Origin of the sequence: Devosia sp. 2618, assembly GCF_040546815.1 — a bacterium.
GTDB lineage: Bacteria > Pseudomonadota > Alphaproteobacteria > Rhizobiales > Devosiaceae > Devosia.
On sequence record NZ_JBEPOO010000001.1, the window covers coordinates 339646 to 454988 of the forward strand.

103 protein-coding genes (2 of these 103 only partly in view) are annotated in these 115343 nt (G+C 61.2%); 66 read left to right on the top strand and 37 right to left on the bottom strand.

What is annotated here, in order from left to right:
* The 4 genes in view from ABIE28_RS01640 to ABIE28_RS01655 are tightly spaced (at most 1 nt apart) and all read right to left on the bottom strand, a layout consistent with a single transcriptional unit that may run on beyond the window.
* Window positions 1–178, bottom strand: partial view of a substrate-binding periplasmic protein gene (locus ABIE28_RS01640; protein ID WP_354059520.1) — the 5' end (the start) only. 689 nt of this gene lie to the left of the window's left edge; the window shows 178 of its 867 coding nt (coding positions 1–178); its start codon is at window positions 176–178; its stop codon lies beyond the left edge, outside the window.
* On the bottom strand, window positions 178–1029 hold the full coding sequence (locus ABIE28_RS01645; protein ID WP_354059522.1) for an ABC transporter permease: 852 nt from the start codon (window positions 1027–1029) through the stop codon (window positions 178–180). Before ABIE28_RS01645 ends, ABIE28_RS01640 begins: the two co-directional genes overlap by 1 nt.
* The gene (locus ABIE28_RS01650; protein ID WP_354059524.1) at window positions 1026–1988 is read right to left on the bottom strand and encodes an ABC transporter ATP-binding protein; all 963 of its coding nucleotides are present in this window, start codon (window positions 1986–1988) and stop codon (window positions 1026–1028) included. Before ABIE28_RS01650 ends, ABIE28_RS01645 begins: the two co-directional genes overlap by 4 nt.
* A 1-nt stretch (window position 1989) precedes the next feature.
* Window positions 1990–2589, bottom strand: coding sequence for a zinc metalloprotease (locus ABIE28_RS01655; protein WP_354059526.1), 600 nt, complete (start codon window positions 2587–2589; stop codon window positions 1990–1992).
* A 406-nt stretch (window positions 2590–2995) separates the two neighbouring features.
* Here ABIE28_RS01655 and ABIE28_RS01660 point away from each other — a divergent pair, with 406 nt between their 5' ends.
* The 6 genes from ABIE28_RS01660 to ABIE28_RS01685 all read left to right on the top strand — a co-directional run bounded on the left by ABIE28_RS01660 (window position 2996) and on the right by ABIE28_RS01685 (window position 9362).
* Window positions 2996–3400 (top strand): c-type cytochrome, encoded by a 405-nt coding sequence (locus ABIE28_RS01660; protein ID WP_354059528.1) that lies wholly within the window; start codon window positions 2996–2998, stop codon window positions 3398–3400.
* Window positions 3401–3505: 105 nt separating this feature from the next.
* The gene (locus tag ABIE28_RS01665) at window positions 3506–5224 is read left to right on the top strand and encodes a pyrroloquinoline quinone-dependent dehydrogenase (RefSeq protein WP_354059529.1); all 1719 of its coding nucleotides are present in this window, start codon (window positions 3506–3508) and stop codon (window positions 5222–5224) included.
* Between the two features lie 55 nt (window positions 5225–5279).
* The gene (locus ABIE28_RS01670; protein WP_354059531.1) at window positions 5280–6098 is read left to right on the top strand and encodes a substrate-binding periplasmic protein; all 819 of its coding nucleotides are present in this window, start codon (window positions 5280–5282) and stop codon (window positions 6096–6098) included.
* Between the two features lie 89 nt (window positions 6099–6187).
* Window positions 6188–7117, top strand: a complete 930-nt coding sequence (locus ABIE28_RS01675) for an MYG1 family protein (RefSeq protein ID WP_354059533.1) — start codon at window positions 6188–6190, stop codon at window positions 7115–7117.
* Window positions 7118–7326: 209 nt separating this feature from the next.
* Window positions 7327–7665 carry a hypothetical protein gene (locus tag ABIE28_RS01680; protein WP_354059535.1) on the top strand — a complete coding sequence of 113 codons (339 nt, stop codon included), beginning with the start codon at window positions 7327–7329 and terminating at the stop codon, window positions 7663–7665.
* Window positions 7662–9362: a methyl-accepting chemotaxis protein gene (locus ABIE28_RS01685; protein ID WP_354059537.1), complete on the top strand. Its 1701-nt coding sequence runs from the start codon at window positions 7662–7664 to the stop codon at window positions 9360–9362. Before ABIE28_RS01680 ends, ABIE28_RS01685 begins: the two co-directional genes overlap by 4 nt.
* Here the strand turns inward: ABIE28_RS01685 and ABIE28_RS01690 are convergent.
* The 8 genes from ABIE28_RS01690 to ABIE28_RS01725 are packed head-to-tail and all read right to left on the bottom strand — an operon-like array spanning window position 9359 to window position 17576.
* Window positions 9359–10999: a Na/Pi cotransporter family protein gene (locus ABIE28_RS01690; protein WP_354059538.1), complete on the bottom strand. Its 1641-nt coding sequence runs from the start codon at window positions 10997–10999 to the stop codon at window positions 9359–9361. The genes ABIE28_RS01685 and ABIE28_RS01690 overlap by 4 nt on opposite strands.
* An 11-nt stretch (window positions 11000–11010) precedes the next feature.
* A complete protein-coding gene (locus tag ABIE28_RS01695) occupies window positions 11011–11799 on the bottom strand; it encodes an inositol monophosphatase family protein (RefSeq protein WP_354059540.1) in 789 nt (262 codons plus the stop codon).
* Between the two features lie 25 nt (window positions 11800–11824).
* Window positions 11825–12601: a phosphodiesterase gene (locus tag ABIE28_RS01700; RefSeq protein WP_354059542.1), complete on the bottom strand. Its 777-nt coding sequence runs from the start codon at window positions 12599–12601 to the stop codon at window positions 11825–11827.
* A gap of 26 nt (window positions 12602–12627) precedes the next feature.
* Entirely contained in the window at window positions 12628–13446 is an 819-nt protein-coding gene (locus tag ABIE28_RS01705) for a carbohydrate ABC transporter permease (RefSeq protein WP_354066381.1), read from the bottom strand.
* Between the two features lie 2 nt (window positions 13447–13448).
* Window positions 13449–14324, bottom strand: a complete 876-nt coding sequence (locus ABIE28_RS01710; RefSeq protein WP_354059544.1) for a carbohydrate ABC transporter permease — start codon at window positions 14322–14324, stop codon at window positions 13449–13451.
* A gap of 35 nt (window positions 14325–14359) precedes the next feature.
* Window positions 14360–15652 (bottom strand): ABC transporter substrate-binding protein, encoded by a 1293-nt coding sequence (locus ABIE28_RS01715; RefSeq protein ID WP_354059545.1) that lies wholly within the window; start codon window positions 15650–15652, stop codon window positions 14360–14362.
* A gap of 2 nt (window positions 15653–15654) precedes the next feature.
* Window positions 15655–16743 (bottom strand): ABC transporter ATP-binding protein, encoded by a 1089-nt coding sequence (locus ABIE28_RS01720; protein ID WP_354059547.1) that lies wholly within the window; start codon window positions 16741–16743, stop codon window positions 15655–15657.
* Window positions 16744–16766: 23 nt separating this feature from the next.
* A complete protein-coding gene (locus tag ABIE28_RS01725; protein ID WP_354059549.1) occupies window positions 16767–17576 on the bottom strand; it encodes a DeoR/GlpR family DNA-binding transcription regulator in 810 nt (269 codons plus the stop codon).
* Between the two features lie 22 nt (window positions 17577–17598).
* Between ABIE28_RS01725 and ABIE28_RS01730 the strand changes: the two genes are divergently transcribed.
* Window positions 17599–17847 (top strand): hypothetical protein, encoded by a 249-nt coding sequence (locus ABIE28_RS01730; protein WP_354059551.1) that lies wholly within the window; start codon window positions 17599–17601, stop codon window positions 17845–17847.
* A 64-nt stretch (window positions 17848–17911) separates the two neighbouring features.
* On the top strand, window positions 17912–18820 hold the full coding sequence (locus tag ABIE28_RS01735) for a sulfurtransferase (RefSeq protein ID WP_354059553.1): 909 nt from the start codon (window positions 17912–17914) through the stop codon (window positions 18818–18820).
* A 65-nt stretch (window positions 18821–18885) separates the two neighbouring features.
* On the opposite strand, the gene ABIE28_RS01740 is transcribed toward ABIE28_RS01735, so the two are convergent.
* Entirely contained in the window at window positions 18886–19491 is a 606-nt protein-coding gene (locus ABIE28_RS01740; RefSeq protein WP_502913420.1) for a DUF6969 family protein, read from the bottom strand.
* Between the two features lie 337 nt (window positions 19492–19828).
* Window positions 19829–21034: a YeeE/YedE family protein gene (locus ABIE28_RS01745; protein WP_354059557.1), complete on the bottom strand. Its 1206-nt coding sequence runs from the start codon at window positions 21032–21034 to the stop codon at window positions 19829–19831.
* A 228-nt stretch (window positions 21035–21262) separates the two neighbouring features.
* Here ABIE28_RS01745 and ABIE28_RS01750 point away from each other — a divergent pair, with 228 nt between their 5' ends.
* The 14 genes from ABIE28_RS01750 to ABIE28_RS01815 all read left to right on the top strand — a co-directional run bounded on the left by ABIE28_RS01750 (window position 21263) and on the right by ABIE28_RS01815 (window position 37243).
* Entirely contained in the window at window positions 21263–21682 is a 420-nt protein-coding gene (locus ABIE28_RS01750; protein ID WP_354059559.1) for a thioredoxin domain-containing protein, read from the top strand.
* Entirely contained in the window at window positions 21682–22392 is a 711-nt protein-coding gene (locus ABIE28_RS01755) for a cytochrome c biogenesis CcdA family protein (protein ID WP_354059560.1), read from the top strand. Before ABIE28_RS01750 ends, ABIE28_RS01755 begins: the two co-directional genes overlap by 1 nt.
* A gap of 32 nt (window positions 22393–22424) precedes the next feature.
* The gene (locus ABIE28_RS01760; protein WP_354059562.1) at window positions 22425–23300 is read left to right on the top strand and encodes a sulfurtransferase; all 876 of its coding nucleotides are present in this window, start codon (window positions 22425–22427) and stop codon (window positions 23298–23300) included.
* A 218-nt stretch (window positions 23301–23518) separates the two neighbouring features.
* Window positions 23519–24193: a glutathione S-transferase family protein gene (locus tag ABIE28_RS01765; protein ID WP_354059564.1), complete on the top strand. Its 675-nt coding sequence runs from the start codon at window positions 23519–23521 to the stop codon at window positions 24191–24193.
* A 5-nt stretch (window positions 24194–24198) separates the two neighbouring features.
* Complete coding sequence (locus ABIE28_RS01770) at window positions 24199–25521, top strand: tetratricopeptide repeat protein (protein WP_354059566.1); 1323 nt, start codon at window positions 24199–24201, stop codon at window positions 25519–25521.
* Window positions 25522–25525: 4 nt separating this feature from the next.
* Window positions 25526–26557: a P1 family peptidase gene (locus ABIE28_RS01775; RefSeq protein WP_354059567.1), complete on the top strand. Its 1032-nt coding sequence runs from the start codon at window positions 25526–25528 to the stop codon at window positions 26555–26557.
* A complete protein-coding gene (gene coaBC, locus ABIE28_RS01780) occupies window positions 26550–27785 on the top strand; it encodes a bifunctional phosphopantothenoylcysteine decarboxylase/phosphopantothenate--cysteine ligase CoaBC (protein ID WP_354059569.1) in 1236 nt (411 codons plus the stop codon). Before ABIE28_RS01775 ends, coaBC begins: the two co-directional genes overlap by 8 nt.
* A 166-nt stretch (window positions 27786–27951) precedes the next feature.
* Complete coding sequence (locus ABIE28_RS01785) at window positions 27952–29202, top strand: hydroxymethylglutaryl-CoA reductase (protein ID WP_354059570.1); 1251 nt, start codon at window positions 27952–27954, stop codon at window positions 29200–29202.
* On the top strand, window positions 29199–30143 hold the full coding sequence (locus ABIE28_RS01790; protein ID WP_354059572.1) for a UbiA family prenyltransferase: 945 nt from the start codon (window positions 29199–29201) through the stop codon (window positions 30141–30143). The genes ABIE28_RS01785 and ABIE28_RS01790 overlap by 4 nt, the downstream gene beginning before the upstream one ends.
* Window positions 30140–32596 carry a PEP/pyruvate-binding domain-containing protein gene (locus ABIE28_RS01795; RefSeq protein ID WP_354059574.1) on the top strand — a complete coding sequence of 819 codons (2457 nt, stop codon included), beginning with the start codon at window positions 30140–30142 and terminating at the stop codon, window positions 32594–32596. Before ABIE28_RS01790 ends, ABIE28_RS01795 begins: the two co-directional genes overlap by 4 nt.
* Window positions 32593–33690 carry a BtaA family protein gene (locus tag ABIE28_RS01800; protein WP_354059576.1) on the top strand — a complete coding sequence of 366 codons (1098 nt, stop codon included), beginning with the start codon at window positions 32593–32595 and terminating at the stop codon, window positions 33688–33690. The genes ABIE28_RS01795 and ABIE28_RS01800 overlap by 4 nt, the downstream gene beginning before the upstream one ends.
* Complete coding sequence (locus ABIE28_RS01805) at window positions 33687–34988, top strand: diacylglycerol/polyprenol kinase family protein (protein WP_354059577.1); 1302 nt, start codon at window positions 33687–33689, stop codon at window positions 34986–34988. The genes ABIE28_RS01800 and ABIE28_RS01805 overlap by 4 nt, the downstream gene beginning before the upstream one ends.
* On the top strand, window positions 34985–35824 hold the full coding sequence (locus ABIE28_RS01810; RefSeq protein WP_354059578.1) for a hypothetical protein: 840 nt from the start codon (window positions 34985–34987) through the stop codon (window positions 35822–35824). Before ABIE28_RS01805 ends, ABIE28_RS01810 begins: the two co-directional genes overlap by 4 nt.
* 3 nt (window positions 35825–35827) lie before the next feature.
* Window positions 35828–37243, top strand: a complete 1416-nt coding sequence (locus ABIE28_RS01815) for an AMP-binding protein (RefSeq protein ID WP_354059580.1) — start codon at window positions 35828–35830, stop codon at window positions 37241–37243.
* Window positions 37244–37249: 6 nt separating this feature from the next.
* On the opposite strand, the gene ABIE28_RS01820 is transcribed toward ABIE28_RS01815, so the two are convergent.
* The 3 genes from ABIE28_RS01820 to ABIE28_RS01830 form a co-directional block, all read right to left on the bottom strand.
* Window positions 37250–37498, bottom strand: coding sequence for a PepSY domain-containing protein (locus tag ABIE28_RS01820; protein WP_354059582.1), 249 nt, complete (start codon window positions 37496–37498; stop codon window positions 37250–37252).
* A gap of 152 nt (window positions 37499–37650) precedes the next feature.
* Window positions 37651–40788 carry an efflux RND transporter permease subunit gene (locus tag ABIE28_RS01825; protein WP_354059584.1) on the bottom strand — a complete coding sequence of 1046 codons (3138 nt, stop codon included), beginning with the start codon at window positions 40786–40788 and terminating at the stop codon, window positions 37651–37653.
* Between the two features lie 3 nt (window positions 40789–40791).
* Window positions 40792–41961, bottom strand: a complete 1170-nt coding sequence (locus ABIE28_RS01830; protein ID WP_354059586.1) for an efflux RND transporter periplasmic adaptor subunit — start codon at window positions 41959–41961, stop codon at window positions 40792–40794.
* A gap of 149 nt (window positions 41962–42110) precedes the next feature.
* On the opposite strand from ABIE28_RS01830, the gene ABIE28_RS01835 reads away from it, so the two are divergent.
* Together ABIE28_RS01835 and ABIE28_RS01840 are read left to right on the top strand one after the other, a co-directional pair.
* On the top strand, window positions 42111–42779 hold the full coding sequence (locus tag ABIE28_RS01835; RefSeq protein ID WP_354059588.1) for a response regulator transcription factor: 669 nt from the start codon (window positions 42111–42113) through the stop codon (window positions 42777–42779).
* Window positions 42776–44149 (top strand): sensor histidine kinase, encoded by a 1374-nt coding sequence (locus ABIE28_RS01840; RefSeq protein WP_354059590.1) that lies wholly within the window; start codon window positions 42776–42778, stop codon window positions 44147–44149. The genes ABIE28_RS01835 and ABIE28_RS01840 overlap by 4 nt, the downstream gene beginning before the upstream one ends.
* A gap of 30 nt (window positions 44150–44179) precedes the next feature.
* Here ABIE28_RS01840 and ABIE28_RS01845 read toward each other — a convergent pair whose 3' ends face one another.
* On the bottom strand, window positions 44180–44593 hold the full coding sequence (locus tag ABIE28_RS01845; protein WP_354059592.1) for a MarR family winged helix-turn-helix transcriptional regulator: 414 nt from the start codon (window positions 44591–44593) through the stop codon (window positions 44180–44182).
* A gap of 138 nt (window positions 44594–44731) precedes the next feature.
* On the opposite strand from ABIE28_RS01845, the gene ABIE28_RS01850 reads away from it, so the two are divergent.
* The 3 genes from ABIE28_RS01850 to ABIE28_RS01860 are packed head-to-tail and all read left to right on the top strand — an operon-like array spanning window position 44732 to window position 48381.
* Window positions 44732–45961: an HlyD family secretion protein gene (locus ABIE28_RS01850; protein ID WP_354059594.1), complete on the top strand. Its 1230-nt coding sequence runs from the start codon at window positions 44732–44734 to the stop codon at window positions 45959–45961.
* A 6-nt stretch (window positions 45962–45967) separates the two neighbouring features.
* A complete protein-coding gene (locus ABIE28_RS01855) occupies window positions 45968–47023 on the top strand; it encodes a hypothetical protein (protein WP_354059596.1) in 1056 nt (351 codons plus the stop codon).
* Complete coding sequence (locus ABIE28_RS01860) at window positions 47023–48381, top strand: TolC family outer membrane protein (protein ID WP_354059598.1); 1359 nt, start codon at window positions 47023–47025, stop codon at window positions 48379–48381. The genes ABIE28_RS01855 and ABIE28_RS01860 overlap by 1 nt, the downstream gene beginning before the upstream one ends.
* A 20-nt stretch (window positions 48382–48401) precedes the next feature.
* On the opposite strand, the gene ABIE28_RS01865 is transcribed toward ABIE28_RS01860, so the two are convergent.
* The gene (locus tag ABIE28_RS01865; protein WP_354059599.1) at window positions 48402–49178 is read right to left on the bottom strand and encodes an AraC family transcriptional regulator; all 777 of its coding nucleotides are present in this window, start codon (window positions 49176–49178) and stop codon (window positions 48402–48404) included.
* Window positions 49179–49314: 136 nt separating this feature from the next.
* Between ABIE28_RS01865 and ABIE28_RS01870 the strand changes: the two genes are divergently transcribed.
* Window positions 49315–50496 (top strand): CynX/NimT family MFS transporter, encoded by a 1182-nt coding sequence (locus tag ABIE28_RS01870; RefSeq protein WP_354059601.1) that lies wholly within the window; start codon window positions 49315–49317, stop codon window positions 50494–50496.
* A 33-nt stretch (window positions 50497–50529) separates the two neighbouring features.
* On the opposite strand, the gene ABIE28_RS01875 is transcribed toward ABIE28_RS01870, so the two are convergent.
* Window positions 50530–50967 (bottom strand): VOC family protein, encoded by a 438-nt coding sequence (locus ABIE28_RS01875; RefSeq protein WP_354059602.1) that lies wholly within the window; start codon window positions 50965–50967, stop codon window positions 50530–50532.
* A 198-nt stretch (window positions 50968–51165) separates the two neighbouring features.
* On the opposite strand from ABIE28_RS01875, the gene ABIE28_RS01880 reads away from it, so the two are divergent.
* The 6 genes from ABIE28_RS01880 (at window position 51166) to ABIE28_RS01905 (ending at window position 56184) form a co-directional block, all read left to right on the top strand.
* Complete coding sequence (locus tag ABIE28_RS01880; protein WP_354059604.1) at window positions 51166–52305, top strand: calcium:cation antiporter; 1140 nt, start codon at window positions 51166–51168, stop codon at window positions 52303–52305.
* A gap of 81 nt (window positions 52306–52386) precedes the next feature.
* Window positions 52387–53139: a F0F1 ATP synthase subunit A gene (locus ABIE28_RS01885; RefSeq protein WP_354059606.1), complete on the top strand. Its 753-nt coding sequence runs from the start codon at window positions 52387–52389 to the stop codon at window positions 53137–53139.
* Between the two features lie 196 nt (window positions 53140–53335).
* A complete protein-coding gene (gene motA, locus ABIE28_RS01890; RefSeq protein WP_354059608.1) occupies window positions 53336–54199 on the top strand; it encodes a flagellar motor stator protein MotA in 864 nt (287 codons plus the stop codon).
* Between the two features lie 21 nt (window positions 54200–54220).
* The gene (locus ABIE28_RS01895) at window positions 54221–55144 is read left to right on the top strand and encodes a flagellar motor protein MotB (protein WP_354059610.1); all 924 of its coding nucleotides are present in this window, start codon (window positions 54221–54223) and stop codon (window positions 55142–55144) included.
* 280 nt (window positions 55145–55424) lie between these two features.
* Entirely contained in the window at window positions 55425–55916 is a 492-nt protein-coding gene (locus tag ABIE28_RS01900) for a YciE/YciF ferroxidase family protein (protein ID WP_354059612.1), read from the top strand.
* Between the two features lie 52 nt (window positions 55917–55968).
* Window positions 55969–56184, top strand: a complete 216-nt coding sequence (locus ABIE28_RS01905; protein WP_354059614.1) for a DUF2934 domain-containing protein — start codon at window positions 55969–55971, stop codon at window positions 56182–56184.
* Window positions 56185–56243: 59 nt separating this feature from the next.
* Here the strand turns inward: ABIE28_RS01905 and efp are convergent, their stop codons facing one another.
* Entirely contained in the window at window positions 56244–56813 is a 570-nt protein-coding gene (gene efp, locus ABIE28_RS01910) for an elongation factor P (protein ID WP_354059616.1), read from the bottom strand.
* A 138-nt stretch (window positions 56814–56951) separates the two neighbouring features.
* On the opposite strand from efp, the gene epmA reads away from it, so the two are divergent.
* From epmA to ABIE28_RS01925, 3 genes are all read left to right on the top strand, one after another.
* On the top strand, window positions 56952–58010 hold the full coding sequence (gene epmA / locus ABIE28_RS01915) for an EF-P lysine aminoacylase EpmA (protein WP_354059618.1): 1059 nt from the start codon (window positions 56952–56954) through the stop codon (window positions 58008–58010).
* The gene (locus tag ABIE28_RS01920; protein WP_354059620.1) at window positions 58007–59044 is read left to right on the top strand and encodes a lysine-2,3-aminomutase-like protein; all 1038 of its coding nucleotides are present in this window, start codon (window positions 58007–58009) and stop codon (window positions 59042–59044) included. The genes epmA and ABIE28_RS01920 overlap by 4 nt, the downstream gene beginning before the upstream one ends.
* A 104-nt stretch (window positions 59045–59148) precedes the next feature.
* Window positions 59149–60459: a hemolysin family protein gene (locus tag ABIE28_RS01925; RefSeq protein ID WP_354059622.1), complete on the top strand. Its 1311-nt coding sequence runs from the start codon at window positions 59149–59151 to the stop codon at window positions 60457–60459.
* Here ABIE28_RS01925 and ABIE28_RS01930 read toward each other — a convergent pair.
* Window positions 60449–60880, bottom strand: coding sequence for a hypothetical protein (locus tag ABIE28_RS01930; protein WP_354059624.1), 432 nt, complete (start codon window positions 60878–60880; stop codon window positions 60449–60451). The genes ABIE28_RS01925 and ABIE28_RS01930 overlap by 11 nt on opposite strands.
* A 60-nt stretch (window positions 60881–60940) precedes the next feature.
* Window positions 60941–62791 (bottom strand): sigma-54-dependent Fis family transcriptional regulator, encoded by a 1851-nt coding sequence (locus ABIE28_RS01935; RefSeq protein WP_354059626.1) that lies wholly within the window; start codon window positions 62789–62791, stop codon window positions 60941–60943.
* A 202-nt stretch (window positions 62792–62993) separates the two neighbouring features.
* On the opposite strand from ABIE28_RS01935, the gene adh reads away from it, so the two are divergent.
* The 3 genes from adh (at window position 62994) to ABIE28_RS01950 (ending at window position 66232) form a co-directional block, all read left to right on the top strand.
* Window positions 62994–64514, top strand: a complete 1521-nt coding sequence (gene adh / locus ABIE28_RS01940) for an aldehyde dehydrogenase (protein ID WP_354059628.1) — start codon at window positions 62994–62996, stop codon at window positions 64512–64514.
* A gap of 183 nt (window positions 64515–64697) precedes the next feature.
* A complete protein-coding gene (locus tag ABIE28_RS01945) occupies window positions 64698–65072 on the top strand; it encodes a DUF779 domain-containing protein (RefSeq protein ID WP_354059630.1) in 375 nt (124 codons plus the stop codon).
* 122 nt (window positions 65073–65194) lie between these two features.
* Window positions 65195–66232, top strand: coding sequence for an Ldh family oxidoreductase (locus tag ABIE28_RS01950; protein WP_354059632.1), 1038 nt, complete (start codon window positions 65195–65197; stop codon window positions 66230–66232).
* 3 nt (window positions 66233–66235) lie between these two features.
* On the opposite strand, the gene ABIE28_RS01955 is transcribed toward ABIE28_RS01950, so the two are convergent.
* Window positions 66236–66922, bottom strand: a complete 687-nt coding sequence (locus ABIE28_RS01955; RefSeq protein ID WP_354059634.1) for a hypothetical protein — start codon at window positions 66920–66922, stop codon at window positions 66236–66238.
* A gap of 135 nt (window positions 66923–67057) precedes the next feature.
* Window positions 67058–67834 (bottom strand): SDR family NAD(P)-dependent oxidoreductase, encoded by a 777-nt coding sequence (locus tag ABIE28_RS01960; protein WP_354059636.1) that lies wholly within the window; start codon window positions 67832–67834, stop codon window positions 67058–67060.
* A 185-nt stretch (window positions 67835–68019) separates the two neighbouring features.
* On the opposite strand from ABIE28_RS01960, the gene ABIE28_RS01965 reads away from it, so the two are divergent.
* The 4 genes from ABIE28_RS01965 to ABIE28_RS01980 all read left to right on the top strand — a co-directional run bounded on the left by ABIE28_RS01965 (window position 68020) and on the right by ABIE28_RS01980 (window position 77703).
* Window positions 68020–69240: an efflux RND transporter periplasmic adaptor subunit gene (locus tag ABIE28_RS01965; protein WP_354059638.1), complete on the top strand. Its 1221-nt coding sequence runs from the start codon at window positions 68020–68022 to the stop codon at window positions 69238–69240.
* Between the two features lie 2 nt (window positions 69241–69242).
* Window positions 69243–71192 (top strand): MacB family efflux pump subunit, encoded by a 1950-nt coding sequence (locus ABIE28_RS01970; RefSeq protein ID WP_354059640.1) that lies wholly within the window; start codon window positions 69243–69245, stop codon window positions 71190–71192.
* A gap of 296 nt (window positions 71193–71488) precedes the next feature.
* Complete coding sequence (locus ABIE28_RS01975) at window positions 71489–73345, top strand: autotransporter assembly complex protein TamA (RefSeq protein ID WP_354059642.1); 1857 nt, start codon at window positions 71489–71491, stop codon at window positions 73343–73345.
* Window positions 73345–77703, top strand: a complete 4359-nt coding sequence (locus ABIE28_RS01980; protein ID WP_354059644.1) for a translocation/assembly module TamB domain-containing protein — start codon at window positions 73345–73347, stop codon at window positions 77701–77703. The genes ABIE28_RS01975 and ABIE28_RS01980 overlap by 1 nt, the downstream gene beginning before the upstream one ends.
* Window positions 77704–77963: 260 nt before the next feature.
* Here ABIE28_RS01980 and ABIE28_RS01985 read toward each other — a convergent pair whose 3' ends face one another.
* The 4 genes from ABIE28_RS01985 to ABIE28_RS02000 are packed head-to-tail and all read right to left on the bottom strand — an operon-like array spanning window position 77964 to window position 83711.
* Window positions 77964–79814 carry an extracellular solute-binding protein gene (locus ABIE28_RS01985; RefSeq protein WP_354059645.1) on the bottom strand — a complete coding sequence of 617 codons (1851 nt, stop codon included), beginning with the start codon at window positions 79812–79814 and terminating at the stop codon, window positions 77964–77966.
* Window positions 79815–79864: 50 nt separating this feature from the next.
* On the bottom strand, window positions 79865–81475 hold the full coding sequence (locus ABIE28_RS01990; protein ID WP_354059647.1) for an ABC transporter ATP-binding protein: 1611 nt from the start codon (window positions 81473–81475) through the stop codon (window positions 79865–79867).
* Complete coding sequence (locus tag ABIE28_RS01995) at window positions 81472–82614, bottom strand: ABC transporter permease (RefSeq protein WP_502913350.1); 1143 nt, start codon at window positions 82612–82614, stop codon at window positions 81472–81474. Before ABIE28_RS01995 ends, ABIE28_RS01990 begins: the two co-directional genes overlap by 4 nt.
* Window positions 82611–83711 (bottom strand): microcin C ABC transporter permease YejB, encoded by a 1101-nt coding sequence (locus ABIE28_RS02000; RefSeq protein ID WP_354059649.1) that lies wholly within the window; start codon window positions 83709–83711, stop codon window positions 82611–82613. Before ABIE28_RS02000 ends, ABIE28_RS01995 begins: the two co-directional genes overlap by 4 nt.
* Window positions 83712–83934: 223 nt before the next feature.
* On the opposite strand from ABIE28_RS02000, the gene ABIE28_RS02005 reads away from it, so the two are divergent.
* The 8 genes from ABIE28_RS02005 (at window position 83935) to odhB (ending at window position 94495) form a co-directional block, all read left to right on the top strand.
* Window positions 83935–84168: a hypothetical protein gene (locus tag ABIE28_RS02005; RefSeq protein WP_354059651.1), complete on the top strand. Its 234-nt coding sequence runs from the start codon at window positions 83935–83937 to the stop codon at window positions 84166–84168.
* 120 nt (window positions 84169–84288) lie between these two features.
* A complete protein-coding gene (locus ABIE28_RS02010) occupies window positions 84289–84924 on the top strand; it encodes an AprI/Inh family metalloprotease inhibitor (protein ID WP_354059653.1) in 636 nt (211 codons plus the stop codon).
* Between the two features lie 167 nt (window positions 84925–85091).
* Window positions 85092–86225: a cell division protein ZapE gene (gene zapE, locus ABIE28_RS02015; protein ID WP_354059655.1), complete on the top strand. Its 1134-nt coding sequence runs from the start codon at window positions 85092–85094 to the stop codon at window positions 86223–86225.
* Window positions 86226–86575: 350 nt separating this feature from the next.
* On the top strand, window positions 86576–87538 hold the full coding sequence (gene mdh, locus ABIE28_RS02020) for a malate dehydrogenase (protein ID WP_354059656.1): 963 nt from the start codon (window positions 86576–86578) through the stop codon (window positions 87536–87538).
* A gap of 141 nt (window positions 87539–87679) precedes the next feature.
* On the top strand, window positions 87680–88879 hold the full coding sequence (gene sucC / locus ABIE28_RS02025; RefSeq protein WP_354066383.1) for an ADP-forming succinate--CoA ligase subunit beta: 1200 nt from the start codon (window positions 87680–87682) through the stop codon (window positions 88877–88879).
* A 24-nt stretch (window positions 88880–88903) separates the two neighbouring features.
* Window positions 88904–89809: a succinate--CoA ligase subunit alpha gene (sucD, locus tag ABIE28_RS02030; protein WP_354059658.1), complete on the top strand. Its 906-nt coding sequence runs from the start codon at window positions 88904–88906 to the stop codon at window positions 89807–89809.
* Between the two features lie 367 nt (window positions 89810–90176).
* Complete coding sequence (locus ABIE28_RS02035) at window positions 90177–93179, top strand: 2-oxoglutarate dehydrogenase E1 component (RefSeq protein ID WP_354059660.1); 3003 nt, start codon at window positions 90177–90179, stop codon at window positions 93177–93179.
* A gap of 29 nt (window positions 93180–93208) precedes the next feature.
* A complete protein-coding gene (gene odhB, locus ABIE28_RS02040) occupies window positions 93209–94495 on the top strand; it encodes a 2-oxoglutarate dehydrogenase complex dihydrolipoyllysine-residue succinyltransferase (protein ID WP_354059662.1) in 1287 nt (428 codons plus the stop codon).
* 65 nt (window positions 94496–94560) lie between these two features.
* Here odhB and ABIE28_RS02045 read toward each other — a convergent pair whose 3' ends face one another.
* The gene (locus tag ABIE28_RS02045; RefSeq protein ID WP_354059663.1) at window positions 94561–95100 is read right to left on the bottom strand and encodes a GFA family protein; all 540 of its coding nucleotides are present in this window, start codon (window positions 95098–95100) and stop codon (window positions 94561–94563) included.
* A 297-nt stretch (window positions 95101–95397) separates the two neighbouring features.
* On the opposite strand from ABIE28_RS02045, the gene ABIE28_RS02050 reads away from it, so the two are divergent.
* From ABIE28_RS02050 to ABIE28_RS02090, 9 genes are all read left to right on the top strand, one after another.
* On the top strand, window positions 95398–95844 hold the full coding sequence (locus ABIE28_RS02050; protein WP_354059665.1) for a hypothetical protein: 447 nt from the start codon (window positions 95398–95400) through the stop codon (window positions 95842–95844).
* Window positions 95845–96208: 364 nt separating this feature from the next.
* Complete coding sequence (gene lpdA / locus ABIE28_RS02055) at window positions 96209–97618, top strand: dihydrolipoyl dehydrogenase (protein ID WP_354059667.1); 1410 nt, start codon at window positions 96209–96211, stop codon at window positions 97616–97618.
* Between the two features lie 450 nt (window positions 97619–98068).
* Complete coding sequence (locus ABIE28_RS02060; protein WP_354059669.1) at window positions 98069–99046, top strand: TRAP transporter substrate-binding protein; 978 nt, start codon at window positions 98069–98071, stop codon at window positions 99044–99046.
* 77 nt (window positions 99047–99123) lie between these two features.
* Window positions 99124–99651, top strand: coding sequence for a TRAP transporter small permease (locus ABIE28_RS02065; RefSeq protein ID WP_354059671.1), 528 nt, complete (start codon window positions 99124–99126; stop codon window positions 99649–99651).
* 5 nt (window positions 99652–99656) lie between these two features.
* Window positions 99657–100940 carry a TRAP transporter large permease gene (locus ABIE28_RS02070; RefSeq protein ID WP_354059673.1) on the top strand — a complete coding sequence of 428 codons (1284 nt, stop codon included), beginning with the start codon at window positions 99657–99659 and terminating at the stop codon, window positions 100938–100940.
* Between the two features lies 1 nt (window position 100941).
* Window positions 100942–101691 (top strand): FadR/GntR family transcriptional regulator, encoded by a 750-nt coding sequence (locus tag ABIE28_RS02075; RefSeq protein WP_354059675.1) that lies wholly within the window; start codon window positions 100942–100944, stop codon window positions 101689–101691.
* Window positions 101692–101694: 3 nt separating this feature from the next.
* A complete protein-coding gene (gene kduI / locus ABIE28_RS02080) occupies window positions 101695–102525 on the top strand; it encodes a 5-dehydro-4-deoxy-D-glucuronate isomerase (RefSeq protein WP_354059677.1) in 831 nt (276 codons plus the stop codon).
* Between the two features lie 38 nt (window positions 102526–102563).
* Complete coding sequence (gene kduD, locus ABIE28_RS02085) at window positions 102564–103286, top strand: 2-dehydro-3-deoxy-D-gluconate 5-dehydrogenase KduD (protein WP_502913421.1); 723 nt, start codon at window positions 102564–102566, stop codon at window positions 103284–103286.
* A gap of 4 nt (window positions 103287–103290) precedes the next feature.
* A complete protein-coding gene (locus ABIE28_RS02090; RefSeq protein ID WP_354059681.1) occupies window positions 103291–103626 on the top strand; it encodes a cupin domain-containing protein in 336 nt (111 codons plus the stop codon).
* Window positions 103627–103761: 135 nt separating this feature from the next.
* Here the strand turns inward: ABIE28_RS02090 and ABIE28_RS02095 are convergent, their stop codons facing one another.
* Entirely contained in the window at window positions 103762–104382 is a 621-nt protein-coding gene (locus tag ABIE28_RS02095) for a hypothetical protein (protein ID WP_354059683.1), read from the bottom strand.
* A 74-nt stretch (window positions 104383–104456) separates the two neighbouring features.
* Here ABIE28_RS02095 and ABIE28_RS02100 point away from each other — a divergent pair, with 74 nt between their 5' ends.
* The 4 genes from ABIE28_RS02100 to ABIE28_RS02115 all read left to right on the top strand — a co-directional run bounded on the left by ABIE28_RS02100 (window position 104457) and on the right by ABIE28_RS02115 (window position 108786).
* Complete coding sequence (locus ABIE28_RS02100; protein ID WP_354059685.1) at window positions 104457–105071, top strand: trimeric intracellular cation channel family protein; 615 nt, start codon at window positions 104457–104459, stop codon at window positions 105069–105071.
* Between the two features lie 80 nt (window positions 105072–105151).
* A complete protein-coding gene (gene uxuA, locus ABIE28_RS02105) occupies window positions 105152–106363 on the top strand; it encodes a mannonate dehydratase (RefSeq protein WP_354059687.1) in 1212 nt (403 codons plus the stop codon).
* 132 nt (window positions 106364–106495) lie between these two features.
* On the top strand, window positions 106496–108373 hold the full coding sequence (locus tag ABIE28_RS02110; protein ID WP_354066384.1) for an ATP-binding protein: 1878 nt from the start codon (window positions 106496–106498) through the stop codon (window positions 108371–108373).
* Window positions 108374–108390: 17 nt separating this feature from the next.
* Entirely contained in the window at window positions 108391–108786 is a 396-nt protein-coding gene (locus tag ABIE28_RS02115; RefSeq protein WP_354059689.1) for a response regulator, read from the top strand.
* Between the two features lie 12 nt (window positions 108787–108798).
* Here the strand turns inward: ABIE28_RS02115 and ABIE28_RS02120 are convergent, their stop codons facing one another.
* A complete protein-coding gene (locus ABIE28_RS02120) occupies window positions 108799–109200 on the bottom strand; it encodes a response regulator (protein ID WP_354059691.1) in 402 nt (133 codons plus the stop codon).
* Window positions 109197–110543: an aminotransferase class I/II-fold pyridoxal phosphate-dependent enzyme gene (locus tag ABIE28_RS02125; RefSeq protein WP_354059693.1), complete on the bottom strand. Its 1347-nt coding sequence runs from the start codon at window positions 110541–110543 to the stop codon at window positions 109197–109199. The genes ABIE28_RS02120 and ABIE28_RS02125 overlap by 4 nt, the downstream gene beginning before the upstream one ends.
* A 175-nt stretch (window positions 110544–110718) precedes the next feature.
* Between ABIE28_RS02125 and ABIE28_RS02130 the strand changes: the two genes are divergently transcribed.
* Window positions 110719–113118, top strand: coding sequence for a putative bifunctional diguanylate cyclase/phosphodiesterase (locus tag ABIE28_RS02130; protein ID WP_354059695.1), 2400 nt, complete (start codon window positions 110719–110721; stop codon window positions 113116–113118).
* Here the strand turns inward: ABIE28_RS02130 and ABIE28_RS02135 are convergent, their stop codons facing one another.
* The 4 genes from ABIE28_RS02135 to ABIE28_RS02150 form a co-directional block, all read right to left on the bottom strand.
* Entirely contained in the window at window positions 113119–113406 is a 288-nt protein-coding gene (locus ABIE28_RS02135) for an MTH1187 family thiamine-binding protein (RefSeq protein ID WP_354059697.1), read from the bottom strand.
* A gap of 7 nt (window positions 113407–113413) precedes the next feature.
* Complete coding sequence (locus tag ABIE28_RS02140) at window positions 113414–114148, bottom strand: ABC transporter permease (protein ID WP_354059699.1); 735 nt, start codon at window positions 114146–114148, stop codon at window positions 113414–113416.
* The gene (locus tag ABIE28_RS02145; protein ID WP_354059701.1) at window positions 114148–114957 is read right to left on the bottom strand and encodes an ABC transporter permease subunit; all 810 of its coding nucleotides are present in this window, start codon (window positions 114955–114957) and stop codon (window positions 114148–114150) included. Before ABIE28_RS02145 ends, ABIE28_RS02140 begins: the two co-directional genes overlap by 1 nt.
* A gap of 79 nt (window positions 114958–115036) precedes the next feature.
* A protein-coding gene (locus tag ABIE28_RS02150; RefSeq protein WP_354059702.1) for a transporter substrate-binding domain-containing protein crosses the window boundary here: on the bottom strand, window positions 115037–115343 show its final stretch. Its footprint extends 446 nt past the window's final position; 307 of the gene's 753 nt are visible here — the last part of the coding sequence; its start codon lies beyond the right edge, outside the window; its stop codon occupies window positions 115037–115039.

Consider the following 115343-nt stretch of genomic DNA (forward strand, 5'->3'; position numbering starts at 1 on the left):
CGGCTGTCACCAAAGGTGGGTAGAGGCTTGGCATGCAGACGCTGATCCGGCTGAAGCGATCCACTTCGCTTTTCGAGGTATCCGGTGGCAGAAAACTCACGGCGAATAGAAAGCCGAAGACAAGCGCCAGCGGGGCGAAGTCGAGGACGGGGTGGCGGGCTGGTGCGACGGGAGCCATCAGGCTTTCCTGAATTCCCAGATAGCCAGCAGATAGAGCCCAACCACCAAGGCGCCGATCACCTGATAGGATAGCGTCGGATCGAATTGGTTAAAGTTGATCAAGATGCCCCGCATGGCGTCGATCGCGTAGGTGAGCGGATTGTGCTCCACCAGAAAAACCAGCCACTCCGGATAGATGACCAGCGTCTGCGCTCGGGTGAGCGCTGGATCGAGCGGAAACGCGGAGCTGGCGGTAAAATAGAGCGGGAGGATGACAGCGTTGGAAAATACGCCAAAGCCCTCAAAGCCGCGGACATAGTTGGCGATGACAATGCCAAATGCGGTCAGACCGACGGCCAGAACAAACATCAGGACGAGCGCCGATACCAGCATGCCCGAGGTGAGGTTGATGCCGACAAAGCGTGCCACGACCAGCACCATGCAGCCGTGAATTACTGCGGTCGTGGCGCCACCCAGCACCTTTCCCAAGAGGATCGTGTTGCGCGACATGGGGGACACCAGCACTTCGCGCAGAAAGCCAAACTCCCGATCCCAGATCAGCGAAACGGCGGATTGGATGGAGGTGTAGAGGATGTTGAGGACGATGACGGCGGGGAAGATGAACTGCAGATAGGTGTATGGGACGACAAACTTCACCTCTCCATAGACCTCACCACGGAAATAGGGATTGAGGCCGATGCCGAGGATCAGTATCCACAGCAATGGCCGGCTGGCGCCCCCGATCAGCTGCCCCTTGTCCCGCAGAGACCGCTTCACCTCGCGCAGCCAGATGGCGTAGACACCGCGCGCCTGACGATACAGCCGAGTTGCCCGGCCTGGCGTCTTGGCTTGCTCCATCACTAGCGTCATCTGCCGCGCGCCTTCTTGCTTGAGGAGGGTGGAGCGTCGCGCAGTTCGCGGCCCGTCAGGGCGAGGAATACGCTTTCAAGACTTGGTCGATCTACGGCCACCTGATGTATCTGATCGCCGAATTCCTCGAGCATGGCGTCGGCGCTGCTGGCCGCCTCGACGTCGATGAGCAGTTGGCCGTCGACGCCCTCGAAGGCTTTTGGGTAGCGCGTCAACAATTTCGCCCGGGCTTCCGGTGTGCGTGGTGTCACGCGGAGCATGCCGGTCCCATATTGCGCCTTTAGCGCCTCCGGCGTGCCGCGTGCCAAAATGGTGCCGTGGTCGATGACGCACACCGCATCCACCGTATCGACTTCCTCGATGTAATGCGTGGTGACGACGATCGTCAGCTTCTGCGTTTTCCGCAGCGTTCGGATGTAGCTCCAGATTTTGGCGCGCGACTGGGCGTCTAGCCCCACCGTTGGCTCGTCCAAAAACAAGATGGTCGGACGATGCATGAGGGCGCGGGCGATCTCGATGCGGCGGCGCATGCCGGAGGATAGCGTGCGCACGAGCGCGTTGCGCCATTCCGCCATCTCGACCAGCTCAAGCATTTCGTCGACGCGTTGGCGCGCATCGGCGCTACCCATTTGATAGACCATGCCGTGAAAATCGAGGTTCTCATAGACGGTCAGGCGGGTGTCGAGTGTGGATTCCTGGAACACCACGCCGAGGTGCTGACGCAGATGAGTGGGCTGCTTGACGACGTCCATACCAGCAACCTGTGCCTGCCCGCTATCGGGGCGCTGGATAGTGCAGAGGATATCGATCAGCGTCGACTTGCCAGCGCCGTTCGGCCCGAGCAGCGCCAGAATGCTGCCCTCTGGGACCGAGATGGAAACATCGTCGAGGGCAAGTATGCGACCGAAGCGTTTGGAGATGCCAGAGGCGGAAATCGCCAGGGGTTGGGTGTCCACCATCTCAGTTCGCTCCCAGCAGGCGCGCTAGGCCGCCGAAAAGCTTTGGAATGGCGTGGCTGTAGGTCAGCAGCAGCGCACCACCCAGTGTGAGTGAAATCCAAAAAAACCTGTCTACCAACTGCACATAGAGAGTAGGGGACAGAGACTGCAGCAGATAACCGCCGACGAGTGGCGGAATGGGCAGGAGATTGAACGCCACGGACCAGGCGGCAGTATTGGCGATGGCCCTGATGACCAGAGCGACAAAGGATGCGCTGTCAGCGGGCCAATACAGCGCAACCAAGGGCATTGTCGATCTCGCGGCCCAACCCAGCAGCAAGATAGTTGCCAAGGCGGCAGCTCCGATGATCGGTGGCGCCCATCGGCCTAGGCGGCATTTTGACGGATCGATCATCAGCTTGCGCGTCCAGCCGATCTGGGCGGTCACCACGCCGACTAAGGCAAAAAAATCGATGTGGACGAGGGGATTGGCGGTCAATCTGCCGTCGTAACTCGGTCCACTATCACCCAGTAGGCGGGCAAAAAACGCCAGGGAAAATCCGAGCGCCGACACGACCACAATGGCCGCTATTGTTCGGGCGAGAATGTCGGGGAACGTCAAGTCAAACACGGTATGCGGCCCCGCCCAATCGGTCGGCGGCGCGGGCTATTCTGGCGTGCCTGCATGCCAGGCTGCTTACCGAAATCATGGCTGCCCCCTCTTGTTGCCAGTGAGTGGAGCCTTCTGCGTGGTCTAGGTCAAGTATGGATTGTGTATTTATTGGAATGCAGGCTGAAAATCCAGAAGATAAATCATTTCATAAATATAGATCTGGATTTTAGGTGGGTTGGTCTAGATATTATCTGCCATCAGTCCTTTAATAGTATTATAGGATGGCGGGTGTATTTTACACGATTCATTCTGTTTATGGAATGGTTTCAAATCGTCGCTGTCTATGTATTGCGTGTTGACCCGGTTTGCTGTCGGACTGATCCTCCGGCTTGGCAAGCTCGGGAGGTAAGTCGTCATGGCTCAAAGCAGTATTATTTCGGCCGCGGTGGCACTTGTCGCACTTACATCGGGCGTGGCTTATGCGCAGCCGACATTTACCAGCGAACAGGCCGCCGCCGGCTTCAAGAAGTATGTAGACCAGTGCGACAGTTGCCACGGTGACCGGCTGGACGGCGGGGTCGGGGGAGGCCCGCCTCTGCAGGGCGACTACTTTTTCAACCTCTGGGGCGACCAGCCAATTTCGAGCGTCTTTGAATATATCAAAACCGCGATGCCCGCCGATACGCCCAACTCTTTGAGCAACAGTTCTGTAGCTCAGATCCTTGCCTATATCCTCGAATTCAACGGTCTGGAGCCAGGCGACGTGCCTTTACCGACGACGTTGGCAGAGCTCGACGAAATCATTCTCGAACATCCGTAACCAGCAGTTCGCCCTTCTGTTGGTTCTGCATGCACCACTTCCGGTCCTCTCATGGGGGCCGGAGGGTGTGTCTATGCGCAAAACAAGGGGCATGGAGGAGTAACTATGACGTGGAAAGTATTCACTGCCACGCTGTTGATCTCGACAGTCAGCGTGTTTGGGGCCACGGCTCAGGAGGGGGCCGCAGATCCCTGGGCCAATTTCAAGCCGGTGACAGACGAAATTTTAGCGAACCCTGCGGACGGCGACTGGCTCAACTGGCGCCGCACTCGTGACAGCTGGGGCCACTCGCCGTTGAGCGAAATTACGCCGGAGAACATTCGCAACCTGCAGATGGCTTGGTCATGGAACATCGAGCCGGGAACGTTTGAATCCACGCCCCTGGTCTATGATGGCATCATCTATATGGCCGGAGCGCGCGATGTCATCCAAGCGCTGGATGGTGCGACTGGCGATCTCCTTTGGGAGTACAAGCGCGAATTGCCAGAAGGATCGGGGGGCGGCACGCAGGGCGCAACCCGAAATCTTGCGCTCTATGGTGACCGGATTTTCACATCCACGGCTGACGCGCATGTTGTCTCGCTCGATGCCAAGACGGGCCAGGTTGTCTGGGACGTCGAAATGGAGGTGTGGGAAACCAGCAAGGTTGCTTTCAGCACTGGTCCGACCATTGTCAAGGGCAAGGTGATTTCGGGCCTCACAGACTGCCGCGTGTTCCGCGATGAACGTACTGGTTGCTACGTGGTGGCGCACGATCCCGAGAATGGCGAAGAGCTGTGGCGCACCTACACGGTGCCAATTGCCAGCGAAGAAGGCGGAGACACATGGGCCAATACGCCTGACTTTCTGCGCGCAGGTGGTAGCGTGTGGCATCCGTGCTCGTACGATGATGCTCAGGACATCATTCTGTGTTCCACAGGCCAGCCCTACCCATGGTCCAGTGTTGGCCGTGGGCACGAAGGGATCGCGCTCTACACTAACTCATCCATTGCTTTGAATCCGGATAATGGCGAGATCCTCTGGTACCATCAGTTCTCACCGGCTGAGACGCTGGATCTGGACGATGCGTTCGAGCACGTCTTCGTCGATGTGAATGGCGAGAAACGTTTCTATAAGATCGGCAAGGGCGGGACGCTCTGGGTCATGAACCGCGAAACGGGCAAGTACATCGATCACCGCCAGATGGTGTTCAATAACGTCTATGATGTGAATACTGAGACGGGCCAGGCCATCGTCAAGACTGAGAAGATCCCAGTCGACTTCGAAACCGCTGTTTTTGCCTGCCCGAGCACTGCGGGTGGTAAGGACTGGCATCCAATGGCGTTTAACCCGAACACGCGCGGCCTTTACATGCCGCTCAGCCAGAGCTGCATGAACTTCACGGCGCGTCAGGTTGAAACTGTCGTTGGCGGCGGCGGTACTGGTGGTTTCCGCACCTTCGCTCCAATGCCAGACGTCAATGGTCAGGGCCTGCTGGCCGCCATCAACGTCGATACGCTCGAAGAAATGTGGCGCCACGAACAGCATGCTCCGTTCCTGACGGGCATCCTGTCCACCGAAACCGGCCTGATCTTCGCTGGCGACCTTGATCGTTACTTCAAGGCATTCGACGCCAAAACCGGTGAAGTGGTGTGGCAGACCCGCCTGGCACAGTCCGTCCAGGGCATGCCGGTGGCCTATGAGATCGACGGCAAGCAGTATGTCGCCGTGCCGACCGGTCTTGGCGGCGGTAGCCCGCGCGCACAGGCCGCTCTTGTGCCCGACATCAAGATCCCTGCCAGCGGCAACAACCTGTTTGTGTTCGCTCTGCCAGATCGTCCGTAAGTAAGTATGGGCCGGGCACTTCGGTGCCCGGCCTTTCTAATTGGGGCGAGCAAAAATGAAGCTTTTGGCAGTTTGTACGGCGTTCTGTAGCCTCGTCGTCAGCGCCTTCGCCCAGCCGCTGGTTCAGCCCGATTTTTATGACGGGCGCGTACCGCAGCGCGGCAACAAGATCATCTTCTGCGTCTGGCCAACCAGTCCAATGGCCGATCTCGACCGCGCCATCGGCAAGGCACTCGCGAGCATCCAACTGTTCAAGCCGGAATTCTATGAGGTCAAAGTGGGGACCTCGGGCACTCAGGAGATTTTTGAGCAAGAACTGTTCGTTCACCTCATGGACCATTGCGATGCCGCCATGGGCACGAGCCTCAACTGGAAGCCGTTGCCCGAGTGGCTGACCATCACCGCGTCTTACTATGACATGCCCTATGCTTTGGTTGTCCACGATCCCGATGTGGTGTCCTTGGGGCAGTTGCCGACTGGGGGGAAGATCGGGTCGGTGATGTTCTCGCAAGCTGACCTTGATCTAACGCGAACGCTACAGATCGAAGGTACATCTCGGCTGGTCCGTGTTCCCTATGATACGCCCAACAATATCCTCGACGCAGTCGTGGCGGGGAGGTTGGACGCAGGCATTGTCCCCGGCTACGCCATTCCAGGCTTCCGGGCGCAGCATCCAGATACCGAGATCCACACGGCTTCTACATCGCCGGTGACGGTGAAGCCCGAACTGTTGGGGATCACGGTGTTGAGCCGTGACAGCTATCTACGCGTCCTGCTGGATCAGGCCATTGCCGTCCTCAAGGCGGATGGTGGATTGGCCGAGGTGGCTGACGAGCTCGGTTTTCCGGTCGCTGGCCTTGGCGAAAACCTTTGAGCGCTCACCGCGAAGCTTGAGATTGTGGGGTGCTAAGTCTATCTGGGGGCCAATCAAATTGGTTTGCCGCGCTGAAGGGCCCTTCGTTCATGACACCAGATTTTCTCGTTACCCATTCGGGTGGCTTTCACGCTGATGAGCTGTTGTCGAGCGTCATCCTGACACGGCTTTTTCCGGCGGCGCGGATTGTCCGCAGCCGCGCGCCGGAGTGGATCACGCCGGGGTCGGATCGGATCGTTTACGATGTGGGCGGCGCTTATGATGCTGCGGCCCAGATTTTTGATCATCACCAGCGTGGTGCGCCGCTGCGCGATGATGGCCATCCCTACAGCTCGTTCGGGCTGATCTGGAAGCACTATGGCAGAAACTATCTAGCGGCCATGGCCGTACCGGAGGCGCATATCGAGACCGTGCATGCCTCGACCGATGCCAAATTCGTTCTGCCGATCGATCTGGTGGACAATGGCGCGCTGAGCCCGGCGGTGGCCGGACCGTTGGCAGGGCTGACCTTGCCGACTTTGCTCGAGACGCTGAAACCGGTTTTTGACGAAACGGCGGCCGATGCGGATGACGTCGCGTTTCACGATGCCTTGGTGATCGCGCGCAGTTTCTTTGAAGCCAGCGTCAAGCGTTCGGCCGCCAAGTTGCGGGCCGAGGGACTTGTTGCCGACGCTATTGCCAAGGCCGGTGATGGCCGGGTTCTCGAATTGCCGATGGGTATGCCGTTCCGGCCGGCCATCATCAAAGCCGGTGCGGATCAGTTGCTGTTCGTGATTCATCCCCGTGACAAGGACTGGTGTCTTACAACCATCCGCAAGGCCGATGAGGGATTTGAGGTCCGCGCGGATCTACCTGCTGCGTGGGCTGGGCTGACCAATGCCGATCTTGAGGCAGCCAGCGGCGTCGCTGGGGCGAGCTTCTGTCACAATGGACGCTTCGTCGCGGCGGCCAAGACCCGAGAGGCTGCGCTGGCCATGGCCGGCATCGCTGTTGCAGAAGCGGTGGCGAACGGCGCGTAGGTCGCCATAGCGCCTTCGTATCAACGCCTCCAGCGCACACCCGTCGTCGTTCGACAGAGAACAACGATGGGTATTTATTCCCCATAATCGCCGTTTCATCACAGGTTCGTTAACGGTTGGATGATTAACTGGTAGTCGGTTGCTCTTGCGAGCGACCGCTAACGGTACTCAGTTTTGAAGGGGTAGCTGCGTTGTATGGGGCGCGCGGCTTGAACTTGGCAGAGACGGAAAGGCCGCGCTGGCGCGCTGCGGTAGGCCTGATTGTTGCTGCTGCACTTCTGACATTTTCTGCGATGGCCATCGGCTATCATCAGCCGCCTGAACGCGGCGAGATCGGCGTGGTTTTCCCACCCTGGGTTAGCCAGATTGAGGCCTTCGACGCCGTCATCGATGCCGGTGGACGCCTTACCGCTGTGGGCCGGTTCCCCAATATCGTTATCGCATTTGCCTTGGATGGCGACTTTGCGCAGCGCGTCACGGCGCGCGGCGCTCTTTTTGTTACGGCCGCGAGGGGGCTCTGCGCGCCGGTTGAGGAGTTTCAGACATGACCCTTGAGATACTTCGACAGCGGGTGGCGCTGGTGCTTGTCGCTCTGACCGCCGTGTTGGCCGCGGTGACACTGGTTGTAGAGATTGCCCGTTTCGGCGCTGTCGGCGTCGCGTCTGTGCTGGCTATCGGCCTGAGCGCCATCATGGCGATAAGCTTTTATCTGTTCCGCGTTCGGTCGCCCGGCCGTTATGTGACCGTCACTGTACTAATGGGGCAGGTGGGCGCGGTACTAGTCGCCATGCGTGGTGACCCACTCCAAATTGACATGCATATGGCGTTCTTTGCAGCGCTAGCAATGTGTGCTCTTTTATATGATAGTCGGGCAATTCTGCTGGGCACAGTACTGGTCGCGTTACACCATCTAGGTTTGGGGCTGCTGTGGAGTGATCTGGTATTCTACGGCGCTGGCGGGCTTGATCGCGTCGCGCTTCACGCGGTCATCCTTGGGGCGGAATCTGCTGCCTTGATTTGGATGACCATAAATACCAATCTCGTATTATCGGTTGCCGAAGATCGCGCAATTGAAGTGGCACAAAGCGCAGAAACTGCGCAGGCGAATGCCGCGGAAATCCTACGTGGTGCCACCTCGGCACGTCGCCACACGGAGCGAATGAACCAACTTCAGAAAGAGTTTGCTGCGGTTGTTGAGGCGGGCGTCGACGGCGATTTCAGCCGGCGTATGCTGTCTCGATACGACGATGAGGGCCTCGATCATCTGGCCGAAAAGACGAACTTGCTGGTTGAACGTGTCAATGTTGGTCTGAGTGCCACCCAGGCGGTCTTACAAGTTATGGCCCAAGCCGATGTCACAAGCCGGGTGAACGGTGACTTCAAAGGGGTCTTCTCAGACCTCCAGCATCATACCAATGCCGTTGCTGAAAAGCTTGCGGAAGTGGTCGGCCAACTCAAGCTGGCATCGCGATCGCTCAAGCATGCCACGTCGGAGATACATTTCAGCGCCAACGACCTGTCTCAACGCACTACCAACCAGGCAATTACGATCGAAAGAACCTCTAGTGCCATGGCCGAATTGGCCGTGACGGTGCAGCACAATGCCGAGCGTGCTCGCGAAGCTAGTCTGGTTGCTGCTAGCGTCACCCAGACGGCAGAGGACGGTGGCCAAGTTATGCATCAGGCGACGGAGGCGATGGAACGCATAACGCAATCTTCCACCAAGATTTCCGACGTGATCGGCATGATCGACCATATCGCGTTTCAGACCAATCTTTTGGCCCTGAACGCCTCCGTAGAGGCCGCGCGTGCTGGTGACGCCGGTAAAGGTTTTGCTGTCGTCGCCGTTGAAGTGCGAAGACTTGCACAGTCGACAGCCAGTGCCTCCGCCGATGTTAAGCGGTTGATTGAGCAGTCTAATGGTGATGTGCAAAGCGGATCGCGACTTGTACTCGACGTCGCTGATAGCCTCGAAGCTATGCTGGCCTCTGCCCGCAGCTCGAACGCTCTGATGCAGGAAATCGCTCGCGACAGCGGAGAGCAGGCGGCGGCGATCGAACACATCGGCAGTTCCGTTCGTGCCATGGACGAGATGACCCAGCACAATGCAGCGCTGGTACAGCAGATCAATGGAGCGATCGAACAGTCAGAGGCGCAAGCCTCGGAACTGGATCGGATCGTTGGCATCTTCACGACCGAGAATGAACCTGTTTCTGCCAGCTATCCGCGACGTATCGCCGGTTAGCCTTTGCGCAGGCGGCTATCGCGCAAGAGCCCCGCGTCTTTGAGGATGGGGTGCGCGACTGATGCCAGGTGCGAGTTGATGCGTTTGAGGTCGCGCAGGATATCGAGGTGAAGTGACGTGGTTTGAAGGGTGGCGACGTGGCGTTCCTGCAGCCGGGTCATATGGCGTGTGGCGGAGTCACGTTCCTTGACGCGAATGGCGAGTTTGCTCTCCATCAGGCGGCGCGCCAAACGGGTATCACGGCTGAGGAACACGCTCTGCGCCAGTTGCAGATTGTCCAGCGTATCGAGGTAGAGCCCTTCGATCTCGACCAGCCCATCGGGCGAAAACTGCAGCTGCTTTTCGATCTTCTTGAGGGTGAGCCGGGAGAGGCTGCGCTCAATGATGTCGCCAACATGCTCTAGGTTGACGGCATAATCGACAATCGCATTGGCCTGGCGCAGCGCGTCGGCGTCCAGATTGGCGTGATCGAGCCGCGCCAGATAGAGCTTGATGGCGCCCTGCAGAGTGTCGACCTGATCATCGAGCTTGAAGATGCTCTGGCACAATTGCTCGTCATTGGCCTTGAGCGCACGCAGGCTCACCTCGAGCATGTTTTCGATGATGTCGCCGACGCGCAGCGTTTCACGGGTCGCGGCGGCCAGTGCCGACGGCGGATCGGTTAGCGCAAGTTCGTCGAGATGGCGCGGGCCGGATTCGCTCTCCATGCCTCGGTCGGGCATAAGCCTTGTCATCAGCCTGGTCAGCGGGGTGATCAGCGGCAAGAGGATTATCGCCAGCGCCAGGTTGAAGCCGACATGGGCGTCGACGACCAGCCGCGACAGGTCACTGTAGCCGCTGACGAGCGGGATGATCCAGCCCATGGCCACAAGCAGCAGGCCAGCGCCAAGACTGCGCGCCACCAGATTTGTGGTGGCCACACGGCGCGCGGCGATGCCCTCGCTGCCCGAGGCCAGCACGGGCGGCAGGGCGCCGCCGATATTGGCCCCGGCGACCAGCAGCAGGCAGAGCGTCGCATCAATACTGCCGGCGCCTGCCAGCGACATCACGAACAGCACGACGGCAAGGCTTGATGCCGATACGGCTGCCAAAAGCGCGGCGAGCCCTATCGCAATGATCGGCGCGCCGCCGAGAAGCGAGAAGAAGCTGGCGACCGCAGGGGATTCCCGCATTGGCAGCGTGGCGCTCGACATCAGGCTGAGCGACAGAAGCATCAGGCCAAGGCCGATGATCGCCTCGCCGATGCCGCGACTGCGCTTGGATTTGCGGCTGCTGGTGAAGACGCCGACCAGCAGGGCGGCAGGGCCGAGCCAGTGCAGATCGAGCGCCAGCACCTGCGTGACGATGCTGGTGCCGACATTGGCGCCCAGCATAACGGCTTGCGCCATCACGGGCGTCACGAGGCCCTGCGCTACGAACGAGCTGACCATGATGGCCATGGCCGTGCTGCTTTGCAGCGCAAGGGTGGTGACTAGGCCGGCGCCAAAGGCTGCAAAGCGGTTGCGCGTACTGGACGCGAGAAACAGCCGCAATTGCGTGCCAAAGGCGGCATTGACCCCTGATTTCAGTGACCGCAATCCCCATAACAGAAGGGCTGCTGCCCCCAGCAAGTCGATAAGGAGGATCGTCGAGGACACTGTGTCTCCCTTTAGCCCATGTGAGTGATGAGAGCGCCTCGTGGCACGGCCGGGCTGACCAATTCGAGGAATTCAGGCTTGCCGCAAGCAAACTTGAACTTTGATGCGAGTGTGCTGGTGGACCAGTCTATGGTGCTGCCGAAGCCAAGCTGTGTGAGAATGGGCATAGCGGCCATGAGATCCCAGCTGGATTCTCCCATGCCGATGTAACCATCCACTTCGCCGGTCGCGACTTCAAGCAGCGATAATGTCGCCGAGCCGCAGCAGCGGAAGACCATGCGCGCATCGTCAATAACAAATCTGAGCATTTGAAGGCGGTCATCGGTCGGGATGGCAGGGTGGAATCCAACGCCGGTCGAGGCACGGCTGCGGTCGAAACCTTTGGCCAGCGCAAGCGGGACGCCATTGATGGAAGTGGGGACGCCTTCGCCGCCGACAACCAGTTGCTTGCGCACCGGCACGTTGATCACGCCAAACGTTGGTGCGCCGTCTTCGTAGAGGCCAATCGAGACGGCCCACTGGTCGCCGCCGCGCACGAAGTTGAACGTGCCATCGATCGGGTCGATGACCCAGGTGCGGCCGGAGGTGCCTTCGACGGCATTGCCTTCTTCGCCAAAAATGCCGTCATCCGGGAAGGCGACGCGCAGGCGGCTGGTGACCAGAGCCTCAACTTCCTTGTCGGCGGCGGTCACGAGATCAAGGTGGCCCTTGGATTCGACCGGGACGCTGGCGAGCTTGTGGAAGTGGGAGAGAGCCAGTTCACCGGCTTCGTGGGCAATGGCCTCAATTGCGGCTTGCATAATAGTATTCCGTGGTCAGGGACAATCAGATGGAGACGTAGCGGGCGTGGACAGACAGTCCGCCGCTCTCGTTTAGCCTATGGATGTAATAGGCGTAGGGTTCCGAGACGATGCCCGGTTCGGCGTGGGTTTGATCGAGATCGAGGTCGATCTGGAAAGCGGGACTTCCACCAACGGCGGCGAACACGCCGTTCCAGATGGCCTGATAAGGGCGGTGAATGTGCCCGGACAAAATGCGCAGGTTGCCGCTGTAGTTGCGCACGATCTCGCCCAGTTCATCGGCGCCGATGATCAGCGACATATCATCGAGCCCTTTGATGCCGGACGGGAATGCCGGGTGGTGCATCAGGATCAGCGTGAGCCCATCGGTCACCGTTTCCAGTTTGCGGCGCAGCCAGGCGAGTTGCTCGGCGTCGAGCTGGCCGGCAACCTTGCCGTCGATCAGCGTATCGAGCGCAAGGATGCGCACACCACCGACTTCGGCCTCGTAGTGCAGGGTGCTGGCGGAGGTGAATGGCAGATCGCTGAAGGCGGCGCGCAGGGTGTCCCGCTTGTCGTGGTTTCCAGGAATGACGAAGACCGGCACGGTGATCGGGGACAAAATGTCCTTGAGCAGCGCGTAGTCGGCGTCGGAGCCGCCGTCGGTCAGATCGCCGGTAAAGCACACTGCTTCGATCTTGGGCGTGAAAGCGACGAGGTCGGCCACCACCTTGCGCGCGGCCGCTTCGGCGTCGGCACGCACCAGTGACGTTTCGGGCGCACTGGCGAAAACGTGGAAATCGGAGATATGGGCGATAAGCATGATGGGCTCGTGGGTGATGCGATTGATCAGCGGATACCGGCGCGCATGAAACTCTGCACGAACTGGCGTTGGAACAGCAGGAAGGCGATCAGAAGCGGCGCAACCGACAGCAGGGTGGCGGCGGTCACAAGGCTCCAGTCGACGCCCTGTTCGACGGTAGCGAAGACCTGCAGGCCCACGGTGATCGGCCGGGTATCGACCGAATTGGTAACGACGAGCGGCCAGAGGAAGTTGTTCCAGTGATAGCTGACCGTCACCAGCCCATAGGCGATGTAGGTTGGCTTGGCGACCGGCACGAAGACACGCAACAGCACCTGGATCGGGTTGGCCCCTTCAAGCCGCGCGGCTTCTTCGAGTTCCTTGGGCACGCTCTTGAAATTTTGGCGGAACAGGAAAATGCCGAAGGCTGACGCCAGATAGGGCAGGCCCATGGCGAGCGTCGTATCAAGAAGACCCATATTGGCGAGGGTCTTGTAGTTTTCGACCAGCAACACCTCGGGCATGATCATCAACTGGACGAGGACCAGCATGAACAATATCTCCGAGCCGCGGAACGGGAAGCACACAAAGGCATAGGCGGCCATGGTGCAGACGACGAACTGGCAGACCAGAATGAGCGACACCAAAAGGAAGGTGTTGAGGAAGTAGCGCGGGAAGGGCGCAACGCTCAGCACGCGGCTGAAATTTTCCAGCGTCCATGGTGCGAAGAGATCAAACCGCGTCGCGAAGGCGGGCGGGTGAAACGCCGTCCAGATCGCATAGAGCAGGGGCAGGACCCAGATGATGGCGAGGAGCCAGGCGCCAAGCGTGGTCAGCGCGATGATTGGCTTGCTGCGGGATTCCATGCTCATCGGTAGTGGACCTTCTTGTCGGCATAGCCGAACTGGAACAGGGCGATCAGTGCCAGGATGGCCAGAAGCACGACGGTGAGCGCTGCGGCGTAGCTGGTGTCCCAGAAGCTGAAGCCGGTTTGATAGATGTAGAACAGCAGCAGGGTCGTCGCGTTGTCGGGACCGCCCTTGGTCATCGAGATGACGTGGTCGACTAGGCGGAAGGCACCGATGACCGCGTTGATCGACACAAAGAGGGTGGTGGGCATCAGCAAGGGCAGGGTGACGCGACGCAGGATCTGCATTGGGCTGGCGCCTTCAAGGCGCGCAGCTTCGAGCAGGGTCGGCGAAATCTGCTGCAGGGCCGCCAGATAAAAGATCATGAAAAACCCGGCTTCTTTCCAGACCGTGATGACGATCAGGGCCCAAAGCGCGGTGTCGGGCGTGCCGAGCAGGTTGTTTCCGGCAAGACCGAAGGGGCGCAGGAACTGGTCGATCAGGCCATAGTCGGGGGCGTAAAAGAACAGCCAGATATTGGCGACGGCGACCATGGGCAAAACGGTTGGCGTAAAGAACGCCATACGCACCAGCGATTGGCCGCGCAGCTTGGAATTGACCAGCAGGGCCATGCCCAGAGCCAGCGCCATCGACAGCGGAATGGTCGTCACGGCGTAGATGGCGTTGTTGGACATCGCCTTCCAGAACACCGGATCGTTGATCATGACGTCGTAATTATCGAGGCCGACAAACTCGGCAGAGCGCCGGCCCCGAGGTGTTGAAAACAGGCTGTTGATGATCGTTGTCAGGATCGGCTGATAGGTAAAGGTCCAGAGGAGCACTGCTGCGGGCAGCAGCAATAGACTGCCGTAGAGCGCGTTTCTTGAGAGCTTCATGGTTCCAGTTCCGATCCTGAGTAACGTCAGCCGGCTTAGTTGTAAGGACGCAGGATGCGTTCGATCTCGGCCTGCGCGTCGGTCAGCGCCTGCTCAGGCGTCTTGCCGCCGGTCAATGCTGCGGCAATCGCGTCATTGAGCGCCTTGGTGGTGCGAGCGTTCTCGTAGGTCGAAAATTCTGGCACCGAGGTCGAGATCTGCTTGCGGGCAACATCGGCCGCTGGAACTTCAGCGACATAGGCCTTGAGGGCTTCGGTTTCCCAGGCACCATCGCGGGGTGCGACATAGCCGGTGTGGATCGACCAATCAGCCTGGATCTCGTCGGAGGTCAGGAACTTGATGAACTTGAGGGCCGCAGCCTTCTGTTCGTCGGACGCGTCCTTAAAGACATAGAGGTTGCCGCCGCCGAGAGCCGATGCGGAGTTCGGGTGGCCCGGATAGGGCGCCACACCGAAATCGAAGGTGGCGTTGGTGCGGATGTTGGTCAGGTTGCCGGTCGTGGTCCAGATCATGGCGATACGGCCTTCGAGGAAGTCGGAAGGCGTGGTGCCCCATTCCTGAATGCCGGGCGGGTGAATGCCTTCAACTGTCGACAGGTCGCGCCAGAATTCGAGAGCTTCGATGACCGTGGGATCGGTCAGGTAGACTTCGGTGCCGGCGTCATTCATCAGGCGCGCGCCATTCTGAGCGGCCAGCGCTGTGAACAGCCACTGTGCCGAACCAGGATTGCCCGGAATGCCGACGCCCCAACGCTTTGCGTTGCCGGCTTCATCCTTGGTGGTGACGGCCTTGCCGTAAGCGACCATTTCGTCCCAGGTGGTTGGGTACTTTTCAGGATCAAGACCGGCTTCCTTGAAGGCGTCCTTGTTCCAGTAGAGCACGGCGGTGGAGCGCTGGAACGGCACGGCCCAAAGGTGTTCGTCGACGATCGCGCTGGCGAGATAGGCCGGCATGAAGCCATCGACCCATGCCTGGTCGTCGGCTGCGAACAGATTGTCGATTGGCTCGATGACGTCTTCATCGATGAGGGTGAAAATGTCGGTGGCCAGCAGCACGGCAACTGCTGGTGGATTGCCGGACTTGGCGGCGGTCAGGGCCTTGGTCGTGGTGTCCTGATAGTTGCCGGAATAGACCGGAACGACATTGATGTCGGGGTTGGCGGCTTCAAACTGCGCCACATAGCCTTCGATCACGGTGGCGAGCGGGCCGCCGACCTGAATGGGGTAGTAGAAATCGACGACGGTCTGCGCCATGGCGGTGCTGCTCATGGCCAGGATCGTCAGTCCGGACAGCACGCCCGTGCGGGTAAGGGTCTTCAGCTTTTTCACAATCAGTTCTCCTCGCTTGATGTTGTCGTCTGTCCGACAGCGTCCACGTCATTGCGGCGGAGCGTGGTTTGCTTGTCGAAGAAGTGCATGGCCGATGCGGGCCATTGAAGTTTGACCTCGGCGCCAGCCGTTAGTGACGGCGGGCCGGGAACGCGCAGATTGATGCGCTGAGTGCCGAGCAGGCAGGTCACGATGGAATCGGCGCCGAAGTATTCGCTGTTCTCGACGATGGCGGGCAGGCCCTTATCGGACAGGATGATATGCTCGGGGCGAATGCCAAGCTGGAGGGCATTGCCCTTGGCATCTTTGGTGACGAGCGCCGACGTTCCGGCGATGGATGTGCCGGCCCCACTGGCGTCTAGATCGAGGAGGTTCATCGGGGGAGTGCCGATGAATGCCGCGACAAACGAGGAGGCCGGCTTCTCGTAAAGCTCGGCTGGTGCGCCGGCTTGTTCGACCTTGCCGCCCTTCATCAGAATGACCCGGTCGGCCATGCTCATGGCCTCGGTCTGATCGTGGGTGACAAACACCATGGTGATGAACAGGCGCTTCTGCAGCGAACGGATTTCATTGCGCATTTCGGCGCGCAGCTTGGCATCGAGATTGGAGAGCGGTTCGTCGAGCAGACAGATCTTGGTCTGGGATATCAGCGCGCGACCCAGCGCCACGCGCTGCTGCTGGCCGCCCGAAAGCTGGCTTGGCTTGCGATCAAGCAACGGGGTCAGGCCGAGCAGTTGTGCGGTCTCGTCGAGACGCCGCTTTTGCTCGGCTTTCGACACGCGTCGGACCGACAGGCCAAAGAGGATATTCTCCCCGACATTGAGATGGGGGAACAGCGCATAGGACTGAAACACCATCGACAGATTGCGCTTGGCGGCGACGATATTGGTCACGTCCTTACCGGCAATCTCGATGACGCCGCTGGTTGGGTCTTCCAGCCCGGCGATCAGGCGCAGGGTGGTGGATTTTCCGCAGCCGGAGGGGCCCAGCAAGGCGACGAATTCGGCCTCGCCCATTTCAAAGCTGATATTGTCGACGGCCGTAAAGCCATCCCAGCGCTTGACCAGATTGTCGATCTTGATTGCGGACACGCGTTACCTCCCATGCTTCGCCGCTAGGCGAAGATGAACTTTTTCTTGAGATTTTCGGAGACGGACTCCACCAGCGGGCGGGTGGCAGCGTTGGTGACGATGTAGTCGAGGTCGTCCATCGAGGCGATGACCGACAGGGCCGTGCGATCGAACTTGGAATGATCGGCGACCACGATGACTTCGTGAGCGATTTCGATCATAGCCTGCTGCACATAGCCGATCTGGGGGCTGAGCGTGCAGATCAGGCCGCGCTTCACGTCGACCGATGAAACGCTCAGAATTGCCTTGTCGACATTGAAGCGACGCACCTGATCGGCGGCCATCGGGCCGCTGCAGGAATGGTTGATGTCGACATATTCGCCGCCGATGAAATGTACGCTCTGTGCGCCACCGTCTACCAGGGCTCGCAACACGTCCGTGCCATTGGTCACAAAGGTCAGCGTCTTGTTGGAAGCGAGGCGTTTGGCCACCTGTAGCGAGGTGGTGCCGCTATCGATCATGACGGCGTCGCCTTCGACGACCAACTCGACCGCAGCATCCGCAATCATGGCCTTCTCGGCGGCATTGGTGACTTCGCGTTCAGCGGCCGGATTGTCGCGTGTCACCTGATTGATGACCGTGGCGCCGCCATGAGTTCGCTTGAGCAGGCCCTTGCTTTCAAGCTCGCTCAGATCGCGCCGAATGGTGGCTATGGAAACCCCGAGCCGGTCGCGCATGACCTGCACATCGGCAAACAATTCGGTGCGCAACAGTTCGATCAATCGCGCCTGCCGCTGGCCGGCAGAGCGAAAACGCGTGCCCGGACCTTCATCCTGGTCGATGTCGATATCCAATTGAGCCTCCGGGATCATCTGCGTGATCACTTTCGCTCATATTGCGAGCGAAAGCGATCTTGTCAAGCGAGCTGTGGTGGCAAGCGCGCATGGAGCTGTGGATGCTGTGTGGGGCCGGATGAGCGGGGCGACGGGAATCATGGCGATGCTGCGTCTGGATGGCCTTCGCCTAAGCAAAGGCCAATTTGCGCAAACCTCTTTCGCCGTTGGAAAAAATTACGAAATTCCCATTCCATCACAAGTCTACAAACTTGGTAGAGATTGTGAATAATTGCCTGAGGGGGTGGGCTGCGAGCTTGCGCTGCCCCGAGAGCTTATAGTGTTTGGAGAGTTTTATGACGGTCAAGAAATTGCTCAATCGGTCGCTGCTAACTGCGGGTCTGGTGGCTTTGATGGGGTCGGCCGCCTACGCGTTGCCAGCGGCGTTGCAGTCCAATAGCGGCAGCAGCATCCACATTGATCTGGCGCAGGTGCAGGCACTGGCAACGACCGAAAATGTCGTGTTGATCGACATCCGCCCAGCCGAGTTTTACCGCGCTGGCCACATTCCAGGCGCCATTAACATCCCACGCGAACTGATCGAAACGCCAGACGTGAACGGCGTGATCGGCGAAACCAAGAGCTATGAAGAACTCGAGCAGGTCTTCGCCGATGCGGGCCTCTCCTATGATGACCGTATCGTCATCTATGGTGGCCGCGATGCTGGCCCACTGACCCCATGGTCCGGCCGTTTTGCTGGCAAGATCTATGTGTCGTTCGATCAGGCAGGCTTTGAAAAGGTCAACGTGCTCAACGAAGGTATCGAGGCTTGGAAAGAGCCACTGAGCATTCAGGCGACCGTGCTCGAGCCAACCGATTTCCAGCTGACCCGCACCAAGCCACAGATCGTCGACAAGGAATACGTGCTGGCTGCGCTTGATCGGGAAGGCGTTTTCGTTCTCGATGCCCGTGGCGGCACTGGCTATGAAAACGGCCATATCGCTGGCGCACATGCCGTCGCTTGGTCACTGCACAACGATGACAATACGCTCAAGGAACTCGATGCCTTCGTCGCTCGTCTCGATGAGCTTGGCATCAAGAAAGACAGCGAAATCATCACTACCTGCGGTTGGGGCTGGGCGGCTGCCGATCAGCTCGCCGTGCTGCGCGACCTCGGCTACACCAATGTGAAGCTCTATGACGGCAGCTGGTCGGAGTGGGTGCAGGACGAAAACACGCCCAAAGCCGGCAAGAATTTCAGCTAAACGCCTCCTGCGTTGACGCCTGGGCCCGCCGTTCTCCGAAAGGAAAGCGGCGGGCCTTGTGCTGTCTAGAGGCCGAGGGTCTTGGCCCTGGCGTAGAGATCTGCCGTCAGTTCGGACGTGACCTCAAGGCTGCGATCTTGCCGCACCTCGATGTCGTGTGGATAGCTATCCAGGCGCTCGTCGCGCGCCCTGATCAGCTCGGCGATTTCGTCGCGATAAAGGCCGATAATTGCGGTCAGCCAGCGATTGACCAGATAGCTCGGCCGCGCCAGATGGGCATTGAATTTGTCCAGTAGCGCAATGGTCGTGTCGGCATCGGCCCACTGGTCGCCAACGACCCATTGGTTGACCGTAAACAGCCGGACCAGCTTGCCATAGGGATCAACGCCGATCGCTATCAGGTGGTGGATGGGACCCTTAGGGCCGTCGGGGCGCAGGAAGCAGTGAAAGTGACCGTGCTCGCGCGCGTCCGACGATGGATCGTGGCAATGGTAATACCACTGCGCCCCGCTTGCCGGATCATAGACATCGCCTTCCGGGAAATGCTGCCACGCGGCAATCGAGGGCGCACCACGCAGGGTGTCTAGCAAGACATTGTCGCCGGTTTTGGCCAGCACCGCCTCGCAGAACAGCGCTTCCTGCGCGGCGCGGAGAGTGGCTTCGATCATGATTGGCCTTTCCTTTATTGCGCCGACGGTGTCCAGGCGCCTCCTGCCGAACAGGGCGAGGCATCATCGGAGGGCGGCGCCGCAGGGGTCGGCGCTGGCGCAGCGACGGGCGCAGCATAAGCCGAGCATGGCGAAGCCGTCGAGCACGGGGAAGAGGCGGAACACGGCGATGAAGCGGAGCATGGTGAGCCCGCCGAGCAGGGCGATGCGTCACTGGATGGTGCAATGCTCACTGCTGCTGCGGCGGGAGCCGCAGCAACGCGGTGGGCATAGTGGTCAGCCGCGATGGCGACGCCGGCGACTGCCAGAGCCGTGCCAAAAAGGAGAGTGTTGCGTTCGCTCATTTCTTAAATCCATCAAGGCCAAACAGGGGACGGGCATAGATGCCGAGGAAGCTGCCGGCAAAGGCCGACGCGAACCACACCCAACCGTGTACGCTGCCCGAGGCGATGCCCGAGAACAGGGCACCGATATTGCAGCCAAAAGACAGGCGCGCGCCGTAACCCATGATCAGGCCGCCGATGATGGCCGCCGCGAAAGACAGTGGCGGGATCTTGGCCTTGGGGGCGAACTGACCGGCGAGGCCGGCGGCCAGCGCGGCACCCAGAATGATGCCGAAATCCATGACCGAGGTGATGTCGGCGAGCACGCTGTCATTAAGCGCGCGGGCCTGCGCTGGCCAGGTCCAGAACTCCCAGGTTTGGACCGGCACACCGACCGCCTGTGCGATCTTGGCGCCCCACAGGCCAAAGCCTGCGGTGATCGACCATGGGTGGCCCGCGGTGAGAAGCGTCGCGATGTTGAGCAGGGCGAGCACGAGGCCTGCGCCAACCAAAGGCCATGGGCCATGCAATAGACGAGCAAAGCCATGGCGCGGCGCAGGCGGCACTTTGGCCAGTTCGCCATGCGCGCGGCGTTCAATGACAACGGTCAGTCCGGCAACCGCGGCCAGCCCCAATAGCGTTGCGGCGATACCGCCCGGAACGCCCAAAACACTGCCGAGAACGATGGGCGGTACGGATGGGAGCGTCAGCCAGAACGGCAGGTGAGCCGTGCCCGCCAGCGCGCCGATGATGAAAAACACCAGTGTCACCAGCATGCGCGCGCTGCCGCCGCCGACGGTGAACAATGTGCCCGAACCGCACCCGCCGCCCAGTTGCATGCCGAGGCCGAACAGGGCTGCGCCAGACACCACCGAAACGCCAACCGGGGCAGTGGCGCCAACAAGGCTGCGGTCACCAAACGAGCCCAGCGCCAGCAGCGGGATGAAGGCGATTGCGGCAACGCTGACCATCAACATCTGCGCCCGCACTGCCCGTCCGCGCCGCGAAACCACCAATTGCCGCCAGCCGCCGGTAAAGCCAAACGACGCATGATAAAGCGTCGCGCCCAGCCCGCCGCCGATCAGAAACAAAACCGCCTGGCGCAGGTCGATGGCTTGGGCAATGACCAGAGTGCCGAGGAGAATGACGGCCGCGACGACATAGACCGTGATGCGATTTGTGCTTGGTAAGGGTGGGGCAGCCGTGGCTGAAATTTGGCTCATTGTGATGCGTCCAGACTTGAGAGACGACCGCTTCCGGTGAAGCGCTGGTGGAGGCGCTTCGTTCTGAATCGGTGCAGGAAATTAGAACAAATTATCCGGTCAGCCGGAGCGAACGGTCGACCGATTACTCGACTAGTCCTATAGATTTAACTTATCCTTTGGCAAGTTCCGAAGGCTGTTTTCAGTCAAAAATTTTGCATTAACATATTGATATGATGAGGTTTTCTCATGCAGAGACGTGCTGCCCTGTTGCTTGCTGTCGGTGCCGCGTTAACGGGATTCGCGCTGCCTGCGGCCTGGGCGCAAGAGGCTCCTGCTGAGCTGCCTCCGGCTGATGCCGTGCTTTATGAATCGGTCGATCAATTGAAGGCGCTGGCGGAAAAGGGTCCGACCATCCTTTATTTCCACGCCGACTGGTGCCCCACCTGCAAGGTGACGATGACCTCGTTTCAAGCGCGTTGGCCTGAGGTGCAGCCGGGGATCACGCTGGTGATCGCCGACTATGACGCCGAAACCGAACTCAAGGCGCTGTATGGCGTCACCTATCAGAACACCTATGTGCAGGTGAATGCTGATGGAACCAAGGCCCAGATCTGGAACGGCGGCGGTATCCGTGCGCTGAACACACGCCCGATCTTTCCATCCTGATGACGCTGGTTCTTGCTTTCATCGCCGGCTTTGTCACGGTCCTGTCGCCATGCGTGCTGCCGCTGCTGCCGGTTATTCTGGCATCGGCCGTGCAAGAAGGGCGCCTGCGGCCATGGGGTGTGCTCGCCGGTTTCGTGATCAGCTTTGCGGCGATCACGCTGTTGCTGGCGACATTGGTGTCGTCCATCGGGTTGCATCCCGACGCGCTCCGCTTGTTCAGCGGCATCATCCTGCTGATCTGCGGCGTGGTGCTGGCCGTGCCGCAACTGGGCCATTGGTTTGAAATGCGCACCGGCAGCATTGCCGGTCTCTCGGCGCGCTTCCCAGACAATGGCGGCTTCTGGGGCGGCCTCGTGCTCGGCAGCGGGCTGGGTCTGGCCTGGACGCCCTGTGTCGGCCCGATCATGGCTTCGGTCATCACCATGGCGCTCAACCAGAGCGTCACCGGCGGCGCTGTTGCGGTGACGCTCGCCTATGCCATTGGCACGGCCATTCCGATGGGGGCCGTCATTTTCGGCGGCCGCGCGCTGGTGCGCCGCGTCAGTTTTCTGCAGCGCCATACGGTGCTGATCCGCTCCATTTTCGGGGCGCTGCTGATCCTTGCGGCCGTGCTGATCCTCACCGGGTTCGACCGCACCATTCAAACCTGGCTGCTCATCAACTTCCCCGATTGGGAAAGCGTGCTGACGGGCTGGGAACCCGAAATCTGATCCTCCATCCGTCCTCAACAAAGGAACACACAATGCGTATCGCCAAAGGTCTTCGTACCAGCCTGCTCGCCGTGCTGCTGTCGGCATCCACGCTGACTGCCGCCCATGCCGTGACGTTGCCGGCCATTTTCGCGGGTGGCGAAGTGGGGCAGGGCATCTATATCGACGCGCCATATCTTGAAGAACTGGCCTCGACCTCGACGGTCAAAATCATCGACATCCGCGCGCCGGAAGCCTATGCGGCCGGCCACATTACCGGCGCAATCAACATTCCGACGCCAGTGATCAGCATCGAGGCCAATGGCCTACGCAATGAAATCCCTGAGACAGCTGTGCTGCAGGACGTGTTCGCCAAGGCGGGCCTCTCCTATGACGACACCATCGTGCTTTATGGCGACGATCTGGCCGGTCGCGCTTTCATTGCGTTCGACCAGTCGGGCTTTGAGCACATCCATATTCTCGAAAACGGTCTCGCCAACTGGACCGGTGCAACCACCGACGTAGCGTCCGTTCCAACCGCGTCGAACTTCGTGCTCGACCGTGCCAAGGCTGAAATCGTCGACAAGGAATATGTCCTGTCAAAGCTGGAACAGCCGGGCGTCTTCATCATCGATAGCCGCGATACCGACAGCTACAACAAGGGCTTCATCCCCGGCTCGTTCAACGTGCCGATCTCGGTGTCGCACAACAAGGCGGCGCTGAACGATCCTGAGGCACTGGTTGCCGCTTTCGACGCTATCGGCGTCAAGAAGGATAGCGAGATCATCACCACCTGCGGTTCGGGCAATGTTGCCTCCAACCAGCTCGCTGCCCTGCGCGACCTCGGCTACACCAATATCAAGCTCTATGACGGCAGCTGGGGTGACTGGAGCGCCGATCCAAGCACGCCAAAGGGCCAGAAGGGCTAGTCTCGACAACCAGATTGAGGGGCAAGCGCCCCTCAATCCATTTTTCCTGCCCGGCCTAGGCTTTGCCTTTAAGCAGAAAATGGCGCCTATTCATTGTCCACTATCGACATGTGGCGCACCGGCTTTGCTGGCAACGGCGGTGGCAGGTTGATATTATTTGCGCAACGACAGCGCTTTGCGTCGGCGCAGCCATCCCTCACTTCGCGCGGAGAACCAGCATGAGCAAGCTCACCCTTATCAGTTTCCCGACCTGCCCTTTCGTGCAGCGTGCCGTGATTGCGCTCAAGGAAAAGAACGTCGATTTCGACGTGGTCTATATCGATCTGGCGGCTAAGCCTGATTGGTTCCTGGCCATTTCGCCGCTGGGCAAAGTGCCCGTGCTCAAGGTCGAACGCGATGGTCTTGAACCAGCAATCGTTTTTGAGAGCGCGGTCATTCTCGAATATCTCGAAGAAACGGCTCCCGGTGTTAGGCTGCATCCCGAAGATGCGCTGGAGCGGGCGCAGCATCGCTCATGGATCGAATTTGGCTCGCAGGTGCTGGGTGATCTCTACCGCTTCAGCACGGCCAAGGATGCTGGCGAACTCGACGCGGCACGGCAGGCACTGGTTGCCAAGCTGACGCGGCTTGAAGGCGTTATCAGCGGGCCGTTCTTTGCCGGAGAGCATTTCAGTCTGGTCGATGCGGTGTTTGCGCCAGCGTTTCGCCAGCTCGATGCGCTGGAGTCAGCCGTGAGCGCTGGTGTGACGGCGGACCTGCCCAAGATTTCGGTCTGGCGCAAGGCACTCGCCGCGCGCCCAAGCGTCCAGCAAGCGGCGCCTGCCGATTTCACCGAGCTTTATCTGCGCCGCCTGCGCGACAATGATGCGCAGGTGCTCAAAGCTGCCGCGTAAAGCCCATGGCTGACGAGGACATATTCGGCAACGCCATAGGCCCGATGAGCGCGGGCGCCCGCGCCGGTGTCGATGATTTCGTCAGCGGCTTTCTGGCCTATGAGCGCAAGGCCGGCCATGTGCTGGCGGCGGCCGATGCCGAGCCAGAAGCGGTACTGGCAAACATCTATGCTGGTTTCAGCTGGATGTTTCTTGAAGCCGCCGGGGCCGAGGCGCAGGCCACGATCTACCGCGATCGCGCACAGGCCGCGATCGGAACTGCGAACGCACGGGAGCGCATGCTGCTCGAACAGTTGTCGCTGTGGATTGCCGGCGACATTCCGCGCGTGCAGGCGGTGGGTGACGCCATCGTCGATGCCTTTCCGCGCGATCTGGCTTCGGTGAAACTGCACCAGTACTTCAGCTTCAACCGGGGCGATGCACTGGCCATGCTGGCCATTGCCGAGAAGGCGCGGGGCGCATCGCCGGACAATCCGCACCTTCTGGGGATGCTCGCCTTTGCCCATGAGCAATTGCACGATCTGGATCGGGCGGAAAAGGAGGCGCGGCGCGCGCTGACGATCAAGAGCAAGGAGCCTTGGGCGCAACATGCGCTGGCCCATGTCATGCTCGCGACCGGGCGCGTTCGCGAGGGCGTGGCGTTTCTCGACGAAGCGCAACGCGGCTGGGTTGATCTCAACTCCTTCATGTACACCCACAATTGGTGGCACAAGGCGCTGTTCCACATCAGCCTCGGTGATGAAGCGGCGGTGCTCGATGCCTATGACAATCATGTCTGGGGCATCGAGCCGGACTATTCGCAGGATCAGGTCGGCGCAGTGTCGCTGCTGGCGCGCATGGAAGTGGCGGGCATCGACGTCGGAGCCCGCTGGGAGGCGTTGGCCGACAAGCTGGCCAGCCGAGCGCGTGACACGATCCAACCGTTCCTCACCATTCAATATCTCTATGGTCTGGCCCGCGCCGAGCGCGTCGAGGCCAATATCTTGATGCAAGCGGTGGAGGACAAGGCGCAGCGCGCCGATGGATTTGATCGCACGGTGTGGCGCGAGGTGGCGCTGCCGGCCTGTCGCGGTGTTCTGGCCCATGCGCGGCGCGATTATGCCGGTGCGGCGCGCTGGCTGGGGCAGGCAAATCCCCGCATGCAGGAAATTGGTGGTAGTCATGCGCAGCGCGATCTATTCGGCCAATTTCTGCTCGATGCTCATTTCAAGCTTGGCAATTGGGTGATTGCGCGGCAAATGCTGGAAATGCGCCGGACCTGGGACCCCGATGGTCTGCCGGTCAATCGCATGCTGCGGCACGTCGAGGCCGAACTGAGCAGGGAATAGTTATTTGATCGCTGGACCGCGTAATCTGATCACCGACGTTGCTGGCCTGAGGGTTGGAAACGCGGAAGATCGACACATCAAAACCGGCGTTACAGTGCTGACCGCCGACAAGCCCTTTCTGGCATCGGTGGATGTGATGGGTGGCGCGCCCGGAACCCGCGAGACTGATCTTCTGGCTCCCGACAAACTGGTCGAAGATATCGACGCTCTGGTGCTGTCGGGCGGCTCGGCATTCGGGCTGGATGCGGCGACAGGCGTGGTCGATGGCCTGCGCCGCGCGGGACGAGGCTTCCGCGTCGGCAATGCGACTATCCCGATTGTGCCGGCGGCCATCGTTTTCGATCTGCTCAATGGTGGCAACAAGGATTGGGAGGCCAATCCCTATCCCGCGCTTGGCGCGCAGGCCTATGCCAATGCGGGCTTCGACTTCGCGCTAGGCTCGGCCGGCGGCGGCACGGGCGCGCTGACAGCCAACCTCAAGGGCGGGTTGGGTTCTGCATCGCTGGTTTTGCCGAGCGGACATGTGGTTGGGGCGCTCGTGGTCGCTAATCCTACGGGCAGCGTCACCATGGGGGATGCGCCAAATTTCTGGGCCTCGCCGTTTGAAGTCAATGGCGAATTTGGTGGGCTTGGTGGCCGTCTGGGGCCGATGAGTTTCGAGCAGACTGTACGCTCCAAGCGCGACCCTTCCGGCCCGATGGCCAATACGACAATCGCCATCGTCGCGACCGATGCGCTGCTGACCAAGTCACAGGTCAAGCGTCTGGCCGTTGCGGCGCAGGACGGCATCGCGCGCGGCGCCAGCCCGTCGCATAGCCAGGTCGACGGCGATCTGGTGTTTGCGCTTTCGACGCGCGAAAAGCCGATTGCCGACCCGGTGCTCGATATCCTGCATCTCGGTCATGCGGCGGCGGTTTGCCTTAGCCGTGCCATGGCGCGCGCTATATATCTGGCAGAGGCGGCGCCGGGCGATCCGGTGCCGAGCTGGTCCAAGCGCTGGGCCGAAACAGTTTCGCAGGAGCATGGCAATGGCTAGCAATATACTGATCGGCATCACCGGCAGCATCGCTGCCTACAAAATGGCCGACGTCGTCTCCCAGCTCGTCAAGCAGGGGCATCACGTCAAATGCATCCTGACGCATAGCGCCACCCAGTTCGTGACGCCGCTGGTGCTCGAAACGCTGAGCGGCAATCCAGTCCGGTCGACGATTTTCGGTGAGGATATTTCCGGCACCGAGCATATCGATCTGGCGCGGTGGGCGGACCTGTTCGTCATCGCCCCGGCCAGTGCCAATACGCTGGGCAAGCTGGCACTCGGTCTCGCCGATGATCTGCTGTCGACGGTCGTGTTGGCAACGGATGCGCCACTACTGATCGCCCCGGCGATGAACACCGTGATGTGGAACAAGCCGGTGGTGCAGGAGCATCTACATGCCCTCGCCAATGCCGGCGCGCGCTTCGTCGATCCAGCCGCCGGCATTCTGGCCTGTGGCGAGATCGGCGTCGGCAAACTTGCTAGCGTCGACAGCATCGTCGCGGCGATCAATAGCCAGGTGTCCGAGCAAGGCTCCGACACACTGGCGGGCCTCCATTTGTTGATCACCTCAGGTCCGACAACGACCCCCATCGACGCCGTGCGCTACATCACCAACCATTCCACTGGCCAGATGGGCGCCGCCATGGCGCAGGCCGCTTTGCGGCGCGGGGCCAAGGTCAGTGTCGTGCTCGGGATCGACAAGGGCGTCGTGCGCCCGGTCGCGCCATTCGGCACAGCGGATCGGCTGACCGTCATCGAAGTCCGCACCGCCGAGGAAATGGCGACCGAAGCCCTGCGCATCTTGCCGGAGACACAGGGCGTGGTCGCAACAGCCGCGGTGATGGACTATCGCGTCGCCAATCCGGCCGCACAAAAGCTGAAGCGCGCCAGCGAAGCGGTCAGCCTCGACATGGTGCCATCGGTCGACGTGCTGGGCTCGCTGCGCGACGCCGCGTCCGGGCAATGGTTCTTCGGTTTTGCCGCAGAAACCGATGACGTCGTCGCAAACGGCCAGCGCAAACTCGACGGAAAACGCCTCGACTACCTGTTCGCCAACCCCGTTGCCCGTCACGGCGAAAGCAGCGACACCGGCTTCCAGGTCTCCACAAACGGCGGCACGCTATTGCGTCGCGGCGCAGCCTCGCAGGCCTTTCCGGTGGTCAGCAAAACCGCCCTCGCCGAACGCATCTGGGACGCCATTGCGGCAGATCGTTATCCGCCAAAGTAACGATCTGTCGCTGGACATATCCCGCAATGAGGAAGTTTTAGCGATCGGTGTGGCATGACAGTGCAAGTCGGGCCATTGTTGGGCGCGACACCTGTTATTGCTGGAATGGCGGCAGGCTATAGGGAGGCATAAGCTGGCCAATCTTATTCCCACGACTGTGCAGCGCATGCTCGAACTGTTGCGCGCCCGTTCCCAGCACACCGATTTCTCGACGAGACTTGCGGCTCCCGCCAACAAACCATTGCCGCCGCGCATCCGGCCGCGCCAACAGGCGAGTGCCGAAGCAGCGCAGGGGCTTTGGGCGCAATTACGCGAGCATGGCAGTGCGTCCGAGGAAGACGAAGCGGCCATTGCCGATCCGGCTAGTCTGGAGCTTGCCGAGGGGTATAGCCGCAACATCGAGAGCTTTATCGGCACCGTCAAAATGCCGCTTGGTGTTGTCGGCCCGCTGCGCATCAACGGCATCAATGCGCATGGCGATTATTACGTGCCGCTGGCGACGACCGAAGCGGCGCTGGTCGCCTCCTATGGCCGTGGCGCGGACATTACGGCGCGGGCTGGCGGGATTACCTCTGCGATGATCGGGGAAGGCGTGTTGCGCACGCCGGCCTTCGTCTTTGCCGACATGCTGGAGGCGGGGCAGTTCATCAATTGGGTGGCGGCCTCAGCAGAGCTTTTGCAGTCGGCGGCCGAAGCCACCACGCGACATGGCAAGCTGATCACCATCGAGCCCTTCATGGACAGCGACACGGTGTTTCTGATCTGTCGCTACACGACCGGCGACGCGGCCGGGCAGAATATGGTGACGGTGGCGACCGAGGCGCTGTGCAGCTTTATCGCCGAGCACACGCCCATCAAGCCGCGTCATGCCTTTATCGAGGGTAATTTTTCGGGCGACAAGAAGGCGTCCTATCTTGGCCTGCATATGGGGCGTGGGCGCAAGGTGACGGCGAGCATCGAGCTGCCCGATGTGCTGATCCGCAAATTCCTCCATGTCGAGCCGGAAGCCATGCTGGCCTATGGCCGGGTTGCGGCTTTGGGTTCGACACTGAGCGGCCAGCTCGGCGCGCAGGCGCATTACGCCAATGGGCTGGCGGCATTCTACATCGCCACCGGGCAGGACGCGGCCTGTGTTGCGGAATCGGCAGTGGGTTTTACCCGCGCTGAAAAGCGTGACGGGAGTGTGTTTTTCTCGGTCACCATGCCCAATATCGTGGTCGGATCTGTTGGCGGCGGCACGGGATTGCCGAGCCAGTCGGCGGCGCTTGGCATTATGGGTTTGAAGGGCGCGGGCAAGGCTTCGGCGATTGCCGAAGTGGTCGGTGCGCTGTGCCTCTGCGGCGAAATTTCCATCATCGCCGCCATCGCGGCCGGGCACTTTACCCGGGCGCATGCCAAACTGGCGCGCTTGCGATGACGACGATCCATCCCGAAGCGGCCTCAGGTCTATGGCGCAGGTTGTGGCTCTATCAGGCCGAGCGGTTTCCGCTGGGCAAGACAGCAGTGCTGTTGGCCGCCTTTTCGGCATCGAGCATCAGCGTTTCGGCGCATCTGGCGGGGCGAGCGCTACCGCATTGGGGCGTGTTCTTTGCGGCGTGGCTGGTGGCGATCATCTTCCTGTTCCAGCTCCGCGCCTGCGACGAATACAAGGACCTTGAGGACGACCGGCGCTACCGGCCCGAGCGGCCCATCCCGTCAGGTCTGGTCAGCCTCCAGCTGATCCTGTCGCTGGCGGGCATGGCGGCTATTTTGGCGATCGTGCTCACAGTCAGCGTGACGCCACTCCTGCTGGTACCGCTTGCTCTGGTCTGGGTCTGGCTCGGACTGATGACGGCAGAATTTTTCGTGCCCGAATGGCTTAAGGCCCGGCCTTTCGTCTATCTCGTGTCGCATATGGCGATCATGGCGCTGATCGATCTCTACCTGACCGGCACCGAATGGCTGCCGCATGGCTGGTTGCCGCCGCAGGGCATGTGGGCTTTTCTGGCGCTGAGCCTGGTCAATGGCTGCGTGCTTGAAATTGGCCGCAAGACCTGGGCCCCGGCCAGCGAGCGGACCGGCGTCGAAACCTATTCGGCGCTGCTCGGCTCGACTCGTTCGGCGCAATTATGGCTCGCCGTATGCGTGCTGGCCTGGATGCTGCTGCTGACGGTCGGCACAATGGTGGGCGCGCCGCTGAGCATCGGCGGGTTGAGCCTTGTCCTGCTGGTTGTCATCGCCGCCAATGTGCTGAAATTTGTGCGCGAGCCGACGCCCGATGGGCAAAAGGCAATCGACAATCTGGCAGGAATTTGGGTTCTTGCCTGTTACATACTGGCTGGCTTCGTGCCCTTGCTGCCGGAGGGACTGACGCTATGACCGATCCGATTTTCCACATGATCGCCAAGCAGGGCCCTGAAACGGTCGGCGGCAAGGCATCTGTGCTGATGACGCTGGCGGCCAAGGGTTTTTATGTACCGGGCTTTCTGGTGGTGACGCCAGAGGCCTTTGCCAAAGGTGTGCTGGCGCCCGAACACGCGGCGGTTTTGGCGCGGCAATTGCCGCTTTTGGGTCCCGGCCCCTATGCAGTGCGCTCGTCGGCGCGTGAGGAAGATGGCAAGAACCATTCCCATGCCGGGCAGTTTCTGTCGCTGCTCGAAGTGGCGCCCAATGATGTGCCGGAGGCTGCCGCGCGGGTGTGGCGCAGCGGACTGGCGGAAAATGTCGGTGTCTATCGCCGCAAGCAGGGGCTGAGCGGCGACGGTGGCGAGCCGGCGGTTTTGATCCAGCAGATGGTCGACGCCCGCTGCGCGGGTGTGGCCTTTACCGCCGATCCGGTCAGTGGCCGGACCGACCGCATCATCATCTCGGCCATTGCCGGGCTGGGCGACCGGCTCGTCGGCGGCGAGGAGGACGGACAGACCTACAGCATCGACCGGACCAATGGGGCAATCGTCGAAGGGCCAGCCGATCCGCTCCTGTCGCGCGGCGATCTCGCCAAGCTGCGCAATCTGGCAGAGCAGCTGGAAGCGGCGATGGGTGAGGCGCAGGATATCGAGTGGGCCTTCGAGGGCCAGCAGCTCTGGCTGCTGCAGGCGCGGCCCATCACGACGGCGTTGCGCGAGGCGCCCATTGCCGACGAGACGCTGCTGGTGTTCGACAATTCCAATATCGTCGAAAGCTACCCGGGACTGGTCTCGCCACTGACCCATAGCTTTGCGCAATATGCCTATTCGCGGGTCTATCGGGCCTTTGTGCGCGTGGTCGGGGTCAGCGAAAGCACGGTGCGCGACAATGCGGCGGTGTTTGACAACATGCTCTCGCGGATCGACGGGCGGGTCTATTACAATCTCGGCAACTGGTATCGCGCGCTGGCGCTGCTGCCCGGCTTTTCCATCAATCGCGGCTATATGGAAACCATGATGGGCGTCAACGAACCGCTGCCCGCGGAATTCGTGGCCAGCATGGAAGAAGACAAGCCACGCGGCCTCGCCATGATCGGAGAATGGTTGCGGGTGGTCGGCGTCGGGCTGCGGCTGGCATGGGCGGCGCTTTGGCTCAACCTCACGATCAAGGGGTTTTATGCCCGGTTGAACGATGCGCTCGAGGAGCCGGCATCGGCCTATGACGCGCTGCCGACTTCGGAGCTGGCGGATCGCTATCGCTGGATCGAGGCCGATCTGCTGGACCGCTGGGACGCGCCGCTGATCAATGACTTTTTGTGCATGATGGCGTTTGGTGCCTCGCGCAAACTGCTCGAGCGCTGGGCGGGGCCGGAGGGTCTGGAACTGCATAACGAGGTCATGATCGGGCAGGGGGACATGATTTCAGCCGAACCGGCACGGCGCATTCAGGACATGGGGCGGCAGGCGGCGGGTGACCGGGACCTGGTGCGGAGCCTCAGCGAAGGCAGCGCCGATTTGCTCGATGCCAATCCGGCCTTGCAACAATCGATCGACGATTATCTTGCCAAATTTTCCGAGCGCTGCACAGAGGAACTCAAGCTCGAAAGCGTGACGCTGGATCGCGATCCGACGCCGCTCTATCGGGCCATCGGCGCGGCAGCGCAGGCCCCGGTGGAAAAGCAGGTGCGCATTGCCGGGCCGACGCTGGACGAGCTGTTCGAAGGCCGCCCGGTGCGCAAGGCCATCGCGCGGGCGGCTCTGGGCTGGGCCAAGCGCCGGGTGCGGGACCGGGAAAATCTGCGCTTCGAACGGACGCGAATTTTTGGCCGGGCGCGGCATCTGCTGCGCGCGGTGGGCCGGCAGTTCCGGGCGCAGGGATTGCTGGAGCAGAACGATGATGTGTTTTACCTCACCATTTCCGAAGTGCTCGGCGCCATCGAGGGCTTTGCCGTCGATCAGGATCTGATGGCGCTGGTGCGGATGCGCAAGGCCGAGACGGAGGCCGCCGCACGGCGCGCCAATCCAGGCGAGCGCATTCTGGTGCGCGGTGGTGCTGTGGCGGGTCTGCAGTCGCGGTTGGCAGTTGAAGCCAGGCCCGTCGACATGGCGCTGGAACGCAAGGGAACGGGTTGCAGCGCGGGCAAGATCACGGCGGTGGCGCGCGTGGTGCGCGATCCGCGCAAGCAGGGCCTGAAGCGCGGCGAGATCCTGGTCGCTCGGCACACCGATCCCGGCTGGATCGCCATTTTCAGCAATGCGGCGGCTATCGTCGTCGAGCGCGGGAGCCTGTTGTCGCACTCAGCCATCGTGGCGCGCGAACTGGGCATTCCCTGCGTTGTCGGCATCAAGGGCGCGATGGACTGGATCGAGGATGGCGAAATGATCGAGGTCGATGGTGCCACAGGTGAGGTGAGGCGGCTGGCATGACGCAAGCCGATATTGCCGGTCGGGCGCGGTTTGACGCCATACGTTATGCCCAGCTTTGGGAAGATGCCGACGTGCTGGTGGCCGCGCTCGATACCGCGCCGGGCGCAACGCTGGTGTCGATTGCCTCGGCCGGGGACAATGCGTTGGCCATGTTGCTGCTCGACCCAAAACGGGTCGTGGCGATTGACCTGTCACCGGCGCAGATCGCGTGCCTGTCGATCCGCATGGCCGGCTATCGGACGCTCGACCATGGTGGATTCATCGATCTGATGGGCTCGCGGCAGTCGGCTCGGCGGGGCGAACTGTTCGATGCCATCGTCAGGCAGGTCAGCGCCGAGGATCAGGCATTCTGGGCCAGCCGGCGGGACGACGTTATCCGCTATGGGCTGGGTGGGGTCGGCAAGTTCGAGAACTATTTCCGGCTGTTCCGGCGCTATATCCTGCCGCTGGCGCAGAGCCGGTCGACCATCGAAGAAGTATTTGTCGCCAAGCCAAGGGCTGAGCGGGCGGCGTTCTTTGACCGGCGCTGGAACAACTGGCGCTGGCGGCTGGCGCTCAAGGTGTTTTTCTCCAATCTCGTGATGGGCCGTCTGGGGCGCGATCCGGCGTTTTTCGATCATGTCGAGGGCAGCCTGTCGGATCATGTTGCCCGCCAATTGCGCCATGCCGGTGTCGATCTCGACCCGGCCGAAAACCCCTATCTGCACTGGATATTGAAGGGCAATCACGGCGCGGCGCTGCCGCTGGCCTGGCGGGCCGAGCATTTTGCCACCATTCGCGACCGGCTGGACCGGCTCGACCTGCGCTGCGGCGCGCTCGAAGCATTCGTCGCGACGGGGGAGAAGGCGGACGGCTTCAATCTGTCGGACATTTTCGAATACATGGACGATGGTGTCTTCGCCTCGGTTTACAGTTCAATCCTTGACGCTGCGCGGCCCGGCGCGCGGCTGGTTTATTGGAACATGATGGTGCCGCGGCGCGTGCCGACGGCGTTGGCTGCGCGGGTCGAGCAGCTTGAGGCGGTTGAGGTCGAGGGCAAGGCAGCGGACAAGGCGTTCTTTTACTCGGACTTCGTGGTGGAGCAGGTCCGGTGAGCTTCACGCTGGCCGATGGTTTCAAGGTTGCGCTTATTCTGGCGGCAATCCCATTGGTCATGCTGGCGGTGGGACGGCTCGGCAAGCGGTTCGGCTGGGACGCCGAGGTCAACCGCAAGCTGGTGCATGTTGCGACCGGTTGCCTCGCGCTGACCTTCCCGCTGCTGTTTTCCAATCCGCTGCCGGTGCTGATCCTGCTGGCCATCGCGATACTCTTCATGTTCGTCATCCGCAGCGGGCTGTTGGGCGGGCTGGGTAGTGCCCTGCACGGGGTCGAGCGGCAGTCCTATGGCGAAATCTACCTCGCGCTGGCGATTGCAGTCACCTTCATCCGGGCCGAAGAACACCCGATGCTCTATGTGCTGCCCATTCTCGTCATCACGCTGTCGGACACGGCAGCGGCGCTGGTGGGCACGGTTTACGGCCGTCGACGCTTTCCCGTTGAAGGCGGCGCCAAGAGCATCGAGGGTGTCGTCGTCTTCTTCATCGTGACATGGCTCGCCAGCCTCATCGTCCTGGTGCTGATGACCAGCGCCGCGCCGCTCAACCTCGTGTTGATTTCGATGTTGATCGCGGCGTTCTGTGCGTTGGTAGAAGTGGATTCCTGGCGCGGGCTGGATAACCTCTTTGTGCCCGTGGGAGCCTTTCTGCTGCTCAGCAGTCACCTTGATAGCAGCCCGCTGGACCTGGTATTCAGCACCGGCGTGTTTCTGGCATTTCTGGTCGTCCTGCTGTTGCTTGCGCCCACCCTCAAGCTCAGCGAACAGGCCGCGCGCGCCAATGCGATCCTGCTGTTTTTGATCATCTCCATCGTCTCGCTGCACAATGTGATCCTGCCCACGCTGACGATCGTGGCCTATCTCGCCGCGCGCACGCTGCGCCCCTGCGACAGCAAGCGGCCCGACTATGACCTGCTGTTTGTCGCCGCCATGGTGTCGCTGCTGTGGCTGTTTGTCGGCGACGCGGGCGGCCGCTCTGTGATCAGCCTGTTCAACCTTACCTTTGCCGGCGCTCTGGTTGGCTTTCTGGCTGTGGCCATGCACAAGTATTGGCGCGTGCTGATCCTGCCTGCCATGGCCGCAGCCGGATGGGTGGCGTGGTGGGCGGCGCAGGCCAATATGCCCTATTCGCGCTGGTTCATGCCCAGTGTCCTCGAAATTGCCGCAGCGCTGATCGTCGTCGTAGTCCTGCCGCTGTTGCGACCAGAATGGTTCGCGTCACGGCGCAGCCTGCGCATTTTTGGGCTGGCGATGATCGTGCCATCGATCCTGTTCCTGCGAGGAGTTGTGCTGCAATGACCGAAATCCAGACCCTGACCCGTTCCGGCGCTGCCCTTCGCATCTATCGCGATGCGCCGGAGTGGGACGGGCTGCCGAGCGCAGCCATCGGCGGCCTGGCGTTTGAGGATGCGAACGCTACGGCGGCATTGCTCGATGAGGCGATCACCTTGCTGCGTAGCGAGCGCTTCGGGGGTGTCATCGGTCCGATGGACGGCGATACTTGGCACAGCTACCGCGTGGTGACCGAGAGCGATGGCTCGGCGCCGTTCGCGCTCGAACCACGCAGCGGCGCGCATGACCACGCGGTATTGGCTGGCGCCGGCTTTGCGCCGATCTCGAACTATGTGTCATCGCGCGCGCGGCTGGTGGATACGCTGGGCGAGGTGCCGGTCAGCATTGAAGGCGTGACGGTCTCAGCGTGGGATGGGACAGGGGCGGAGGGGCTGATCAGCAAGCTTTTTGCCATGTCGGGCTCGGCCTTTGCCGGCAATCACTTTTACAAGCCGATTACGCTCGACGCATTTCTCGACCTCTATCGGCCCATCCTGCCCATGCTCGATCCGCGCCACGTGCTGTTCGCGCATGGCCCGAATGAGCAACTGGTGGGCTTCCTGTTCGGCTTCCCGGATCGGTTGGCGACGGAAAAACCTGCTGCCGTGCTCAAGACCTATGCCAGTGGCTTACGCGGGGTGGGGCATTTGCTAGCCGATCAGTATCACCGCCGCGCGTTGGAGATGGGCCACGAAGAGGTCATCCACGCGCTTATGCACGAAAGCAATGTTTCCAACGAGCGCAGCCAGCGGCACAAGGCGACGGTGTTTCGCCGCTATGCCCTGATGGGGCTCCGGCTCTAGACCATGAACCTTATCGCCACCTCCATCGAGACGGCGAGCAAGCGTGGCGGGCACACGGCCATCGTCGCGGGCTATGGGAGGTCGATCAGTTTTGCCGATCTGGCCCGGCGGTCGGGCGCGCTGGCGGAAGGCTGGCGGCGGCGTGGCGTAAAGGCGGGCGATCGGGTGATCCTCGCCATGCCAGTCGGCATCGACCTTTACGCCGCGATTGCGGGGCTGTGGCGCCTCGGCGCGACCATCGTCTTTCCCGAGCCCGCATTGGGGCTCGCAGGTCTGCGCCATGCCGTGCGGATGACACGGCCGCGTGCGTTGCTGACATCAGGCGCCTACGGAATGTTGCGGTTCGCCGTGCCCGAATTGTGGGGCGTCGGGCTGCATCTGCACCTCGATGACAGCGCAGCGAGCGATGCACTTGCGTACGTCACGCCCGATCATGCCGCCCTGATCTCCTTCACCAGCGGTTCGACCGGCAAGCCCAAGGCTATCGTGCGCAGCCACGGCTTTCTGGCTGCACAGGATGCGGCGCTCGATGCGCTGATTGCGCCGCAGCGTGACGATGAAGTGGATCTGGTGGCATTTCCGGTCTTCGTCATCGCCAATCTGGCGAGGGGTACGACGTCGGTGCTGCCGAACTGGAAATTGCGCGATCCGGACAGCGCCGATGCCGCTGGTATCTTGCGGCTGATCAAAAGCCAGAAGATCACGCGCGCGCTAGCGCCGCCATCCATCGGCGAGGTCTTGGCAAAAGCTGATGCGGTGCCGTTGCAGACGCTATTCACCGGTGGCGGCCCGGTATTCCCCGATCTGATCGAACGGCTGCAGCGGCTCATGCCGGCACAGTCCGATATCGTCTCGGTCTATGGCTCGACCGAAGCGGAGCCGATTGCCTGGCAAAGTGCGCGCGCGATTTCAGACAGCCAGTGGCAGGCCATGAAATCCGGTATGGGGCTGCTGGCTGGCAAGCCCATCGCCGCGATCGGGCTTAAGCTGCTTGATGACGAGATCGTCGTGACAGGCGACCACGTCAACAAAGGTTACCTCGGCGGGCAGGGGGATGCAGAGAACAAGCTGAACCTCCATGGCACCATCTGGCACCGCACCGGTGATGCTGGGCGTATCGATACTGACGGCGCCCTGTGGCTGTGCGGTCGGCTCAGTGGCCGGTGTGGCACGCTCTACCCATTCGAGGTCGAAGCGCCATCGCGGTTCTGGCCGGGCGTTCGGCGGTCGGCTTTGGTGGCTATCGACGACAAGCCCGTCCTTGCCCTGGAAGGCGATGACGCGCATCTGGCGCAATGGCAGAAGGCTGCGGCTGATATTGGCGTCGAGCGGGTCGTGTCGATTGCGAGGATGCCTATGGACCGTCGGCATCACTCCAAGGTGGATTACAACGCGCTCAAAAACACGCTGGTGCGATAGACCGGGCTACCAGGAGATCGGCTGCAGCGTCCTGGCGTCGACCAGTTGCATGGCGGTCTTGCCATCTTCGGCCGCGACATAGACGCGGATATTCTGGCCCCATTGCTCGACGCTGATCACATCAAGCCCCTGACCCCGCAAGCTCGCCTCGATGGCGCTTTCGGACCGGCCGTGAATGGTGTCGGCCATGGCAATGGAGGGCATGGCGGTCAGGCTTGCGACGGCGAGCAAGGCGGCGATGGTGAGCGGCTTCATGGCGGGTCCTCTTTATCTTACCGCCACACAATCGACGCCCCAGATTGTGCCAGCATTACGCGAATGGCTCCTGCAAAAAAATGGCACCCACCTTGCGATGGGTGCCAAGCTCTCCGGCCGCCGAGGAGGTCAAAGGCGGTGGGAGATTGAGGTTAGTGGCTGGGCGCCGGTTCTGCCGTTTCGGCGTGGTGATGATCCGGCGACTTGGGCAGGAAGCGGCGGGCGAAACGACCCAGCGCTTCGGTATAGGTCAGCATGACCGGCACCACGACCAGTGTCAGCAACGTCGAACTGATCAGTCCGCCGATCACCGCGTGGGCCATCGGGGCGTTCTGGCCACTGCCTTCGTGCAGGGCCAGTGCCAGCGGCAGCATGCCGAAGATCATAGCGAGCGTAGTCATGATGATCGGGCGGAAGCGGGTTTCGCCCGCTTCGATCAGGGCATCAATCAGCGATGAGCCGGCGCGAACATGCTGGTTGGCGTTGTCGACGAGCAGGATGGCGTTTTTCACCACCAGACCCATCAGCATGACGAAGCCGATCATGGAATACATGTTCAGCGTCGAACCGCCGACCAATAGGCCCAGCATCACGCCGATCAGCGATAGCGGCAGGGCCGACATGATGGCGAGCGGCTGCAGGAAGCTGCCGAACTGGCTGGCGAGCACCAGATAGATGAAGATGATCGCCAACAGGAGCGCCGAGCCGACGCTGCCCATGGTGTCGGCCAGCATTTCGGTGTCGCCGCCTTCAGACAGGACGATGCCGGGCGGCAGGTCGAGCGCCGCGACGGCCGCCTGCACATCGGCACTGACGTCGCCGAGGATGCGGCCTTCGACATTGGCCGAGACGCTGACCTGACGGGTCAGGTTCTCGCGGTTGATCTCGCTGGGGCCAACCGTTGGGCGGACTTCAGCGACCTGATCAAGCGTGATGGCCAGTGGCGTGGCGCTGGAGCGGTTCTGCGCGATGGGTAGGCTGCCCACGGCGTCCACATCCTGGCGCATGGCCTCGGGCAGGCGAACGACCACGTCGAGACGGTCATTGCGGTCGTCGGTCCATTCCGATGCCGTTTCGCCGCCCAGCATGGCACGCAGCGCCGAGCCGGTGGCCGCGATGCCGACGCCGAGGTCGCTCGCAGCCTGTCGGTCGAGGATGATGTCGAGCATGGGCTGGGCCTGTTGCAGGCTGACCTGCACATCGACCGCGCCATCAATGTCGCGCATCTTGTCGGCGAGAGCATTGGCGGCGGTTGCCAGATCCTCGAGGTTTTCGCCCATCAACTTGACCTGGATGGGGCTGCCGCCACCAAGGCCGCCACCGGCCGAGACTTTGAAATCGGCACCCGGAATGGTCAACAGCGCTTCGCGGATCGGTGCGGTCATTTGCTGGGACGACAAAGCGCGCGAGGCCGGGCCCACCAGCGACACGGTGATGGTGGCGCGGTTTTCGCCAGCCGAGCGACCGGCATTGACGGTGGTATAGGTGCTCGAGACTTCCGGCATGGCGCGGAGCAGCGCTTCGGCCTGATGGGCCTTGATGGCAGTATAGTCGATGGACGAGCCGGGGCGCGTTTCGATGCTGACCTGGATTTCGCTCTGGTCGGTGGCCGGCATGAACTCGGCGCCGATCATGGGGAACAGCAGGAAGCTACCAAAGAACGACATCATGGCAACGACCATGGTGATGATGCGGTGGCGCAGCGACCACTTGAGGACCTTGGTATAGCCCTTGGCCAGCTTTTCAAAGCCACGCTCGAACAGGGCAATGGTGCGGCCTATCGGGCCGCGCTTTGCATTGGGCTCCGATGCCGGATCATACCAGACACTCGACAGCATCGGGTCGAGGGTGAAGCTGACAAACAGCGAGATCAGCACGGCGACCGAAACGGTAACGCCGAACTGCATGAAGAACTGGCCGATAATGCCATCCATGAAGGCCAGCGGCATGAACACTGCGACGATGGAGAGCGTCGTTGCCAGCACGGCAAAGCCGATTTCCTTGGTGCCATCGAGCGCCGCCTGGAAGTGCGATTTCCCCATATGCAAATGGCGCGTGATGTTTTCGCGCACCACGATGGCGTCGTCGATCAGGATGCCGACCGACAGGGTCAGCGCCAGCATGGTCATGGTGTTGAGCGTGAAGCCGAGCATGCTGACCACGGTCAGTGTGCCGATGATCGAGATCGGTAGCGTCAGGCCGGTTATGATGGTCGAGCGCCACGAATTGAGGAACACAAACACGATGACGACGGCGAGAATGGCGCCTTCGATCAGCGTTGCCTGCACGACTTCAAAATTGTTCTCGATGGGTTCGGCGCTGTTCTGCAAAATGTCGATGGTGACGCCGTCAGGCAGGTTGCCGCCGGAGTTGAGGCGATCAATGGCCTTTTCGATGGAATGGGCGATGCCCACGGTATTGCCGCCCTGGATCTTGACGATGTCGATGGCGAGCGCCTGCTGGCCATCGCGGAAAGCGAGGCCCTGCGTGTCGGAGGGGCCGAGCGTAATGGTGGCGACGTCTCCCAGTTTGATGGTCTCGGCGCCGTGGACGGCAACGATGACGTCACGAAAACCCTCGAGCGAGGTAACTTCGGTATTGAGCTGAATGGTCTGCACCAGCATGCCGTTGATGACGGTGCCGGTGGGCATGGTGCGATTGTCCTGCTGCAGCGCCGAGATCACGTCGCTGACGCCGATGCCATAGGCATTGAGCAAGGCGGGGTCGATGGCGACGTCAACCTGCTGGTCGAGACCTCCAACCACAGTGGCGCTACCGACGCCGGAAATGGCGGTGAGGGCAGGCGAAACGATGTCGTCGGCTACGCGCGTGAGGTCGACCACCGAATGGGTGGAGCTGCTCAGTGCCAGCGACATCATCGGCGACGATGTCGGATCAAAGCGCAGCACCTGTGGAGTGTCGGCGCTGGAAGGGAGCGAGCTGGCAATGGCGGCGAGACGGTCGCGCACGTCCTGCGCGGCCGTCGAAGAATTGGTTTCCAGCGTGAACATCAGGATGACGGTCGAGTGACCGGCGCTCGAGGTCGAGGTGACGGAGTCTATGCCGCTCAGCGTGTTGACAGCTTCTTCGATGGGGCGGGTGATTTCGGATTCGACGGCCTCGGGCGAAGCGCCGGTATAGGGCGTCAGCACGGCGACAACGGGGAAGTCGACGTCGGGATATTGTTCGATGGGCAGGCTCTGGTAGGCGCTGATGCCAAAGACCATGATCGCCACCATGATCATGGTAGCGAAAACCGGATGGCGAACGCTGATGTCTGTCAAAAACATGGTTTAGTTCGCCTCGATGATGACGGATGCGCCATCGCGCAGGCCCGACAGCTTGGTGGCGACGATGGTGTCGCCGGCCGCCAGCCCTGTGCGGGCTTCGAGCATGCTGCCGCCTTCCCAGCCGGAGCCGACTTCGATGGCGCGTTCGCGCACCACGCCGTCCACCACGGCCATGACAAAGCGCTCATCATCGCGGCTCTGCACGGCGGCGGTTGGCACGGCCAGCACGTCGTTGGCCTGCTGCACGACGATTTCGCCGGTGACGAACATGCCGCCGCGCAGCTTGCCCTCGGCATTGTCGAGCGTGAGGTGAACCTTGATCGAGCGCGTGCCGGCTTCAGCGACTGGGCTGATGCGGTCGACCACGCCCGAGAACAGGGTGTTGGGCATGCCGGGGACGGTGAGGTTTACTGCCTGGCCGGGCTGCACCTTGCCGATGCTGCTCAGCCCGACAATGACTTCGACACGCACCGAGGAAAGATCGACCAGCGACAGCATGGTGGTGCCGGGATTGACGATCTGGCCGGGTTCGATGCTGCGGGCCGAAACCGTGCCGGCGAACGGCGCGGCGACGCGGGCGCGGCGCAGATTGGTCTCGGCGAGCGTGACCTGCGTCTGCTGCGAGGTGATGGTGGCGGTCAGCCGATCAACCTCGGCGCGCGCATTGTCGAGCGCGGTCTGGGCGGAAAGGCCCTTGTCGGCCAGCAGTTGCGTGCGGTCGAGCAGAGCCTGTGCGGCCTGCAACTGCACCATGGTCGTCGCCATGGTGGCGCGCTGCTGGTCGAGCTGCAGCTGCAGATCGGTGGTGCCGACTTCGACCAGTAGATCGCCGGCGGCGACATGATCGCCTGGGCGGACCGCGACGGTTTCCGCAAGGCCAGAAACCTGTGACGCAATCGCAGCTTCCTGCAATGGATAGATGGTGCCGCTCACCCGGACATATTCCTGGATCTGGCGTGGCTCGACCAGAACGATCTCGACGGGATGCAGCCGCATGGCGCGCTCGACGGTAGGGGTCGATACCGTGGCAGCCAGCGGCGCGGATGGTGTTTCATTGCTGAGAAACACCAGGCCAAGACCGACCAGAACGGCCAGACTAGCGGCGGACCAGAACCAGGCTTTCTTGCCGGACTTGGTGGGGATGCTCTCGATTTTGTCTGTAGCGTTATCCAACGGGAGACCTCATGAATGGCATTCACCCCGTCGCGGGGCCAATTGGCAGCATCAATGATGTCAGTGGATTGCGTGAACGTTACGGGGGCGATCGCAATGCAGCGGCAATGTTGATCGCTAGAGTGCCAGTCATCGATAAGGACACTTGCATGCGCATATTGCTGGTCGAAGATGAGATGGACATGGCTCGGGTGCTGACAGCGGCGCTCAGTCGGCACGATATTGTGGTCGACCATGCGCCCACGCTGGAGATCGCTGAAGAAGCGGCCCTGAGCGGAGTGCATGACGCGGTTCTATTGGATCGTAAATTGCCCGACGGCGACGGGCTGTCGCTCATTCCCATCCTGCGGCGCGGACAGGCCGGACTGCCGATCATCGTGCTCTCGGCGCTCGGCTCGCCCGACCATCGGGTGGCCGGGCTCGACAATGGTGCCGATGATTATCTCGCCAAGCCGTTTTCGACCGATGAATTGCTGGCACGGTTGCGTGCCGTGATGCGTCGTCCAACCCAGATGGGCAATAGCACCGTCACCATCGGGAAACTGCATTTCAACCTGACCGAGCGCGCCGCAACGGTCAGCGGCGAGCCGCTTGAGTTGACGCGTCGCGAATTGCTGGCGCTGGAAATTCTCGTCCGTCGCGCCGGTCGAACCGTGTCGCGCAGCGCGCTCGAAGAGGCCGTCTATGGCTTTGACGATGAGATCGCTTCCAATACGCTGGATGCTCACATCTCGCGGCTGCGCCGGAAACTGGCCGGGGCGGGCGTCGAAATCCACGGCATTCGCGGCCTTGGATATCTGCTGAGGACCGCACCGTGAAGCATCGCAAGCCAAAGTCGCTCCGCCGTACCCTGACGCGCAGCATGGTGATCATGCAGGCGCTGGTGCTGCTGACTTTTGCATTGGTTGCGGCCGTCCAGATCATGAACCTGATCGTTGCCGAGCAGGTTCTGGATGGTTCGGTGGTCGACGACATTGCGCGCTCCGTCGAGCGCACGCCCGATGGGGCGCTGGCGGTGGTTCCCACCAAAAAGCTGTCTGGGATTGCGGCCGACTACCCGGATTTCTGGTTCTTCGCCGCGGACGTCGATGGCACTGCCACCGAAATGGGCAAAATCCCCGATCATATCGGGCTGATGGCCGACAATCTCTCGCGCATCAATCTGGCCAACATCGCCGATGTGGGCAATCCAAATGCGCCTGCCGCGATCATTCGCCAGCATGTCAGCGATGCCGGACATTTGTGGATCATCACCGGTGGTGGCCCAAAGCTCGGCTTCGGCGGTATCTGGATTGCGGTGTCCAATCCGTTCTTCCTGGGCCTGCTCGGGTTCCTCACCATCGCATCCATTCTGATCATCCCCTTTATCGTGCGGCGGCAGTTGCGCGGGCTGGAGCTCATCGCTGCGGAAGCCGACACTATCAACGTCGATCAGCGCGGCGTGCGGCTGACCTCGACCAGCGTGCCGACCGAGTTGCACCCGCTGGTTAGCGCCATCAATCAGGCCTTGCAGCGGCTCGACGAAGGCATGGAGCGGCAGCATCGGTTCATGGCCGACGCTGCGCACGAATTGCGCACGCCGATTGCCATTTTGCAGACGCGGCTGGAACTCTTGCCCGAGACGGAAGAACGCCGTCTGCTGCTGCTCGATGCCGCGCGCCTCGGCAGCATGGCCAATCAGCTGCTTGATTTGCAGCGCATGGATCTGTCGCCGCAGCCTTTCGAAAAACTCGATCTAGTAGAACTGGCCTCGCAGGTCACATCAGACCTGGCGCCACTGGCCATTGCCGCAGGCGATGAGGTGTCATTTGAGGCCGAGGCCAAGTCGGTCATGGTGATGGGCGATAGCGGCGCCCTTTCGCGTGCCATCACAAACCTCATCCAGAACGCCATCGCCCACGGCGGTCAGGATATCGATATTGCGGTCAATGTCGGCAGTGACGGGCGACTGAGCGTCACCGATACCGGGCCGGGGATTGACCAGGAACACCGGGCGGAAATCTTTGAACCCTTCCACCGGGTCGCGCCACTCCAGCACGGCGCAGGGCTGGGCCTGAACCTCGTGCGAGACATCGTGCGGCGGCACAATGGCCACGTTTCGGTCAGCGGCATCGAGGGCGGTGGCGCGGTGTTTGAGATCGCCTTGCCGCTGGCCGGCGAGCCGAGCAAGGCTCTGGCTTCAGCATGAGCGCGATGCATGCCATGCGCGGCGGTGCGCCTAGCTTTCGGCCATCTGTTTGGCAAAACCATTCATCTCGTCGAGGAACTTGGAAATCGCCCACAGGTCCCGCTCGGAGAATGTCTCGGTCAGCGCCAGATAGCTCTTTTCGAACTTTGCCAGCCGGGCCAGCGGTTCCTTGGCCTTTTCGACGTCCAGCTCGATCAGGATGCTGCGGCGATCCTCAGGGTTTGGCAGGCGGCGGGTATAGCCAACCGCTTCGAGCCGATCGAGCAGGGCGGTGCCCGAGCCGGAGGTCAGGTTGAGATGCGTACTGATCTGTTTGGGACTGATCGGCCGGCCGACCCGCTGCAAATAGGCAAGGCAAGCCATGTCGGTGGGATGCAGGTTCTGCATCTTTGCCGCCCGCCCGCGCGCCGTTTCCGTCGCGTCGACTAACTCCCGCAACGCCATCTGGATACCTCGCAAGACCTGCTCCCGCGGAGAGTATATGCTTGACGGTTGTTCTGTCATCAATTATCTCGATCATCAAGTTATATGGCAGTCGATGTAATATGATCCTGCCAGTTCGGCAAGTTTGGAGTTCCTTGAATGACGCAGACTAAGTTGGAAACGGCAGGGGAAGCCACCCTGACGGCGCCGGTTCGTACGCTACCCGAAGTCACTGAAACTCCAGCGCCACCAGTGGCAGCCGGGCCGGGCAATGTCGAGCCGGTGATTGTGGTCGAGCAGCCGGCAGAGCAACCACAGAAGAAGCGCAAGAGCGCTGCGCGCAAGGCGGGGCTGTTCATTTTGTTCGTGCTGGGCGCGACCATGGCCTGGCATGTGGCGACCGACCTTTTGGTGCCATCGAGCTCCACGGGCTCCGTTACGGCGCTGACCGCCTTGATCGCGCCGCGCGTCGCCGGGCAGGTTAGCCAGGTGCTCGTCGCCGACAATCAGTTCGTTGAGGCGGGCACGCCGCTGTTCACGCTCGATGCATCGCCATTCGATCTGGCCGTACGGCAGGCCGAGGCCAATCTGGCGCAGGTGACACAGACAGTCGGCGCCGGCGTCATCTCGCTGGCCTCGGTCGAAGCCAAGGTCAATCAGGCGCAGACCGCGCTCGACGGCACGCGGGGCACCACCGAGCGCACCATCAACCTCTTCGAGCGCGGCCTCACCTCGCAGGCATCGGTCGATGCGGCCAATTCCCAGCTGGCGTCCGCTGAAGCGGGTCTTGCCTCGGCTAAGGCCGAACTTGATAGCGCTATTCTTCGCGCCGGTGCGGATGGTGTAGCCAATCCGCAGGTCGAAACGGCGCAGGTGCAGGTCGAACAGGCCCACCTCAACCGCTCGTTCGCCACCGTCGTTGCGCCCACCAGTGGCGTCGTGACCAATCTCAAGCTGGCACCGGGCCAGTTCGTCAATGCCGGCACGCCTGCGCTGACCTTTATCGAAAGCGACAGCCTATGGGTTGTCGTCGACATGCGCGAAAACCAGCTGGCCAACGTCAAGGTCGGTGATGAGGCTCGTGTGCTGTTTGACGCGGTGCCTGGCAAGACTTTTGACGGTCGCGTTCGTGGCATTGCCTGGGGCATCGATCCGGGCCGCACCGCAGCCAATGGCCTGCCACAGAACCAGGCGATGAACCGCTGGTTCGAGCCCGCCCGCACCATTCCCGTCCATATCGAGCTGGCCGAAACGCAGCAGTGGCCGAGCAATGTCCGCGTCGGCTCGATGGCCAGCGCGCTGGTCTTTGCCGGTGATCGCAACTCGCCGATCTCGGCCGTGGCGAGCTTTATGCAGACCGTCTCGTCCTACGTCTCCTACCTCTACTGACCGGCCATGTTTATCGCGCCCCGCCCAGAGCTAGATGATGATCCGCTGTTTGCAGTGCGCGTCGGGCTGATGCCGCTGATCGGCTTCGTCATGGCGCTGTTGCTACAATCGCCGCTGCCGATGATCTATCCGACCCTGATGTTTTCGCTGCTGGCGGGCAACCGCAAGGCGTTCAATCCGGGCCGCGTGTTCGCGGCGCCGATCGTGTTCGGCGGCGCGCTTTGGATCATGTCGGGCATCGTGCTGATGCTGCAGGGCATGCCCAGCGTTTTGGTCATCGTCATGGGCGTGATCTTTTTTCTCGCCTTTTACATCATCCAGCGCACCGGCACGGCCTTCGGCATGCTGATCATTGTCGCGGGCGTGCTGATGTCGATCATGGGGCTCAGCTCCTATCCGGCAATGGCTTATCTGCGCACCGAAATGACGAAGGCAGCGCTGTGCTCGGCTTTCGTCATCCCCATTCTCTACATGCTGTTGCCGCCCAAAACGCAGGAAACCCATGTCGATGATGCAGCGCCCGCCTTCGGCTATGGTTGGGGCACGCGCGCGGCGATCCGCACGGCGGTGATGCTGGGCTATGCGCTCTTTCTTTACACCATCCTTGATTCATCGAACCTGATGCTGGCCGTGTCCGGCATGTTCGTGTTGGTGCACTCGACGCGGCGTTCGATCTGGCAGGAGGCCGGGCAACGCTCGTTCTCGGTGCTGCTGGGCGGCACGCTGGCCATGCTCATTCTTACCACCATGACCATTGCCGGTCATCTGGCGGTGCTGATGTGCCTGCTGTTTCTGGCCACTGTCTGGCTTGGCCACAGGATGCAGACCGGACGCCTGCCGGCCATGGCCTATCAGGATGCGGCATCGGTGATGATCTCGCTGGTGGGCAGTGCGCTCACCACATCCGAACCCGGCTTTGCCTTCCTGCAGCGCGCCGCGCTGACCATCATGGGGACCATCGCGGCGGCACTCGTCGTTTCGATCCTCGACACGCTTCTCATCAAAGAACCCAACACCATCGAAGATGCCGTTGCCGACCGCAACGCGCTGGAGAACCTGTAATGAAACTGAGCCTTGGTTGCGCATTGAGCGTATTTGCACTCGTCACTTTTGGTGCCGCTTCGTCTGCCAATGCGCAGTCCATTACCCAGGCTCTAACCATTGCCTATGACTACGCGCCCGACCTGCAGGCGGCATTGCTTGAGGCAAAGGCATCGGCCGAAAACGTGGCGCTGGCACAATCTGGCAAGCGCCCCACCATCGGCGCGTCGGTGGGCGGCACTTATAGCTGGACCAATGGTGGCGGCTTCTCCACCGATACCACCGCGCTCAATGTCGGCCTCGGCTACAACCAGACCATCTTTGACAACTACAAGACCGAAGCGGAAATCGAACAGGCCCGTGCCGGCGCCGAAGCTGCCGAATACCAGATCCGCAATACCGAGCAGAACGTTCTGCTATCGGTGGTTCAGGCCTATATGTCGGTGCTGACCGACCGGCAGTTGGTGGCTCTCCGTCAGGACAATCTCAATTTCTTCCGCGCGCAGCTGCAGTCGGCGCGCGACCGGCTCGATGTGGGCGAGGGCACGCGCATCGATGTGGCGCAGGCTGAAGCGCGGCTGGCGCAGGGCGATGCGGCCTATCGGGCCTCGGTCAATAGCCTCGAAATCAGCCAGGCGACGTTCCAGCGCTATGTCGGCATGGCTCCACAAACGCTGGACGCCACCCACAACTACGGTCGGCTGATCCCGGCCAGCCTGCAGGCCGCCATCAGTGAAGCCGAAGTCCGCCATCCAGCCATCCTGATGTCCAAGGCCGCCATTCGCGCCGCCCAAGCCGGCAGCGATGCCGCGCAAGCCGCGTTCGGGCCAACCGCCACCGTCACCGGCTCGCTGGGGACCGGCATATCGAGCGGCAGCCAGTCGCCGGACGTTGTTCGCGGTAGCCTGGGCTTTCAGATTTCGGTGCCGATCTATGCCGGCGGCGCCATCGGCGCCAGCGTGCGCAAGGCCAATATCGCACAGATAAAATCGGAAGTGACGGCCATGTCGTCCTATGACCAGATCCGTCAGGCGGTCATCTCTGCCTGGGCCGGCATCCAGAGCGCTGATGCCCAGATCGCCGCCGCCAATTCGGCCGTCTCGGCCAGCCGCGTCGTCCTCGATGGCGTCATTCAGGAACGCGATCTCGGCTCCCGCACCACGCTTGATGTGCTCAATTCGCAAGCCGAACTCACCGCCGCCCGCGAAGGCTCGATCAACGCCTCCTCCAACAAAGTCATCGCCACGTTCTCCCTCCTCGCCGCCACCGGCCGCCTGACCGCCACCGAACTCGGCCTCGGCGTCGAGGTCAAATCGGCAGTGCGGTACAATCAGGTCGTCGAGGATGTGTGGCAGGATCTGCGGGTGGTCGCGGACTAAGGCAGGGGGCCATGCCGGGGTCACCTCCGCTCGAAGTATTTTGACGGCGTTACCCCCATCACCTTCTTGAAAGCGGTGATGAACGCTGTCGTCGACTGATAGCCGAGATCATCGGAAATTTGTTGAACGGTAGCCCCTGCTGCCAGTTGCCGGAGCGCAATGAGAAGCTTGAGTTGCGCCCGCCATTCGCCAAAACTCATGCCGGTTTCTCTGACGATCAGGCGCGCCAGCGTGCGCTCGCTCATCGCCAGATACTCTCCCCACTGCTGCACAGTTCGGCGGTCGGCCGGATTGTCCGTCAAAACGTCGACGATGCTGCGAAGTTTGGGATGCGATGGGATAGGTAGCTGAAGGTCGGCAATCGGCAGTCGCTCCAGCTCGCCAACCAGCACCTTCATGACGTCCAGCATATGCGCTTCGCTGCGGTCACTGACCTCCAGGTCATTGGCCAGCAACAGGATCAGGTCCCGCACCAGTGAGGACATTTCCAGCGTGCAGGTTTGGTTGGGAAGGTTTGCCGCGTCGGGCTTGACCAGCAGGAAGCAGACTTCGGCATTGATCGTCGCCTGACACCGATGCTCGATATTGCCCGGTATCCAAACCGCCCATCCAGGCGGCACCATCCACAGCGCGTCCGAAACCTGACACATGACCGCCCCGCGAAGCGCCAGGATGATCTGGCCGCTTGGATGGCGATGCAGCGGGATTTCCGCCTCGGCCTCCGTCATCGTGACGTGCAGAGCAACCAAGGGCGCCTTCATCAGGTCGGGGGCAAAGACGTCAAACTGAACGGCCATGGGTCGTGGTATGTCTGTTTTTGGAGATTGATTGTCCGAATACCTCGTATCCTGCCAGATTATCGAGCCCTAAGCTTGGACAATCTGCAGGCGGATGCGGTGAACAGCCGAACCGCGCCATTTTGGATCGGTCACCGTGAACAAGAGTACCACCCTTGCCGTTGCGTCTTCCGCGTCGGCTTTTCTGATCGTTTTGACAGCCGCGAACCTCCGCCCGGCACTCACCACAGTCGGCCCGCTTCTCGAGCAGATCCGTCAGGACGCCGGAATTACCCTCTCCGCAGCCGGGTTGCTCAACAGCCTGGCCTTGCTGGCGCTCGGTCTGTTCGCTCCCCTGGGTCATTTTGCGCGGCGCTTCGGGGCGGATAGAGTACTGTTCGCCGCGCTGCTGATGCTCGTGACCGGATTGGCCATCAGGTCACTTGGCTCGGTTGCAGCGCTATTTGGCGGCACGCTTTTGCTTGGCGCCGGGATTGCGATTGGCAACGTGCTGGTGCCGAGCATCATCAAGCGCGACTTCCCGCACCGCGTCCACGGCATGACCTCGATCTACGCAGTGTCCTTGGGCGTGACGGCAGGGATTGCATCGGGGCTTGCCATTCCGCTGGCGGGCTTTCTTCCCGGTGGCTGGCGCTCGGCCCTCGCCATCTGGGCAATTCCTGCGCTGATCGCCGCCATAGCCTGGATGCCGCGCGCTTTTCGTGCGGTCCCCAACCACCATCACGCGGCTCATGCCGCGCCGGTTGTCCTCTGGCGCTCAAGCGTCGCATGGGCTGTGACAGGATTCATGGGGCTACAGTCGCTGCTGTTTTACGTGATCATCTCTTGGTTCCCCACCATTTTGCAGGGACAGGGTTTCACGCCCGCAGCTTCGGGATGGATGCTGACCGCATATCAACTGGTGGCCCTGGCCGTCAGCGCCGCCGTGCCGGTCATCATCGGGCGGCTGCGAAACCAGAGCCTCTTTGCAGCTTTAGCATCGCTCGCCATCGCAGTCGGAATGCTGGGCTACCTCGCCGTCCCAAGCGCGATCTATCTCTGGATGGTTCTGCTCGGTCTGGGTGGCGGATGTTGCCTGACCCTGGCGCTCTCCTTCATCGGCCTGCGCGCGGCCGACCACCACGAAGCCGCCGTCTTGTCGATCATGGCGCAATCGCTCGGCTATATCCTCGCTGCAACAGGCCCCTTCAGCTTCGGCCTGTTGCACGACCTATCTGGAAGCTGGACCCCATCCCTCGCGCTTCTCGCTGCCTTGGCAATTGTTCAAGCCGCTGTCGGATATTACGCCGGTCGGGCCGTGACTGCATCCGGCCGCTGAGCCGAGGGAGTCAGCCTTTCGGCTCTGCGACCTTCACCCAAGTTCCTCCGCCAATCCAATCAGCAGCCCACCGGGGCCGCGGATGTAGCAGAGTTTGTAGATGTCTTGGTATCGAACGACCTCGCCGACCAGTTCCGCGCCGCGAGGGGTTAGTTTGGCGAGCGTGGCGTCGATGTTGTCGATGGTGAACATGACGCGGAGATAGCCGAGGGCGTTGACGGGGGCGTTGCGGTGGTCGGAGACGATGGGCGGCGTCAGGAACCGGGAGAGTTCGAGACGGCTTTGGCCGTCCGGGGTGCGCATCATGGCGATCTCGACCTGCTGATCGCCCAGGCCCGTGACACGGCCGGCCCATTCGCCTTCGACGTTGGCGCGTCCTTCAAGCTCAAGGCCGAGGTCGCGGAAGAAGTCGATGGTCGCGTCGAGGTCGTCGACCACGATGCCAACATTGTCCATACGTTTGATCGCCATGTATCCAACCTCCCAGTTGCCCCCAAGGTTAAATCCGGGTCGCAGGCAATGGACAAGGCAATTTATGTGTCCTATAGGCCTGCCGATCACCGATTTGGTGACGCGCCATTGTGGACGACCGCAATGCAGGTTCATATCTTCAGGGGACGACCCCTAGAGGTTTGAACCGTGTCCACCCAAACTGTTGCCAAGACATCTTTGTCTCGACATCTTCCCTTCTCGACCATCATCAAGCTGATCGTCGCCTGGGGCGTTGTCGTTGCCTTTTTCATAGGCGGCCCATCCTGGCTGCACGATCCGATTGACCCCGTCATCGCCGTCATCTGCTTTGTCGTGATTTTCGGCACCATCATGGTCGCCGCTTTCGGCGTGGTGCATGAGGCCGACTATCTGGCCCATCAACTGGGCGAGCCTTATGGCACGCTGATCCTGACGCTCGCCATTGTCTCCATCGAGGTGATCCTGATCGCGGCGGTGCTGCTTGGTCCCGGCGAGAACGCCACCATTGGCCGTGACTCGATCTTTGCGGTGATGATGATCATCCTCAATCTGGTCATGGGCATTTGTCTCATTGTCGGCGGCCGCCGGTTTGGCGAGCAGGAATACAATTCCCAGGGCACCATTGCCTATGTCGCGATGACGCTGGTACTGGCCGGCATCGGTCTGATCCTGCCAAACACGTTGAGCACTGGCGACGGCACATTCTGGCCGGTACAGGCCGTGGCGTTTTCCATCCTGACCCTTGTGCTCTATGGCGCGTTCCTCTTGATGCAGACGCGCGGCTATCGTCGCTTTTTCGTGCAACCTGAATTGGGCTCACTGTCGATCCCGATCATCACGCGTGAAGTGGAAGTTACGGCCGAGCCGAAGACCCCGGTCGACAAGGCCGGCGTCATCATCCACTCCGTCCTGCTGGTCGCGCTGATGCTGCCCATCGTTCTGTTGGCGCACGATCTGGCGCTGGTTGTCGACTTTGGGATTTCGTCGGTCGGCGCACCGATTGCTCTGAGTGGCGTCATCATCGCGTTCATCGTCTTTACGCCAGAATCCATGACCGCCGTTCGGGCGGCCTTGGACAACCAGCTGCAGCGCTCGATCAACCTCTGCCTCGGCGCTTTCGTGTCGACGGTTGGCCTGACCATCCCGGCGGTGCTGATTGTTGGCCTCGTCACCGGCAAGACCGTCGTCATGGGCGTCTCGCCGACCGAAACCGTCATGCTGTTGCTGACAGTGGGGCTCACCGCGCTGACCTTTATGGGGCAACGCGCCTCGGCTTTGCAGGGCACGTTGCACCTGACGCTGTTTGCGGTGTTTGGCGTGCTGTTGTTCGCCACCTGAATTATTGACGCCCGCTGGCAGGACGACCTGCCAGCGTTACGGGCCTTCCGAGGACGACCTCCAAACGCTTGAGGTCCTTCCATGGCCAATGATCCGATTCACCAGTTTGTGGTGGAGCCCATCTTTCCGCTGCCGCCGCTCGCGGGCCAAGACGTCAGCTTCACCAATGCGTCCGCCTATATGATGTTGACCGTGGTGATCGCGGGTGGCTTCTTCGTACTGGCAGGGCGGAAGCAGGCGCTGGTGCCGGGCCGCATGCAGATGGTCGCGGAAATGCTCTATCAGGCCATCGAGAACCTCGTCATCTCCACCATAGGCCGTGAGGGGATGCGGTTTTTTCCGCTGGTCTTCTCGCTGTTCAGCTTCATCCTCGTCGCCAACTTGATCGGCATGTTCCCCTATGCCTTTACGGTCACGGCGCAGATCATCGTCACTGCCGCCTTTGCCCTGTTCGTGTTCGCGGTGGTCACCGTCTATGGCCTCTATCGGCACGGCTTTAAGTTCTTCAAGCTGTTCATGCCGAGCGGACTGCCGGGCTATCTGGCGCCCGTCATCATCCCTATCGAGATCATTTCCTATATCTCGCGACCGATCAGCCATTCGGTGCGCCTGTTTGCGGTCATGCTGGCCGGGCACATCACGCTCAAAGTGTTCGCCGGCTTCGTCGTCGACCTCAGCGCCTTGGGTCCATTGGGCATTGTCGCCTCGGTCGCGCCGCTGGCGATGGCGGTGGGCATCACGGCGCTGGAGCTCGTCATGTCGATCATCCAGGCCTATGTCTTTGCCATGCTGACCTGCATGTATCTCAACGACGCGATGCATCCCTCGCATTAGCGCCCGCAGCGTTCATCCAATTCGATTCAACTCTCCCCACCCACCTTATCGATTGGCGCATGTCCGCCGGTCATGGTGCGGTGGGGTATTGGGGTGGTTGGCCAGCGCAAAGGTGAGGTTAAACGGGCTGTTAAGGTAAACCGACTGATAATGCAGACCTCGAAACGATGTCGTCTCTAAGTGAGTTTGGGGTCTTATGCGTCTTATTATCGGCATCATCATCGTTTGCGGCTGTGTTGTGGGCGGATATCTGGGGGTGGGCGGCCACCTCTACGTGCTCTGGCAGCCCTTCGAATTCCTCATCATTCTGGGCGCGGCCATCGGCGCTTTCGTCATCGGCAATACCGGTCCGGTGATCAAGGCGACGCTGGGCGCCTTCGGCACGCTGCTCAAGGGTCCCAAATACAACAAGGCGGCCTATGTCGAACTGCTCGGCATGCAGTTTTCCATGTACAAGCTCGTGCAGGCCAAAGGCATCCTGGCGCTTGAGCAGCACATCGAAAACCCCCATGAATCGACACTGTTCAACCGCTTTCCCAAATTTGCCGCCAATCACCACGCCGTCGAGTTTGTCTGCGACTACATGCGCATGGTGACGCTGGGCTCCAACAACGTCCACGAAATGGAAGCGTTGATGGACGAAGAGCTCGAAACGCACCACCAGGAGCAGGAGCGCGTTGTCGGTGCCGTGCAGGCGCTGGCTGACGGTACGCCGGCTCTGGGCATTGTGGCCGCCGTGCTTGGCGTTATTCACACCATGGGCGCAATCAGCGAGCCGCCAGAAGTGCTCGGTCACATGATTGGTGGCGCTCTGGTGGGTACGTTCTTCGGCGTGTTCGTGGCGTACGGCTTCTTTGCGCCCTTCGCCCAGTCGCTCAAGAACATCTATGAATCGGAATCCAAGTATTTCCTGTCGCTCAAGGTTGGCCTTCTGGCCCACATTTCCGGCCAGGTGCCGGTGATGGCCATTGAGTTCGCCCGCAAGGCGCTGCTGTCGGAAGACCGTCCGACCTTTGCCGAAATCGACGAGGCCACCTCAAACCTGCAAGCGGCAAGCTGAGCTTGAACTAGGATAGCCAGAATGGCGGACTACGACCGTCCCGTAATCATCATCAAGAAGGTGAAAAAGAACAAGCACGCCCACCATGGCGGCGCTTGGAAAATCGCCTATGCCGACTTTGTGACGGCAATGATGGCCTTTTTCCTGTTGCTCTGGCTGATCAGCATGACCACGCCCGAGCAAAAGGAGGGGCTCGCCTCCTATTTTGCGCCGCCAAACGTTGCGCCCTCGACCAGCGGCGCTGGTGGGCTGATGGGCGGCACGGCTATGGACAGCGCCGAAGCCCGCATGGCGGGCTCGGTGCCGGAAGTGTCGATGGATTCCACCGTTACCCCGACTGGTCAACAGTTTGGCACCAAGGAAGGCGCGCTGACTGGCTCGGACCAGCGCGAAGGCAGCGAGTTCGACGTAGCCAAGGCGTCGCAATACGATCTCAAGGCCAAAGACGATCAGGCCTTCCACAGCGCCGCGGCCAGCATTCGGCAGGCGTGGCAGGCTATGCCCGACATTTCCGAGATTGCCGATAACCTCATCGTCGAAGAGACCGACGAAGGGCTCAATATCCGCATCGTCGACCAGGAAGGTCGTCCGATGTTCCCCGAGGGGTCAAAGTATCCCAACGAGATCACCCGCAAGGCGATTGCCGCCATTGCGCCGATCCTGCAGCGGCTGTCCAATCAGATCCGTATTTCGGGCCATACCGCAGCCGGCGGTGTCTACGCCAATCCGCGCTACGGCTCATGGGAGCTGACCGCCGACCGCGCCAACACGGTGCGGCAGATCCTGGGCGAATTCGGGCTCAAGGATGAGCGGATCAATTCGGTGGTTGGGCGTTCGACGGCCGATCCGTTCTTCCTTAATGACCCCTATATGGCGGCCAATGAGCGGATCGAGATCACGCTGCTGCATGAAATTCCGCCGGTGCCGTCAAACCTGTCGCCATAGCCCTATTGCTGCTGCGCGCCCTGGTCCGCAATGTTTCCAACCGCCTGTGGGCCGACGCTTGCAGGCGGTTGATGCTGTCTGGTGACGGCCGGCCTTTTAGCTTCGTCAGGGCTGGGTCTCGCGGGATTTTGCTTTGCGTTCATGGCCTTGCCGATCAAGGGTTCTGAGCCAAGACTATGACCGTCCGCGACGGTTGGTGAGACGCGTCCGTGGCAAGGGAACCATGCACAGCATGGACCGTTCATGCAGCAGCGTCGACACCACTCATCGGAGAGACATCATGGCTACCGAAAAGACCCTGGACGACCTGTTCCTCGATACCCTCAAGGACATCTATTACGCCGAGCGCCAGATCGTGAAAACGCTCCCCAAAATGGCCAAGGCCGCCACTTCGCCTGAACTTCGGGCCGGGTTTGAACAGCACCATACCGAAACCGAAGGCCATATCGAGCGGCTGGAACAGATCTTTGAGCTGATGGGCAAAACCCCACGCGGCAAGACCTGCGACGCCATCCTCGGCATTATCGAAGAGGGCAAGTCTATCATGGAAGATTTCAAGGGCAGCGTCGCGCTGGACGCCGGTCTTGTGTCGGCCGGGCAGGCGGTGGAGCACTACGAAATCGCGCGCTACGGCACGCTCAAGAGCTGGGCGACCCAGCTGGGCATGAAGGAAGCGGCAGCGCTGCTGGATGCAACGCTCAAGGAAGAACTGGCCACGGACAAAAAGCTCAGCCAGGTGGCCATCACCAACGTCAACCAAAAAGCGGCATAGGATAGCGGGCGTGGTGTACGCCACCGCGCCCATTTTTGCTTCGGTAACGCGCATGCAGAAAAACACTGAAGTGGCCGAACTTATTCGGCGAACCGCATATTTTCTTTGGGAGCAGGATGGTCGCCCCGAAGGGCGGGCGTTTGACTATTGGGTCAAAGCCAAGGAAATGCATTTGAGCCGGCTGGCCTATGACAAATGGCTGGCCGAAGGCACGCCTGTGGGGCGCGACACCTCGCACTGGCAAGATGCGGCAGGCGAAATCGACTGAAACGAAAATGGGCCCCTGAGGGCCCATTTGTTTTTGGATCGCTCTGAAGCGGCCGGCGATCAGTCCTTGGCGCGCTCGACATAGGAATTGTCGTCGGTCAGGATCACGATGCGGGTGCCAACGCCAATGTGCGGTGGGACCATCACCTTGAGGCCGTTGTTGAGCATGGCTGGCTTGTAGGACGACGATGCCGTCTGGCCCTTCACCACTGGCTCGGTCTCGACGATCTCGAACGTCAGGCGCTGTGGCAGTTCCATCGAGAGGGCCGTGCCTTCGAAGGTCTTGAGGTGAACCTTCATGCCGTCGGTGAGGTAAGCGCGCTGATCGGAGATCACGTCATCGGCAACGGTGATCTGCTCGTAGGTCGACGGCTCCATGAAGTGATGACCTTCGCCATCGGAATAGAGATAGTCATATTCGCGGTCATCGACGTCGGCCTTTTCGACCATTTCGACCGTGCGCCAGCGACCAACAACCTTCACGCCATCCGAGATGCGGCGCATGTTAACGTTGGTGATGGAGTTGCCCTTGCCGGGGTGCACGTTTTCGGCCGTCAGCACGACATGGAGGGCGTTGTCCTGCTCGACGACGTTGCCCTTGCGCAGCGAAGAGGCGATGACCTTGACCATTATTCTTCCTTGTTCAGAACGTTGGCGCGTACTAGAGGCAGGGCCGAATAGCAGCCCGTCCTGGCGCCGAAATAGACTTTCGTGCGCCAACTACCCTATCTCGACGAAAATCGCCAGCCCACTGTCACACAAGGTCCCATGAGCACGCTCGACGCGCATTCAGCATCGCCCTGGTGGACACCCTCGGTTCATGCCGATCGGCGGCCAATCCTGCTGGCGCGCAACCGGATCGAGGCGGGCGTCCGCAACTATCTGGCGCAGAACGATTTTCTGATCGTCGATCCGCCGGGCCTGCAACGCTCGCCGGGCAATGAAATACACCTGCATGCCTTTGGCACGACCATGATCGGCAATGACGGGCTGGGGCAGGTGATGTATCTGCACACCTCGCCCGAATTCACCATGAAAAAGCTCCTGGCGGCCGGCGAGCAGCGTATCGCGAGTCTGCAGCACGTATGGCGCAACCGGGAGCGCAGCGCGCTGCACCATCCCGAATTCACCATGCTCGAATGGTATCGCGTCGGCGAACCCTATGATGCCGTGATCGCCGATTGCGTCGCTTTACTGCGCCTCGCAGCTGAGACAACGGGCGTTAAAAGCTTCAACTTCCGCGACCGGAGCTGCGATCCCTTCGCCGAGCCCGAACGCCTCTGCGTCGTCGACGCGTTCGAGCGCCATGCGGGCATCCGTCTGCTCGACACTATGGACAGCGATGGCGTCACCGATGGCGAAGCGCTGGCCCAGCAGATGCTGGCCCTCGGCCTCGCGGTACCGGAAGATCGCAGCTGGAGCTATCTGTTCAGCCTGATCCTTAACGAAAAGGTCGAGCCCGAACTCGGCAATGGTCGTGTCACGGTGCTGGACCGCTATCCGGCTGCAGAAGCAGCCTTGGCGCGGCGGGTGCCCGGCGATGCGCGGATCAGCGAAAGGTTCGAGCTTTATGCCTGCGGCGTCGAACTGGCCAATGGTTTTGGCGAGCTGACCGATGCCAGCGAGCAGCGCCGCAGATTTGCCGCGGAGATGGACGAAAAGCAGCGCATCTATGATGAGCGCTATCCGCTGGACGAGGATTTCCTTGCGGCCCTCGCGCTCATGCCCGAAGCAAGCGGCGTGGCGCTCGGCTTTGACCGTCTGGTCATGCTTGCAACCGGCGCCCCAAGAATCGAGGCGGTGCTCTGGGCACCGGTGGCTGAGTGACGGCACATCGACCGATCAAAAACGTTGGCGATCTCGTCGCGAGCGGTCTGACGGACGGTACGGGCCTTGACGCCGTCGCCGCCAAATACGCCGTGGGCATCACCCCCGCCATTGCCGCGCTGATCGACCAGACCGACCCCGACGACCCAATCGCCCGCCAATTCGTCCCGACGCTTGATGAACTCGTCACCACCCCCGACGAGCGCGCCGACCCGATTGGCGATCTCGCCCATTCACCGGTCGAGGGCATCGTGCATCGCTATCCCGACCGCGTGCTGCTCAAGGCCGTTCACGTCTGCCCGGTCTATTGCCGGTTCTGCTTCCGCCGCGAAATGGTAGGGCCGCAGGGTCTGGGCACGCTCACCGGGCCAGAGCTGGACACCGCGATCGGCTATATCGCCGAACACACCGAAATCTGGGAAGTGATCCTCACCGGCGGCGATCCTCTGGTGCTGTCGCCACGGCGGCTGCGCGAGATCATGGAACGGCTGGCGGCGATCGAGCACGTCAAGATCGTGCGTTTTCACACCCGCGTGCCGGTGGTCGAACCCGACCGCGTCGATGCGGCCATGGTCGAGGCCCTTCGCTCTAGCGGCAAGACCACCTATCTGGCGCTGCACGCCAATCATCCACGCGAGTTTTCGGTCGCGGCCAAGGCGGCGATTGGGCGTCTGGTCGATGGCGGCGTCGCCATGGTCAGCCAGTCTGTGCTGCTCAAGGGCGTCAATGATGACGTCGAAACGCTGGCCAGCCTGATGAAGGCCTTTGTCGAAAACCGCGTGAAACCCTATTACCTGCACCACCCCGATCTGGCCCCCGGCACCAGCCATTTCCGTATGACCATTGCCGAGGGGCAAAAGCTGGTCACGGCCCTCCGCGGCCGGATTTCAGGCTTGGCCCAGCCGACCTACATCCTCGATATTCCGGGCGGCTACGGCAAAGCGGACATCGGCTCCTCCGCGATTTCCGGTGGCGACGGCTGCTTTACCGTGCGCGACTATCAGGGCGGCGAGCACCAGTACCCACCGGAATGAACTTCTCACCTCTCCCCGAAGGGAGAGGTGAGAAGAGAGCGATTTCTCTTTGACGCACGCCCTGTGCTAGAGGAAGGACTCCAGTCCTTGACCTGCGTCTCATCATGAACAGCTTTGTTGGTATTCTGCTGATTGCGGCCCTGATCGGGATCAGCATCGTCATCTCCCTATCGGAAATTGCTTTTGCCGCCGCGCGCGAAGTGCGCATCCGTGCGCTGGCCGAGGCGGGCAATACCAAGGCACAGCGCTTTGTGGCGCTGCGGGCGGATGCGGCCAATGTGATCACGGCTCTACAGATCGCGACCAATGCGGTCTCGATCCTCGCCGGCACGCTGGGGCAGGATACGCTGGGTCCGGTCTTTGCCGCTGGCTTGCAAACGCTGGGCGTGCCGGTCGATCTGGGCCTGCCCATTGGGTCGGTGCTTGCCTTCGTGCTGGTCACGGCCATGTTCGTGCTGTTCGCCGATCTCACCCCCAAGCGCATCGCCATGATGGTGCCTGAGGACGTCGCGCTGGGCGTCGTGTGGTTTCCCGAAATCGCGGTAAAACTGCTCAAGCCGCTGGTCTGGTTCTTCGGGCGGCTGTCCGACGTGTTGATCGGCTGGCTCAAGCTCGAACCCAAAGTGCCCGCCGATGCGGTGACGGCCGAAGATTTCCGCATGATCCTCGCCGGTGGCGCCGCTTCCGGCGTGCTGATGAAGAATGAGCATCGCCTGATCGAGAATGTGCTGGCGCTCGAATTGCGCAGCGTCACCTCGGTGATGACCATTCGTGAGGATATCGTTTATCTCGATATTTCCGATCCCGACGATGTGCAGCAGGACAAGGTGCGCAAGCGCCCGTTCTCGCATTACCCGATCTGCGATGGCGGCATCGACGCCGTGATCGGCTGCGTGCGCGCCGAAGACGTGCTGGCGACCGCCATCGACCGCAATGAAGTGGTCGATTTCGCCAAGGCACGGCGCGACGTGCTGTCGGTGCCGGACACGCTCAATGTGTGGGAAGTGCTGGCCGAGTTCCAGGCGCAGAGCACCGGCTTTGCTCTGGTGGTCAGCGAGTATGCGCTGGTCGTGGGCGTCGTCACCTTCAAGGATTTGATGGGCGCGCTGATGCAGGGGCTGGCCAATCCGTTCGAGGAGCAGGCGATCCTCAAGCGCGACGAGCAAAGCTGGCTGGTTGACGGGATGGCGCCGTTTGTCGATGTGACGCGCGCGCTGGGCATCAAGCATCTTGAAGCCGAGGCGGCCTACGAAACGATTGGCGGCTTTATCGTCCACCGGCTGCGCCGCGCCGCCCGCAAGGGCGACAAGGTCGAGGCAGCCGGCTACGTGTTCGAAGTGGTCGATGCCGACAAGATGCGGCTCAATCAGTTGCTCGTTAGCAAGGCCGGCAAGCCGGTCAAGGCTAGCCTTTAGGCTTGACGGTTTCGACGCGGGTCAGCGTCAGCGTGCCGCCGTCATACCAGATCAGGGAAATGTCGTTTTCGTCGATCGGGCGGATAGTAGCACCGTCGCCGGGGCCCCAGCCGCCATCGCCGCAGGTGACGATGTAATTGCCATCTGTCAGGGCAAAATTGGCCGCCTGGTCACAATTATCGATGGTCGGATCGATGGGCCGTTCGTCTGTGCCCTTGGTCCATTCGATCTTGTCGGCGGCAATCGATAGCACCGCGCCCATAAAACTCGGATCGTCGGTAACCAGTGCTGCGACCGGGGTATCATCCACGGTGACGCCGGTCACTTCCCAATTGCCGATCAGGGTTTCGGGCGGTGGCTCGATGGCCATGGCCGGGGTGGCCATGAGCAGGGCGACGGCGAGGAACGAGGTCTTGCGCATGCGACAATCTCCTTTGGCATTGTGCTCAGTAGGGAGGCTGAATGTGTCGCTGGTGCGTCATCAGCCGTCGAGCTTTTCTTTCCACAAAAGCCGACGATAGAGCGTCGAGCGGTCAATGCCCAGTGCCCGTGCAGCAGCCGAGAGATTCCCCTTATGTAGATCGACGGCCCGCCGCATGGCGCTCTCTGTCAAGGTGCCCAGGTCGGCATCAATGGCAAAGGGCGCGGGTGCAGCGTCCACGATTGTCGATGGCAAGGCGGTTAGGGCGATGATTTCGCCGGGATCATGCAGCGCCGCCAGCGCCCGCAAAGTGCCGGCCAGCTCACGGAAATTGCCCGGCCAGTGGTGAGCAGACAGGCGATCCAGCACCACATGCGGCAGCGGGCCGTGCGCCGTGGCCAACTGCGCCCACAGCGTTTCAACGATCTGCTGTCGCTCGGGCAGTTCGGCCAGCGACGGCAGGGTGACGGTATATTGCGCGATGCGGAAATAGAGATCGGCGCGGAACGTCCCGGCATCGACCATGGCCTTGAGATCACGATTGGTCGCGCAGATCGGAACGAAATCGGCCTTGTGCGGCGTACCACCACCGAGCGGCGCGACTTCCTTGTCCTGCAGCACCCGCAGCAGACGCGACTGCAGCAAAAGCGGCATGTCGCCGATTTCGTCGAGAAAGAGGATGCCGCCCTCGGCCTGCTGCACCAGCCCCTTGGCGCCGGACTTGCGCGCGCCGGTAAAAGCGCCAGCCTCGTAGCCAAACAGTTCGGCTTCGATCAGGCTTTCGGGCAGGGCGGCGCAGTTGATGGCGATGAAAGGCTTGCCCGCGCGGACTGTCAGTCCGGCCAGATGACGCGCGAAGACTTCCTTGCCCGCCCCGGTTTCGCCCGCGATCAGCAGCGGGATTTCAGCATTGACCAGCCGGACGGCCTTGGCCAGATCGGCGCGCGTTTCGGCACTCAGGAATGGGCCGGATTTGACCGGTTTTGGGCTGCGCGGAATGGTGCCGGTCACGCGCAGCGGCGCCGGAGCGGGCTGCGATACGGCGGCGAAATAGCGTTCGCCATTGCGGGCGCGCAGCTCGCCGCGCTCGATCATCAGCCCCGCGCCTTCAAAGATTTCCTCGCGGGTCGATTTGCGCAGCGCCTTGCGGTCGAGGCCGACCAAAGTGAGCGCGCGGCGATTGCCCGCGATCAGGCGCTCGCCGTCAAACACCAATATGCCCTCGCGCGCGGTGCCCAACAGGTCGGCGCTGCGATGGAAGCGCACCACGGTCATTTCGTTGAAATCGCGGGCAAAGAAGCGATGCTCGATCTGTTCCACCGCCAGCCGCACGAGCCCCATAGCATGGGTATGTTGCAGCGAGGCGTGGCCAGACATGTCGAGCACGCCGGCCAGTTTGCCATAGGGGTCAAAGATCGGGCTGGCGGCGCAGTGCAGAATGCCGTGCGGCTCAAAGAAATGCTCGCCGCCATGCACTTCGATGGCGCGGCGTTCGGCCATGGCGGTGCCGATGGCATTGGTGCCCGTCGACATTTCCGACCAGGCAACGCCAGGCCGGAGCGCGACGCGTGCCGCCTGTCCGGCAAATTCGGGGCTGCCGGCCGTGTCGAGCACCAGTCCCTTGGCGTCGGTCAGGATCACCACGCTATCGGTCAGCTTGGCCTCGGTGCGCAGGCTCACCAGTTCGGGGCGGGAGAGCAGGCGGAGGGTTTCGTTGTGCTGCTGGAGTTCGCGCAATTCGGTGGATGTCATCGCCTCGGCGCGAATGGCGTCGCCGGCGTCGAGTCCCTGATCAGCGCAGCGTTGCCAGGAGCGCAGGATCGGGGCGGACACGACGCCCTCGGGCAGATCGCGACCGGAGAAGAATTTTTCGCGCGCGGCCGCAAGGGTCGCCTCAGCGGTAATGCTCATGCTCCATCCCCTCCCAGTTGTGGCAGTTTGCAACACATGTTGCACCGGCCATCGCGTCTGGTTGTTGCAAAGTGTTGCATCTGATTTCGTCAAAGGTCCAGAGAAATGGCGATCACGAATACTTCGGGTTTTGGTTCAACGGCTTAGCCAATGCTGGCACGGCAGTTGCAATAGATAGGGCATCGAAAACAGGGAGGATGCCATGAACAAACCAGAATTCGTCGGCCAGCGGACTAAGTCTCCGTATAAGGCCAAGTATGGCAATTACATCGGTGGGCAGTGGGTCGACGCCGTGGATGGCGAGACCTTTGAGAACACCTCGCCCGTCACAGGCCAGGTAATCTGTGAAGTCGCCCGTTCAAAAGCCGCCGACATCGAAAAAGCGCTCGATGCAGCGCACAAGGCGGCCCCGGCCTGGGGCAAGACCTCGGTGGCGCAGCGCGCCGTGATGCTGAACAAGATTGCCGACCGGATGGAGGAGCATCTGGACGAAATCGCGCTGGCCGAAACCTGGGACAATGGCAAGCCGATCCGCGAAACGACGGCCGCCGATATTCCCCTCGCCATCGATCACTTCCGCTATTTTGCCGGCGCGATCCGCGCGCAGGAAGGCGGCATTTCCGAGATCGACAACGACACCGTCGCCTATCACTTCCATGAACCGCTCGGCGTGGTCGGGCAGATCATTCCGTGGAACTTCCCGATCCTGATGGCGGTCTGGAAGCTGGCACCAGCATTATCAGCCGGTAACGCCGTGGTGCTCAAGCCTGCCGAGCAGACCCCGGCTTCGATCCTTTATCTGATAGAGCTGATCGAAGACATTCTGCCTCCCGGCGTGCTCAACATCGTCAATGGCTTTGGTCTTGAAGCGGGCAAGCCGCTCGCCTCGTCCAACCGCATCGCCAAGATCGCCTTTACCGGCGAGACGACGACGGGTCGCCTGATCATGCAATATGCCAGCCAGAACCTTATTCCGGTGACGCTGGAGCTGGGCGGCAAATCGCCGAACATCTTCTTTGCCGACGTGCTGGCCGAGGACGATGATTTCTTCGACAAGGCGCTCGAAGGCTTTGCCATGTTCGCCCTCAACCAGGGCGAAGTCTGTACCTGCCCAAGCCGCGCACTGATCCAGGAAAGCGTCTATGACCGCTTCATGGAGCGCGCCATCAAACGCGTGGAAGCCATCAAGGCAGGGTCGCCGTTTGAGATGTCGACGATGATCGGCGCGCAGGCCTCCTCTGAGCAGCTCGAAAAGATCCTAAGCTATCTCGATATCGGCAAGCAGGAAGGCGCTAAGGTTCTCACCGGCGGCGAGCGCAACAATCTCGAGGGCGAGCTGGCAGGCGGCTATTACGTCAAGCCAACGGTGTTCGAGGGCAATAACAAGATGCGGATTTTCCAGGAGGAAATCTTCGGCCCAGTGGTGTCGGTGGCGACCTTCAAGGACGATGCCGAAGCGCTCGAAATCGCCAATGACACGCTCTATGGCCTCGGCGCCGGCGTGTGGACCCGCGATGCCAACCGCGCCTACCGCTTCGGTCGCGGTATTCAGGCCGGTCGCGTCTGGACCAATTGCTACCACGCCTATCCGGCCCACGCCGCGTTCGGTGGCTACAAGCAGTCCGGCATCGGCCGCGAAAACCACCGCATGATGCTCGATCACTACCAGCAGACCAAGAACATGCTGGTCAGCTACTCCCCCAAGAAGCTGGGCTTCTTCTAAGACGACGACGCCTCCCGTGCACCACGCTGCCCTCGGACTTGTTCCGAGGGCCACTCTCAAACTTCGAATACCAGGAACACACAGTTCATTCCGGTGGGGCCGCTTGCCAAATACCCCCGATCTTCCGCGCGGCGGGTGGCCTCACCGGAATGGCCTTCGTTATCTCGGGAAAGCAGGCATCGAATGACCGACTATGTCGAACGCGTCGTCGCCACCCCGGCCGCACTGGACCTGCTCGCCAGCATCGAAAAGCGGCATGGCAAGGTGATGTTTCATCAGTCCGGTGGGTGCTGCGATGGGTCGTCGCCGATGTGCTATCCGGATGGCGATTTCATCATTGGCGACCGTGATGTGAAAATGGGCGAGATTGGCGGCGCGCCGTTCTATATGTCGCCAAGCCAGTTCGAATATTGGCAACACACCCAGTTGATCATCGACGCCATTCCCGGCCGCGGCGGCATGTTCAGCCTCGATAATGGCACCGAGCGGCGGTTCCTGACCCGCTCGCGTCTGTTCACCGATGAGGAGCATGAGCGCCGTGCGCCGATAGAGGCCTGAGCGGGCTCAACAAAATCTGACATTTTATTATGTCCGGCGGCTTGTCCAATGGCGCGAGCGTGCGAAGATGGCATTCGCGCGTCCAGTGTTTTGGTGGGCGACACTGTCCACTGAGGTAACTGATGCAGACCGACAATACGCCGCTGTTTCTCGCCGCGCTGCTCGAAGAAAAAGTCTCGGCGCGGTTACGTGAGGCTGGCGCCAGCGAAGCATCGCTACAGGCGGCGACCCGGGCCATGCTGCATGCGTCGCTGGTGGGCGTCGATAGCCACGGCGTGCGGCTGACTGAGCACTATTGCAACATGCTGGGCGGTGGTCGGCTCAACAAGAATCCCGAGCTCAAGGTCGATATCCGCGCCGCCGGCAGCGCCATGGTCAATGGCGATGACGGGCTGGGCCACTACGCAGCCTATAAGGCCGTCGAGGTCGGTATCGAGCTGGCCAAAACTTCCGGTGTCGGTGCAGTCGGCGTCACCCACTCATCCCATCTGGGCGCGGCGGGTGCCTATGCGCTGGCCGGAGCCGAGCAGGGGTTCATCACCTTTGCCACCACAAATACCGATTCCATGGTGGCGCTGTTTGATGGCGCGGCGCGGTTCCACGGCACCAACCCCTTGGCCTTTGCCGCGCCAGTACCGGGCAGCCAGCCATGGCTCTTGGATATGGCCACTTCATCGATCCCGATGAACCGGGTGCTGCTGCATCGCTCACTGGGCCTGGAACTTCCCGCCGGCATCGGGGCCGACAAGCATGGCAATCCGGCCACCGACCCCAATATCGTCGATATGCTGCTGCCGTTGGGTGGGGCCGAATACGGCTATAAGGGCGCTGCGCTTGCCGGGGTCGCGACGCTGTTCTCTGCGCTTTTGACCGGTACCACGCTCGATAGCGAATTCATCCCGATGTATGGCGGCGACGATATTTCGACGCCCCGCAATATGGGCCATTTCGTGCTGGTGGTGGACCCCGACAAGTTCGTCGGGCGGGACCTCTTTGGCGCGATGATCACGCGCTATCTGTTCAATCTGCGCTCTGCTCCGGTGCGGGCAGGGGCAGAGCGCGTGATGGCGCCGGGTGATCGCGAATGGGAAGTGATGGCCACGCGTCAGCAGGACGGCGTGCCGGTTGATCCCGACACGGTCCGCTTTCTTGGGCTGTAGCGGCTAGTTGTCTGCGTCGTCCTCGTCGGGCGGCACATAGATCACGTCCTTGACGGTCAGCACCTGATCGACGATTTCAAACACCACTTTGGCGCTGCCGCCAGTGGCGCAGCAATTGGCGTCGTCGTCCTTCCAGAGCAGGGTGTCGGCGACGATGCCGTATTCCCAGTCGTTGAAGTTGTATTTGACGCCTTTCCAGATCCCCAGGCCCTTGGGCAATCTGTCCCCGATGGTGCCTTGCCAGCTGTCGATATTGACAGGGTACCAGCCGGTTTCAGACTCGCCGGTGTTGAACAACAGGTCGGCGTTCAGGCTGGCGGTGCCGTTGCTATAGCCCTCGACATGCAGCAGGCCGCTATAGGTGATTTCCGGCACGGAATAGCGATAGGCCTCGTGGGCTTCGGCGAGTTTGACCCAGGCGCCGTCGTCATAGTGGTACAGCACTATATTGCCGATGGAACCGTCGTATTCGGTTGACCCGCCCTGCGTCTGGAAGGCGATGTCGAAGCCGCCATCATCCTTGTTCAGGTACCCGGCACTGATGACGTGGCAGTCATCCAGCACCTCGCCGATACAGGTCGCGCCAAAACCTGCGAACAGGTCGTCTTCGGCCATGGCGTCCTTGGGGAGGAACACCACGACGCCTGCCGTTGCAATCAGCGCCAGAATGATCAGCTTGGTGAATTTCATCGCATACCTCCGGCCCCCAATCTGCGACAGGGAACCGATGCGGTCATCCTCCAAATGGGGGGATGGTTTATGCGCAGCCGGAAAAGGCCTGCAGCGGGCGGAGAGCCCCGGCGCAACAGGCCTTTGGCTTGTGGATTAGTCTTCGCGGTAGATGTCGAACGGGCCAAAAGCCTGCGTCGTCGCCATCAATTGCAGGCGGTTGACGTTAACGTGAGCGGGCAGCGTCGTGGTCCAGAAGATGGATTCCGCGATATCATCGGCATTCATCGCCTTGGTGCCGGCATAAGGCTTTGATGCCTTGCCCTCATCGCCCTTGAAGCGCACCAGCGAAAATTCGGTTTCGGTCAGGCCCGGCTCGATATTGGTGACGCGGACATTCTTGCCCTGCACGTCCGAGCGCAGGTTGAGCGCGAACTGCTTCACAAAGGCCTTGGTCGCTCCATAGACCGAGCCGCCCGGATAGGGGTAGTCGCCCGCGACCGAGCCCAGTGTCACAATATGGCCGCCGCCGCGCTCGATCAGGCCAGGCAGCAGCGCCCGCACCGTATAGGTCAGCCCGGTCACATTGGTGGAGATCATGGTCTCCCAGTCGGTGATGTCGGTTTCGGCGGCCGGCTGCAGGCCGAGCGCGAGCCCCGCATTGGCCAGCACGATATTGATCCCGGCGAACGGCGCGGGCAGGGCAGCGATGGCGTCCTCGATGGCGGCCCGGTCCTGTACGTCGAGTTCGATGATGTGGCAGTTTTCGGCGCCCAGCTCGTTCTGCAGCTCGACCAGACGCTCCTTACGGCGGCCCGTTGCGATCACCTTGCCACCGGCAGCGACATAGCGGCGGGCGGCGGCGGCGCCGAAGCCGGAGGTGGCGCCGGTGATGAAGACAACGAAGCGGCTGGGATCAAGCAGCTGGTACATAAGGCAAATCCTGAGCGGTAGAGCGAAGTCCAGCAACGTGGACTGCAGGGGTGGAGCCGTCAACCTCACGGGGCGGAACGATCTGCCAAACCTTACCGATTTGTAGGGCTAGCTTACCAAGTCCTAACGTGAACTTTGCCCCGCCACGCCCTATTTTGGACTGGCAATAAATGGATTGGTGCAGCTTGAAGACCTTTTTGAAGTGGCTGTTGGTACTGATCGCGTTGGGCGCTGCGGCTTTTGCCGGCTGGTGGTATTTTCTGGCTGCGCCTCAGGCATCGACGGTTCCCAATACGGTCGTCGCCTCGCGGGGCGATCTCGAGCAGACGGTGCTGGCCTCCGGCGTGCTGCAGGCGAATTCTCTGGTCAGCGTCGGCGCGGAAGTGTCTGGCCGCATCGAGGCCGTGCATGTCGTGCTCGGGCAGGAGGTCAAGAAGGGGGATCTGATCGTCGAGATCGACAGCCTCAATCAGGAAAATGCCGTCAAGTCGGCCCAGGCGGTGCTCGCCGGCAATCAGGCCCAGAAAAAGAGCCAGCAAGCGTCGCTGGTGCAGGCCGAGTCAGCCCTGTCGCGCAATCAGCAGCTCAATGCCAATAGTCTGGTATCGCGTACCGACCTCGAAACGGCGCAGACCGCAGTGGATTCCATTCAGGCGCAGATCGACCAGCTCTATGCCCAGATCGCCCAGTCCGAACTCAGCGTCGAGTCGGCCGAGCTGAACCTGTCGCGCACCAAGATTATCGCGCCCAGCGATGGCACCATCGTTGCGGTGCTGGTCGAGGCCGGCCAGACCGTCACCTCCAACCAATCCATCCCAACCATCGTCAAGATCGCCGACCTCGATACCATGGTGATCAAGGCCGAGATTTCAGAGGCCGATGTGGTGCGGGTCACGCCAGGGCAGCGGGTCTATTTCACCATCCTCGGTGAACCCGACAAGCAGATCGACGCCACTCTGCGCGAGATCGAACCCGCGCCCACTTCCATCAGCTCTGACACCGCGTCAACCGATACGGCCATCTACTATAACGGGCTGTTTGACGTCCCCAATCCCGACCACAAGCTGCGCATCTCGATGACCGCCCAGGTGACCATCGTGCTCGCCGAAGTGCAGGATGCCGTGCTGCTGCCATCGGCCCTCGTCACGCGGCGCGGTCAGGATGGTGGCGTGATGGTCAATGTGTTTGATCCAAAGACCGAGGCGGTGACGCCGCGCCGGATCGAAGTGGGTCTCAACAACAATATCAGCGCCGAGATCAAAGGCGGCCTCAATGCTGGCGAGGAAGTCGTCAGCAATAGCGGGGCCCGTCCTGCGACGGCAACCGGCGCCGGTGGCGGCGCAGGACGTGGTCCGAGCGGCTTTGGCGGCCCCGGTGGTGGCTTGGGCATGATGGGACGGCCATAAATATGGCCGATCCAATCATTTCCCTGCGCGGCCTGACCCGTCAGTTCCAGACTGGCGGCGAGGCCGTGACGGTGCTCAAGGATGTCGATCTCGACATTCACCAGGGCGAGCTGGTCGCCATTATCGGCCAGTCGGGTTCGGGCAAGTCGACGCTGATGAACATCCTAGGCTGTCTCGACCGGGCCACCAAGGGCACTTATCTGTTCGGCGGTCGCGAGGTCAGCAAGCTTGGCCCCGATGCGCTGGCCGAGTTGCGGCGCGAGCATTTCGGCTTCATCTTCCAGCGCTATCAACTGCTGCCCGATCTCGACGCGGTCGAGAATGTGGAAATCCCGGCCATTTATGCCGGTGTTGATGCCGGCGCGCGGCGGCAGCGGGCGATTGATCTGCTTACCCGGCTTGGTCTGGGCGACCGGCTCGATCATCGGCCCAATGCGCTTTCGGGCGGCCAGCAGCAGCGCGTCAGCGTAGCGCGGGCGCTGATGAATGGCGGCGACGTCATTCTGGCCGACGAGCCGACCGGCGCGCTCGACAGCAAAAGCGGCAAGGAGCTGATGGCCCTGCTGCATGAGCTGCATGGCGAAGGCCACACCATCATCATCGTCACCCACGACCCCACTATTGCGGCGCAGGCCGAGCGGGTGATCGAGATTTCCGACGGCGTCATCATCGACGACCGGCGCACCGGCGCCGATACACGGGTCGATCGCACCAAGGAAACCATCCGCAAGATCGCGCGCTGGCGCGAAGGGCTCGATCGCGGCCTTGAGGCGCTGCGCATGGCCGTGCGCGCCATGATTGCCCACAAGCTCCGCACCTTCCTGACCATGCTCGGCATTATCATCGGCATTGCCTCGGTGGTCAGCGTCGTCGCGCTGGGGCAGGGCAGCCAGGAAACGGTGCTGCAGAACATTTCCTCGATAGGCACCAACACGATCAACGTCTATCCTGGGACCGGGTTTGGCGACCGGCGCAGCGCGCGCATCCAGACGCTGTTGCCGTCCGACGCTGACGCCATTGCCACCCAGCCCTATGCCGATAGCGTCTCGCCGCAGGTCTCGTCCAATTCCACGGTGCGCTATCGCAATACCGCGACCAATGCGTCGATCACCGGCGTTGGCGCGGGGTTCTTTCAGGTCAATGGCCGCACCTTCAATGAGGGCGTGGGCTTTAACGCCATCAGCATCCGCGACCGCACGCAGGAAGCGGTGATCGACGAAAACGCCCGCGCGGCGTTCTTCATCAATGGCGAAGACCCCATCGGACAGGTGATCATCCTCGATAGCGTGCCGGTTCGGGTGGTCGGCGTCGTCGCCAATACCACCGGCTTTGGCCCCGGCGGCAACAGCGCCAATGTCTATGTGCCCTATACGACCGCGATGGACCGTATTCTGGGCCAGTCCTATCTGGCTTCGATTGCCGTGCGCGTGGCGGACGGTTTCAACATGGCCGATGCCGAAGCCGAGATCATCGAGCTGGTGACCCGGCTACATGGCGGCAAGACCGATTTCTTCCTCCAGAACACAGCCACCATTCGCGACACCATCGAATCGACTTCGGCCACGCTGACGCTGCTGATCTCCACCATTGCCGTGATTTCGCTGGTCGTGGGCGGCATCGGGGTGATGAACATCATGCTGGTCAGCGTGTCCGAGCGTACCAAGGAGATCGGCATCCGCATGGCGGTGGGCGCGCGGCGCGGCGATATCCTGCGGCAGTTTTTGATCGAGGCGGTGCTGGTCTGCTTTGTCGGGGGGGCAGTGGGTGTGGCTCTCAGCTTCGGCCTCGGCACGGCGCTGACCACGCTGATCAGTGGTTCCAAGGTCAGCTATTCGGTGCAATCGATGGTGCTTGCCATTGCCTCGGCCAGCCTGATCGGGGTGATTTTCGGCTTCATGCCCGCCCGCTCGGCGGCCAGACTTGACCCCGTGGAAGCGCTGGCCCGGGAGTAATATCGGTGTGCCCGATAGGTCACGATTGTTGATCCAGTTCTAAATAAATCGTCCCAAAGGTTGTTTCCCGACGATTGCTCGCCCTAAACTGGCCACGAAATGAACGCCTGTTGGGCAGGCGTGTCGCGTCGACGCATTCGGGTTGAAGGTGCTTAACGGAATCTTCTTTTCCCAAGGGGCAATATAAGCTTCTGCCTCAAGTGGTTGAAGCGTAACGGGCGGGAACTGGTCCACTGCATATCGCGCGTTTAGTATCGAGTATTGGCGCCTTGTGCGTTGCCGCTGCCGGATTCGGCATGGCGACAATGCCTGCTGCTGCCTTTGAAATTTTCGGCATCAAGCTGTTTGAAGATCAGAGCGAGGCTGACGCCGAAGCTGTGATCGCCGACCCAACACCCTATTCGGTGACGGTGACCGTCAACGCCACCGGATCGCTTGAAGGCACCGTGCGCGGAGCATCCGCGCTGGTTGCCGATCAGGATACCCCGGCCTCGGGCGCAGCAGGCCTTTTGGCCAAGGCGCGCGGCGATTATCGCCGCATTGTCGCCGCGCTCTATAATGAAGGCTATTACGGTGGCGTCGCCAGTATTCGCGTTGGTGGTGTCGAAGCGGCCAATCTGCCGCCCGATGCGAAGCTCCCCAATCCGGTGGACGTCTCCATCGTCGTCGATCCCGGCCCGCTCTTTCATTTCAACAGCGTCAACATCGTCAATCAGGCGCTGCCGACGTCGGACCCCTACGATCATGTCGATCCGCCGTCGAGCCAGGGCTTTGGCACCGGTCAGGTTGCCAAGTCGTCGGTTATTCTGCGCGCCGAGCAGCTATCGCTCGAAGCCTGGCGCCAGCAGGGTCACCCCAAGGCCGTCATCTCCACCCGCGATGTGGTGGCCGATCACGCGACCAATACTGTCGATGTGACCATTACCGTCAATCCGGGTGCGCGAGCTGCCTTTGGCGATGTGACCGTCACCGGCACCGAGGCGATGGACCCAGAATTCGTGCGGCGCCAGACCGGGCTGACGGTCGGCGAGGAATACGATCCGGACGAAATCAAGCTGGCGCAGCGGCGTCTCGACCGGCTCGAAGTGTTCCGCGCAGCGCGGCTTGAAGCGGCCGAATCCATCGGCGCCGATGGGCTGTTGCCGTACAATCTGATCGTGCAGGAACTGCCCGGCCGCCGCTTTGGCGCGGGCGCGACCTATTCAACGATTGATGGCCTTGGCCTTGAAGCCTTCCACCTGTGGCGCAACCTCTTTGGGCAGGCTGAACGGCTGCGGCTCGATGCGCGCGTCGCCAGCATTGCCTTCCCGATCGATACCGCCCAGTTCGACTATTACTTCGGCGGCACCTTCACCAAGCCGGGCATTTTCACGCCCGACACCGATCTGGTGGCGGCGGTTTCGGCCGAGCGGACGATCTATCCGACCTTCACCGAGACATCGGCGATGGGCCGGGTGGGGCTGACCCACATCTTCTCGGACCAGATCACCTTCCGCGGTGGCGCCCAGCTTGAGCGCGCCCAGTTTGAAGACGTCAAGTTCGGCACGCGCGACTTCCTGACCGCCGGCATTTATGGCGGCGCCACGCTCGACTTCCGCAACGACAAGGTCAATGCGACCCAGGGCTGGTATCTCGATGCCGAGCTCGAGCCGTTCTACGAGTTTAAATATGGCAATGCCGCCGGGCGTGTCGTCATCGAAGGCCGGACCTATTTCGGCTTTGGCGAAAACGACGCCTATGTTCTGGCCGCAAGGCTCAAGGCCGGGGCGCTCGTTGGTCCCGACGTCAGCGAAATTCCGCCCGACAAACTGTTCTTTGCCGGCGGTGGTGGTTCGGTGCGCGGCTATGGTTTCAAGTCCATCGGCGTTGACGATGGTGCGGGCAATGTCGTGGGCGGTGCCTATCTGATCGAAGGTTCGCTCGAAGCGCGGGCCAAGGTCACCCAGGATATCGGCGTGGTCGGCTTTATCGACGGCGGCGTCGTGGCCAATAACGAGTTCCCGAACCTCGAAGATATGCGCTTCGGCGCTGGTATTGGCGCGCGCTATTACACCGGTCTTGGGCCCTTGCGGCTCGATCTGGCAGTGCCGCTCAACAAGAAGGCCGATGATCCTGATTGGGCTCTCTATGTCGGTATAGGGCAGGCATTCTGATGCGCCGTTTGTTCGCAAAACCACGGCGACTGCTTGTCGCCCTGTTCGTTGTCGCTGGCCTCGCCGCGCCTGCCGTTCTTGTCGCGCAGGACGCGCAGACGATGGACAATGAGGAACAAAAGGACTGGTTGACCAGCTTCGTGCAGGATCGCCTGTCGACGCCCGAACGCCAGATTCGTCTGTCCAATATCGATGGCATCCTTGGCTCCGACGTCTCCATCCGCCAGATCACCATCTCCGATGAAGAGGGCGTCTGGCTGCGCATCAACAACGCGACGCTGAACTGGAACCAGGCGGCTTTGTTCCTTGGTCGGTTGGAAGTGCGCTCGCTCAAGGCCGATTCCATTGACTATCTGCGCAATGCGGTGCCGGTCGAAGGCAATATCGATCTGCCATCGGCTGAAGCTGGCGGCTTCTCGGTGCCCGAACTGCCGGTTGCGGTGGTGCTCGGCGAACTGTCGATCCCCAAGGTCACGTTCGGCGAGAACGTGTTCGGGCTCGGTTCGGAAATCTCGCTGACCGGCGCACTGACGCTGGATGGCGGCAATCTCGATACCAATCTCGCTATCGTGCGTCTCGATGGTCCCGGCGGCACGCTGGATCTCGACGTCAATTACGGCAATGCCGAAAACAAGATCGCGCTCGATCTGTCGCTGGTCGAACCGCCAAACGGCGTGATCGCCAACCTGCTCAATATCGAAAATCGCCCCGCCGTCACGCTGACGGTCAAGGGCGACGGTGCCGTCACTGATCTGCGCACCGATCTGCAATTGCAGGCAAATGGCCAGACCGCCCTCGCGGGCGTCGCGACGGTCAAGCAGTCAGCAGGCGACATCGCCATTGCCGCCGACCTGCGCGGTCCGTTGGCAACCCTGATCGCCGAGCCCTATCGCCCGTTCTTCGGTACCGAAACCGCGCTGACGGCCAATGCGACCATCCATGCCGCAGGCGGCATTTCTGTCAGCGGCCTGCGCCTCAGCGGCGGCCAGCTGTCGCTTGAAGCGGCGGCTGAAACGACCCCGGACAACTTCCTCAAGGCACTGACGCTCAATGCCGTTGTGGCCGATCCTGCCGGTGGCAAGGTGACCCTTCCTGTGCCGGGCAGTTCGACGCTGGTCGGCTCGGCCCAGCTGGGCATCAATTTCGGTGGCACTGCCGGCGAAAACTGGAATTCGACGCTGGCGATTGCCGGGTTTGAAACCGATGATTTCGCCTCCAAAGACCTGACGCTGACCCTTGGTGGCGTCGCGGCAAACCTGTCCGATCCCGCCACACGTCGCGTGACCTTTAACGGCGACGGCGCTTTGTCGGGCATCGTGGCTTCCGAAGAAATCGAAGCGGCGCTTGGCGATAGCATCGGGCTTGGCATTGCCGGGCTCTGGAATGCTGGACAGCCTGTGCAACTCGCCGAATTCCGCATCGTCGGCAAGGCGTTGACGGCGGCGATGGCTGGCCAGCTCGATGGCCTCGATTTCAACGGCGACATCAACCTCAAAACGGCCAGCATTTCGCCGTTCTCGGGTCTGGCGGGCCGTGACCTCGACGGTGGGCTGGATCTTAAGGCAACAGGTTCGATCATGCCGCTCAGCGGCGGGTTTGACCTGACACTTGACGGTACGGGCACCAATCTCGCCATCGGCGACGACGTTGCGGATGGCCTGCTGGCCGGCACCGTATCGCTCAGCGGTCGGGTGGCGCGGACGGAGGCGGGCATCACCGCCGACCAGTTCCGCATCGCCAATGGGCAGGTGCAGATGGTTGCCGATGGCAGCTATTCGAGCGATCTGGCCGACTTCAAATTCAACCTCGACCTCAGCGATCTGGCGCTCCTCTCCAACGAGGCCTCCGGCGCGCTTGCCGTCGTCGGCACCGCCAAGGGCACCGCCGAAGCGGGCATCGATCTGGTGCTCACTGCCAAGGTTCCGCAGGGCCGCTTGTCAGGCCGCAACCTTGCCAATGCCCAGTTCGGTTTTGACGGCCGCTACGCCGATGCAGGCCTTATCGGCAAGCTGACCGGCCAAGCCGATATCGAAGGCCATCGCGCCACGCTTGGCGCTGACGTCAGTGTTGCCGGCAATACGCAGGCCCTGAGCGACCTGACCTTCCAGGCCGCCGGCACCAAGATCAGCGGCGGCGCAACGCGGGACGGCGAGAGCGGGCTGATCAATGGTCGCCTCACCTTGCAGTCGCCCGACATTGCCATCGCGGCTGCTTTGGCCTTGATCGACGCCAAGGGCGCCGCCAATCTCGACGTGGTTCTCGAACCCGTCGCATCGGGGGCGGGGGCGTCCGTGCAGGGCGCCACCGTGCGCGGCGACGTGCGCAATATCGTCGTCAACGACATCCGCGTCGGCTCGGCCGATATCAGCGCCACGGTCGGCGATCTGTTCGGCGTTCCGGCCATCAATGGTTCGGCCAATGCGCGCAATATTTCCGCTGCCGGTGTCGACGTCACCACGTTGACCGCCAAGGCCAGCCAGAGCGGTCAGACCACCAGTTTCGACGCCCAGGCATCGCTGGCGCAGGGCACCAATATCGATGTCGCGGGTTCGCTCGCGCCCGTCGAAGCGGGCTATCGCCTCGGTCTTGATCGCGCCCAGCTGACGCAGGGCCAGCTTTCGGCCCGCCTCGCGCAGCCAACTGTCATTCAGGTCAGCGGCTCGACCGTTTCGCTCAACGCCGTGCGCTTTGATGTGGGCTCGGGCTCGATCACCGCCACCGGTTCGGCTGGCGAGACGCTCAATATCTCGCTCGATGTCACGTCCTTGCCGCTGTCGATTGCCAATACCATCGTCCCCGATCTGGGCCTTGCCGGTACGGTCAATGGCCGCGCCAGCATCACGGGTACAGGCAGCGATCCGCAGGTGAGCTTCGATGCGCGCGCCGCCGGTATCAATGCCGCCGCTATCAGCGAATTTGGCATTGCGCCGCTGTCGCTCGCCGCCAATGGCAGCTTCCGCAATGGTACGGTGACGCTGGCCTCGATCTCGGCCAATGGTTCCGGCGGCCTGACCGTCTCCGGTTCTGGCACGGTGCCGCTACAGGGCAATGGCCTTAATGTTTCGCTCAATGGCTCGGCGCCTCTGGCCCTTGCCAATCGCTTTGTCGCCGATCGCGGCGGGCAGCTGAGCGGCGTCGTCACCATCGATGCCCGAGCTACCGGCAGCGTCGCCAATCCGCAATTCGGCGGCCGCGTGGCTACCAGCAATGCCGGCTATATCGACCCGGAACTGAACCTGCGCCTGCAGGGCATTACGGGTTCGGCCAGCCTGACCGGCACCAGCGTCGTCATCGACAGCCTCTCGACCACTCTGGCGACGGGCGGTTCGGTGTCCGCGTCCGGCTCCATCGGCCTGACGAATGGTTTCCCGGCTGACATCCGCGTCGCCCTTAATTCGGCGCGCTATGCTGACGGCAACCTGTTCGTCGCCACCGCGTCGGGCAATCTGAGCCTGACCGGCAACCTCACCGGTTCGCCTCTGCTGCGCGGCGATGTTCTCATCGAAGAAGCCAATATCACCATCCCCGAAAACTTCGGTGGTGGGGCAGAGCTCATCGACGTCAACCACATCCGCATTCCGCGCGCTGTCGAACAGACGCTGCAACGCGCCAAGATCGATGATCGCAGCGGCGCGCCGATCCCACAGCAGCGGCCAGCCGGTGTGGTGCTCGACCTCAATGTCAGCGCGCCCAACCAGATCTTTATTCGTGGCCGTGGCCTCGATGCGGAAGTGGGTGGCTCGGTGCGCCTGATGGGCCCCGTCAACAATATCCAGCCGGTCGGCGGGTTCTCGCTCAACCGTGGTCGCCTCGCCATTCTGGGCCAGCGCATCACCTTTGAAAGCGGCACCGTAACGCTGCTCGGCGATCTTGATCCGGTGCTCAACTTTGTGGCCCGCACCCAGGGCGATGACATCACGGTGTTCGTGACGGTTTCCGGTCGCGCCTCCGATATCGATGTGAGCTTCACCTCGAGCCCGCAATTGCCGCAGGACGAAGTGCTGAGCCGCCTGATCTTCAAGCGCTCGATGGGCGACCTGACCCCGCTCCAGCTGGCCAAACTGGCCGGCGCAGCCGCCGAACTCGTCGGCGGTGGCAGTGGCGGTGGACTGGTTGATAGCCTTCGCGGCGCGGCAGGTCTTGATGATCTAGACGTCGTCACCGACGATCAGGGCAATGTCGCGGTCCAGGCCGGCACCTATCTCCAGGACAATATCTACCTGGGTGTGCAAGCTGGCGCCAACGGCCAGAGCAAGGTGACGATCAATCTCGACGTCACCAACAGCCTCAAGGTGACAGGTGCTGCCGGGCAAGACGGCAATTCGAGCCTGGGCGTATTTTACGAGCAGGATTACTAGGGGCGGTGGCTTGAGGGCCGCGTGATCTGGGCCATTGCTTCTCCACCCACCATGCTGACCTCGGGCTCGACCCGAGGGCCACTATCCAATAGCTGCCATCGTGGCTCTTCCGCTGGCCCTCGGGTCAAGCCCGAGGGAAGACCGGTGAGGCACGGGCTGCAACGCCAGTAAGTGGCACAATCTTCGACAATCACCGGCCCAATTCCTCCCCCTTTTCAGGGGGAGGTGAGGTGGGGGTATCCTTGCTTTTGGGCTGCCCCCTACTGACTAGCCCCACCCGTCTTTGCCGCCTTTTCCGCGTCCCACCACCAGATCGTGGGGAAACCAGACGAGAACGCTGGCAGCGTTTCGGGATGGCTGAAGCGGTTCCAGTGGGCGATGCGGGTGTTTCGCAGGGTATAGCTGGGGACCATGTAATAGTGGTGCAGCAACACGCGATCGAGCGCCTTGGTGATGGCAAGCTGTGTCTCGCGATTGTCGGCGAGGATCAGCTTGTCGATCAGTGCGTCGACGCCCGGATCAGCGATGCCGGCATAGTTGCGGCTGCCCGCTTCGTTGGCAGTCGAGGAGCCGAAGAAGAAGCGCTGTTCGTTGCCGGGCGAGAAGGACTGGGTCCAGCCGGCATAGATCACGTCATAGTCAAACGAGCGGGCGCGGTTGATATATTGCGGGCTGTCGACAGTGCGGATGGTGGCCTGCACGCCGATCTGGCCCAGATTGGTGACAAGGTTTGACGCGACCGGCTCGATGGTGGGGCCATTGAGCAGGATTTCGAGCGTGAACGGGGTGCCGTTGGCATCGACCATGGCGCCGTTCTGGATGGTGTAGCCGGCCTCGCCGAACAGGCGCACAGCCTGGCCGAGATTGGCGCGCAGTTTGGCGGGCGTGCCGCTGACCGGGTTGGTATAGGGCTCGGTGAAAACCGTTGCCGGCACCAGGTCCTTGACCGAATTGAGGATATCCAGTTCCTCGCCTTCCGGCAGGCCGGATGAGGCGAAGGGCAGGCCGAAGAAATAGCTGTCGATGCGCTGATACTGGCCAAAGAACTGGGTGTTGCTCAACTCCTCAAAGTCGAAGGCATAATTGAGCGCCTCGCGGACGCGCTCGTCCTGGAATTTGGGGCGGCGCAGATTGGTGATGAAGCCCACTGCGACGCCGGAATTGGCGTAATCCTGCGGGAATTCCTCGCGCACGATGCGGCCATCCTTGACCGCCGGGAAATCATAGGCGGTGGCCCAGCGGCGGGCCTGATTTTCCATCCACCAGTCGAACTGGTCGGCCTTGAAAGCCTCGAACTGCACCGTCAGATCGAGGAAATATTCGATACGATACTGGTCGAAATTGTTCTGCCCGATCTGGGTCGGATGGTCCTTGCCCCAATAGTCTTCGACGCGCTGATAGGTGATGGTGCGGCCGGCATCAAAGCTGGCCAGCTCATAGGGGCCAGAGCCCAGAGGCGGCTCGAGGGTGGATTCAGCGATGTTGCGCTGCTTGCCATTGGGGGCCGTGCCTTCCCACCAGTGTTTTGGATAGACCTGCACCTGGCCCAGAATATTGGGCAGCTCGCGATTGCCGGTCTGGTCGAAGGTGAAGGTCACTTCGCCCGGCGCGGTCACTTCGGCCTTGGTGATGTTGACGTAATACTGCGCCATGTTCGGATTGAGTTCGCGCGCCTTGTCGAATGACCAGACCACGTCCTCGGCCGTCACCGGCTCCCCGTCGTGCCACTTGGCCTTGGGGTTCATGCGAAAGATCACCGAGCCATAATCGGGCGCGACCTTGAGGGCTTCGGCCAGCAGTCCATAAGAGGTGCTGAACTCGTCCGATGAGGGCGTCATCAGGGTTTCAAACAACAGCCCTAGACCGCCCGCAGCCTCGCCCTTGGGCAGCACGGGATTGAACGTATCAAAGCCGCCCATGTCGCCGAGGCGAACGGTGCCGCCCTTGGGGGCATCGACATTGACGTAGTCGAAATGGGCAAAGCCTTCGGGATATTTGGGGCTGTCGACCAGCGAGTCTGCATGCACCCAAACATCGGTGGGGGTTTGCGCCAGAGCGGGAGACAGCATGCCGAGCAACAGGCCGGCAGCGAGGAGGGGTGCGAACTTCATCGGACGGCTCCGGGGTTAATTCAGGTGGGAAAGATTAGGCGGAATTGGCATCAGATGACAGGGCTGGTTGGCGACACCACGGCACTTTCAAAAGCGGCCGCCATCAGGGCGCGGGTGTAGTCCGACTGTGGCGCCGAGAAAATGTCGGCGGCGTCGCCCTGTTCGACGATCTTGCCGTTGCGCATGACGATGAGCTGGTTGGCCAGTGCGCGGACAACCTTGAGATCATGGCTGATGAACATATAGGTCAGGCCGCGCCGCTGCTGGATGTCGCGCAGCAGGTCCACCACTTGCGCCTGAATGGAGACGTCGAGCGCCGAGGTGGGCTCGTCCAGCACGACGAATCTGGGCTCGAGCACCATGGCGCGGGCGATGGCGATGCGCTGGCGTTGGCCGCCGGAAAATTCATGCGGATAGCGGAAGCGCGATTGCGGCGGCAGGCCGACTTCCTCCAGCGCCTTGACCACGCGGGCATCGCGCTCCTGCGCCTTGATATGGGGCGCGTGGACCGACAGCCCTTCGCCAATGATCTGGTCGACCGACAGGCGCGGGCTCAGCGAGCCATAGGGGTCCTGAAAAACGATCTGCATGTCGGCGCGCAGCGGCCGCATGGCCTTCCACGACCGACCCTGCACTTCGCTGCCGAGCACGACAACGCGGCCGACCGACGGGATGAGGCGAAGCACGGCGTAGCCGAGGGTGGATTTGCCGGAGCCGGACTCGCCCACCACGCCAAGCGTTTCGCCCTTGCGGATGGAGAGATCAACGCCATCGACAGCCTTGATATGACCCACCACCGAGCGGAACACTCCGCGCTTGATGGGGAACCACACCTTGAGATCAGTGACATCGACGATGGACGGCGCACTCGGATCGGAGGCAGGTGGCTTGCCGCGCGGCTCGGCGGCTAGCAGATGCTTGGTATAGGCGTGTTGTGGATTGGCAAACAGCGGCGCGACCGGCCCGGTCTCCACAATCTCGCCCTTGGTCATAACACAGACGCGGTCGGCGATCTTTTTGACGATCCCCAGATCGTGGGTGATGAACAGCATGGCCATGCCCAGCCGCTGCTGCAGGTCCTTGAGCAGCGTGAGGATCTGCGCCTGCACCGTCACATCAAGTGCTGTGGTCGGCTCATCGGCGACGAGCAGGTCAGGCTCATTGGCTAGCGCCATGGCGATCATGACGCGCTGGCGCTGGCCGCCCGAAAGCTGATGCGGGAACGAGGCCAGCCGTCCTTTGGGATCGGGAATGCCGACGGCGTCGAGCAGTTCGAGAGTGCGGGCGCGGGCGGCGTTGGGGCGCAGTCCCTGGTGGATCGCTAGAACTTCGCCGATCTGCCGCTCGATGGTGTGCACCGGATTGAGCGAGCTCATCGGCTCCTGAAAAATCATCGAAATGTCATTGCCACGCACGGCGCGCAGTTCAGACGGTGGGGCCGCAACAAGGTCCTTGCCCTTGAACAGGATTTGCCCGCTCAGGCTGGCAGACGGCGGCAGCAGCCGCAGCACGGAAAGCGCGGTCACCGACTTGCCCGAGCCGCTTTCGCCGACCAGCGCCACGGTCTCGCCGGGCGCGATATCGAAGGAGACATGGCGCGTCGCTTCATTGGCGCCGAAGGCAATGGTCAGGTCGCGAATGGAGAGGAGGGGCTCGGTCATGCCATCGACTTTCTGGGGTCAAAAGCATCACGCACCGCCTCGCCGACAAACACCAGCAGGGTCATCATGATGGCGATGGTGAAAAAGCCGGTGAGGCCGAGCCAGGGCGCCTGCAGGTTATTTTTGCCCTGCGCCAGCAGTTCGCCCAGCGATGGCGAGCCGGGCGGCAGGCCAAAGCCGAGCAGGTCGAGCGAGGTCAACGTCACCACCGAGCCCGAGAGAATGAACGGCATGAAGGTCAGCGTCGCCACCATGGCATTGGGCAAAAGGTGGCGGAACATGATGGTGACATTGGAGACGCCTAGCGCACGGGCGGCGGCGATATATTCAAAATTGCGGCCGCGCAGAAACTCGGCACGCACGATGCCCACCAGCGACACCCAGGAAAACAGCAGCAATATCCCCAGCAGCACCCAGAAATTGGGCGCGATGACGCTCGATATGATCAGCAGCAGATAAAGCGCCGGGATCGAGGTCCAGATTTCGATGAAGCGCTGGGCCAGCAGGTCGACCCAGCCGCCAAAATAGCCCTGCACGGCACCGGCGACGACGCCGATCACCGAGGAAAAAATGGTCAGGGTCAGGCCGAATAGTACCGAGAGGCGGAAGCCATAGAACAGGCGGGCCAGCACGTCGCGGCCGCGATCGTCGGTGCCGAGCCAGTGATAATTGCCCCAATTGCAGTCTGGGTCGGCGTCCTGCAGCGGATAGCGCGCGCAGTTTTCGGCGTGGCTCATGGTCCAGCTGGGGGCGACGGCGCCGGAATAGGGCAGGAAGCCATCGACGGTTGTGTAGTTGAAGCGGACCGGCGGCCAGATCGCCCAGCCATTGGCGTCGATTTCGTCAGAGATGAAATCGTCGCGATAATTGGTGACGGCGAGGAAGCCACCGAACTGGGATTCCGGATAGTTGATCACCGAGGGGAACAGCAGTTCGCCCTTGTAGGAGACGACGATCGGGCGGTCATTGACGATGAATTCGGAGCCGAGCGTTGCCAGAAACAGCGCGAGGAAAATCCACAGGGACCAGAAGCCCCGGCGATTGGCGCGGAAATTGTCGAGACGACGACGATTGAGCGGGCTCAAAAAGCGGTTGCGCGGTGCCTCGATGACAGCCGCCTGCTGGCTCATCTCGCTCATACTTCGCGGCTCTCGAAATCAAGACGCGGATCGACCCACATATAAGCAAGGTCCGAAATCAGCGCGACGACGAGCCCAAGCAAGCTGAAGATATAGAGAGTGGCAAACACCACCGGATAGTCGCGGTTGGACACCGAGGTGACGCCAAGCAGGCCCAGCCCATCAAGCGAGAAAATGGTTTCGATCAGCAGCGAGCCGCCAAAGAAGGCACCAATGAACGCTGCCGGAAAGCTGGCAATGATCAGCATCATGGCGTTGCGGAACACGTGCCGATACAGCACCTGATTTTCTGTCAGTCCCTTGGCGCGGGCAGTAGTGACATATTGCTTGCCGATTTCGTCGATGAACGAGTTCTTGGTCAGCAGCGTCGTCGTCGCGAAGGCACCCAGTCCCATGGCGGTGATGGGCAGCACCAGATGCCAGAAATAGTCGATGATCTGCCGCCACCAGGGGAAGCTGGCAAAGCCCGGCGAAGTCAGCCCGCGCATGGGGAAGATGGACAGAAAACTCCCTCCGGCAAATAGAATGACCAGCGCGATGGCGATCAAAAAGCCCGGAATGGCATAGCCGATAATGACAATGGTCGATGTCCAGACGTCAAAGCGCGAGCCATCGGAGACGGCTTTCTTGATGCCGAGCGGGATCGAAACGCCATAGGCGATCAACGTCATCCACAGGCCCAGCGAGATCGAGACCGGCATCTTTTCCTTGATCAGGTCGATCACCGAGATGTCGCGGTAATAGCTGTCGCCGAAATCAAAGCGAAGATAGTTCCACAGCATCTGCCCGAACCGTTCTAGCGGCGGCTTGTCGAAGCCGAACTGCTTTTCGATGCGCGCTACCAGATCGGGCGACAGGCCCTGGCTGCCGCGATAGGCGGATGATCCGCCGCCCTGACCGCCGGGTTGGGCGGCAAGATCGCCCCCTGCGCTGCCGGTAATGCGTTCGGTGATGGAGGCGTTCTGGCCCGACAGATTGGCGAGAGCCTGCTCGACCGGTCCGCCGGGAGCAAACTGGGTGATGAGGAAGGAAATCGCCATGATGCCGAACACGGTCGGGATCATCAAAAGCAGGCGTCGAACGATGTAGGCGCCCATCGGTTCTCCGGGCAGGCTAGTTGGTCTTCTGGAGCTAAGCGCTGCTTGCTGGCATCCGCAAATCACCATGCGGTGAAACGGCTTAGGGGTCAGTGCAACACTTTGACGACCGCTTGGCAAGCCGCAGACGCACAAAGCTGTGCCCATGCAGCCAATCTGGCGGCTCAAGCCTTGCTCCCAAAGCCATAGCGCGTCAGGATCGGGAACAGTTGCGGAGCTGTCTATGACCTATCAGATCATCGCTCAGGCGAAAAATGCCTCGCAGGCGCGTGCGCTTGCCGTGGCGCTGCGTGCCTATGGTTTTCATCCGCTGGAACAGAACGAGGGCGGCCTGCCGGGCGTGCCGAATCTGTTCGGGCCAGAGGGTGTTCCAGTGCAGGTGCCAGAAGAAGAAGCGGCCGATGCAACCGATCTGGCCGCCGAGCTGTTGAGAGAGATGGCGGGGACTGACCCCTAAATGGCCACATTGCTGCCCATTAGGTCGGTTGCGGACCGGGCGGTTGTACGCGGCGTGACGTTTGGCTATAAGCGCGTCAAGCTGTTAACCTTTTTTAAGCCTTCGGGCAGGAGCTGACCCATGACGGTTTGGATGCGCGGATCGTTGTCCGCGGTAGGTATTGCGGCTATGGCCGTTTTTCTGGCAGCCTGCCAGACGACCGGTTCCAATACGGCCAACCTCAACACGATCGGCGCCCCGGCGCAGTTGCAGCCTGTTCAGGGCTCGACGGTGCAGCAGGGTACCCTGCCTGCCATCGGCGCAACTGGCACCCCGGCTCCCGGTCTTTCGGGCCAGCCAGTGCTTGGCGGCGTTCCGGCCAATCAGCAGGTTGCAGGTCTCAATTCCGGCTTCGGCCAGCCCGGCCTCGCGCCAGCGGCTCCCGGCGGTTCGTTCGTCACGCTCGATCCTCTCGCCCAGCCAGCGGCTGGCGGCGGCATGAGCAATGGCCCAGAAGGCGTCTGGAACGTCATCGCGGGTTCGGCAACCTGCCGCATCAACCTGCCGATGACCTCCAAGACCGGCACCAGCTATTACCGCGCTTCGGCACCGGGTTGCACCGTGTCGCAGATCGCGTCGGTCACCGGTTGGCAGCAGGTCGGCAGCCAGCTGCAACTCTATGATGAAAACGGCAACATCGCCGCCTTCCTCGCCCCAAGCAGCGGCCGCTATATCGGCACCATCAGCGGTGGCCAGGCCATCTCGATGAGCCGCTAATCAAGATGCTCCGGTGAAAATCGGGGCGTTTTTTGCGCGAGTGCTTCTCCACCCACCATGTCATCCCGCGAAAGCGGGGACCTCTGTTTACAGCGCCGGCGGTTGCAACGGAGGTTCCCACTTTCGCGGGAATGACGCGGTGAAATGTTGGCCGTCCCGGTTTAGCTATGTCCCCCACTTCCCTCCGCCCCGTAACCGCCGCTTACGCCGCCCTCGTCGAGCGTGGCGCGTTGACGGCTGATCCGGCGCAGCGCGATGCGGCGGGGTTGCTCGACGATGTGCTGGCCGGGCTCGAAGCTGACCAGCCCAAGGGTCTGTTCGGCAAGCTCTTCGCCAAACCCGAACCGGTGCGCGGTCTCTACCTTTACGGCGAGGTCGGGCGCGGCAAGACCATGCTGATGGACCTGTTCTTTGCCGCTGCGCCGTTTCCGCAAAAGCGGCGCGTGCATTTCCATGAATTCATGGACGAGATCCATGCCGGCATGGCGGCCTTCCGCAAAAGCGCCAAGGGCAAGGACGCCGATCCGGTCGAGGCGGTGGTCAAGCCGATCGTCCGCTCCGGCCTGCGCCTGCTGTGTCTCGATGAATTTCACGTCCATGACATCACCAATGCCATGCTGCTTTATCGGCTGTTCGAAAAGCTGTTTGCGCATGGTGTGACGCTGGTGGCGACCTCTAACGTTTTGCCTGACGATCTTTACAAGGACGGGCTGAACCGGCAGCTGTTTTTGCCGTTCATCGAACTGCTCAAGCAGCAGACGACGGTCGCTTCGCTGCCGGCGGCGCAGGATTATCGCCGCATGAAGTTTGCCGGCCAGCATGTCTATGCTTTTGGCACCGGTCCAGACGTTCGCGCCGAAATGGACAGGCTCTGGTTGCGCATCACTGGCGGCGAGCCGGGCGCGCCGGGCGTGGTTGAAAGCATCGGTCGCAAGATCGATGTGCCGCTGGTGGCGATGGGCGCGGCGCGCTTTAACTTCCGCGACCTCTGCGAAAAGCCCCTTGGCTCGCGCGATTTCGTCCGCATCGCCCACCATTTTGACTCGGTGATCATCGACGACGTGCCGCAAATGGACCGCACCAAGTCCGATGCCGCCAAGCGGTTTATCCTGCTGATCGACAATCTCTACGATCGCGGCGTCAAGCTCGGCGCCAGCTTTGCAGCGCCGCTGGAGCAGCTGGGTCTTGATGACAAGACAGCGTTCGAGTTCCAGCGCACAGTCTCGCGGCTGGTCGAGATGCAGTCCGAGGAATACCTGGCCAAGGGCCTGCGGGATGCGGCGCACGAAGTTCAGGAATAGGTCTGCCCGACGACTGTGCCACGCCCTCGTGGTTCGAGGCTCGTAAGAACTCGCGCCTCACCATGAGGGCTGCTTGAGAACCGCACCAGGAACAGCCCTCATGGTGAGGTGGGAGCGAAGCGACCCTCGAACCACGAGGGCGTGCCACGAAGTTGCAGGTGGCGGTACTCTTCCAAGCCCCCCATCGCTCCAAAAATGACAACACAACGATGTCTTCCTTGCTCATACGGCAGGGGCCCTTCACCCATCAGCAAGGCACAAACCGCCCTTTAGACGAAGGGTTCACTTGCCCCTGTTGGCCGCTAAGGTTAAGACGTGCGCCAAATCAACGCAGTCTGGGATGAGGACTAATGGCGCGCAAGAAGATCGCTCTTATCGGCTCGGGTCAGATCGGCGGCACGCTCGCCCATCTGGCAGCTCTCAAGGACCTCGGCGACATCGTTCTGTTCGATATCGTGGATGGTGTTCCGCAGGGCAAGGCACTGGATCTGTCCCAGTCGGCTCCGGTTGAAGGCTTTGATGCCAAGATCACCGGCACCTCCAAGTATGAAGACCTCAAGGGCGCCGATGTTGTCATCGTCACCGCCGGTGTGCCGCGCAAGCCAGGCATGAGCCGCGACGATCTGCTCGAGATCAACCTCAAGGTTATGGAGCAGGTTGGTGCGGGCATTGCCAAATATGCCAAGGACGCCTTTGTCATCTGCATCACCAACCCGCTCGATGCGATGGTCTGGGCGCTGCAGAAGTTCTCCGGCCTGCCCGCCAATAAGGTGATCGGCATGGCTGGCGTGCTCGATAGCTCGCGCTTTGTCCACTTCATCGCTGACGAGCTCAATGTGTCGGTCGAAGACGTCAACGCCTTCGTTCTGGGCGGTCACGGCGACACCATGGTGCCGCTGGCCCGTTACTCGACCGTTGCCGGCATTCCGCTGACCGACATCGTCAAGATGGGCTGGATGAGCAAGGAACGTCTCGACGAGATCATCCAGCGCACCCGCGATGGCGGCGCCGAGATCGTCGGCCTGCTCAAGACCGGTTCGGCTTTCTACGCACCAGCGGCTTCCGCCATCACGATGGCCGAGAGCTACCTCAAGGACAAGAAGCGCGTACTGCCAGCCGCCGCTTACCTTGATGGCCAGTATGGCGTGAAGGGGACCTATGTTGGCGTGCCTGTTGTCATCGGCGCCGGTGGTGCTGAAAAGATCGTCGAGATCGCACTGAACTCGGCCGAGCAAAAGGCGTTCGACAAGTCGGTCGCCTCGGTCGAAGGGCTCATCGAAGCCTGTAAGAAGATCGCGCCGAAGCTCGCATAACGAACACGACCCAATCCCCGCGCAAGCGGGGATCTCCCTATCTGGGAGATCGATTTGAGATTTCCGCTGTGGCGGGAATGATGCGGTGGGGGTCCAGGCCCCGTGACCGACACGAGATTTGCCCATCCAAAGGGACTTGAGATGAACATCCACGAACATCAGGCCAAAGAGCTGTTGAAGTCGTATGGCGCACCTGTTGCCGCCGGCGTCGCCATTTTCTCGGCTGACGAAGCAGAAGCTGCTGCAAAGTCGCTGCCGGGTCCGCTTTATGTGGTCAAGAGCCAGATCCACGCCGGTGGGCGCGGCAAGGGCAAGTTCAAGGAACTCGGCCCCGATGCCAAGGGCGGCGTGCGCCTCGCCAAGACCATCGACGATGTCGTGGCCTTCTCCAGGGAAATGCTGGGCAATACGCTGGTGACCAAGCAGACCGGCGATGCCGGCAAGCAGGTCAACCGCCTCTATATCGAAGATGGCGCCGACATTTCACGCGAGCTCTACACTTCGCTGCTGGTCGATCGTTCCACCGGTCGCGTGTCGTTCGTTGTGTCGACCGAAGGCGGCATGGACATTGAAGCCGTTGCCGAGCACACCCCCGAAAAGATCATCACCGTCGATATCGATCCGACCACGGGCGTGACCGAAGCTGACGTTGCCAAGATCGTTTCGGCGCTGGCGCTCGATGGCGATGCCAAGGTCGATGCGGCCAAGCTGTTCCCGATCCTCTACAAGGCCTTCACCGACACCGACATGAGCCTGTTGGAAGTGAACCCGCTGATCGTGATGACCGATGGTCACCTGCGCGTGCTCGACGCCAAGGTGAGCTTCGACAATAACGCAGCGTTCCGTCACGAAGACCTCAAGGCCCTGCGCGATCTGTCCGAAGAAGACGCCAAGGAAATCGAAGCGTCCAAGTTCGACCTCGCCTACGTTGCCCTCGATGGCAATATCGGCTGCATGGTCAATGGCGCCGGCCTTGCCATGTCCACCATGGACATCATCAAGCTCTACGGCGCTGAGCCAGCAAACTTCCTCGACGTTGGCGGCGGTGCTTCCAAGGAGAAGGTGACGGCAGCGTTCAAGATCATCACTGCCGATCCGGCTGTGAAGGGCATTCTGGTCAACATCTTTGGCGGCATCATGCGCTGCGACGTGATCGCCGAAGGCGTCATCGCTGCGGTCAAGGAAGTGGGCCTGCAGGTTCCGCTGGTGGTCCGTCTCGAAGGCACCAACGTCAAGGAAGGCAAGGCGATCCTCAATCAGTCCGGCCTCAACGTGATCTCGGCAGACGATCTCGACGACGCCGCCCAGAAGATCGTCGCTGCTGTCAATGCAGCTGCCTAACGCCCGCTAAGAGAGACCAAACCCATGTCGATTCTCGTCAATAAAGACACCAAGGTTCTCGTACAGGGCCTCACCGGCAAGACCGGTACGTTCCACACCGAACAGGCTCTGGCCTATTACGGCACCAAGATGGTTGGTGGCGTGAACCCCAAGAAGGCCGGCGAAACCTGGTCGTCGGGTGTCGATGGCACCGAACTGCCGGTTTATGCATCGGTTGCTGAAGGCAAGGAGCGCACCGGCGCCAATGCGTCGGTGATCTATGTGCCACCTCCAGGTGCAGCCGCCGCCATCGAAGAAGCCATCGACGCGGAAATCCCGCTGATCGTCTGCATCACCGAAGGCGTGCCCGTGCTCGACATGGTTCGCGTCAAGGCAAAGCTGGCCGGCTCCAAGTCGCGCCTGATCGGGCCGAACTGCCCGGGCGTTCTGACTCCGGAAGAATGCAAGATCGGCATCATGCCCGGTTCGATCTTCTCGAAGGGTTCGGTCGGTATTGTTTCGCGTTCCGGCACGCTTACCTATGAAGCAGTGTTCCAGACCACCAATGAGGGCCTCGGCCAGACCACGGCTGTCGGCATCGGCGGCGATCCGGTCAAGGGCACCGAGTTCATCGACATGCTCGAAATGTTCCTGGCTGATGAAGCGACCAAGTCGATCATCATGATCGGCGAAATCGGTGGTTCGGCCGAAGAAGAAGCCGCTCAGTTCCTGATCGACGAAGCCAAGCGCGGCCGCAAGAAGCCAATGGCTGGTTTCATCGCCGGTCTGACCGCACCTGCCGGTCGCACCATGGGCCATGCTGGCGCCGTAATTTCGGGCGGTAAGGGCGGCGCGGAAGACAAGATTGCTGCGATGGAAGCTGCGGGTATCCGCGTGTCGAAGTCGCCAGCCCGTATCGGTCGCACCCTGGCCGAAGTGCTCAAGGGCTGAGCGCCGTCCCACAGGGCAAATCGCTCCGGTGGAGCGATTTGAGGCGAGCAGGCCATGAGAGCTACGCTCGAATGGCGCGATGTTTCAGTCGACTTCCTCCCCCCTATCAGGGGGAGGCGAGGTGGGGGTATCCCCTCACAAAAGCGGCCTCACGGTCGCGCTTCGGACACACAACGGTGTTACGCCGAACGTGCTCGTAGCAACCACAGGTCTACGCAGCCGCGCTCCTGCTCAGGGAGCGCTACACTTAACAGGATACTAAGGATAAGCGGTCAGTATCCGATCTTAAACTAGGGACCGCGTGAGACCGGCTTCAGGCCGGTTCGTTGAGAAGGATGGCGGGGCGTGGGCCTCGCGACAAAAAGCGATGACACGACAGGAAAAGAACGACACGTTCTTGCTGACTTCGTTCCTCTATGGTGGGAACGCCGACTACATCGAGCAGCTTTATTCCCGCTACCAAAACGATCCGGCCAGCGTGGACGAGACGTGGAAAAGTTTCTTTTCCAAGCTCGGCGATGGCGAAGGGGTTGCCCAGCAAAACGCGGACGGCCCGAGCTGGGGCCGCACCGACTGGCCGCAGACCGCGACCAGCGAGCTGGTCAGTGCCCTTGACGGCAATTGGGGCGCCGTCGCGGTAAAGACCGAGAAGGCCATCGCCAAAAAGGCTGAGGCGCTCGGCGTTGCCAAGTCCAGCGTTGCTGACGTGCTGCAGGCCACGCGTGACAGTATCCGCGCCATCATGATGATCCGTGCCTATCGTATGCGCGGGCATCTGCATGCCGATCTTGATCCGCTCAAGATGAAGGCTGACGAGCCAGCCCCAGAGCTGGACCCCGCTAGCTACGGTTTCACCGAGGCCGACTACAGCCGCAAGATCTTCATCGACAACTATCTGGGTCTTGAATACGCGACCCTTCCCGAGATGCTGGCGATCCTGCAGCGTACCTATTGTGGTACGGTGGGCATCGAGTTCATGCACATCTCCGATCCTGAAGCCAAGCAGTGGATTCAGGAACGTATCGAAGGGCCGGACAAGGAAATCACCTTCACTGCCGAAGGCAAGAAGGCCATCCTTTCCAAGCTGATCGAGGCTGAAGGCTTCGAGAAGTTCATCGACGTCAAGTATACCGGCACCAAGCGTTTCGGCCTTGATGGCGGCGAATCCACCATTCCGGCGCTTGAGCAGATCATCAAGCGCGGCGGTGCTCTTGGCATCAAGGACATCGTGCTGGGCATGGCTCACCGCGGTCGTCTCAACGTTCTGACGCAGGTGATGCAGAAGCCGCACCGCGCCCTGTTCCACGAGTTCAAGGGTGGCGCGTTCTATCCTGACGACGTCGAAGGTTCGGGCGACGTGAAGTACCATCTGGGTGCTTCCTCGGACCGCGACTTTGACGGCAACAAGGTTCACCTGTCGCTGACGGCAAATCCATCGCACCTCGAGATCGTTGATCCCGTCGTGCTCGGCAAGTCGCGCGCCAAGCAGGACCAGCACATTTCGCCAGACGGCAAGCTCGTCAATATCGAGCTTGAGGGCAAGCCGGACCGTTCGATGGTTCTGCCGTTGCTGATCCATGGCGATGCGGCTTTTGCCGGGCAGGGTGTTATTGCCGAATGCCTGGGTCTGTCGGGTCTCAAGGGTCACCGCACGGGTGGTTCGATCCACTTCGTGATCAACAACCAGATCGGCTTCACCACCAGCCCGATGTATTCGCGCTCTTCGCCTTATCCGACCGATGTGGCCAAGATGATCGAAGCACCGGTGTTCCATGTGAATGGTGACGATCCGGAAGCTGTGGTGTTTGCGGCCAAGGTGGCTGTCGAATACCGCCAGAAGTTCGGCAAGCCTGTCGTTATCGACATGTTCTGCTATCGCCGCTTCGGTCACAACGAAGGCGACGAACCAAGCTTCACCCAGCCGCTGATGTATTCCAAGATCCGCGCGCACAAGTCGACGCTCGAACTCTATTCGGACAAGCTGGTTGCCGAAGGCCTGCTGTCGGCTGCTGAAGTCGACAAGATGAAGGCCGATTGGCGCGCCAAGCTCGAAGCCGAGTTTGAGGCCGGTCAGGACTATCGCCCGAACAAGGCCGACTGGCTCGATGGTGCGTGGAAGGATTTCCGCCCCGCCGACCAAGAAGGTCCACGTCGTGGCGAAACCGGCGTCGGCATCGACCGTCTCGTCAAGATCGGTACCGACCTGACGCGCATCCCCGAAGGCTTTAACGTCCACAAGACGGTCAAGCGCTTCATGGACAACCGTCTGGCCGCCATTGAATCGGGCGAAGGCATCGACTGGGCAACTGCCGAGGCTCTGGCCTTTGGTACGCTGGTGACCGACGGTCATCCGGTGCGCCTATCGGGTCAGGACGTCGAACGCGGCACGTTCAGCCAGCGCCATTCGGTGCTCAATGATCAGCTCGTCGACAACAAGAGCTATACCCCGCTAAACAATCTCGACCCCGAGCAGAGCCGCTACGAAGTCATCAACTCGATGCTGTCTGAAGAGGCCGTTCTCGGCTTTGAGTACGGCTATTCGCTCGCCGAGCCAAAGGCTCTGACGATCTGGGAAGCCCAGTTCGGTGACTTCGTGAACGGCGCGCAGGTGGTGATCGACCAGTTCATCTCTTCGGGCGAACGCAAGTGGTTCCGCATGTCGGGCCTCGTGATGCTGCTGCCCCATGGCTATGAAGGCCAGGGTCCGGAGCACTCGTCGGCCCGCCCAGAGCGGTTCCTCCAGCTTTGCGCTGAAGACAATATGCAGGTTGCCAACTGCACGACGCCGGCGAACTATTTCCATTCGCTGCGCCGCCAGGTGACCCGTGACTTCCGCAAGCCACTGATCCTGATGACCCCCAAGAGCCTGCTGCGCCACAAGCGCGCCGTCTCGGGTCTGGTCGAAATGGGTCCTGATAGCTGCTTCCACCGTCTCCTGTGGGACGATGCCGAAGCCCCCGGCGCGCCCAAGACCACGATCAAGCTCGTGCCCGACGAAAAGATCCGTCGCGTCGTGCTGTGCACCGGCAAGGTCTATTACGACCTGCTGGAAGATCGCGAAAAGAAGGGCATCGACGATGTCTATCTGCTGCGCATCGAGCAGCTCTATCCGTTCCCGGCAAAGGCCTTGCTGGACGAGTTGAGCCGTTTCCAGAATGCCGAGATCATCTGGTGCCAGGAAGAGCCCAAGAATATGGGTGCCTGGGCGTTCATTCAGCCCTATGTTGAATGGGTGTTCGACCAGATGGGCCGTACCGGCCAGCGCGTGCGCTATACCGGTCGTCCGGCGTCTGCCTCAACAGCCACGGGTCTGATGCGGACCCATCTCGCCCAACTGCAAGCCTTCCTCGATGAAGCGCTCGGAAGCTAAGCGCTTCACCAGAATAAGGGATAAAAAGAATGTCGACTGAAATCCGCGTCCCCACTCTTGGCGAAAGCGTCACCGAGGCGACTATCGGCCAGTGGTTCAAGAAGGTTGGGGACACCGTTTCCGCCGATGAGCCGCTTGTCGAACTGGAAACCGACAAGGTCACCATCGAAGTGCCAGCGCCGGCTTCCGGCGTGCTGGAAGCCATTGCTGCCGAAGCTGGCGCCACCGTTGACGTTGGCGCCCTGCTTGGCGCCATTGGCGGGGCAGGGGCTGTCGTTACGCCAAAGCCAGCCGAAGCCAAGGCCGATGTGCCAGCCGCCAATGCTGCCGGTCCTGAGCCTGTAAAGGCCGAGGCTCCAGCTGCACCAACGACCATGTCGCCAGCGCCATCCGCGCAGAAGCTGATCAACGAAAATGGCCTCGATAGCGCCACTATCGATGGTTCGGGCAAGCGTGGTCAGGTGCTGAAGGAAGACGTGATCGCAGCCATTAACAAGCCAGCCGCCGCTGCGCCTGCGCCAGCTGTTGCCGCTCCGGCGGCTCCAGCTCCAGCCAAGGCGGCTGAAGCACCAAAGGCTCCGGCTGCGCCACGCGCTCCGGTCTCGGCTGACGACGCATCGCGCGAAGAGCGGGTCAAGATGACCCGTCTGCGCCAGACCATCGCCCGTCGCCTCAAGGAAGCACAGAACACCGCTGCCATGCTGACCACTTTTAACGAAGTGGACATGAAGCCAGTGATGGACCTGCGCAATTCCTACAAGGAGCTGTTCGAGAAGAAGCATGGCGTCAAGCTCGGCTTCATGGGCTTTTTCACTAAGGCTGTCGTGCACGCCCTCAAGGAAATCCCGGCCGTTAACGCCGAGATCGATGGCGATGACCTGATCTACAAGCAGTACGCCCACGTTGGCGTGGCTGTGGGCACCGACAAGGGCCTCGTGGTTCCAGTGGTTCGCAATGCCGACCAGATGTCGATTGCCGAAATCGAAAAGGAAATCGGCAATCTCGGCAAGAAGGCCCGCGACGGTCAGCTGTCGATGGCCGACATGCAGGGCGGCACCTTCACCATCTCCAATGGTGGCGTCTATGGTTCGCTGATGTCGACGCCAATCCTGAATGCCCCACAGTCGGGCATTCTGGGCATGCACAAGATCCAGGAACGTCCAGTCGCCATCGGCGGCCAGGTCGTGATCCGTCCGATGATGTACCTGGCGCTGAGCTATGATCACCGCATCGTCGACGGCAAGGAAGCCGTGACGTTCCTCGTGCGCGTCAAGGAAAGCCTTGAAGCCCCAGAACGTCTGGTTCTCGACCTCTAAGGTTCGACACTCTCAGTTTGAAAAAAAGGGCGCAGGAAACTGCGCCCTTTTTGTTTGCGCCGGTATCAGGCCTTGATGTCGCCAGTGATCTCTATGGCAGGCACTTTGAATCCCATGGCGAGCCAGGCGACGAGCAGTCTGGCGTAAAAGCCCGCCGTGGCCATGGCGCCGGCCGGAACATCGTTGGTCAGCTGAACGTCGGGCGGCACGTTGCCAGTCTGCGTGCGCAGGTCGAGCGGGGCTAGGGGCCGTCCGGCCCAAAGCCCGGCATAAAGGCTCAGCCAGTGGCCGCTGCTGAATTCGGTGAATACGGGTGTGTTGCAGCACTTGGTCAGCACGCGCCTCGTCGGCGAGGTGGGCGTCAGGTGAAACTGGGCAAGGTTGTCGGTACCGTCGGGAAAGCGGACGCGATCCTTGCGGTAGAGGACGTAATGGGTCCCCCCGTTCGGCTCCCGCAGCGGAAAGGCTGGCGGCACGCTGGCCAGCCGCGCCCCGGCCTCGCGGCAGCTGGTGCAATGGCACTCGGCATTGATGATGGGCTCGCCGATCACGTCAAGTTGGAACTGGCCGCAGGCACATTTGAGGCGTGTGGTGGCGAGCGACATGGCGCATCCTTTCGGCGATCTCTGACACGGTTTTGATCGTTACCGACGGATCGCGCAATGGCGAAGCTGCAACCGATCTAGCTGACCGCTTCTGTCATTAATGTGACCGCCCATTGGGCGTTGCATCCTAGAAATGGCCGCATTGCTGTGTCAGGCAACGGACATCTGCTTAACCACCACCAAAGGTTAGCATAATCGTGATGTGGGACACGCTCGATGCTAACAGTGTGTTAACGCATCTGGCGCAGATGCGGTGGGGCAGATGGTCTGTTTTTTTGTCTCGGAGTTGAATGCCTCTTGCGCCCATTGGTTATCGCCGTCGTCTGGCTCGCAGCTTTTATTCCTACAACCAACGCACAAGAAACGGCAGACACGCGGCTGATCGGCGAACTCATGGCCTTTCACGGCACCAAGGCCATCGTCTCGGCCATGACCACCCATTGCTACGAGAACACCGGGCTGGATAACGAGTACAAGGTCGCCAACGACAACTGGTACCTGCGCAATATCGGCTTCCTCGATCTGGCCGATCGCGTCGTCCTCCGGCTTGGGGGCGCCAGCGAAGGCCAGCAAAAAGCGGCTGAAACCTATGGCGGCACGCAGATCATGAGCGCCTTCAATCAGGCTGACGACAAGACCGTGTTCTGCCGCGCCTTCCTCGAACAGGTCGAAAGCGGCGCGCTCGACATCAACAAGTCGCTGCCCACCACCCTGTCCCGCGCCCAGGAAATCGCCTCACAGTAATCCCCACCCTCACGCGGCGCTGATAATATCGGCGTGCTGCGTTGCCCGGCGGGGAATGCTGGTGTAACGGATGGACCGCAATACTGCTGCGGTGCCCTGATGAACTTCGGATGGCTAGAGTTTGCCGGACTGATGCTGAAAACGCGTATCAACGCGTCGCGTCCGGACGCAGTCGTGACGTGAATGGGCATCATGCTTATTGCCCGGTTCGCATCGGTCCCCGCTTTGTTTAAGACAACCGCAGATAGAGTAGGGTTTTTCCGCTTTCGCCGGTGGTTAAATCGTGTGACCGGCATTACCTTTAGCGTGCTCGCGGTCCGTGTGGCCTTCGCACAAACAGCACTAATCAGTTTCGGGGCATAAAATGGCAGACGCTTTCGACCTCACCATCATCGGCTCAGGCCCAGGCGGCTACGTTGCGGCGATCCGCGCGGCCCAGCTCGGCATGAAAGTTGCCGTGGTGGAAAAATGGGCGACGCATGGCGGTACGTGCCTGAACATCGGCTGCATTCCATCCAAGGCGCTGCTTTACGCGTCCGAGATGTTTGAAGAGGCCGGTCATGGCCTCAAGGCGCTCGGCGTCGATGTACCAAAGCCGGTCCTGAACCTGCCCCAGATGATGAACCACAAGACCGAAACGGTTGCGGCCAATGTTGGCGGCGTGGATTATCTCTTTAAAAAGAACAAGATAACCGCCTTCCGCGGCATCGGCACCATTGCCGCGCCCGGCAAGGTGCATGTGACGCCACAGAATGGCGCGACGACCGAGATCGAGACCAAGAACATCGTGATTGCCACGGGTTCGGTGTCGGCCGGCCTGCCCGGCATTGAGATCGACGAGAAGACCATCGTCACCTCGACTGGTGCGCTGAACCTTGAAAAGGTCCCTGCCAAGCTGGTGGTGATCGGCGCTGGCGTCATCGGGCTCGAGCTTGGCTCGGTCTGGGCACGTCTGGGCAGCCAGGTGACTGTGGTTGAATATCTCGACCGCATCCTGCCCGGCATGGACAGCGAAGTGGCCCGCCAGTTCCAGCGCATGCTGCAGAAGCAGGGCGTTGAGTTCAAGCTGTCGAGCAAGGTTTCCGGTATCGACAAGCAGGACGATGGTTCGCTCAAGGTCCGCGTCGAACCCGCCAAGGGCGGCGAAGTCGAAATTCTCGATGCCAACGTGGCGCTGGTCGCTATCGGCCGCAAGCCGTTCACCGAAGGTCTCGGCCTTGATCTCGTCGGCGTGGCGCTGGACGAGCGTGGTCGCGTGCGCGTCGACCAGCACTACAAGACTTCCGTTGATGGCATCTACGCCATTGGCGACGTGATCACCGGACCGATGCTGGCGCACAAGGCCGAAGACGAGGGCATTGCCGTCGCTGAGATTCTCAATGGCCAGGCTGGTCACGTGAACTACGGCGTGATGCCTGCAGTGGTCTATACGAACCCTGAAATCGCTTCGGTCGGTAAGACCGAGGACGAGCTCAAGGCTGAAGGCACCGAGTACAAGGTCGGCAAATTCCCCTTCACCGCCAATGGCCGCGCCAAGGCGATGCTGGCGACACAGGGCTTTGTGAAGATCCTGTCTGACGTCAACACCGACCGCGTTCTGGGCGCTCATATCGTTGGCAAGAATGCCGGCGAGATGATCCACGAGCTGGTCGTGCTGATGGAATTTTCAGGCTCATCCGAAGATCTGGCGCGCTCGACCCACGCGCACCCAACGCTTTCGGAAGCCGTGCGCGAAGCGGCGCTGTCGCTGGGCGATGGTGCCATCCACATCTGATGATCTAGGGGCTTCGGTCCAACGTACTGCAATTTTTGAGCGCCGTCGGGTCCATCCCGGCGGCGCTTTTTTGCGGGATAAGGCTCCGAGTTGAGCCGGTCTTTGCCGGATATCCCCACTTCGCCGCCGCCTGATAAAATCAGGAACCTGACCGGCAGCGCACGGATATTCGGCTCCCAACCAAGGCCGCTCGTCGGCTTTTTAGCCGCGAAGCCAGCGTGGACAATTCTCCCAAACGCAGCCAAAGTCATCATACAAATCTAGAATTATTGTATGTTGACTTGTCTTTTTGACTTCCATACTAGTTTGAGCACCAAGCTTGTGCCGAGTCCAGAGGGACGATGGTGGGCTTGAGCGAAGGGGTGGGAAGACCCGATCGCGCAACAACGGCATCGACAAGAATGGCCCCATGAAGCGGGCCTGTCGGTGTCATCAATTGGGAGGACACCAATGTTTCATCTGCCTAAACTGGCGGCGACTGCGCTCGTCGCTGCATCCCTTATGGTTTCGACTGCCAGCGCCCAGACCGTGCTGCGCTCGTCAGATACCCATCCCGATGGCTACCCAACCGTTGAAGCGGTGAAGGCTTTCGGCGAGATCCTCAGCGAGAAGACCGACGGTCGTTACTCGGTTGAAGTGTTCCACTCGTCCCAGCTGGGCGAAGAGAAGGACACCATCGAGCAGACCCAGTTCGGTGTGATCGACATGAACCGCATCTCGATCGGCGCGTTCAACACCCAGGTTCCAGCCGCTACCGTTACGCAGCTGCCTTACATCTTCCGCTCGGCCGACCACATGCACCACGTGCTTGATGGCCCGATCGGCGAAGAAATTCTGGCCGCATTTGACGATGTTGGTGTGGTTGCACTCGCCTTCTACGATGGCGGCGCGCGCTCGTTCTACAACAGCTCCAAGCCCATCACGACGCCAGCCGACATGGCCGGCATGAAGGTGCGCGTGATGCAGTCCGACATTTTCGTGGACATGGTTGCGGCCTTTGGCGGTAACGCCACCCCAATGCCATATGGCGAAGTCTATTCGGGAATCCAGACGGGCATTCTCGATGGCGCTGAAAACAACTTCCCAAGCTATGACACTGCTGGTCACGCCGAAGTTGCGCAGTTCTACTCGCTCGACGAACACCTGATGGTGCCAGAAGTTCTGGTGATCTCGAAGGTTGTCTGGGACGGCCTGACGCCAGAAGACCAGACGCTGTTCCGTGAAGCTGCCAAGGAATCGGTCGCCATTCAGCGCGAGCTTTGGGCCGCCAAGGAAATTGAATCGCGTGCCGCTGTTGAAGCACTTGGCGCGACGATCAACGAAGTCGACAAGAAGCCCTTCATCGATGCAATGGGCCCGGTCTACGACAAGTACGTTACCGATCCAGCGCTCAAGGATCTGGTCGCCCGTATTCAGGCCACTGAATAATCCATCCGAGCGGGCCGGCGCGTCATGCGCCGGCCTTTCTTGCTTGCGTGGTGGCCGTGGCCACCGGGAGACACGTCGTGAGAGACAGGCTTCTGCCCATCAGCCGCGTTCTGGGGCTGATTTCCAATACTGCGCTCTGGCTGGCAGGCATCGGCCTGGTCGCCATGACCGTTATCGTCGCCTACCAGGTGTTCATGCGTTTCGTGCTCAATAACTCCCCGGCCTGGACCGAGGCTGGCTCGATCATGATCATGACCTGGTTCATTTTCCTCGGAGCTGCGGTGGGCGTGCGCGAGAACTTCCATATGGGGTTTGACGTGCTGCTCTATATCCTTCCACCCGGCGCCAAGCCTTGGCTGCGGGGCATCAGCGATGTCCTCATCTTCGGTTTTGCCTTTGGCATGGTCTGGTATGGCGGCGAACTCGCCATCCGGTTCTGGTCGACACGTATCCCTGTTCTGGGCCTGCCGACCGCATTCACCTATTTCCCCATCGTCGTCTCCGGCGTGTTGATGTGCCTGTTCTCCCTTGAGCGCTTTTTGCTGCGCCTTGCCGGCGAGCCCGTCGACGACGTCGCCGCAGACCCAACGATTACCGAGGCCTGAGGCTTATGGAATATTGGATTCTCTTCGGTTCCTTCACGGTCATGATGATGATCGGTACGCCGATCGCGTACTGTCTCGGCATTGCGAGCTTTCTGACCATTATCTTTCTGGGGCGCCCGGCTATCGTGGTGTTTCAGCAGCTGAACTCCGGCGTTTCGGCGTTCAGCCTCTTGGCCATTCCGTTCTTCATCTTTGCCGGTGACCTGATGATGCGCGGCGGTATCGCTGCCCGCATCATCCAGTTTGCCGGCTCGATGATCGGCCATGTTCGCGGCGGTTTGGGGCAGGTCAATATCGCCGCCTCGACGCTGTTTGGCGGCATCTCGGGCTCGGCTGTGGCCGAAGCGGCTGCCGTTGGCGGCATCATGATCCCGCAGATGAAGGCCCGTGGTTATGGCGCCGACTATGCGGTGAACGTGACCTCGATGGCAGCACTGATCGCGCTGTTGCTGCCACCCAGCCACAACATGATCATCTATTCGCTTTCGGGCGGCGGCAACATTTCGATCGCTGACCTGTTCACGGCAGGCATCATTCCGGGCCTGCTGCTGGCAGGGGCACTGAGCATCACGGCCTATATCGTGGCGGTGAAGCGTGGTTACCCAACCGAGGCCTTCCAGGGCTTCCGCAAGGTCGGCTATTTTTTCGTCGCCTCCATTCCAGGCCTAATGCTGATCGCCATCATCTTTGGCGGCGTGCGCTCGGGTATCTTCACGGCGACGGAAAGCTCGTGCATCGCGGTGCTCTACGCATTCTTCGTGACGCTGCTGGTCTATCGTTCGCTGAGCTGGAAAGAGTTCGTCCACTCGGTGCTCGGCGCCGTGCGGACCACCGCCATGGTGCTGTTCATCATCGGCGCGGCGGCATCGTTTGGTTGGCTGATGGCCTACCTCAAGGTCGCAACGATCCTGACTGCCGGCATGGCAGCCATCTCTAGCGATCCGCTGATGGTTCTGCTGATGATCAACATCCTCTTGCTGCTGCTCGGCACCTTCATGGACATGGGGCCACTGATCATCATCACGACGCCGATCTTCCTACCGATGGTGAAGGCCTTCGGTGTTGATCCGGTGCATTTCGGGGTGATCATGATCCTCAACCTTGGTATTGGCCTCAATACGCCGCCGCTGGGTCCCGTGCAGTTCGTGGCCGCCGCGGTGGGCAAGATAACGGTGTGGGAAGCCATGCGCAGCATCTGGCCGTTCTATACGGCAGGTCTGGTGGTGCTTGGTCTTGTGACCTACATCCCCGCGCTGTCGCTGTGGCTGCCAGCCTTGTTCAGGGGCTAGCATGAGCTTGAATGACGACATCGTCGCGCCGAACCGCAAACCCAAGCTTGCCGACCTTGTCGTCGGCACGTTGCGGAAGCGGATCAGCGCGGGCGAATATCGGGTGGGCGGCAAGCTGCCCACCGAACATCAGATGACGACCATTTTCGGCGTCAGCCGCACCGTTGTGCGCGAGGCCATTGCGGCGCTCGCTGCTGACGGTCTGGTCGAGCCCCGCCAGGGTGCGGGCGTCTTTGTGGTGGGCAATGCTGCCACGCCGTTCAGCTCGATCGGCGCCGAGCGCTCCAACAAGATTTCAGTCGCGATCAATGTGCTCGAAGTGCGCATGGGCATCGAGATCGAGTCGGCCGGTCTCGCCGCTGTGCGACGCAGCACCAGCCAGGAAGCGGCGATCCACGAGACCTGGAACGAGTTCAACCGGCTGCTGAAGCTGCGTATTCCGACCGGGAAATCCGACTTTGCCTTCCACCGCGCCATCGCGGCCGCCACCAACAATCCGTTCTATATCGAGGTGCTGGACGGATTGGGCAGCCGCACCATCCCCTGCGACGTGGCCTCCCCCTGGGGCACGGAAAGCGTCCTCACATACGAGTACCAGCAGGGACTACAGCAAGAGCACCTCACCATTTTGCGAGCCATTTCAGCGCAGGACCCCGATGCCGCGCGCGAGGCGATGCGACACCATCTGTCGCTGAGCCAGGACCGCTACCGCAACCGGCTGCGCGAGCAGCCCTCTGCCATTCAGGATTGAATTATGACCACCGATTTTGACATTCGCTTCGCCATTGACCCGGTGAGCGCCTCGACCATGAACACCAGCGAGTTGCGCGAGAATTTTCTGATCGATGACCTGTTTGCCGAAGGTGCCATCAACTGGACCTATACCCATTACGACCGCATGGCCGTTGGTGGCGCAGTGCCCGGCGCGTCGCCGCTGGCGCTGGAAACCATCAAGCCAACCGGCACCGCCTATTTCCTCGAACGCCGTGAGCTGATCGCCGCCAATATCGGCGAAGCGGGCACCATCACGGTCGATGGCAAGGACTATGCCGTCGGTTCGCGCGACATGCTCTATGTCGGTATGGGCGCCAAGGACGTGAAATTTGCTGGGCAGGGTGCCAAGTTCTACCTGCTGAGTGCGCCGGCACACGCCACCCACCCCACAACGCTGATCAAGCAGAGCGATGCCAAGCGCCTGGATCTGGGTAGCCAGCAGACGGCCAACGAGCGGTCGATCTTCCAGTTCGTCAACGCTGACAGCGTCAAGACCTGCCAGCTGGTCGTAGGCCTCACCAGCTTTGCGCCGGGTTCTGTGTGGAACACGATGCCAGCCCACGTGCATGACCGTCGCATGGAAGCCTATCTCTATTTCGATCTGCAGCCCGATGCCTTCGTGATGCATCTGATGGGTGAACCCGAAGAGACCCGCCACCTGATCGTACGCAATGAAGAAGCCGTGATTTCTCCACCATGGTCGATCCATTCGGGCGCCGGCACCGGTTCTTACACCTTCATCTGGGCTATGGCCGGCGACAATATCGACTACACCGACGCTGAAAAGATCGGCATGGACGAACTGCTGTGACCGATCTCTCTGCATTTTCGCTGAGCGGAGAGACCGTGATGGTGACCGGTGCCAATACAGGCATCGGTCAGGGTATTGCGCTCAGCATCGGCCGCGCAGGTGGCCGCGTCATCGGCGTTGGTCGCTCCAGCATGGAAGAGACCGCATCGCTGATGGCGGGGCAGGGCGCAGACTTTGTCGAAGTGCGCGCCGATCTCGGTTCGGCCAAAGCCGCCCAAGCGATGTTTGAAACGGCTTGGGCCGAGCATGGCCCCATCGACGGGCTGGTCAACAATGCCGGCATCATCAAGCGCGCCGATGCGGTCGACTTCACCGAAGAAGACTGGGATCAGGTGATGGACATCAACCTCAAGACGATGTTTTTCCTCTGCCAGTCGCTGGGCAAAAAGGCGATCGAAGCGGGTCGTGGCGCCCGCATCGTCAACATCTCTTCGATGCTGAGTTTTCAGGGCGGCATTCGTGTCGCCAGCTACACTGCCTCGAAAAGCGGCGTTCTGGGGATCACGCGCCTGCTGGCCAATGAGTGGGCCGCCAAGGGCGTCAACGTGAATTCCATTGCGCCCGGCTATATCGAAACCAACAATACCGAAGCGTTGCGGGCCGATCTGGACCGTTCTGCGTCGATCCTGGGACGCATCCCCGCCGGTCGCTGGGGCGCGTCCTCCGATATCGGGGATGCAGCGGTGTTCCTTCTGGCTCCGGCCTCCAACTACATGCATGGCGCTGTCATCCCCGTGGATGGCGGATGGCTCGCGAGGTAATCTGATGACTGACCAAAAGCTGTTCGCACAGGCGAACGAGGGCGAAGCAACCGTTCTGGCCCCCGGCAATACGCGCCGTGTGCTGATCCATGTGCCGGAACTGATGCAGGTCGAGTTTGGCTTTGACAAAGGCGCGGTCGGTGCTCTGCATAGCCATCCTCATATTCAGGTGAGCTATGTGGCAGAGGGCTCGTTCGAAGTGACCATCGATGGTGTGACCGAGATCATCGGCACCGGCGGTAGCTTCATCGTGCCACCGAACCTTGTGCATGGTGTCGTGGCGCTCGAAAAGGGGCGCTTGATCGACGTGTTTACACCGCATCGGGCGGATTTTTTGTAGGGGATACCCCACCTAACCTCCCCCTGATATGGGGAGGAATTTGGCCGGTGAATTTCCGAGACGGTGCCCAAACTCGATCTATTCCTCCCACTTTTCAGGGGGAGGCCAGGTTGGGGCATTCTTGCTTCCTCGCCGTCACCCAATCTCCGCCAGCATCCCCGCATAAGCCACATCATGCTGCCCGGCCCAGTTATCCATACCGGGCCCGGTCAGCTTGCCTCTGCGCGGCGGAATGTAACTTGAGATCGACCGCACCGGTTCCTCGCGCCATTGCAGGTTGAACGCCGCCAGCTTCGGGAAAAATTCCATGTCGTGGTACGGCAAATGGTCATGTACCCACCACGCCATCGCCTCCCAATCGTCGGTTCGTTCGTAGTAGGGCACGAAACGGTTGACCACGACGCAAGCTGTGGCACCCATGCGGCCATCGGCATCGAGATGATCCCAGATGTGCCCGGCATAGTTGGCTTCATTATTGGCACAGTTGAGCTTGTTGATATTGCCGAAGTGGTTGACCTCGGGCGACCGATAGGCTGAGCGGATCGAGATCTTGCCAAATCGCGCTTGCAGAGGTTCGAGCAGGGTTTCGCACAGCACTGTGCCGGTCTTGATGGCCAGATCCGTGTCTTCAGGGAAGTTGGTAAAGCCATGCATGATAGCGATTTCGGAGTGCAGGAAATCGCGCAGGAAGAAGTTTTCGCTGAGTTGAACGCGGCCTAAAGCTTCAAGGCTTTTGACAGATTTGGGCTGACGCATGGCGGCTCTCACTGGACGTCACACTATCTTGCGCTAACGTGGCGCGGGACAACCCGGTTTCGACAGGATGCGCCATGCTTGACGTGATCTTTTACATCGCCATCACGGCTGAGGCGATGACGGCGGCGCTGGCGGCCGGGCGGCGCAAGATGGACTGGTTCGGGGTGTGCCTGTTGGCCTGTGTGACCGCGCTTGGTGGTGGCACGATCCGCGACCTGTTCCTCAACCACTACCCGCTCTATTGGGTCGAAAACCCCTATATCCTGCTGTTGGTATGCGGCGCAGCGCTGTTCACGATTGCCATCGCGCGCTTTGTCGACCGGCTGCGCTGGCCGTTCCTGCTGCTGGACGGATTGGGGTTGGTGGTTTTCACCATCATCGGTTGCTCCATTGCCATGGAAGTTGGTGCCCATCCGCTGATCGTGCTGGTTGCGGGCATGGTGACCGGCATTTTCGGCGGCATTTTGCGCGATGTGCTGTGCAATGACGTGCCGCTGGTGTTTCGCGGCGAGCTTTACGCCACGGTCTCGATCGTCACTGGGGCGATCTACTATTTTGGCCTGATCTTCGGCCTCAATGCGGACGTGGTTGTGCTGGCGGCCATCGCGGTCGGGTTCCCGCTGCGCGTGCTGGCCATCATCAACAAGTGGGAGATGCCCAAGTTCGTGTACGACCGCGATCTTCGGTAGCACCAGCACTGACAAATAGGGCTTTTCCGCCTCTCGCGAATATGGCAAGGACCTACCATACAAGATGAGGAGTGCTTGACGTGCGGCAGACCTGGCGGTGGTTCGGTCCCAAGGACCAGTGCAGTATCGACGATATCACCCAGGTGGGCGCTACGGGCGTCGTTAGTGCCTTGCACCATGTGCCCAATGGCGTGGTCTGGTCGCCTGAGGAAATCGCCAAGCGTCATCAGGAAATTGCCACCCGCAAGGACGGCACGCCGTCGGGACTCACTTGGGATGTGGTCGAAAGCCTGCCGGTGTCGGAAGACATCAAGAAGCAGAAAAATGACTGGCATGAGCATATCGAGAACTACAAGATTTCGATGAAGCACCTCGCCGACACCGGCATCGAGGTCATCTGCTACAATTTCATGCCAGTGCTGGACTGGACCCGCACCGATCTGCGCTGGACCGTGCCGAATCGCGGCTCGTGCATGCGGTTCGATATCAATGATTTCGCTGCCTTCGACATTCACGTGCTGGAACGTCACGGTGCGGCGACCGACTACACCAATGCCATTGCTGATGAGGCCGAGAAGCGGTTTGCCGGCATGGACGATGCGGCGCGCAAGCAATTGGCACGCAATGTCACCATGGGCCTGCCGGGCTCGACGGAATCCATGTCGCTCGATGACGTTCGCGCGCATCTGGCCGAATATGGCGATATCAGCCGCGACCGGCTGCGTGCCAATTTCGTCGACTTCCTCGACGCCGTCGTGCCGACCGCCGAAGATCTGGGCCTGCGACTGTGCTGCCACCCGGACGATCCCCCGTTCTCGCTGCTGGGTCTGCCGCGCGTCATGTCGACCGAAGCCGACTACAAGCACATTCTTGACGCAGTCGACAGCCCGGCCAACGGGATGACGCTGTGTTCCGGTTCGCTCGGCGCACGGCCGGACAATGATCTGCCCGGCATGATGGAGCGGTTGGGCGACAAGGTGCATTTCCTGCACCTGCGCAACGTCAAGCGCGACAGCGAACACCTGTTTGGCTCGTTCTACGAGGCCGAGCATCTGGCAGGCGATACCGACATGGTGGCGCTGATTGCGGCAATCGTGCGCGAAGAAAAGAAGCGCAGGGCGGCGGGTCGAGCCGATCACAGCATTCCGATGCGGCCAGACCATGGGCAGGATATTCTCGACGATCTGGGTCGGCGCTCGCAACCGGGCTACCCGACCATCGGGCGCATGAAGGGGCTGGCAGAACTGCGGGGCGTGTTTGCCGCGCTGGAACACGCGAATCTGGGCCTCTAGAGCAATTATTCCGTCGCGAGGCGCAAATATTTCCTCAAATAGGCTTATATTCCGCAGTTCGCTTTACGAACTTTCAAAGTGTCAGGCCCAACCTGTAGCCTCAAATTGAGGCGCGAGGCGGCTCCAGTGACTATGCTGACGACATTTCAAAAGGTGGTGAACTGGTTCATTCCAGACCACCTGCAGAGCGATCTGCACAAGCGCAAGCGCGTGCAGATGTTCATAGGCAGCCATCTGCTCGGTCCACTGATCGCCACGCCCATCCCGCTGATGCTGTGGTTTGCCGATCCACAGCCCATGCCGCATGTGCTGATCCTGGCGCTATCGATTTACGGCTTCTGGCCGTTTCTGGCTTTGGTGAAGCGGTTTCCGGGCGCCTATACGCAGCTGGCTATGGGGTCGGTGCTGAACCTGACCTTCTGCATCCTGTGGGCGACCTATAATTACGGCGGCACCAGTTCGCCCTTCCTCGTCTGGCTGGTGCTGACGCCGCTGCTGGGTTTCATGTATCTGGGCTCGACCTGGACGGCGCGAATCTTCGTTCTGCTGCAGATCGCTGTGGGCATTGCCACGCTCTATGCCGTGCACCTCTACGGCACATTCCCGAACCACATCGCGGTCGAGAACATGGTGGTGGCGGGCGTGCTGTCGGCGCTGGGCTCGAGCATTTATGTCTTCGTGATCGCCGCCTATTATTCGACCGTGGTGGACAGCCAATCCGAACTGATCAAGGAAGTCGATCGCCATCAATCAACACTCAAGGCTCTGACGTCAGCCAAGGACGAGGCGGAGCGCGCCAATGGTGCCAAGTCGGAATTCCTCGCCAAGATGAGCCATGAGTTGCGCACACCGCTCAATGCTGTGCTTGGTTACTCAGAAATTCTGCTCGAAGACGCCGAACTCGATGGGCGTGGCGAGCAGATCGCAGATTTGCAAAAAATCAGTGCCGCCGGCAAGCATCTGCTGGCCATGGTCAACGACATCCTCGATATTTCCAAGATCGAGGCTGGCAAGATGGCGCTGCATCTTGATGACGTCGATCTTGACCAGTTGATCGATGAGGTCGAGTCCACGGCCCGGCCGATGGCGGCCAAGAACACCAATAGCCTGCGGGTTGAACGCGGCGCCGATCTTGGGATGATCCATGCCGATGCCACCAAGCTGCGGCAAGCGATCTTTAACCTGCTGTCGAACGCGTCCAAGTTCACCCAGAACGGGCAGATCACGCTCGACGTTCGTCGGGCCGAAGGCAATCTGCAGATTGTCGTCGCCGACACCGGCATAGGGATTTCCGAGGATCAGCAGAAGGTGCTGTTTTCCAATTTCACGCAGGCCAATGCCAAGATTGCTGCCGTCTATGGCGGTACCGGGCTAGGCCTCTCCCTGAGCCAGAACCTTTGTCGCCTGATGGGCGGGCGGATCGAGCTCGAAAGCAAGCTGGGCGAGGGGAGCCGTTTCACCATCCTGTTGCCGGCGCCGCTGCCTGCCGGGGTGATCGCGCCAACTGTGCAGCGTAGCGTGGATGACGATGAGGCCGCCTTTATCGCCGAGCAGGATGCGGAACTGGAAGAACACGCCAGTCCGGCGGTTGCGGGCGGTGAAACCGCCAATCCGAAACGGCGCCCGCGGGTGCTGATTGTTGATGACGACCGGGACTTCCTTGAACTCGCAGAGCGCCTGTTCATTCGGGAGGACTACACGCCGATTTGCACCGACGCGCCGCAGTCGGCCCTGCAGATCGCCCGCACCGTCAAACCGGCAGCGATATTTCTCGACATCATGATGCCCGGATTTGATGGTTGGGATGTGTTAGCGGCGCTGCGTGCAGATCCTGTAACGGCCGATATTCCCGTGTTCATGATCTCCATTCTCAGCGATCGCGGCCGAGTGCTGGCGGCTGGGGCCAATGGAATTGTCGTGAAGCCACTCGATTCTGGAAAGCTCAGGGCTGCTTTTGCAGCACTCGCTTCGACACGTGGTCGATCCCCTGCCAAAGCAGCAAACGCCTAATAAGGAGCAACGCAGAAATGGCTCTGGTTCTCATCGTCGAGGATAATCCGATCAACCGCGACGTGTTGGGGCGCCGCCTCGAACGGCGCGGCTTTTCCATCCGTTTTGCCGAAGACGGTCCTAGCGGCATTGCCGCTGCAAAGGCGCTGATGCCCGATGTGATCCTGATGGATATTGGGCTAGGCGAAATGGATGGCTGCGAAGCGACGCGGCGCATTCGTGCCGACCCGCAGACGGCGGCTTTGCCGATCATTGCGCTGACAGCGAGTGCGTTTGAATCCGACCGGGCCAATGCGCTCGCGGCCGGTTGCATCGACTTTGATACCAAGCCTGTCGATCTGCCGCGTCTGCTCGGCAAGATGCAGGCCGTGCTTGGTCCCAAGACGCCGGAAGCGGCGCTGAATTTCGTTTAGGCCGGTTGCCTGTTAGACGGCGCTGACCAGACGGTTGCGATTGAGAACCTCGCGCAACCGCGCAAAATCGAGTGGCTTTTGATGCACTGACGGGCGACGCAGCCCAAGCGCTTCGGCAGAGCGCTGCACGATCCGCAGAGTCTGCTCATCCTGCCCACTGACGATGATGAGTTCCCCACCATAGTGAACCTCGGCCAGCAGGCGGAACAGCCCGATGGCGTCGATATGGGGCATCGAGATGTCCAGCGATACGACGTCGGGGCGCAACGCCGACACCAGCGTAATCACGCCACGCGGATCAGAGGTCGCGAAGGCGTCATAGCCACAGCGTTCGGCCACGCGCACGACGAGCTCGGCGGATGGGGCGTCGTCGTCGACCGCAAGGAGTTTGAGGGATCGTGCTGCGGACGTCATGCTATGGAGCGCGCCCGTCTCTCATCGGACTGGCCTTCATGGCCGAGGCGGTATTCGAGATCTGCCTCCCGCATGGCCCTGGCAAGAATGTCCACGACCTGATCGATGTCCTCATGCGTGTGGGACGCCATGACCTGGAAGCGAAAGCGCGAGCCTCCCTGTGGCACGGCAGGGTATTCGACCAGATTGGCGATGCCGCCCAGATCCATCAGATTGCGGCTGGCAAAGCGGCCAACGGCCTCGACACCCAGCCGGACGGGGACGATAGGCGAGGGGTTGCCCATGGCCTCTAGGCCCGCCTTGGCCAATGCGTCGCGCATATAGACGATGTTGTCCATCAGCTTGCGGCGTAGCGCACGGCCTTCTTCCGAGCGGACGATGGTGAGTGCCGCCAAAACGCTGGCGGCCTGCATCGGAGACAAAGCGTTGGAGAACGTGTGGCTGGCGCTGAAGTATTTGAGGTATTCCGAAGTAGCCTTGTCTTTGACGGCGACGAAGCCGCCATTGGAGCCAAGGGTTTTTGAGAAGCTGCCGACGATGATGTCGACGGCGTCCATAGCGTTCTGCAGGCCGAGGTGGCCAAGGCCGTCATCGCCGACGGAGCCAAGGTCGTGGGCGCAATCGACCAGCAGAATGGCGTTAAACTGATCGCAGAGCGTTCGAATGGCGCGCAGGTCGGGCGTATCGGAATGCATCGAATAAAGGCTCTCCGTCACGACCAGAATGCCGTTGTTCTTGTCTTCTTCGCGGATGCGGCTGAGTTTGCGGGCTAGCGCCTCAAGGTTGAGATGGCCGTGAAAGTGCACGTTCTGCGTTGCGGCCTTGGCGCCTTCCTGCAGGCACGAATGGGCCAGAATATCGAGAATGACATGATCGTTCGGGCGAACGATAGCCTGCACAGCGCCATAGCCCGCCGCCCAGCCGGTGGGGTAGAGCACGATTTCGCGGTCGCCAAGAAAGCGCGACATAGCCTGTTCAAGCTGCAGCGAATAGCTGGTGTTGCCGAGCAGCGCGGCCGAACCGGCGCTATGCACGCCAAACTGGTTGATGGCGTCGATGGCGGCGGCTTTGACGGCTGGATGCGATGACAGGTTCAGGTAGTCCTGGCTGCCGAAATTGATGCCGGAGAACGGCTCGCCAGTGTCGCTCTGCGCGTCGCAATGGGCTTGTGGCGCGGTGGAGATCGAGCGGGCATAGGGCCACAGATTGTGCTCGCGGCGCAGGTTCTGCCAATCGTAAAATCCGGCAATACGATCAATGAGGTCAGGTCCTTCGGGCGAACGGAAATCGCGCAGACTACCAGTCAGCGCGGCTTCCGGGACCGGACGGGATCTCAGGGTCATATCGCTCTCCATCGGACATTCTGTCCCTTGCTTGGGGCGAAACTACTTAGCGCGACTTGAAAATCGAATTAATCGTCTCGGTTTATTTTTGGTGATTATTTCTGCGACAACATTCCGTATTCCTATTGTTGCAAGTACATACGCAAAATTAAGTGCTGACGTGCACTTTGCGGATATGAGTGTCGCACCTCTCAATGGCTTGATTGCCCTCGTAAACGGCTTCGTCGACAGCGCTATCGGCGCTGACGGGCTGCCAGAACATGTACGAGCAAAGCTGCTCAACCAGCAATTGCGGTCGATCAGCCGGCTGGCACCAGCGATCCTCGCGACCTCGGTGCTGGTGACTGTGGTCTATCTGGTGCTGACCTGGCAGACGGCCTCGTTCTGGCCGGTCGTGGCTGCGACGGGCGCCATCAACTTGGTCTGCCTGCACAATACCTGTCTGGTGATCAAATCGAAGCGCCGACGCGATCAGGGGCCGTCGCCGTCCCCGGTCCTGCGCGTTTTGGTTTCGGCGGTTCTGTTGGGCAGTCTGTGGGGTCTCGTGCTGAACCTGATGCCGCTCGGGAGCAGCGCGGCGGCGCGCTCCGCCGCAACCATCGGCGTCGGTGGCATGCTTTGTGTGTCGATGATGGCGCTGGTCAACTATCCGCAGGCGCTCGCCGCCTTTGCCATTCCGCTCATTGTCGGCGCGCTGACGGCGGTCTTGGGATTACAGACATCGCCGGACATCTGGGCTCCGGCGTTTCTGACGACTGGCATTGTTTGCGCCATGATCGTGATGACTTTGAAGCATGCGGCGGCGTTTGTGGCTCACCGTGCCTCCGAAACATCACTGAAAGACAAGCGCGAGATCATTGGTCTGTTGCTGCGGGAGTTCGAACAAAGCACGTCTGACTGGATCTGGGGTTTTGACGGCGACGGCGGCATCAATCGCCTTTCTGGCGGCTTCACGGCGGCGACAGGCGTTTCGGAAGACGCGCTGATTGGCGCCGATTTCCTTCATTTCATGCGCTATATCACGCCGCCTGACGATCCGATCATGGCGCGCATGGAAACCGCGGTCGCCAATCAGGAGACGTTCCAGGATCTCGAACTTCGCGTTATGGCAGACGGCAAGGAACGCTGGTGGAACCTGACGGGAAAGCCGGCCTTTGACGAAACCGGCAAGTCGTTCGGCTATATCGGCACTGGGTCGGACGTTACGGACCGCAAGATTGCCGAGCGGCGTATCACAACGTTGGCGCATCATGATCCGATGACGGGCCTGTTGAACCGCACCAGATTTACCGAGCAGCTCAACAGCTGTGTGGCCAAGCTGGAGCGTTATGGCACGCCGTTCTCGGTGCTGTATCTCGATCTCGATCAATTCAAGCTGGTCAATGACAGCCGTGGCCATCTGGCAGGTGACAAGCTGCTGGTGCAGGTCGCAAAGCGGGTTCAGGACGTGGTGCGCGAGACCGATTGGGTGGCGCGTCTTGGTGGCGATGAGTTTGCCATTATCGTTTCCACCAACAGCAATGCAGAAGCCGTGGCGCAGCTTTCCCTGCGGCTGATCGAAAACATCGGGCGGCCCTACATCATTGACGGCGATCAGGTAAGCATTGGCGTCAGCATTGGCATTGCCATGGCACCCGCCAATGGCACGCGGCCAGACCAGATCTTGCGTAATGCCGATCTGGCGCTCTATCGCGCCAAGGCCGATGGGCGTTCAGTCTATCGCTTTTTTGAAAGCCAGATGGATTCCGAAGCGCGTGAGCGACGCCTGCTGGAAGTCGAACTTCGCGATGCGCTCTCTAAGGATGAGCTGGTGCTTTACTACCAGCCGCTGGTGTCGGCGGTGGATGAGCACACTGTCGGCTTTGAAGCGCTGATCCGCTGGAACCACCCCATGCGCGGACTGGTGCCCCCTGCCGAGTTCATCCCGGTGGCCGAGCAGTCCAATCTGATCGTCGATATCGGTGACTGGACTATCGAGCAGGCCTGCCTCGCGGCAGCGAGCTGGCCCGAGCGGATGACGGTCGCGGTCAACCTATCCGCCAAGCATTTCCGCCGGTCTGATATTGCGGTGGTCGTCACCAAGGCGCTGTCGATTTCGGGCCTGGCGCCAGAGCGTCTCGAAATCGAAATCACCGAAGGCCTGTTGCTGGAAAACCCCGATGAGGTCGTCGAGAAGCTGACCGAAATTCGCAGGCTTGGCGTGACGATTGCCATGGATGATTTCGGCACGGGCTATTCGAGCCTGAGCTATCTGCTCAAATTCCCGTTCGACAAAATCAAGATCGATCGCTCATTCGTCGATGCTTCAAGCGACGACGAAGTGGCGCGCGATATTCTGAAGACCATTGCGTCGCTGGGCAAAACGCTCAAGTTGACGATCACGGCCGAAGGCGTGGAAACGCGGGAACAGGCCGATTTCCTGGCCGGCATCGCCTGCCATCAGTTGCAGGGCTTCTACTTCTCGCGCCCGCTCAACAGCATCGATCTGCCGCATTACATGCTGACGCACGTGTTGCCACAGAGCAAGAAGTTCAAGGATGAGGCCGTCGCCAAGCTGACCGCGATCCGCGCCTGATCAGGCGATTGCTGTCAGCTTGTCGGCCATGGTCTGGGCTTTGTCGTTACGCGTAGAGAACGACATGGTACAGAAGATGCGTTCCACGCCCAGTTCATGCAGGCGGGCACAGCACGCTTCGACCGTGGCGGTGACCGCCGCCATCTCGCCTTCGATATTGGTGCCATTGGCATGCATGTCGTAGCTCAGCCCTGACGCATCGATGATGGCGCGGACTTCGCGAATGTAGGCGGAGACCGAGGGGCCGACGCCCATCGGCACGAGGCATAGATCGGCGATGATTTTCATGATGTCCTCAGCGTAGCCATTTGGGGGCCCAGCGCATGCGCGGCGCCGCTGGCATGTGGCGCATCAGGCGGCGATAGACCAGCCCGAACAGGAAGAACACTAGCATCGACACCGCCATGAAATAGAGGGCGGCGACCGAGAAATGCAGGAACGCATTGTAGTCGCGCTGGAACAGGTCCTTGGCGGTTATCATCAGGTCCTTTTGCTGCCCAATGACGGGCAGTGCCAGATAGACGATGGCCGTGGCGTGGAAGAGGAACACCACTTCGTTGGTGTAAGCGGGCCATGCCAGCCGAATGAGATTGGGCCAGACGACCTGCCGGAATTGCTGGGACTGGCTCATGCCATAGGCGCGGGCCGCCTCGATTTCGCCGCGTGGCACCGCTCGCAGGGCACCATAGAAAATCTCTGCGGTATATGCGGCAGTGTTGAGCACCAGCACCAGCGGACCGATGAACAGCGGATGGAGCACGAACCAGGAGATGCCCATGGGTCGCCAGACGCCGATGTTGAACGACAGCGCCAGAAAATAGACCATGAAGAACTGGATAAACAGCGGCGAGCCCCGGAAGGCATAGATATAGCCGCGGCTGAGGCGAGAGATCAGCGGGTTCGACGAGGCCTTGCCGAGCGCCAGGAACACGGCAAACACGAAGCCGAGCGGAATGGACGCCACGGCAAAGTAGATGTTGAACACCACGGCCGGTGCAAAGAGGCTGAGCTCGTTGAGAAATACGTCCATCAGCGGGCCTCGCTCAAGATACCGCGACCGGCACGGCGCATGATGGCGTTGAAGCCCTTCTCAGAGAGGAAGGTCACGAAAATATAGAAGACGAACAGCACGAGGTAATAGCGCCAGCGCCAGTCGTCATGGACAAGGCCGACGGCGGGCAGGAAGTTGGGCGCGCCGAGGCGGTCGGCCCAGAGGACGATGTCGGCGATCTGCAGCAGCGACAGCAGCGAGGTCGCCTTGATGATCAGCATCCAGACATTGGAGAGGCCGGGCAGGGCATAGACCCACATCTGGCGGATATGAACGCGCCACAGCACTTGGCGGGCGCTCATGCCATAGGCGCGCGCGGCCTCCAGCTGCCCCTTGGGCACCGAGCGCATGGCGCCGTGGATGACGTTGGTGGCAAAGGCGCCATAGACCAAACCCAGCGAGACCGAGGCGAGGATCAGGTATTCAGTGGTGCCGAGCAGCCAGTTTGCCTCGCGGCAGGGCGGCCAGGCGGCCGTCTGGGCGGCGATAGCCTCGGGCGAGCACACTTGGGTCGCTACAACCCATTCCACAGCCTGTTCGAAGGCGAGCGGGAAGAACAGAAAGAACAGCACATCGGGAATGCCGCGTACCGTGGCCGAATAAGTCGAGCCGATGAGGCGCAGCGGCCAGAAGCGTGAATTTTTGAGGGTCGCGCCGATCAGTCCAAAGACCACGGCCAGCGCACCGCCCACCACGGCGGCAAAAATGGTGAACTGAAAGCTCGCATACCAAGTGAGGTGCTTGCCGTTTGTGATGTAGCTCAGCCAGAAGGCGATATCGTCGCTCATAGTCTGGCGATCCGGGGCAAGGGCATTGAACGTCTTTCAGGATATCCGGGGCGGGCAGCGCCCACCCCGGTGAGCTGGATTATTCGGCGAAGTATGGGCCCTGGCCGTCGAACCACTGAGCGATCAGCTTGTCGACGGTGCCGTCCTTCTTGAGGGCGGCGAGGGCGGTGTTGATCTTGCCCTTGAGTTCGGTTTCGTCCTTGCGCAGGCCTGCGGCATAGCCATCGCCGATCAGGATTTCGTCACCGACGAATTCGATGGCGCCGCCCGATGCGGTCACGACTGGCTCGAGATAGGCGCCGTCTGCTAGGATGGTGTCGAGGTTGCCGGCAGCAAGGTCAGCCATTGCCTGATCGGCGGTGCTGAAGGCGACGACGGTGTTGGTC

What these genes read in the sequence shown, in the direction of transcription:
- motA (WP_354059608.1), top strand. Translation starts at nt 53,336, where the DNA reads ATGCGTCTTATTATCGGCATCATCATCGTTTGCGGCTGTGTTGTGGGC.
- ABIE28_RS01670 (WP_354059531.1), top strand. Translation starts at nt 5,280, where the DNA reads ATGAAGCTTTTGGCAGTTTGTACGGCGTTCTGTAGCCTCGTCGTCAGC.
- ABIE28_RS02070 (WP_354059673.1), top strand. Translation starts at nt 99,657, where the DNA reads ATGGAATATTGGATTCTCTTCGGTTCCTTCACGGTCATGATGATGATC.
- sucC (WP_354066383.1), top strand. Translation starts at nt 87,680, where the DNA reads ATGAACATCCACGAACATCAGGCCAAAGAGCTGTTGAAGTCGTATGGC.
- efp (WP_354059616.1), bottom strand. Translation starts at nt 56,813, where the DNA reads ATGGTCAAGGTCATCGCCTCTTCGCTGCGCAAGGGCAACGTCGTCGAG.
- ABIE28_RS02035 (WP_354059660.1), top strand. Translation starts at nt 90,177, where the DNA reads ATGACACGACAGGAAAAGAACGACACGTTCTTGCTGACTTCGTTCCTC.
- ABIE28_RS01885 (WP_354059606.1), top strand. Translation starts at nt 52,387, where the DNA reads ATGGCCAATGATCCGATTCACCAGTTTGTGGTGGAGCCCATCTTTCCG.
- ABIE28_RS01990 (WP_354059647.1), bottom strand. Translation starts at nt 81,475, where the DNA reads ATGACCGAGCCCCTCCTCTCCATTCGCGACCTGACCATTGCCTTCGGC.
- ABIE28_RS01820 (WP_354059582.1), bottom strand. Translation starts at nt 37,498, where the DNA reads ATGAAGCCGCTCACCATCGCCGCCTTGCTCGCCGTCGCAAGCCTGACC.
- epmA (WP_354059618.1), top strand. Translation starts at nt 56,952, where the DNA reads ATGAGCACGCTCGACGCGCATTCAGCATCGCCCTGGTGGACACCCTCG.
- ABIE28_RS01770 (WP_354059566.1), top strand. Translation starts at nt 24,199, where the DNA reads ATGGCTGACGAGGACATATTCGGCAACGCCATAGGCCCGATGAGCGCG.
- ABIE28_RS01745 (WP_354059557.1), bottom strand. Translation starts at nt 21,034, where the DNA reads ATGAGCCAAATTTCAGCCACGGCTGCCCCACCCTTACCAAGCACAAAT.
- ABIE28_RS01660 (WP_354059528.1), top strand. Translation starts at nt 2,996, where the DNA reads ATGGCTCAAAGCAGTATTATTTCGGCCGCGGTGGCACTTGTCGCACTT.
- ABIE28_RS01865 (WP_354059599.1), bottom strand. Translation starts at nt 49,178, where the DNA reads ATGGCCGTTCAGTTTGACGTCTTTGCCCCCGACCTGATGAAGGCGCCC.
- ABIE28_RS02115 (WP_354059689.1), top strand. Translation starts at nt 108,391, where the DNA reads ATGGCTCTGGTTCTCATCGTCGAGGATAATCCGATCAACCGCGACGTG.
- ABIE28_RS01945 (WP_354059630.1), top strand. Translation starts at nt 64,698, where the DNA reads ATGACCGACTATGTCGAACGCGTCGTCGCCACCCCGGCCGCACTGGAC.
- ABIE28_RS01905 (WP_354059614.1), top strand. Translation starts at nt 55,969, where the DNA reads ATGCAGAAAAACACTGAAGTGGCCGAACTTATTCGGCGAACCGCATAT.
- sucD (WP_354059658.1), top strand. Translation starts at nt 88,904, where the DNA reads ATGTCGATTCTCGTCAATAAAGACACCAAGGTTCTCGTACAGGGCCTC.
- ABIE28_RS02095 (WP_354059683.1), bottom strand. Translation starts at nt 104,382, where the DNA reads ATGCGTCAGCCCAAATCTGTCAAAAGCCTTGAAGCTTTAGGCCGCGTT.
- ABIE28_RS02135 (WP_354059697.1), bottom strand. Translation starts at nt 113,406, where the DNA reads ATGAAAATCATCGCCGATCTATGCCTCGTGCCGATGGGCGTCGGCCCC.
- ABIE28_RS01895 (WP_354059610.1), top strand. Translation starts at nt 54,221, where the DNA reads ATGGCGGACTACGACCGTCCCGTAATCATCATCAAGAAGGTGAAAAAG.
- ABIE28_RS01835 (WP_354059588.1), top strand. Translation starts at nt 42,111, where the DNA reads ATGCGCATATTGCTGGTCGAAGATGAGATGGACATGGCTCGGGTGCTG.
- ABIE28_RS01985 (WP_354059645.1), bottom strand. Translation starts at nt 79,814, where the DNA reads ATGAAGTTCGCACCCCTCCTCGCTGCCGGCCTGTTGCTCGGCATGCTG.
- ABIE28_RS01700 (WP_354059542.1), bottom strand. Translation starts at nt 12,601, where the DNA reads ATGCTTATCGCCCATATCTCCGATTTCCACGTTTTCGCCAGTGCGCCC.
- ABIE28_RS02005 (WP_354059651.1), top strand. Translation starts at nt 83,935, where the DNA reads ATGACCTATCAGATCATCGCTCAGGCGAAAAATGCCTCGCAGGCGCGT.
- ABIE28_RS01950 (WP_354059632.1), top strand. Translation starts at nt 65,195, where the DNA reads ATGCAGACCGACAATACGCCGCTGTTTCTCGCCGCGCTGCTCGAAGAA.
- ABIE28_RS02130 (WP_354059695.1), top strand. Translation starts at nt 110,719, where the DNA reads ATGAGTGTCGCACCTCTCAATGGCTTGATTGCCCTCGTAAACGGCTTC.
- ABIE28_RS02145 (WP_354059701.1), bottom strand. Translation starts at nt 114,957, where the DNA reads ATGAGCGACGATATCGCCTTCTGGCTGAGCTACATCACAAACGGCAAG.
- kduD (WP_502913421.1), top strand. Translation starts at nt 102,564, where the DNA reads ATGGTGACCGGTGCCAATACAGGCATCGGTCAGGGTATTGCGCTCAGC.
- ABIE28_RS01855 (WP_354059596.1), top strand. Translation starts at nt 45,968, where the DNA reads ATGTTTATCGCGCCCCGCCCAGAGCTAGATGATGATCCGCTGTTTGCA.
- ABIE28_RS02075 (WP_354059675.1), top strand. Translation starts at nt 100,942, where the DNA reads ATGAGCTTGAATGACGACATCGTCGCGCCGAACCGCAAACCCAAGCTT.
- ABIE28_RS01760 (WP_354059562.1), top strand. Translation starts at nt 22,425, where the DNA reads ATGCGTATCGCCAAAGGTCTTCGTACCAGCCTGCTCGCCGTGCTGCTG.
- ABIE28_RS01815 (WP_354059580.1), top strand. Translation starts at nt 35,828, where the DNA reads ATGAACCTTATCGCCACCTCCATCGAGACGGCGAGCAAGCGTGGCGGG.
- ABIE28_RS01825 (WP_354059584.1), bottom strand. Translation starts at nt 40,788, where the DNA reads ATGTTTTTGACAGACATCAGCGTTCGCCATCCGGTTTTCGCTACCATG.
- ABIE28_RS01695 (WP_354059540.1), bottom strand. Translation starts at nt 11,799, where the DNA reads ATGCAAGCCGCAATTGAGGCCATTGCCCACGAAGCCGGTGAACTGGCT.
- lpdA (WP_354059667.1), top strand. Translation starts at nt 96,209, where the DNA reads ATGGCAGACGCTTTCGACCTCACCATCATCGGCTCAGGCCCAGGCGGC.
- ABIE28_RS02000 (WP_354059649.1), bottom strand. Translation starts at nt 83,711, where the DNA reads ATGGGCGCCTACATCGTTCGACGCCTGCTTTTGATGATCCCGACCGTG.
- ABIE28_RS02120 (WP_354059691.1), bottom strand. Translation starts at nt 109,200, where the DNA reads ATGACGTCCGCAGCACGATCCCTCAAACTCCTTGCGGTCGACGACGAC.
- ABIE28_RS01665 (WP_354059529.1), top strand. Translation starts at nt 3,506, where the DNA reads ATGACGTGGAAAGTATTCACTGCCACGCTGTTGATCTCGACAGTCAGC.
- ABIE28_RS01735 (WP_354059553.1), top strand. Translation starts at nt 17,912, where the DNA reads ATGACGGTCAAGAAATTGCTCAATCGGTCGCTGCTAACTGCGGGTCTG.
- ABIE28_RS02110 (WP_354066384.1), top strand. Translation starts at nt 106,496, where the DNA reads ATGCTGACGACATTTCAAAAGGTGGTGAACTGGTTCATTCCAGACCAC.
- ABIE28_RS01995 (WP_502913350.1), bottom strand. Translation starts at nt 82,614, where the DNA reads ATGAGCGAGATGAGCCAGCAGGCGGCTGTCATCGAGGCACCGCGCAAC.
- ABIE28_RS01960 (WP_354059636.1), bottom strand. Translation starts at nt 67,834, where the DNA reads ATGTACCAGCTGCTTGATCCCAGCCGCTTCGTTGTCTTCATCACCGGC.
- ABIE28_RS01765 (WP_354059564.1), top strand. Translation starts at nt 23,519, where the DNA reads ATGAGCAAGCTCACCCTTATCAGTTTCCCGACCTGCCCTTTCGTGCAG.
- ABIE28_RS01685 (WP_354059537.1), top strand. Translation starts at nt 7,662, where the DNA reads ATGACCCTTGAGATACTTCGACAGCGGGTGGCGCTGGTGCTTGTCGCT.
- ABIE28_RS01755 (WP_354059560.1), top strand. Translation starts at nt 21,682, where the DNA reads ATGACGCTGGTTCTTGCTTTCATCGCCGGCTTTGTCACGGTCCTGTCG.
- ABIE28_RS01975 (WP_354059642.1), top strand. Translation starts at nt 71,489, where the DNA reads ATGGCGACAATGCCTGCTGCTGCCTTTGAAATTTTCGGCATCAAGCTG.
- ABIE28_RS01650 (WP_354059524.1), bottom strand. Translation starts at nt 1,988, where the DNA reads ATGGTGGACACCCAACCCCTGGCGATTTCCGCCTCTGGCATCTCCAAA.
- ABIE28_RS01750 (WP_354059559.1), top strand. Translation starts at nt 21,263, where the DNA reads ATGCAGAGACGTGCTGCCCTGTTGCTTGCTGTCGGTGCCGCGTTAACG.
- ABIE28_RS01790 (WP_354059572.1), top strand. Translation starts at nt 29,199, where the DNA reads ATGACGACGATCCATCCCGAAGCGGCCTCAGGTCTATGGCGCAGGTTG.
- ABIE28_RS02100 (WP_354059685.1), top strand. Translation starts at nt 104,457, where the DNA reads ATGCTTGACGTGATCTTTTACATCGCCATCACGGCTGAGGCGATGACG.
- ABIE28_RS01875 (WP_354059602.1), bottom strand. Translation starts at nt 50,967, where the DNA reads ATGGCGATCAAACGTATGGACAATGTTGGCATCGTGGTCGACGACCTC.
- ABIE28_RS01710 (WP_354059544.1), bottom strand. Translation starts at nt 14,324, where the DNA reads ATGAAGCTCTCAAGAAACGCGCTCTACGGCAGTCTATTGCTGCTGCCC.
- ABIE28_RS01935 (WP_354059626.1), bottom strand. Translation starts at nt 62,791, where the DNA reads ATGAGCATTACCGCTGAGGCGACCCTTGCGGCCGCGCGCGAAAAATTC.
- kduI (WP_354059677.1), top strand. Translation starts at nt 101,695, where the DNA reads ATGACCACCGATTTTGACATTCGCTTCGCCATTGACCCGGTGAGCGCC.
- coaBC (WP_354059569.1), top strand. Translation starts at nt 26,550, where the DNA reads ATGGCTAGCAATATACTGATCGGCATCACCGGCAGCATCGCTGCCTAC.
- adh (WP_354059628.1), top strand. Translation starts at nt 62,994, where the DNA reads ATGAACAAACCAGAATTCGTCGGCCAGCGGACTAAGTCTCCGTATAAG.
- ABIE28_RS01850 (WP_354059594.1), top strand. Translation starts at nt 44,732, where the DNA reads ATGACGCAGACTAAGTTGGAAACGGCAGGGGAAGCCACCCTGACGGCG.
- ABIE28_RS02045 (WP_354059663.1), bottom strand. Translation starts at nt 95,100, where the DNA reads ATGTCGCTCGCCACCACACGCCTCAAATGTGCCTGCGGCCAGTTCCAA.
- ABIE28_RS01785 (WP_354059570.1), top strand. Translation starts at nt 27,952, where the DNA reads ATGCTCGAACTGTTGCGCGCCCGTTCCCAGCACACCGATTTCTCGACG.
- ABIE28_RS01925 (WP_354059622.1), top strand. Translation starts at nt 59,149, where the DNA reads ATGAACAGCTTTGTTGGTATTCTGCTGATTGCGGCCCTGATCGGGATC.
- ABIE28_RS02140 (WP_354059699.1), bottom strand. Translation starts at nt 114,148, where the DNA reads ATGGACGTATTTCTCAACGAGCTCAGCCTCTTTGCACCGGCCGTGGTG.
- ABIE28_RS01645 (WP_354059522.1), bottom strand. Translation starts at nt 1,029, where the DNA reads ATGACGCTAGTGATGGAGCAAGCCAAGACGCCAGGCCGGGCAACTCGG.
- ABIE28_RS01845 (WP_354059592.1), bottom strand. Translation starts at nt 44,593, where the DNA reads ATGGCGTTGCGGGAGTTAGTCGACGCGACGGAAACGGCGCGCGGGCGG.
- odhB (WP_354059662.1), top strand. Translation starts at nt 93,209, where the DNA reads ATGTCGACTGAAATCCGCGTCCCCACTCTTGGCGAAAGCGTCACCGAG.
- ABIE28_RS02060 (WP_354059669.1), top strand. Translation starts at nt 98,069, where the DNA reads ATGTTTCATCTGCCTAAACTGGCGGCGACTGCGCTCGTCGCTGCATCC.
- ABIE28_RS01930 (WP_354059624.1), bottom strand. Translation starts at nt 60,880, where the DNA reads ATGCGCAAGACCTCGTTCCTCGCCGTCGCCCTGCTCATGGCCACCCCG.
- ABIE28_RS02125 (WP_354059693.1), bottom strand. Translation starts at nt 110,543, where the DNA reads ATGACCCTGAGATCCCGTCCGGTCCCGGAAGCCGCGCTGACTGGTAGT.
- ABIE28_RS01900 (WP_354059612.1), top strand. Translation starts at nt 55,425, where the DNA reads ATGGCTACCGAAAAGACCCTGGACGACCTGTTCCTCGATACCCTCAAG.
- ABIE28_RS01705 (WP_354066381.1), bottom strand. Translation starts at nt 13,446, where the DNA reads ATGGAATCCCGCAGCAAGCCAATCATCGCGCTGACCACGCTTGGCGCC.
- ABIE28_RS01980 (WP_354059644.1), top strand. Translation starts at nt 73,345, where the DNA reads ATGCGCCGTTTGTTCGCAAAACCACGGCGACTGCTTGTCGCCCTGTTC.
- mdh (WP_354059656.1), top strand. Translation starts at nt 86,576, where the DNA reads ATGGCGCGCAAGAAGATCGCTCTTATCGGCTCGGGTCAGATCGGCGGC.
- ABIE28_RS02090 (WP_354059681.1), top strand. Translation starts at nt 103,291, where the DNA reads ATGACTGACCAAAAGCTGTTCGCACAGGCGAACGAGGGCGAAGCAACC.
- ABIE28_RS01955 (WP_354059634.1), bottom strand. Translation starts at nt 66,922, where the DNA reads ATGAAATTCACCAAGCTGATCATTCTGGCGCTGATTGCAACGGCAGGC.
- ABIE28_RS01810 (WP_354059578.1), top strand. Translation starts at nt 34,985, where the DNA reads ATGACCGAAATCCAGACCCTGACCCGTTCCGGCGCTGCCCTTCGCATC.
- zapE (WP_354059655.1), top strand. Translation starts at nt 85,092, where the DNA reads ATGTCCCCCACTTCCCTCCGCCCCGTAACCGCCGCTTACGCCGCCCTC.
- ABIE28_RS01970 (WP_354059640.1), top strand. Translation starts at nt 69,243, where the DNA reads ATGGCCGATCCAATCATTTCCCTGCGCGGCCTGACCCGTCAGTTCCAG.
- ABIE28_RS01795 (WP_354059574.1), top strand. Translation starts at nt 30,140, where the DNA reads ATGACCGATCCGATTTTCCACATGATCGCCAAGCAGGGCCCTGAAACG.
- ABIE28_RS02010 (WP_354059653.1), top strand. Translation starts at nt 84,289, where the DNA reads ATGACGGTTTGGATGCGCGGATCGTTGTCCGCGGTAGGTATTGCGGCT.
- ABIE28_RS01800 (WP_354059576.1), top strand. Translation starts at nt 32,593, where the DNA reads ATGACGCAAGCCGATATTGCCGGTCGGGCGCGGTTTGACGCCATACGT.
- ABIE28_RS01675 (WP_354059533.1), top strand. Translation starts at nt 6,188, where the DNA reads ATGACACCAGATTTTCTCGTTACCCATTCGGGTGGCTTTCACGCTGAT.
- ABIE28_RS01860 (WP_354059598.1), top strand. Translation starts at nt 47,023, where the DNA reads ATGAAACTGAGCCTTGGTTGCGCATTGAGCGTATTTGCACTCGTCACT.